This window comes from Pantoea sp. Acro-807 (assembly GCF_011752675.1).
Lineage (GTDB): Bacteria > Pseudomonadota > Gammaproteobacteria > Enterobacterales > Enterobacteriaceae > Pantoea > Pantoea eucrina.
The window spans coordinates 1-115,343 of sequence record NZ_VWXE01000006.1; the positions used below are offsets into that span (position 1 = coordinate 1).

A 115,343-nucleotide genomic window follows, 5' to 3' on the forward strand; every position below is an offset into this window, starting at 1 on the left:
AATGAATTACGTGTTCACTCAGCAAAGACTTGATATTTTTTAAAGCCCGTAGGCTTGTGATATCAATCCTGCGAGTGCCCACACAGATTGTCTGATAAATTGTTAAAGAGCGGTGCAGCCAGCGCCTTAAGCGTCTGCTGCGAGGTGGCGTATATTACGCTTTCCTCCTCCGGAGTCAACCACTTTTTTCAGCGTTTTCTCCGGCGGGGTGAATCGCTTCACGCCCTGCTGAGCCCGTCTGCGTTGCCGCTTTGCCGTCTCAGTGGTGGCGCATTATAGGGAGTTCTCGCCGGGTGACAAGTGTTTATTGCAAAAAAATAGCTGAGCGTCTCTTTTTTGAGCGAAAGCGCTAAAAGCAGGCATTATATGACCAATTAATGGCCAAAATGGCCTCGTAAGAGGCACAAATCAACGTCATCGCCTGTAACTGCAATGCTATTCTTTTCTGATAATGCTGTTTGCCAGCACCACCAATAGAAGGATTTTCGATGATTCGTTCTGCGCGCAGTATGGCTGGCTTGCCGTGGATAGCCGCAATGGCGTTTTTTATGCAGGCACTCGACGCAACCATTCTTAATACAGCGCTGCCGGCCATTGCCACCAGCCTTGAACGCTCCCCCCTTGCTATGCAGTCCGCCGTTATCAGCTATACCCTGACTGTCGCTATGCTGATACCCGTCAGCGGCTGGCTGGCCGATCGATTTGGCACGCGCCGTATTTTCATTATTGCCGTTTCACTGTTTACGCTGGGATCGCTGGCCTGTGCCCTGTCGGGCTCGCTGACTATTCTGGTCGTGTCGCGCATTGTGCAGGGCGTGGGCGGTGCCATGATGATGCCGGTGGCGCGTCTGGCGCTGCTGCGTGCCTATCCGCGCAGTGAACTGCTGCCGGTGCTTAACTTTGTGACCATGCCGGGTCTGGTCGGGCCTATCCTCGGACCGATGCTGGGAGGCCTGCTGGTTACCTACGCCAGCTGGCACTGGATTTTCCTGATCAATATTCCCATCGGTATTGCCGGTATTTTTTACGCGCGTAAATATATGCCGGATTTCACAACGCCAAAACGCCGCTTCGATTTTACCGGCTTTCTTCTTTTCGGTCTGGGGCTGGTGCTGATCTCAGTGGGCATTGAGCTGTTCGGCGAGCGCATTGTTGCATCATGGCAGGCGCTACTGGTGCTGTTTGGCGGCTTTGCACTGCTGCTTCTTTATATAGTACATGCGCGGCGCCATCCCGCACCGCTGATCGGTCTGCCGATGTTCCGCACCCGTACATTTTCTGTCGGTATCCTCGGCAATATTGCGGCGCGTCTCGGAACCGGCTGTATTCCCTTTCTGATGCCGCTGATGCTGCAGGTGGGCTTTGGCTATCCGGCAATTATTGCAGGCTGCATGATGGGGCCTACGGCGGTAGGCTCACTGCTGGCCAAATCGACGGTGACGCAGGTGCTGCGCCGCTTTGGCTATCGCCAAACCCTGGTGGGCATTACCATCATTATCGGTATCCTGATCGCCAGCTTCTCGCTGCAGTCGCCGGGTGAGGGCGCAGTTATGCTGCTGATAGCGCTGTTTGTGCTGGGCATGGCGATGTCAACGCAGTTCACCGCGATGAACACGATTACGCTGGCCGATCTGAATGATGACAACGCCAGCGGTGGCAACAGCGTACTGGCGGTAACGCAGCAGGTTTCTATCAGCTTTGGTGTTGCGGTCAGCGCGGCGGTGCTGCGCTTTTACCAGGATTTTGAAAGTACGACCGTGCAGCAGTTCCACGCTACGTTTCTGACGATGGGCGTCATTACCGTGCTGTCTGCCGCCGCGTTTCTGTTACTGCGGCCCGGCGACGGCCGTAACCTGATCGCCAACCGGGAAAAGAAAAAGAAAGCGGCTTAAACAGAACCGCGTTCCACCAGCTCCGGCGTCAGCACCAGCGTTTGCTGACTGGCGTCGGGCGCGCCCATGCGGTGAATCAATGTATCGATAGCCAGCTCGCCCAGCTCATCTTTTGGCTGATGTACCGTGGTCAGCGGCGGTGTCAGATAGCGGGCCAGTTCGATGTTGTCATATCCCATAACCGCAATATCCTGCGGTACCTGCAGGCCCGCCTGATACAACGCGTGATAGACGCCAACGGCCATCGCATCGTTACTGGTAAACACCGCCTCCGGTACCGGCTCCAGCGCCAGCAGCTGCGTCATGGCATTGAATCCGCCCTGGAACTCAAAGTCGCCGTCAACTACATACCCATCAGGTACCGTTAAACCGTGCGCCGCCATCGCTTTATGAAAGCCTTCAAGACGAAGTCGCGCCGGCGTTTTGTCCTGCGGTCCCGCAATACAGGCAATACGCCGGTAGCCTCGTTCAATCAGATGGCGGGTCGCCATTTCGCCGCCCAGTAAGGCATTATCCTGAATGATATCGCCCCGTCCCTCAAACGGTGCCCAGTCCATCATTACCATCGGCACCGAGGGATAACGATTCAGGATCTCAGCCGAAGGCAGATGCGTCTCCGTGCACATCAGCAGCAGGCCATCCACGCGCTTTTGCATCAGCGTTTCCAGGCTGCGATTCATGCGCTCTTCATCCCCTTCGGTATTACACAGGATCAGGCTATAGCCGCGTTCGTAACAGCTGTTTTCCACGCCGCGCACGACCTCAGCATAGAAAGGGTTGCTGCTGGCCGTCAGTAACATACCGATAGTACGCGTCTGCCTGATCTTCAGGCTGCGCGCCAGCGCCGAAGGGGCATAGTTCAGCTCACGGATGGCCTGTTCAACCTTTTCGCGCACCTGCTCGCTGACAAAGCGATTGTTATTGATCACATGCGAAACGGTAGAGGTGGAGACGCCCGCCTGACGGGCAACATCTTTCATGGTAGCCAAGCGCTTATTCCTGTTGCTGCAGGAAAGCGTCGATTTCGCGGCGCCACGGTACAGCAGGCTGAGCGCCGGGCCGCGTTACGGCAATCGCCGCTGCCGCATGCGCAAACCGTACCGCATCATGCATCGTCATGCCTTCCAGCCGCGCGGTAATAAAAGCACCGTTGAAGGTGTCACCTGCGGCAATGGTGTCAACGGCCTGTACGTTAAAACCAGGAATGCGCTCGCCGTTACCCTGTTCGCTCAGCCATACGCCGCGCCGCCCCAGCGTAATCAGCACGGTGCGGATCCCTTTGGCATGCAGCACCTGCGCTGCCTGTGCGGCCTCAGCGTCACTGGTAACGGCAATCCCGGTCAGGATCTCCGCTTCGGTTTCGTTAGGCGTAATGATGTCAATCTGTGCCAGCAATTCATCCGTCAGCCTGGTCGCAGGGGCCGGATTGAGGATCACCTGCGTGCCGTGCTGTCGCGCAAGCTGCGCTGCCGTCAGCACGCTTTCCAGCGGGGATTCCAGCTGCATCAGCAGCGCCTCAGCGTCAGCGATCACCTGCTGATGACGCCGTACATAGTCTGGCGTCAGCGCGGCGTTCGCGCCGGCATAAATGCCGATGTTGTTTTCACCTTCACCGTTGACGAAGATCATCGCCACGCCGGTTGCCTCTGACGGGATGGCTTCAACCGGCGTGATATCAATATTGTCGCGCTGCAGCTGTTCACAGATGCGTTCGCCCGTGTCATCGCCGCCTACGCAGGCGATAAAGGCGATATCAGCACCCGCGCGTCCGGCTGCCACCGCCTGATTAGCGCCTTTGCCGCCAAACGCAATCTGATACGCCTTACCGATAACGGTTTCACCGGGGCGCGGGAAGTGGCTCAGGTTCAGGATATGATCGGCGTTAATGCTGCCCATTACCGCCAGTGTTGCGCATTTGCTCATAGAGAGGGATCCAGGAAGTTGCGCCACCCTGAGGGTGACGCGAGGCCACGCTTTTCTTTGGTTTTATTTAGTGACGAGTTTCAGGTCAACCGGGTTGATCGCCTGCACTTTTTCACCTTTCAGCACTTTGTCTGCGGTATCCACGCCAATCATACCAATCTTATCCGGCATCTGCGCCACGGTTGCGGTCAGTTTACCGGACTCTACCGCTTTCACGCCGTCAGCCGTACCATCAAATCCAACCACCAGCACATCGGTTTTACCGGCGGTCTGCAGCGCACGCAGCGCACCCAGCGCCATCTCATCGTTTTGTGCAAACACCGCCTGCACATCCGGATGCGCCTGCAGCAGGTTCTGCATCACGTTCAGCCCTTTAGTACGATCGAAGTCAGCCGGCTGACTGGCAAGAATAGCAAATTTGTGCGCATCAGCGGCCTGCTTGAAACCTTCACCGCGCTCGCGTGCGGCTGATGTGCCGGCGATGCCCTGCAGCTCAATGATTTTTGCGCCGTCACCCACTTTTTTCGCAATAAAATCGCCCGCCATTTTACCGCCAAAGCGGTTGTCAGAGGCGACGTGGCTCACTACCTTGCCCTGTGCTGCCATACGGTCCAGCGTGATCACCGGGATATTTGCCTGGTTAGCCATTTTTACGGCGTTGCCAACAGCGTCGGAATCTGTCGGGTTGATCAGCAGCAGCTTAGTGCCGCGAACGGTCAGATCCTGCACGTTAGCCAGCTCTTTTGCCGGGTTGTTCTGGGAGTCCAGCACCACCAGGTTGTAGCCAAGCTTGTCCGCTTCTTTCTGAGCGCCATCTTTAAGCGAGACAAAGAAGGGGTTATTGAGGGTAGAAACCACCAGCGCAATCGTATCCTTGGCCATTGCGCCGGCACTCAGGGTGGCACCAAGAATGACGGCCAGTGCAGTTAATTTTTTCATTTACAGGATCCTGTGTGAGGGTCAGAGTTATTTACTGCTTTTGTTATCTACCAGCACCGCCAGCAAAATCACGACGGCTTTAACAATCATCTGGTAGTAGGAAGATACGCCCATCAGGTTCAGGCCATTATTCAGGAAACCCAGAATCAGCGCGCCAATCAGCGTACCCATAATACGGCCTTTACCGCCTGCCAGGCTGGTGCCGCCCAGGACCACAGCCGCAATCGCATCCAGTTCATAACCGGTGCCAGCCGTAGGCTGTGCTGAGGAGAGACGGGCGACTTCAATCGTGCCTGCCAGCGCTGCCAGCAGTCCGCTCAGCGCATAGACGGTAATTTTGACGCGGTTAACGCTGATACCTGACAGACGGGTAGCGGCTTCATTACCGCCCAGCGCATAAATATAGCGACCGAGGCGGGTGTGATGCAGCATGTACCACGCCAGCGCAAACACCAGCGCCATCAGCCATACCGGCGTCGGGATCCCCAGCGGACGGCCGATACCGAACCAGCCAAACAGATCGGCGTTTTCACTGAAGCCGGTATTCACCGGACTGCCGTCGGTGTAAACCATGGTGACGCCGCGCAGCAGCAGCATCATCACCAGCGTGGCGATAAACGCCTGCACCCTGCCGCGCGCAACTATCACGCCGGTGATGCCGCCAATAAACGCGCCCAGCGCCAGAGAAGCGGCAACGGCAACCAGCGCATTGACCTCCATGCCGACAATAGACGCGGCAACCGCACCGGTAAGCGCCAGCAGCGATCCCACTGACAGGTCGATGCCTGACGTCAGGATCACCAGCGTCATCCCCACCGCCATAATGGCGTTGACCGAGGTCTGCTGCAGAATGTTGAACATGTTGGCCAGCGTAAAGAAGTTCGGGCTCTGGCTGGCGACCACGGCGATCAGCACAATCAGCGCAATCAGTGACTTCTGCTCCAGCAGCCAGCTTTTGCTGAACCAGCGGCGGCTGGCGGGTAGGGTGTGGGTACTCATACGACTAAATCCTCGCTGTGTTGCTTACCGACCGCCGCCGCCATCAGGGATTCCTGGGTAGCCTGCTCGCGGGAAAATTCGCCACTAATATGGCCTTCATGCATCACCAGAATGCGATCGCTCATGCCCAGCACTTCCGGCATTTCCGATGACACCAGAATGATGCTCAGCCCTTCCGCTTTGAACTGATTAATTAACTGATAAATCTCTTTTTTGGCACCCACATCGACACCGCGCGTGGGTTCATCCAGGATCAGCACGTCCGGACGGGTCATCAGGCCGCGGGCAATCGCCACCTTTTGCTGATTACCGCCGGAGAGCAGGCCAATTGGCTGCATCATTGAGGGCGTCTTTACATTGAACAGGCGGATAAAATCGCCTACCGCCAGCTGCTCTTCCGCATGTTTCAGGTTACCGCCGGCGTGGCTGAAATAGCGCAGCGCCGTCAGCGACATGTTCTCTTTTACCGACATTCCCAGCACCAGTCCGTCGCGCTTACGATCTTCAGAGATATAAACGATACCGCTGGCGAGCCCCTCCTGCGGCGAACGTACGGTCACGGTACGGCCATTGAGCGTGACGCTGCCGCTGCGGCGCGGCAGGGCGCCATAGAGCACTTTCATCAACTCAGTGCGCCCGGCCCCCATCAGCCCTGAAATCCCCAGAATTTCACCTTTGCGCAGGGTAAAGCTGACATCCTCCACGCCTGAACCACAGAGCTTTTCAACCTGCAGACGGATTTCACCGGGCGATTGATCGAGATGGGGATACTGATCTTCCAGCTTGCGTCCCACCATCATCTCAATCAGCTGCTCTTCACTCAGATCGCTGACGGCGCGTTCGGCAATAAACTGCCCGTCACGAAATACGGTTACGTCATCGCAGATCTCAAAAATTTCTTTCATACGGTGCGAGATATAGACAATGCCGCACCCCTGCGCTTTCAGTTCATTGATAACGTGAAACAGCGACAGCGTTTCGGTATCCGTCAGCGCATCCGTCGGCTCATCCATGATGATGACGCGCGATTCAAAACTCAGTACTTTGGCAATCTCTACCATCTGCTGATCGCCAATTGAGAGATCGCCCACCAGTTTGTGGCTGCTGAAACGCAGGTTAAGACGCTTAAGCAGCGACTCTGCCTCGCGATGCATCTTTTTCCAGTCGATACGGCCAAACCGGTTTACAAACTCCCGGCCGAGGAAAATATTTTCCGCCACGCTCAGCTGCGGGATCAGATTAAGCTCCTGATGAATAATGCCGATGCCTGCCTCCTGCGACGCTTTAGGGCCGGAGAAGGCGACAGCTTCACCCAGCCACTGCAGCGAGCCGGCGTCCATGGTGTAGATGCCGGTCAGCACCTTCATCATGGTGGATTTACCGGCCCCGTTTTCGCCTACCAGCGCCATAACGCGCCCCGGGTAGACCGCCAGCGAGGCACCATTCAGCGCCTTTACGCCAGGAAACGACTTTTCGATTCCTTTAAGTTGCAGTAAGGGTTGCATAGCGGCCTCAGAAGGTGACGCCGGCGCTCAGGATGACATTCGCATACGGAGAACACTCTCCGCTGCGAATGACCGCCTGGCTGCACTGCGTCTGTTGTTTGAACTGTTCATGACTGATGTAACGGACGGTGATGCTATTCCCCTGGTGCTGTTGCAACGCTTCGAGCACGGCGAGCAGCTGGCTGTGAAGCTGCGGATTATGTTCTTTTATCTCCTCCGCAATCAGGGCGCTTTCTACCTGCATCTCCTGTGTGACTACCTCCACAACCTGTAAAAATCCGGGCGTACCGGGCGTTAACGCCAGGTCAATACGCCGGGGGCCGTGCGGAACAGGCAGGCCCGCGTCCGCAATAGTCAGCGTATTGGTATGCCCGAGGCGGGCAATCACATGAGAGAGTTCAGCGTGTAACAGGCGACCTTTTTTCATTTCATCCACTCCACAGCGAAACGTTTCGCTGTGGAGCAGTGTATAAAAGCAGCATAGTAACGCAATGACACCATCACGGAAGTGTGATCGCCATCGAAACGTTTCGCTGTCAGCCGGAAAAATTTGGGTAAGGGAGTACAGAGAGGCAGGGAGCAGGATGATATGGGCCCATCAGAATAAATGAAGCCACTCAGGCAGTGGCTTCACAACAGAGTTATGGCAGTTTGCGAACCTGTTTCACATCAAGCTCAGTGGCATTGAAATCTTTATCCAGCTCGCCCGTCAGTTCGACGCGATCTTTTGGCGTAATGGTCACGCCGTTCCAGCGCTTGTGGTCAATTTCCACTTTCATGGTGCCGCTGCTGTCGCGGAACAGATAATCTTCATCGCCAGTCTGCTTTTCCAGCGTCCCGCGCACGGTGATCCAGCTGTCATCTTTCATCTCTTCAGCCTGTTTTACCGTCACGACGCTGGCTTCGCCCGCTTTAAAACCGCCCGCCTGATTACTTTGTGCGGCTGGCGCAGCGGGATCCATAAAGCCGCCCTGCGGCGCAGCAAGTACCGGTGCGGTGGCCAGGGCAATCAGGGTCAGTAACGCGATACGTGTTTTCATTAGTTACCTCATTTCTGTGAACAGGTGGAATATCAGCAGTAGACCAGAGAGTTCTTAACAGGATCTTAAGGAGCGCTGTTTTTTACCGTTGCGTGAAAAATAGCTGAAAATCGCGCTGCTGGCCTGTACAAGCCCGGACGGGCTTCGTATAACTCGCCTGTAGCCAGGGGAGAGCACAATGCGAATTCTGTTGATTGAAGATGACACGCTGATTGGCGACGGGCTGAAGGTTGGCCTGACAAAACTGGGATTCAGCGTCGACTGGTTTATATCCGGTGAGGCCGGATGTCAGGCGCTGAGCGCAGCGCCCTGGGATGCAGTGGTGCTGGATCTGTCGCTGCCGGAACGCGACGGGCTGGAGATCCTGCGCCAGTGGCGCGCTGCAGGCGCGGATATTCCGGTGCTGATCCTGACAGCGCGCGACGCACTGGACCAGCGCGTACAGGGTTTACAGCTGGGTGCCGATGACTATCTCTGCAAACCGTTCGCACTGACTGAAGTGGCTGCGCGACTGCAGGCGCTGATCCGCCGCCGGCATGGCCAGCTGCAGCCTGAGCTGCGGCACGGCAATGTTGTCATGCAGCCCGCCAGCCACAGCGTTCTGCTCAATGGCGAACCGCTTGAACTGAAAAGCCGCGAACTGGCGCTGCTGGAGCTGTTTCTGCGACATCCGGCTCAGGTGCTGACGCGCAGCCAGCTTGAAGAGAAGCTTTACAGCTGGGATGACGATGTTTCCAGCAACGCGGTAGAAGTACATATTCATCATCTGCGCAAAAAGCTGGGCAGCCAGTTTATCCGCACCGTGCACGGTATTGGCTATACGCTGGGAGCGGCAGAATGAGCCTGTTTGTCCGGCTGGCAACGGGTTTTGTGCTGCTGATCCTGCTGTGCGGTGCCAGCGCCGGCTGGAGCGCGTGGCAGCAGACGCGCGATACGGTTAATGAACTGTTTGATACCCAGCAGATGCTGTTTGCCAAACGGCTGCTGGCGCTCGACCCCACCAGCCTGCATCACGCGGCATTACCGAAAACCAAAACCCTTTTACGCCATCACCGCGGCGATCAGGATGATGACGCCCTGGCATTTGCGGTGTTCCGCACCGACGGTACGCCGCTGCTCAACGACGGCGAGAACGGGCGCGGGTTATCGTTCGATACGCGACGCGACGGCTTTCGTGACGGGCAGCTGCGTGACGACGATGAGCGCTGGCGTCTGCTCTGGCTGACGTCACCCGATAAACAGTATCGCGTGGTAGTGGGGCAGGAGCAGGAGTACCGGGATGATATGACGCTCGATCTGGCGTCCGCCGCCCTGCTGCCGTGGCTTGTCGCGATGCCGTTTATGCTGCTGCTGCTGCTCTTGCTGGTGTGGTATGAACTGCGGCCGCTGAAGCAGCTGGCGCACCGGCTGCAGCAGCGTGCGCCGGATGACGCGACCACGCTGCCGGTTACGCATCTGCCGCGTGAGGTACAGCCGCTGGTAGCGGCGCTCAACGATCTCTTCGGACGCACGGCGCAGCTGGTACAGCGCGAGCGTCGCTTCACCTCCGATGCCGCCCATGAACTGCGCAGCCCGCTGGCTGCCCTGCGCGTGCAAAGTGAGGTGATCCAGCTGGCCGAAGATGATGAGCAGGTGCGACGGCGGGCGCTGCAGCAGCTCGATAGCGGTATTATCCGTGCGACCCGGCTGGTGGATCAGCTGCTGACGCTGTCGCGCGTTGAAGCGGACGATCTGCGCAGTGAATTTCAGCCGGTCGCGCTGCTCCCGCTGCTGCAGGCGCTGGTCGCTGAACATCTGCCGCAGGCCGCCGCGCAGCAGACAGAGATAACACTGACCAGCGATGCCGCGCCGGTGATGAACGGTCATCCGCTGCTGCTGGGCCTGATGATACGTAATCTGCTGGATAATGCGCTGCGCTATGCGCCGGCACAGAGCCGGATAGCGCTGCGGCTGGGGACGGACAGCATAGTGATAGAAGATAATGGTGCGGGCGTATCGGACGAGCAGCTGGCGAGGCTCGGCGAACGCTTCTGGCGCCCGCCCGGCCAAACACAGAGCGGCAGCGGCCTGGGGCTGTCGATTGTGAAAAATATTGCGCAGCTGCACGATCTGCAGCTGCACTTCAGTCACGCCGTGCCGCAGGGGCTGCGCATCACGCTAATCCGGCAACGCAGCGGCGCTAAATCTCGACCTGCGTACCCAGCTCGATAACACGGTTAGGCGGGATTTCAAACTGATCCGGCGCGCGCAGCGCGTTACGCTGCAGCGTCAGGAACAGTTTGCCGCGCAGGCGCAGATACCAGGGCCGCTTACCGATGATCAGCGATTCATGCGACATAAAGAATGAGGTCTCCATCATCCGGCAGTTAAGCCCCTCCAGCCCGCAGCGGTGAAAAATCTCCTCCACGTTTGGCGTCTCGCGCCAGCCGTAGCTCGCCACCACGCGCCAGAACGTAGGCGACAGCTGTTCAATGGTGACCCGGCGTACGTTATGCACATAGGGTGAATCTTCCGTACGCAGCGTCAGCAGCACCACGCGCTCATGCAGCACTTTGTTGTGCTTGAGGTTATGCAGCATCGCGAAAGGGATCACGTTCAGCGCACGCGACATATATACCGCCGTACCCGATACGCGTACCGGCGGTGATTTCTCCAGTGAAGCGATCATCGCATCGAGCGAATTGCCGTGCTCATGCATGCGGCGCAGCAGACGAAAGCGCTCACTTTTCCAGGTCGTCATGATGATGAACATCATCAGCGCCAGCGTCAGCGGCAGCCAGCCGCCGGAGAAGACTTTGATCAGGTTAGCGGAGAACAGCGACACATCAATGCAGAGCATCGCGGCCAGCATCAGCATGACCAGATAGCGATTCCAGTGCCAGTTCTGAATCGCCACCGTGGCGCAAAGGATCGCCGTCAGCACCATAGTGCCGGTCACGGCAATGCCGTAGGCCGCCGCCAGATTACTGGAGTGCTCAAAACCAACAATCACAATCACCACCGCGGCGTAGAGCAGCCAGTTAATGACCGGGATATAGATCTGTCCTGACTCCTCTTCAGAGGTATGAACAATGCGCATCGGCGGCAGATAACCGAGCCGCACCGCCTGACGCGTCAGGGAAAAGACGCCGGAGATCACCGCCTGTGAGGCGATAACCGTCGCCAGCGTAGCGAGCAGCAGCATCGGGATCAGCATCCAGTCCGGTGCCAGCAGGAAAAACGGGTTCTTTATCGCTTCCGGATGCGCCAGCAGCAGCGCACCCTGGCCAAAATAGTTCAGCACCAGCGAAGGCAGCACCACCACAAACCACGCCAGACGGATCGGAAATTTGCCGAAGTGTCCCATGTCCGCATAAAGCGCTTCGACGCCGGTGATCGCCAGTACCACCGCACCCAGCGCAAAAAAGGAGACCGACTTATACTGAACAAAGAAGTGCAGCGCCCAGTAAGGATTCATCGCGTGCAGTACATCAGGATTATTCAGGATGCTGCGCGCGCCCAGCACGGCCAGCACCAGAAACCATACCAGCATAACCGGCGCAAACAGCTTGCCTACGATACCGGTGCCCTGTTTCTGGATTATAAACAGCAGCGTCAGCACGGCGATCGCCAGCGGGACGATCCAGGTGTCGAGACCGGGCGCGGCAATCTCCAGTCCCTCAATCGCTGAGAGCACGGATACGGCCGGGGTGATCACCACCTCACCATAAAAGAAGCTGCCGCCGATCAGCCCCATGATCACCAGAACGGCTGTGGCACGCGCGCCGGTGTGACGACCCGCGAGCGACATCAGCGTCAGAATTCCGCCTTCACCCGCATTGTCCGCGCGCATGACGTAACTGATATATTTCAGCGAAACCACCAGAATCAGCAGCCAGAAGATCAGCGATAAAAAGCCGAATACCGCTTCGCGTTCAACGCCAAAGCCGAACTGGCCGGAAAGGCATTCACGTAAGGTATACAGCGGGCTGGTGCCAATGTCGCCATAGACCACGCCGATTGCAGCCAGCGTGACGGCGCTAAGAGACTGTTTCTTATCCGAGCTCATAGGGTGTCTTGTGTTGGAGCCGTTGCGACTCAGGCCATCAAAAAGCGCACAGTATGCACATAATTGGCAGAAACCAACAGACAGCGCTGATGATAATACGCAGCGTACTCTGCTTTTTCGCCGAAAATCCTGCAGAAAACGGGCTGAAAACCGCACGTTGTGCTGCCACAACCTTCTGAAACAAAAAAGCTGACGGCTATCAACGCATTCAAGCATGATAAACAGTAGAGTATTGCGCTCGCCAGACCGTAACGGCACCAGGTTCAGAAGGACAATGATGTGATTATGGCTCAACCCCATCTGTTGGCAGAAAGAATTTCCCGACTGAGTAATGCGCTGGAAAAAGGGCTGTATGAACGGCACCATGCCATTCGCCTCTGCCTGCTGGCAGCGTTAAGCGGCGAAAGCGTTTTTCTGCTCGGCCCGCCCGGCATTGCCAAAAGCCTGATTGCCCGTCGCCTTAAATATGCTTTCCAGCACGCCCGTGCGTTTGAATATCTGATGACCCGTTTCTCCACGCCGGAAGAGGTGTTTGGCCCGCTGTCGATTCAGGCACTGAAAGATGAGGGCCGCTATCAGCGTCTGACCAGAGGCTATCTGCCGGATGCGGAGATCGTCTTTCTGGATGAGATCTGGAAAGCGGGTCCGGCCATTCTGAACACGCTGCTGACCGCCATTAACGAACGCCGCTTCCGGAACGGCGACTGCGAAGAGGCGATCCCGATGCGTCTGCTGGTGACCGCCTCAAACGAGCTGCCGGAAGCTGACAGCGGCCTTGAAGCCCTCTATGACCGCATGCTTATCCGCCTGTGGCTCGATAACGTACATGAGAAGCAAAATTTTCGCAGCATGCTGACCCACCAGCAGGATGAGAACGTCAATCCGGTCGCGGAGTCGCTCTGCATCAGCGATGAAGAGTATCTGCAGTGGCAAAAGGGCATCAGTCAGGTAAAGCTGCCTGACGATGTGTTTGAGCTTATCTATCAGCTGCGTCAGCAGCTGGAAAACCTGCCGGATGCGCCCTACATCTCTGACCGTCGCTGGAAAAAAGCGATTCATCTGCTGCAGGCCAGCGCCTTTTACAGCGGGCGCACGGCGATTGCGCCTATCGATCTGGTTCTGCTCAAAGATTGCCTCTGGCACGACATCGCTTCGATGACGCTGCTGGACCGGGAAATGGATGCGCTGATGACGCAGCACGCCTGGCAGCAGCAGGCGATGCTGCACCGGCTGCAGCAGATCAATGCGCAGCGTCTGGCACTGCAGCAGCAGCAGAGCGTGGCGCAGGCGCTGACGCTGGAGAAACACAGCGGCATGTTCAGCCGTAAGCCACATTATGAGCTGCCGGAGTCGGTTGCCGGCGAACAGCTGACCCTGATGCTGCAGCAGCCGCTGACGCTGCACGATATGCAGGTCAGCCATATAGTGGTAAGCCGTGAGGCCCTGGTACAGTGGCTGCTGAAAGGCGGAGATATACGCGGCAAGCTGAACGGCATCGGCTTTGCACAGTCACTCGATCTGGTGGTCGATACCCATCACTGCCTGACGCTACGCGATGTCAGCCTGCAGTCTGCGCGCCTGACGCTGCCCGGAGCGGCGAGCCTGCAGGCGCTGCCGCCGGAAATCGTTGATGAATATGATGCGCTTGAGGCCCGCCTGCGGGCGCAGCGGGCGCTGTTCAGCCAGCATCAGCGCTGCCTGTTTATCAGCGATGACTGGCTGGCACGCATTGAGACCAGCCTGCAGGATGTCGCCGAGCAGCTGAAACAGGCGCGGAAATGATCTCGCTGGAGACGCTCAGCACACTGCTCTCAATTGGTGAAACGGAGCTGATTGATGAGCTGATTCTGGCGCTGCTGGCCACACCGCAGCTGACGCTGTTTTTCGAAAAATTTCCCCGCATGAAGCAGGCGATGCTGCGCGATCTGCCGCGCTGGCGCGCTGAAATCGCCGGGCAGATGAGATCGACGCCCGTGCCCGCCGTGCTGGCGCAGGAGTTTCAGCTGTTTGAGCGGTTACAGCTGCTCAGCAGCCGTGATTTCAGCGCTCAGCTGCCGCACCTGCTTGAGCAGCTGCAGAAGCTGCCATCCCCTTTTCTCACCGAAGCCAGGATGCTGCTGCAGCGTAATGAAGGCCCGGAACTGAGCAACGCGCAGCACCGGCTGTTCCTGCAGCGCTGGCGACTGAGCCTGACGCTGCAGACGCTGACGCTGAATGAAACGTTGCTGGAGGCGCAGCGTGAACGGCTGCTGGCGGAACTGCAGCAGCGTATGGCGCTGAGCGGCCAGCTGGCGCCGGTGCTGAGCGATGAAGATGAGGCCGCCGCCGGCCGGCTGTGGGATCTCAGCAAAGCCTCGCTGCAGCCAGGCGACTACACACTAATTGTGCAATATGGTGCGTTTCTGGCGCAGCAGCCGGAGCTGATGCAGCTGGCGCAGCAGTTAGGCCGCAGCCGCGAAGCCAAATCGGTGCCGTCACGCGATGCGCCGCTGGAAGCGTTTCATCAGCTGGTGCATGAGCCAGATAACGTGCCGGAAGAGGTCAGCGGCATTCATCAGAGCGATGATGTGCTGCGCCTGCTGCCGCCGGAACTGGCCGCGCTCAGTATCAGTGAACTGGAGCTGGAATTTTACCGGCGTCTGGTAGAAAAACGCCTGCTGACCTATCGCCTGCAGGGTGATGCCTGGCACGAAAAAACCGCGCTGCGGCCGGTGAGCCATCAGCAGCATGAAACAGAGCCGAGCGGTCCGTTTATTGTCTGCGTGGATACGTCCGGCTCTATGGGCGGGTTTAATGAACGCTGCGCCAAGGCCTTTTGCCTTGCGCTGCTGAAAATCGCCCTGGCAGATCGGCGTCGCTGCTACATTATGCTGTTTGCCCATGAGGTGGTCGGCTATGAGCTGACCGCCGATAACGGCATTGAACAGGCGATTCGTTTCCTCAGCCAGCGTTTTCGCGGCGGTACCGATCTGACGGCCTGCCTGAGTGCCGTGGTGCAGCGCATGGAAGGCAGCCAGTGGCAGGAGGCAGACGCGGTGATCGTGTCGGACTTTATCGCCCAGCGCCTGCCGGAAGAGCTGATTAAGACCATAAAGCAGCGACAGCGGATGCAGCAGCAGCGGTTTCACGCCGTGGCGATGTCAGCGCATGGCAAACCCGGCATTCTGCGCATCTTCGATCATATCTGGCGCTTCGATACCGGGCTGAAAAGCCGCCTGCTGCGTCGCTGGACGCGCTGATTCATCTGACAGACACGCCTGTTTGCTATAGTGAATGACCCGCTGTGTTTATTCAGCTTTATGGAGTTCACTGTGACAATCGCCGATCTGCCCTGCCAGCTGCCTGCTCCGACCCGCACCCTGCGCCTTTCCGGTGGCACCGCTGAAGAGAAACGTGCCGAACTGCTCGCCTATTTCACTCAGACCTGGACGCTGTATGAAAGCCTGTTCGACTGCCTGAGCGATGAGCGCGCCTGGTTTAATAAAGCGATTTCGCTGCGCCATCCGCTGATTTTCTATTTTGGCCATACCGCATCTTTCTATATCAACAAGCTGATGGCTGGACGCTATCTCGATCGCCGTGTTGACGCGCGCATTGAGGCGATGATGGCGATTGGTGTGGATGAGATGAGCTGGGACGATCTCAATGACGCCCACTACGACTGGCCCGGTGTGGCAGAAGTGCGCGACTACCGCGGCAAAGTGAAAGCGCTGGTGACTGATTTTATCCGTACGATGCCGCTTGAGCTGCCGATCGGCTGGGAGAGTCCGGCCTGGGTGATCCTGATGGGCATTGAGCATGAGCGCATCCATCTGGAAACCTCCAGCGTGCTGATCCGCCAGCTGCCGCTGGAGTGGGTGCAGCCGCAGCCCGTCTGGCCTGCCTGCCCGCTGGCGCGTCACGATCGCGCCGCGGTGCCGGAAAACAGTCTGATTGCGCTGGCGGGTGGATCGGTGCTGCAGGGAAAAACGGATGAGACTTATGGCTGGGACAATGAGTATGGCCATCAGAAAACCGAGTTCGGCCCCTTCCAGGCCAGCAAAATGCTGGTCAGCAACGCGGAGTTTTATCAGTTTGTCGCTGCCGGTGGCTATCAGACGGCGCGCTGGTGGGATGAAGAGGGAGAGGGCTGGCGGACATTTGCCGGGGCGCAGATGCCTGCTTTCTGGGTCGGTGATATCACCCAACCTGACGCGCTGCACCTGCGCCTGATGACGCAGGAAGTCCCGATGCCGTGGGACTGGCCGGCTGAAGTTAATCAGCTGGAAGCGGCCGCCTTCTGCCGCTGGCTGGCAGACAAAAGCGGTAAGACAATTCAGCTGCCATGTGAGGCGGAATATATGCTGCTGCGCGAACAGGTCAGCGGCGATCAGCCAGACTGGGAGCAGGCACCCGGTAATATCAATCTCGCGTACTGGGCCTCCTCCTGTCCGGTGGATCATTTTTCCCAGGGCGCGTTCTTTGATCTGGTGGGGAACGTCTGGCAGTGGACCACCACGCCCATCAATGGCTTTGAAGGATTTCGCGTCCATCCGCTGTATGACGATTTTTCCACGCCTACCTTTGACGGCAAGCATGCCATCATCAAAGGCGGCAGCTGGATCTCAACCGGTAATGAGGCGTTAAAATCGTCGCGCTACGCGTTTCGCCGCCACTTTTTCCAGCATGCCGGCTTCCGTTACGTGGTGTCAGCGCATCAGGAGAGTATGCAGCTTAACCCGTATGAAACCGACGGCATGGTGTCGCAGTATCTCGATTTCCAGTACGGGCCTGGCTACTACGGCGTGGAAAATTATGCCGAAAAACTGATTGAGCTGGTGCTGCCGCACTGCCATCAGCGCGAGCATGCGCTGGATATCGGCTGTGCCACCGGTCGCGCCAGCTTTGCTCTGGCGCGTCACTTTGCTGCCGTTACCGGCATGGACTACTCCGCACGCTTTATCGACGTGGCGCTGCAGCTCACCTCCGGTGAGGATTTCCGCTACGTAGTACCGGAGGAGGGCGAGCTGGTGGCGTATCGCCAGGTGCGCCTGAAGGAGATCGGCACTGACCGGCAGCAGGCGGAGCGGATCCAATTCGTTCAGGGTGACGCCTGCAACCTGAAGCCGCAGCCGGATCGGTACGATCTGGTGCTGGCCGCCAATCTGATTGATCGTCTGCGTCAGCCAAAGCGTTTCCTGCAGGATATCGCACCGATGATCCGTCAGGGCGGCGTGCTGGCGATCTCTTCACCTTACACCTGGCTTGAGGAGTTCACGCCGAAAGAGAACTGGCTGGGCGGTATCCGCGAAAACGGCGAAGCGCTGACCACCTGCCAGGCACTGCAGCGCCTTCTGCGCGACGAGTTTGATGAAATCGCGCCGCCGCAGGATGTTCCCTTTGTGATCCGCGAAACCGCACGCAAGTTTCAGCATACTCAGGCGCAGCTTACGCTCTGGCGTAAGCGCTAAAAGCGTGCAGACTGCGGCATGCCCGCAGTCTGCATCTTGCCTGCCCCGCTAAATTCCTGCACATTCACCTCTGTTCAGCGAAGACGAATTTAAGAGGAAGGATGATGGCAGAACATCTGCAACTGGATAATCTCGACCGCGGCATACTCAATGCGCTGCTGGAGAACGCCCGCACGGCTTACGCAGAGCTGGCAAAGCAGTTCAATGTCAGTCCCGGCACTATTCATGTCCGCGTTGAGAAAATGCGTCAGGCCGGCATTATTCTCGGTACGCGCGTGGAAATCGATCCACGCCAGCTGGGATTCGATGTTTGCTGCTTTATTGGCATCATTCTGAAGAGCGCACGAGACTATCCGGCAGCGCTCAGCAAGCTTGAAGCGCTGGATGAGGTGGTTGAAGCCTGGTATACCACCGGTCACTACAGCATCTTTATTAAGGTCATGTGCCGATCTATCGATGCGCTGCAGCAGGTGCTGATCAACAAGATCCAGACTATTGATGAGATCCAGTCCACTGAGACGCTGATCTCGCTGCAAAACCCGATCATGCGTACCATCAAGCCCTGAACCGCACCAGCCTGTGCATAAAGTTATGCAGCAGCGATCCGGCGCGGTATCCGGTTTGTCGGCGGATGCTTTCTTTTATTAACCCTGTTTTCCACAGGTGGATCACGGCTTGATCACAGCGTACAATGCCTGCCTTTAGTGCGGGAGACGATCATGGCTGATATTACCTTAATCACCGGCAGTACCCTTGGCAGTGCCGAATATGTCGCAGAACATTTAGAAGAGAAGCTGCAGGATGCGGGCTTCAAAACCAGCGTACTGCACGGCCCGGCGCTTGATGAGGTGCCTGATTCGGGTATCTGGCTGGTGGTAACGTCCACACACGGCGCCGGTGAATTGCCGGACAATCTGCTGCCCTTTTATGAGGCGCTGCAGACTGAAAAGCCCGATCTTTCCGCCGTGCGCTTTGGCGCAGCAGGCATCGGCAACCGCGAATACGATCTTTTCTGTGGCGCAATAAAAACCCTGGAGGCTCAGCTGATCGCGCTGGGCGCAACGCGCATCGGGGAACGGCTGGAAATCGACATGCTTGAGCATGAAATACCGGAAGATGCCGCTGAAGCCTGGGTCGCTGGCTGGATTGAGCAGATCTGACGGATCATAACCGGCAGGGGATCGGGAAATAGTGACGATCCCCAGACGATTACACTGTATTTCTTCCGGATCCTTCCGATCTCCTGTGGATAAACCAGCCTGAATCATGCGTATAACCGGTAGTTATCCCAAGAATAACCGCTGATGCTTTTTTCATCTGTGGATAACCAGCAAAGTTGATCCCAGCTTATCTGGATCAGGATCACCGATCTTTCACAGCAAACGATCCTTCCCAGGCTGATGTAAAATAACGGGTTTGCCACGTTATCCACAGAAACCGGTGATCCTAATAAGAGATCTAACAAGAAGATCATATAAAAGAGTAAAGATCCTTTCTATAAACACGCAGGATCCGCCGCTTTCGCCTGAACCATAATTTCAGTAGAATCCACCGCCCAGGGCAACGATCCCTGTCTGAACTTTAACGAGGACCCACTTCATGTTTTATCCAGATCCTTTTGACGTCATCGTAATCGGTGGTGGTCATGCGGGTACCGAAGCCGCTATGGCGGCCGCCCGAATGGGTCAGCAGACGCTGTTACTCACGCATAACATCGACACGCTGGGACAGATGTCCTGCAATCCGGCAATCGGTGGTATCGGGAAAGGACACCTGGTAAAGGAAGTGGACGCCCTCGGCGGCCTGATGGCCACGGCAATCGATCAGGCAGGTATCCAGTTTAGGATACTAAACGCCAGCAAAGGTCCGGCGGTGCGCGCTACGCGTGCTCAGGCAGACCGTGTACTGTACCGCCAGGCGGTACGCACCGCGCTGGAGAACCAGCCCAACCTGATGATCTTCCAGCAGGCGGTTGACGATCTGATCGTCGAAAACGATCGGGTGGTAGGTGCCGTCACGCAGATGGGACTAAAATTCCGGGCTAAAACCGTGGTGCTGACCGTTGGCACCTTCCTCGATGGCAAAATTCATATCGGTCTTGATAATTACAGCGGTGGACGCGCCGGCGATCCGCCCTCTGTTCCGCTGGCAAAACGGCTGCGGGCGCTGCCGCTGCGCGTCAACCGTCTCAAGACCGGTACGCCACCGCGCATTGACGCGCGTTCGATCGATTTCTCTGTACTGACGCCACAGCACGGTGATACGCCGATGCCGGTGTTCTCGTTTATGGGCAGCGTGGCACAGCATCCGCAGCAGGTTCCCTGCTGGATCACCTATACCAACGAACAGACGCATGATGTGATCCGTAATAATCTCGATCGCAGCCCGATGTATGCGGGCGTCATTGAGGGGATTGGTCCGCGTTACTGCCCATCTATCGAAGATAAAGTGATGCGCTTTGCCGATCGCAACGCCCACCAGATCTTCCTGGAGCCGGAAGGGCTGACCAGCAATGAAATTTACCCGAACGGAATTTCAACCAGTCTGCCTTTTGATGTACAGATGCAGATTGTCCGTTCAATGAAAGGGCTGGAGAACGCCACCATTGTGCGCCCTGGCTATGCTATCGAGTACGATTTCTTCGATCCGCGCGATCTGAAACCCACGCTGGAGAGCAAGTTTATCCACGGTCTCTTCTTTGCCGGCCAGATCAACGGCACCACCGGTTATGAAGAAGCGGCAGCCCAGGGACTGCTGGCTGGCCTTAACGCTGCACGGCAGTCTGCGGACAAAGAGGGCTGGGCACCGCGCCGCGATCAGGCTTATCTCGGCGTGCTGGTCGACGACCTCTGCACGCTGGGTACCAAAGAGCCATACCGCATGTTTACCTCCCGCGCTGAGTATCGTCTGATGCTGCGCGAAGATAATGCCGATCTGCGTCTGACTGAAACGGGCCGTGAGCTGGGACTGGTCGATGATGCGCGCTGGACGCGCTATAACCAGAAGCTGGAGGCGATTGAGCAGGAGCGCCAGCGTCTGCGCAGCCTGTGGGTGCATCCGAAGTCAGAGAATGTGGCTGACGTAAACAGCATCATCAGCGCACCGCTGACAAAAGAAGCCAGCGCAGAGGATCTGCTGCGTCGTCCGGAGATGACCTATGCCCGACTGATGACGCTGGCGGACTATGGTCCGGCACTGCCTGATGAACAGGCAGCCGAGCAGGTTGAAATTCAGGTTAAATATGAGGGTTATATTGCGCGTCAGCAGGAGGAGATAGATCGCCAGCTGCGCAATGAGAACACGCTGCTGCCTGTCGATCTCGATTACCGTCAGGTTAATGGCCTGTCAAACGAAGTGATCGCCAAGCTCAACGACCATAAGCCGACCTCTATTGGCCAGGCATCGCGTATTTCCGGCATCACGCCAGCTGCGATCTCAATTCTGCTGATCTATCTCAAAAAACAGGGTCTGCTGCGTAAAAGCGCCTGACTGACCACCGGGGCAGCTTCGACTGCCCCTGTTAACGGAAACCTCGCTGTGATTAACAAACTCTCCCGGCTGCTTGACGCAGCAAATATTTCGCTCTCCGATCAACAAAAACAGCAGCTGGTTGGCTATGTGGAGCTGCTGCATAAGTGGAACAAAGCGTATAACCTGACCTCAGTGCGCGATCCGCATCAAATGCTGGTACGCCATATCCTCGACAGCGTGGTGGTAGAGCCGCATCTGCAGGGGGAGCGCTTTATTGATGTAGGGACCGGACCAGGACTGCCGGGCATTCCTCTGGCCATTGTCCGTCCGCAGGCGCATTTTACGCTGCTGGACAGCCTGGGTAAGCGGGTTCGTTTTCTGCGTCAGGTACAGCATGAGTTAGGACTCACTAACATTACTCCGGTCCAGAGCCGGGTTGAAGAGTTCCCGGCAGATCCACCGTTTGATGGTGTCATCAGCCGGGCATTTGCCTCACTGGAGGATATGCTGACCTGGTGCCGCGCATTGCCCGGAACGCATGGACGCTTTTATGCGCTGAAAGGCGTGCGTCCGGATGAGGAGATCGCTTCGTTGCCAGCAGGCTTTAGCGTAGAAAAAATTGAAGCCTTGCGCGTTCCTGAACTGGAAGGCGAGCGTCATCTTGTGGTGATTTCGCAGCAATAAGCCTGCAAAAAGCAGGGTTTTATTCAGCTTCTGGCAGCGGAACCATCGTCAGGGCTGAATAAAAAAACAGCGGTTGAACGCGCGGTGACAAACGCTTTTATTCGGCAGGGGAGGGGAAAGGCGTTAACATCCTTCGCCGTAATTATCCGAAAAGCGTTGTTACATTTAACGATTAGTTCACATTTTATTGCCACTAATGTCACATGATAATCGCTGTTTTCTGCTTTCGATTATCACGCAGGGAAATATGACGCGGCAATAAATCGGCGGGCGTAATATTATTATTTCGATTTTAATTCTTTCCGCAGTGTCAACCGGATGTTTTTATCGGAAAAGAGTGAGCTGAAGCAGATTTAAATTTATAACACCATGATTTTAAATGGTTAATATGCCCTGATTATTAGTGCGGATTATGCATTCTGGTAAATTTTTCAGCGTCTGGTTGTTTATTATGTGATCTGCAGCACGCTTTATATCGCGCTTTAGCCAGAAAACGGCAACGTCGCTGATGGCTTTCCGGGTTATGAATCTTTGGAAAAATAGCCCTTCAGAAAGAAATTTAAATAATTGTTCACCTTTTCGCTACTTAGCGATTGAAATCGCAGGTGCGGCCCGTATAATTTGCACGGCTTTTGCTGCTTGACTCAAAACGGCAAAGGCAGTCTTATACGACACGCGACATACCCCGTTCGGGGCAGGAGAGTTAAGCGTCATGTCAGTGTCTCTTTACAGTGTGAAATTAGCCCGAGCCGTTCTGGTTGTCCAGCTGGTGACGTTTGTCGTAATCGGTGCGCTGTTTGCCCTGAAAGATGTCACCTGGGGCGCCTCTGCTATCGCGGGTGGTGTGGCAGCCTGGCTGCCAAACATACTGTTCACGTTTTTAGCCTGGCGTCTGCAGGATCAAACACCGGCTAAAGGGCGTGTCGCCTGGAGTTTCGCCCTGGGTGAAGTTCTTAAGGTGTTCGCCACCGTTATTTTTCTCGCTGTGGCGTTGGGTGGGTTCGGAGCGGTCTTCTGGCCACTCGCAATCACCTGGTTATCGGTGCTGGTGGTGCAAATCGTCGCACCGGCTGTAATTAACAACAAAGGGTAAGAGGCATCATGGCCGCAGGAGAAATCTCAACGCCGCAGGAATACATAGGACATCATCTGACGCATCTTCAGATGGACCTGCGTACTTTCGAGCTGGTGAATGCACACGACGCGCCAGCAACATTCTGGACGTTAAACCTGGACTCCATGTTTTTCTCTGTTGCACTGGGAGTATTATTCCTTGTGCTGTTCCGCAGCGTGGCGAAAAGCGTCACCAGCGGCGTGCCAGGGAAAATGCAGGCGGCTATCGAGCTGGTTGTCGGCTTTGTTGATAGCAACGTTCGCGACATGTACCACGGTAAAAGTAAAGTTATCGCCCCGCTGGCTCTGACAATTTTTGTCTGGGTCTTCCTGATGAACTTCATGGATCTGCTGCCTATTGATTTGCTGCCGTTTATTGGTGAGCACTATCTGGGCCTGCCGGCGCTGCGCGTCGTGCCGTCAGCAGACGTGAACATCACGCTATCTATGGCGCTGGGCGTATTTATTTTGATTCTGTTCTACAGCATCAAAATGAAAGGGGTAGGCGGCTTTGCTAAAGAGCTGACTCTGCAGCCTTTTAATCACCCGATCTTCATCCCCATCAACCTGATTCTTGAAGGTGTCAGCCTGCTGTCAAAACCGGTTTCACTCGGTCTGCGACTGTTCGGCAACATGTATGCGGGTGAGCTGATCTTTATCCTGATTGCCGGTCTGCTGCCGTGGTGGTCGCAGTGGGTGCTGAATGTGCCATGGGCCATTTTCCACATCCTGATTATTTCGCTGCAGGCTTTCATTTTCATGGTCCTCACGATTGTCTATCTGTCGATGGCATCTGAAGAACATTGATTTTTTTCTCAACAACTTAAGCATAACTGAAACAAACTGGAGACTGTCATGGAAAACCTGAATATGGATCTGCTGTACATGGCTGCCGCTGTGATGATGGGTCTGGCGGCAATCGGTGCTGCGATCGGTATCGGCATCCTCGGAGGTAAATTCCTGGAAGGCGCAGCGCGTCAGCCGGATCTGATCCCTCTGCTGCGTACGCAGTTCTTTGTTGTAATGGGTCTGGTGGATGCAATCCCGATGATCGCTGTTGGTCTGGGTCTCTACGTGATGTTTGCTGTCGCCTAAAGCCTGTAGCCATTGTTCACTCATGGCACCTGGTGTGATGAGGAACAGATTCTGCCGTTTATCGATGATAGCGGCAGAGCACGTTAACTTAATAAGAGGCATTGTGCTGTGAACATTAACGCAACAATCCTCGGCCAGGCCATCGCGTTCATCCTGTTTGTCGCGTTCTGCATGAAGTACGTATGGCCACCGATCATGGCTGCCATCGAAAAGCGCCAGAAAGAAATTGCTGAAGGCCTTGCTTCTGCTGAACGCGCGAAGAAAGATTTGGATCTCGCGCAGGCCAATGCGACCGACCAGCTGAAAAAAGCGAAGGAAGAAGCTCAGGTCATTATCGAGCAGGCGAACAAACGCCGTGCCCAGATTCTGGACGAAGCCAAAACTGAAGCTGAAACTGAACGTAACCGCATCGTCACTCAGGCGCAGGCAGAAATTGAAGCCGAGCGCTCACGTGCACGTGAAGAGCTGCGTAAACAGGTCGCGTTGCTGGCATTAGCTGGCGCCGAGAAAATCATCGAACGTTCCGTGGATGAAGCTGCTAACAGCGACATCGTTGATAAACTGGTCGCTGAACTGTAAGGAGGGAGGGGCTGATGTCTGATCTGATTACTGTAGCTCGCCCCTACGCCAAAGCAGCTTTTGACTTTGCTGTTGAGCATCAAAGTATCGAACGCTGGCAGACCATGCTGGCGTTTGCCGCAGAAGTGGCTCGCAACGAACAGATGGCAGAAGTACTCTCTGGTGCCTTAGCACCTGAAGCGTTATCTGCCTCTTTCAATGCAGTCTGTGGTGATCAACTTGATGAACACGCTCAGAACCTGATCAAGGTAATGGCGGAGAACGGACGTTTGACAGCGCTTCCAGACGTACTGGAGCAATTTATTCAACTGCGTGACGCTTATGAAGCGACAGCCGAAGTTGATGTAATCTCCGCCAGTGCGCTGAGTGACAGCCAGCTGACCAAAATCAGCACCGCGATGGAAAAACGTCTGTCACGCAAAGTTAAGCTGAATTGCAAAATTGATAAGTCTGTATTGGCAGGTGTGGTTATCCGTGCGGGTGACCTGGTGATTGATGGCAGCGTGCGCGGCCGTCTTGACCGTCTGGCAGACGTCTTGCAGTCTTAAGGGGACTGGAGCATATGCAACTGAATTCCACCGAAATCAGCGAACTGATCAAGCAGCGCATTGCTCAGTTCAATGTCGTGAGTGAAGCTCACAACGAAGGTACTATTGTTTCTGTAAGTGACGGTATCATCCGCGTACATGGCCTGGCCGATGTTATGCAGGGTGAAATGATTGCCCTGCCGGGCAACCGTTACGCTATCGCACTGAACCTCGAGCGCGACTCGGTTGGTGCGGTCGTTATGGGCCCGTACGCTGACCTTGCCGAAGGCATGAAGGTTAAGTGCACCGGTCGTATTCTGGAAGTACCGGTTGGCCGTGGCCTGCTGGGTCGCGTGGTGAACACCCTGGGTGCACCTATCGATGGTAAAGGCGCAATCGACAACGACGGCTTCTCGCCGGTTGAAATGATTGCACCAGGCGTTATCGATCGTCAGTCTGTTGACCAGCCTGTTCAGACTGGTTACAAATCTGTCGATGCGATGATTCCAATCGGCCGTGGCCAGCGTGAGCTGATCATCGGTGACCGTCAGACCGGTAAGACTGCAATGGCTATCGACGCCATCATCAACCAGCGTGATTCAGGCATCAAGTGTGTCTACGTTGCGATTGGTCAGAAAGCGTCAACCATCTCTAACGTGGTTCGCAAGCTGGAAGAGCACGGCGCGCTGGCTAATACCATCGTGGTTGTGGCTTCTGCATCGGAGTCTGCTGCGCTGCAGTACCTGTCTCCGTACGCTGGTTGTGCCATGGGCGAATACTTCCGCGACCGCGGTGAAGATGCGCTGATCGTTTACGATGACCTCTCTAAGCAGGCTATCGCTTACCGTCAGATCTCCCTGCTGCTGCGCCGCCCACCAGGCCGTGAAGCATTCCCGGGCGACGTGTTCTATCTCCACTCTCGTCTGCTGGAGCGTGCATCACGCGTAAGCGCTGACTACGTTGAGCGTTTCACCAACGGTGCTGTGAAAGGCCAGACCGGTTCTCTGACCGCGCTGCCAATCATTGAAACCCAGGCTGGTGACGTTTCTGCGTTCGTTCCGACCAACGTTATCTCGATCACTGATGGTCAGATCTTCCTGGAGTCGAACCTGTTCAACTCCGGTATCCGTCCAGCCGTTAACCCGGGTATCTCCGTATCCCGTGTTGGTGGTGCTGCACAGACCAAGATCATCAAGAAACTGTCCGGTGGTATTCGTACCGCGCTGGCACAGTATCGTGAACTGGCAGCGTTCTCTCAGTTCGCTTCCGATCTGGATGATGCAACGCGTAAACAGCTGAGCCATGGTCAGAAAGTGACCGAGCTGCTGAAACAGAAACAGTATGCGCCAATGTCCGTTGCGCAGCAGGGTCTGGTGCTGTTTGCTGCTGAGCGCGGCTTCCTGAACGACGTTGAACTGGCGAAAATCGGCAGCTTCGAAGCCGCTCTGCTGGCGTACGCCGATCGCGAACACGCTGAGCTGATGGCTGAAATCAACCAGGCGGGTAACTACAACAACGATATCGAAGCGAAGCTGAAAGGCCTGCTCGAAACGTTTAAAGCAACCCAGTCCTGGTAATGTCTGGCGGCTTGTCTGAAAAGACAGGCCGCAAGGCTTTGAGGAGAAGCTAATGGCCGGCGCAAAAGAAATACGTACCAAGATCGGAAGCGTAAAAAATACGCAGAAGATCACCAAAGCGATGGAAATGGTCGCCGCCTCCAAAATGCGTAAAACGCAGGAACGCATGGCGGCCAGCCGTCCGTATGCAGATACCATGCGCAAAGTGATTGGTCACCTTGCACTGGGTAATCTGGAATACAAGCACCCTTACCTGGATGAGCGCGACGTTAAGCGCGTCGGCTACCTGGTCGTTTCGACTGACCGCGGGCTTTGTGGTGGTTTGAACATTAACCTGTTCAAAAAATTGCTGGCTGAAATGAAAGGCTGGGCAGACAAAGGCGTTCAGAGCGATCTGGCGATTGTCGGTTCTAAAGGCGTTTCATTCTTCGGCTCTGTCGGTGGTAACGTCGTGGCTCAGGTTACCGGCATGGGCGATAAGCCTGCGCTGTCCGATCTGATCGGCCCGGTAAAAGTTATGCTGCAGGCCTACGATGAAGGCCGTATCGACAAGCTGTATATCGTCAGCAACAAGTTTAACAACACCATGTCTCAGACTCCGACCATTACCCAACTGCTGCCGTTACCGCCAGCGGAAGGTGAAGAAGAGATGAAGGCGAAGACCTGGGATTACCTGTACGAACCCGATCCGAAGGCGCTGCTTGATACGCTGCTGCGTCGTTATGTCGAATCGCAGGTTTATCAGGGTGTGGTGGAAAACCTGGCCAGTGAGCAGGCCGCGCGTATGGTAGCGATGAAAGCCGCAACCGATAACGGCGGAAACCTGATCAAAGAGCTGCAGTTGGTCTACAACAAAGCTCGTCAGGCCAGCATCACCCAGGAACTTACCGAGATCGTCTCGGGAGCCTCCGCGGTTTAACCAGGCATATATCCTGTCGCCCGAGCGCGGCCGGATATTCTCGTATTAGGTAGAGGATTCAAGATGGCAGCTGGAAAGATTGTCCAGATTATCGGCGCCGTAGTTGACGTCGAATTCCCTCAGGACGCGGTACCACAGGTATACAGCGCTCTCGAGGTTAAGAATGGTGATACTCGTCTGGTGCTGGAAGTTCAGCAGCAGCTGGGTGGTGGCGTAGTACGTACTATCGCCATGGGTTCTTCTGACGGCCTGAAGCGCGGTCTGGAAGTAATCGATCTGAAAAAACCTATTCAGGTTCCGGTTGGTAAAGCGACCCTTGGCCGTATCATGAACGTGCTGGGCGAGCCTATCGACATGAAAGGCGACCTGACAGAAGAAGATGGCAGCGCAGTAGAGGTCTCCTCTATTCACCGCGCCGCGCCTTCCTATGAAGATCAGTCAAACTCGCAGGAACTGCTGGAAACCGGCATCAAGGTTATCGACCTGATGTGTCCGTTCGCTAAGGGCGGTAAAGTCGGTCTGTTCGGTGGTGCGGGCGTAGGTAAAACCGTAAACATGATGGAGCTGATCCGTAACATCGCGGCTGAGCACTCAGGTTATTCGGTCTTTGCTGGTGTGGGTGAGCGTACTCGTGAGGGTAACGACTTCTACCACGAAATGACTGACTCCAACGTTATCGATAAAGTAGCGCTGGTGTATGGCCAGATGAACGAGCCGCCGGGTAACCGTCTGCGCGTAGCACTGACCGGTCTGACCATGGCGGAAAAATTCCGTGATGAAGGTCGTGACGTTCTGCTGTTCATCGACAACATCTACCGTTATACCCTGGCAGGTACTGAAGTATCTGCACTGCTGGGTCGTATGCCATCTGCGGTAGGTTATCAGCCAACGCTGGCTGAAGAGATGGGTGTGCTGCAGGAGCGTATTACCTCCACCAAGACTGGTTCAATCACCTCCGTACAGGCCGTTTACGTTCCTGCGGATGACCTGACTGACCCGTCTCCGGCAACCACCTTTGCTCACTTAGACTCAACGGTTACGCTGAGCCGTCAGATCGCCTCTCTGGGTATCTACCCGGCCGTTGACCCGCTGGACTCTACCAGCCGTCAGCTGGATCCACTGATCGTGGGTCAGGAGCATTATGACGTCGCACGTGGCGTACAGTCACTGCTGCAGCGTTACCAGGAGCTGAAAGACATCATCGCCATTCTCGGTATGGACGAGCTGTCTGAAGAAGATAAACTGCTGGTGGCACGTGCGCGTAAGATCCAGCGCTTCCTGTCTCAGCCATTCTTCGTTGCTGAAGTCTTCACCGGTTCTCCGGGCAAATACGTGACGCTGAAAGATACCATTCGTGGTTTCAAAGGCATCATGGAAGGCGAATTCGACCACCTGCCAGAGCAGGCGTTCTACATGGTCGGCGCTATCGAAGAAGCCGTAGAAAAAGCGAAGAAACTGTAATAACGGTTTCCCGGGAGGAATGGTATGGCTATGACTTATCATCTGGACGTGGTCAGCGCGGAGCAGCAGATGTTCTCCGGTCTGGTACAGCGTATCCAGGTGTCAGGTAGCGAAGGCGAGCTGGGTATCCACCCGGGCCACGCCCCGCTGCTGACCGCCATCAAGCCTGGCATGATTCGCATCGTGAAGCAGCACGGCGACGAGGAGTATATCTACCTCTCCGGCGGCGTGCTGGAAGTACAGCCGGGCAGCACGACCGTTCTGGCCGACACCGCGATTCGTGGTGAAGACCTTGACGAAGCGCGCGCGCTGGAAGCGAAACGTAAAGCAGAAGAGCACATGAACAGCAGCCACGGCGACGTGGACTATGCTCAGGCCTCTGCAGAGCTGGCGAAAGCTATCGCGAAACTGCGTGTTATCGAGCTGACCAAAAAAGCGATGTAATCAGGCTTATGCGTCATGAAATGCCAGCCCTCCGGGGCTGGCATTTTTTTTGCCCGGCGCCCGGCAAACCCGTTGTCATGCACCCTCCCTGACTCCCCTTTCCGCTTTCCTCCGGTTGTCTAATTTCGCCATGAGAAAAATGTAGTAATCTCAGGGGTAAACCTTACACTTTCGAAAGTTAAATTGAGTCTGGAAAATTATGTCTGTAAGCGCGATGAGTGTGGTGATCCTGGCCGCTGGCAAAGGCACCCGTATGTATTCCGATCTGCCTAAAGTTCTGCACACGCTGGCAGGTAAACCCATGGTGCAGCATGTTATTGATGCCGCTACCGGGCTTGGTGCCCGGCAGGTTCACCTGGTCTATGGTCACGGGGGGGAACTGCTGCAGCAGAAGCTGGCGCACAACGCCCTGAACTGGGTACTGCAGGCGGAACAGCTCGGCACCGGGCACGCCATGCAGCAGGCAGCGCCCTTCTTTGCGGATGACGAAGATATTCTGATGCTGTATGGCGACGTCCCGCTTATCTCGCAGGCAACGCTGCAGCAGCTGCGCGCGGCGAAACCTGAAGGCGGCATCGGGCTGCTGACCGTGGTGCTGGATAACCCCACCGGCTATGGCCGGATTGTGCGTGAAAACACGATCGTGACCGGCATTGTTGAACAGAAGGATGCATCTGCTGAGCAGCTGGCTATTCAGGAGATCAATACCGGTATCCTGATCGCCAGCGGCGGCGATCTCCGGCGCTGGCTGGCACAGCTCGACAACAATAACGCACAGGGTGAGTTCTATATCACCGATATTATCGCGATGGCGCATCAGGAAGGCCGCGTAATTAATACCGTTCATCCGGCACGTATCAGTGAAACGGAAGGTGTAAATAATCGTCTGCAACTGGCTACGCTGGAGCGCACTTTTCAGCAGGAGCAGGCGGAAAAACTGCTGCTGGCGGGCGTGATGCTGCGCGATCCGGCGCGTTTTGACCTGCGTGGTACGCTGGCGCACGGGCGCGACGTGGAAATTGATATCGGCGTCATCATTGAAGGTGATGTCACGCTGGGCAACCGGGTAAAAATTGGCGCCGGCTGCGTGATCAAAAACAGCGTTCTGGGCGATGACTGTGAGATCAGCCCTTATTCTGTCATCGAAGATGCGACGCTGGCCGCCGCCTGCACGGTCGGGCCGTTTGCCCGGCTGCGTCCTGGCAGCGAACTGGCTGAACAGGCGCACGTCGGCAACTTTGTGGAAATGAAAAAGGCCACGCTCGGCAAAGGCTCCAAAGCGGGCCATCTTTCCTACCTGGGTGATGCGGAAATAGGGGCGGGCGTTAACATCGGCGCCGGCACTATTACCTGCAACTATGATGGCGCTAACAAGTTTAAAACCATCATTGGCGATAACGTCTTTGTGGGATCGGATACGCAGCTGGTGGCACCGGTCACCGTTGCCGCAGGCGCCACCATCGCTGCCGGTACTACGGTGATGAAAGATATTACCGCCGCCGATCTGGTCTACAACCGCAAAGAACAGCAGCAGAAAGCGGGCTGGCAGCGCCCGGTGAAGAAAAAATAAATTTTAAGGGCCGGCAAAGATCGGCCCGTTTAGCAGTGCCATAACGATATCCCCACTCTCTACAAGGCTCGGGGAACCGGCGCAGCCGGAAATCAGGTCAGATGACAACGCAATGGCCGAAAGCCATGAAGTCAGGAAACGAATATGTGTGGAATTGTTGGAGCAGTAGCGCAGCGTGACATTGCAGAGATCCTGCTGGAAGGTCTGCGTCGTCTGGAGTATCGCGGTTATGACTCAGCCGGTCTGGCGGTGGTCGATCGTCAGGGGCACGTGACGCGTCTGCGTCGCGTTGGCAAAGTGGCTAATCTGGCGGAGGCCGCAGATCAGCAGCCGCTGATTGGCGGTACCGGTATTGCCCACACCCGCTGGGCCACGCACGGTGAACCTTCTGAGGCAAATGCGCATCCGCACGTCTCAGAGCAGATCATCGTGGTGCATAACGGCATTATCGAAAACCATGAGCCGCTGCGCGCGCAAATGATCGAACGCGGCTACCATTTTGCCTCCGAGACGGACACCGAAGTGGTGGCGCATCTGGTGCACTGGGAGCAGAAGCAGGGCGGCACGCTGCGTGAGGTTATTCTGCGCGTTATCCCTCAGCTGCGCGGTGCTTACGGCATGGTCATCATGGACAGCCGCGATCCGTCGGTGCTGGTGGCCGCGCGCTCCGGCAGCCCGCTGGTGATTGGCCGTGGCGTGGGCGAGAACTTTATCGCATCCGATCAGCTGGCGCTGCTGCCGGTTACCCGCCGCTTTATTTACCTGGAAGAGGGGGATATTGCCGAGGTTACCCGCCGTGAAGTCACTATCATCGATCGCGAAGGCCATCAGGTCCAGCGCGCGGAGATCGAATCAAACGCGCAGTATGACGCGGGCGATAAAGGTATCTATCGCCACTATATGCAGAAAGAGATCTACGAGCAGCCCAACGCTATCAAAAATACGCTGGCGGGCCGCTTCCACGACGGGATTGTCGATCTGCGCGAACTGGGTGAGCATGCAGAGTCGCTGCTGAGCAAAGTAGAGCATATCCAGATCATCGCCTGCGGCACCTCCTACAACTCCGGTATGGTATCGCGCTACTGGTTTGAATCACTGGCGAATATCCCGTGTGACGTTGAGATCGCCTCTGAATTCCGCTACCGCAAATCCGCAGTTCGCAAAAACAGCCTGCTGATCACCCTGTCGCAGTCGGGTGAAACCGCCGATACGCTGGCGGCGCTGCGCCTCTCCAAAGAGCTGGGTTATCTTGGCTCACTGGCTATCTGTAACGTCGCCGGCTCTTCGCTGGTGCGCGAATCCGATCTGGCGCTGATGACCAAAGCGGGCACGGAAATTGGCGTGGCTTCCACCAAAGCCTTTACCACGCAGCTGACGGTACTGCTGATGCTGGTGGCAAAACTGGGTCGTCTGCACGGCATGAAGCCGGAAACGGAGCATGAGATTGTGCACGCGTTGCAGGCGCTGCCAAGCCGTATTGAGCAGATGCTGGCGCAGGATAAGATCATCGAGAGCCTGGCAGAAGATTTCTCTGACAAGCATCATGCGCTGTTTCTTGGCCGCGGCGATCAATACCCGATCGCCATGGAAGGCGCGCTTAAGCTCAAAGAGATCTCCTATATTCATGCCGAAGCCTACGCGGCCGGTGAGCTGAAGCACGGCCCGCTGGCGCTGATTGATGCCGATATGCCGGTGATCGTGGTCGCACCTAACAATGAGCTGCTGGAAAAGCTGAAATCCAACATTGAAGAGGTGCGCGCGCGCGGCGGCCTGCTCTATGTCTTCGCCGATGGCGATGCGGGTTTCAGCGACAGTGAAGGGATGAAAATCATTTCACTGCCGCATGTTGAGGAAGTGATTGCCCCTATCTTCTACACCGTGCCGCTGCAGATGCTCTCTTATCATGTGGCGCTGATCAAAGGCACCGACGTGGACCAGCCGCGTAACCTGGCAAAATCGGTTACCGTTGAGTAATCGCTAAGCCGGGCGGGCCTGCAACGGGCCCGCCCGGTTTTTATCCTCGTCATAAAACTGTCACATTTCGTACATTTCGCTGTCATCAAACTGTCCTATTTTCCCTCCAGCAGCAATCACTGACTCCAACTAAAACGGCGTTAAGCCTGATTTATACTCCCCCGGAGGGAACATGACACTGATGCGTAGCACCGTAGCCCGAATCCTCGCCGCCACTTTCGCCGTCAGCGCAGTTTCTGCGTTTGCCGCCACCGATCTGACCGGCGCTGGCGGGACCTTCCCGGCCCCGGTTTATGCCAAGTGGGCAGCAGAGTATCAGCAGGCCACCGGTAGCAAAATCAACTATCAGGGGATCGGCTCTTCGGGTGGCGTAAAGCAGATCATCGCAAAAACCGTGGATTTCGGTGCTTCTGATGCGCCGATGAAAGAGGAAGATCTGCAGAAAAATGGCCTGTTCCAGTTCCCGACCGTTATCGGTGGCGTGGTGCTGGCCGTTAACATTCCGGGTGTGAAGTCGGGCGAGCTGACGCTCGATGGCAAAACCGTAGGTGACATCTACCTCGGCACCATCAAAAAATGGAACGATCCGGCGATCGCTAAGCTGAACCCGAACCTGAAACTGCCTGACACCAATATCAACGTCGTGCGCCGCGCCGACGGCTCCGGTACCTCCTTTGTGTTTACCAGCTATCTGACCAAAGTGAACACGGACTGGGCAAGCAAAATAGGCAAAGGCAACACCGTTAACTGGCCAACCGGTCTTGGCGGTAAAGGCAACGATGGCGTGGCCGCTTTCGTGCAGCGTCTGCCGGGTTCAATTGGCTATGTCGAATACGCCTACGCGAAACAGAACAACCTGACCTACACCAAACTGCTGGATGCGGATGGCAAGCCGGTGGCCCCGAGTGAAAGCAGCTTTGCCAACGCCGCCAAAGGCGCTGACTGGAGCAGCTCGTTTGCTCAGGACCTGACGTTCCAGAAAGGTGACGACGCGTGGCCGATCGCCTCCACCACCTTTATCCTGATTTACAAAGATCAGGCTAATGCGGAGAAGGGCGCAGAAGTGCTGAAGTTCTTTGACTGGGCCTATAAAGGCGGCAGCAAAACCGCCACGGCGCTGGATTACGCAGCGCTGCCGGAGAGCGTAGTGACGCAGATCCGTGCGGCATGGAAAGCGAATATCAAAGACAGCAGCGGCAAAGCGCTCTGGCAGTAAGCCATTGTCAGGCTCGGCTACTGGCTGAGTATCCCGGGGGCGGCCGCCTGGTCGCCCTGCATATCCTCTGAGAACCGAGAATTTTATGGCTGCTACCAAGCCGGCATTCAAAGCACCGGGTAAGCAAGGCGACATGATTTTTGGCGCGCTGGTTAAACTCTCTGCGCTGATTGTCCTGCTGCTGCTGGGTGGCATTATTGTCTCCCTGATCGTCTCCTCCTGGCCCAGCATTCAGAAGTTTGGCTTCGCCTTTCTCTGGACCAAAACCTGGGATGCACCAAACGAAGAGTTTGGCGCACTGGTGCCGATTTACGGCACGCTGGTGACCTCACTGATCGCATTAATCATCGCAGTACCGGTAAGCTTCGGGATCGCACTGTTTCTGACCGAGTTGGCACCCGGCTGGCTGCGTCGTCCGCTGGGCACCGCCATTGAACTGCTGGCGGCCATCCCGAGCATTGTTTATGGCATGTGGGGCCTGTTTATCTTCGCACCGCTGTTTGCCGAATATTTTCAGACGCCGGTTGGCAACGTCCTCGCTAACATTCCCATCGTCGGCACGCTGTTCTCCGGCCCGGCGTTTGGTATCGGTATCCTGGCCGCAGGCGTCATCCTGGCGATTATGATCATTCCTTATATCGCCTCGGTAATGCGCGACGTCTTTGAACAGACGCCGGTGATGATGAAAGAGTCCGCGTATGGCATCGGCTGCACAACCTGGGAAGTGATCTGGCGTATCGTGCTGCCGTTTACCAAAAACGGCGTCATCGGTGGCGTGATGCTGGGACTGGGGCGGGCGCTGGGAGAGACCATGGCGGTGACCTTTATTATCGGTAACACCTACCAGCTCGACAGCGCTTCGCTGTTTATGCCCGGCAACAGTATCACCTCCGCGCTGGCTAACGAGTTCGCTGAAGCGGAATCGGGCGTGCATGTCGCTGCGCTGATGGAGCTGGGTCTGATCCTGTTTGTGATCACCTTTATCGTCCTGGCGATCTCGAAGCTGATGATCCTGCGGCTGGCAAAAAGTGAAGGGGCCCGTTCATGACCGCAATTGAAATGCAGAGCCGTACTGAGCTGGAAGCCTCGCGCCGCAAAATGCAGGCGTGGCGCAGTACAAAAAATAAAATCGCCCTGACGCTGTCGCTGCTGACCATGGCGTTTGGCCTCTTCTGGCTGATCTGGATCCTGTTCACCACGGTGACTAAAGGCATCGACGGGCTGAGCTGGTCGCTGTTTACCGAATCAACGCCGCCGCCCAACACCGCCGGCGGCGGGCTGGCAAATGCGCTGGCGGGCAGCGGCCTGCTGATTTTCTGGTCCACCTTTTTCGGTACGCCGCTGGGCATTATGGCCGGGATCTGGCTGGCGGAGTATGGCCGTAAGAACTGGCTGGCAGAGGTGATCCGCTTTATCAACGACATTCTGCTCTCCGCGCCCTCTATCGTGGTCGGACTGTTTGTCTACACCATTGTGGTATCACAGATGCAGCACTTCTCCGGCTGGGCAGGCGTTGCGGCGCTGGCGCTGCTGCAGATCCCGATTGTGATCCGTACCACCGAGAATATGCTGCGGCTGGTGCCGGACAGCATGCGCGAAGCGGCATACGCGCTGGGCACACCGAAGTGGAAGATGATCTCAGCCATCACCCTGAAAGCGTCTGTTTCCGGCATCATTACCGGCGTACTGCTGGCGATTGCCCGTATCGCAGGTGAAACCGCTCCGCTGCTGTTTACCGCGCTCTCCAACCAGTTCTGGAGCACTGACATGATGCAGCCGGTGGCCAACCTGCCGGTCACTATCTTCAAGTTCGCCATGAGCCCGTTTGCCGAATGGCAAAGCCTGGCGTGGGCAGGCGTGCTGATCATTACGCTGTGCGTGCTGCTGCTGAACATTGTTGCCCGCATGATCTTCGCCAAAGGCAAACACTAATTTTCCGGCGCGGCTCTGGCGGCGCTGTATAAGAGAGATGAGCAATGAGTATGGCAACCCCTTCTGCCGGTAAAATCCAGGTGCGTAATCTGAACTTTCATTATGGTAAGTTCCACGCGCTGAAAGATATCAACCTGGATATTGCCCGCAATCAGGTCACCGCGTTTATCGGCCCGTCGGGCTGCGGTAAATCCACGCTGCTGCGTACGTTTAATAAAATGTATTCGCTCTACCCGGAGCAGCGCGCAGAAGGTGAGATCCTGCTGGATGGCGACAATATTCTCGCGTCGCACCAGGATATCGCCCTGCTGCGCGCGCGCGTCGGCATGGTATTTCAGAAGCCAACGCCGTTTCCGATGTCAATTTACGACAACATCGCCTTCGGCGTGCGCCTGTTTGAGAAGCTGTCGCGCGCGGATATGGATGAGCGCGTGCAGTGGGCGCTGACCAAAGCCGCGCTGTGGAACGAAACCAAAGACAAGCTTCATCAGAGCGGTTACAGTCTTTCCGGCGGGCAGCAGCAGCGTCTCTGCATCGCGCGCGGTATCGCTATCCGGCCGGAAGTGCTGCTGCTGGATGAGCCCTGCTCGGCGCTGGACCCGATCTCCACCGGCCGCATTGAGGAGCTGATCACCGAGCTCAAGCAGGATTACACCGTGGTGATTGTGACGCACAATATGCAGCAGGCTGCCCGCTGCTCCGATCATACGGCGTTTATGTATCTTGGCGAGCTGATTGAGTTCAGCGACACCGACACGCTGTTTACCAAACCCGCGCAGAAGCAGACTGAAGATTACATCACCGGTCGTTACGGCTGATTCAGGAGAGACTCATGGATAATTTAAATCTTAATAAACATATCTCCGGTCAGTTTAATGCCGAGCTGGAGCATATTCGTACGCAGGTGATGATCATGGGCGGCATGGTGGAGCAGCAGCTCACCGACGCGATTACCGCCATGCATAATCAGGATGCGGAACTGGCACGCCGGGTGATTGAAGGCGACCAGAAGGTCAATATGATGGAGGTAGAGATTGATGAGGCGTGCGTGCGTATTATCGCCAAGCGTCAGCCTACCGCCAGCGACCTGCGGCTGGTAATGGCCATCATCAAAGCGATCTCTGAGCTGGAGCGTATTGGTGACGTGGCGGAAAAAATCAGCCGCACCGCGCTGGAGAAGTTTGGCCAGCAGCATCTGCCGCTCTTGGTCAGCCTGGAGTCGCTGGGCCATCATACGGTGCAGATGCTGCATGACGTACTGGATGCGTTTGCGCGCATGGATCTCAGCGCTGCCATCACCATCTACCGTGAAGATAAAAAAGTGGATAAAGAGTATGAAGGCATCGTGCGCCAGCTGATGACCTATATGATGGAAGATCCGCGCACGATCCCCAGCGTGCTGACCGCCCTGTTCTGCGCGCGCGCGATCGAGCGTATCGGCGATCGCTGTCAGAACATCTGCGAAATTATCTTCTATTTTGTTAAAGGGCAGGATTTTCGTCACGTTGGCGGCGACCGGCTGGATGAACTGCTTTCCGGCGACGACGGCAGCAATCGCCCTACCTGACCCTCTCCTCCGGCTGCCTGTGCGGCAGCCATTACCATTTCTGATTGGTCACTCCGCCGCCCGCTCTTTATACTTGGCGCACTTTTTTTCGCCAGGTGCTCTTTTATGTCCCTTTCCCGATCTGCTAAACCAGCCGTTACGCCGGCTAAAGCGATGCTGGCCGCAATCAGCGGCTACGCGATGGATGGATTTGATCTGCTGATCCTCGGTTTTATGCTGCCGGCCATCAGCGTGTCACTGATGCTTGACCCGTCACAGGCGGGATCGCTAGTGACCTGGACGCTGATTGGCGCAGTGATCGGCGGTATTCTGTTTGGCCACCTCAGCGATCGCTTTGGCCGGATCCGTATCCTGACCGTAACGATACTGATGTTTTCACTGTTTACCGGCCTGTGCGCGGTGGCGCAGGGCTACTGGGATCTGCTGGCGTACCGGACTCTGGCCGGGGTGGGGCTGGGCGGCGAGTTTGGTATCGGTATGGCGCTGATCGCCGAAGCCTGGCCGCAGGAGAAGCGCAACCGGGCATCGGCCTGGGTCGGCATCGGCTGGCAGCTCGGTGTGCTGCTGGCCGCCTTTATTACGCCGCCGCTGCTCAGCGTGATTGGCTGGCGCGGCATGTTTCTGGTGGGTATGCTGCCGGCACTGCTCTCATTCGTGCTGCGGCGCAGTATGGGTGAGCCGGAGAGTTTCACACGGCAGGTAAAAAGCGTACCGGCACTCTCATTTACCGCCCGCATAAGGCTGTTGTTTGCTGACCGCGCCACCCTTAAAGCGAGCCTGGGTATTTTTATCCTCTGTTCGGTACAGAACTTTGGCTATTACGGTCTGATGATCTGGATGCCGAGCTATCTCTCCTCCAGTTTTGGTTTCAGCCTGACAAAATCGGGGCTGTGGACCGCGGTGACGGTGGTGGGCATGACCCTGGGTATCTGGCTGTTTGGCGTGCTGGCCGATCGCTTCGCACGCTGGAAAATTTTTCTGTTGTACCAGTTCGGTGCCGTGGTGATGGTGGTGGTCTATGCGCAGCTGCGCGATCCGACGGTAATGCTGTTTACCGGCGCCATCATGGGCATGTTTGTTAACGGCATGATTGGCGGCTATGGCGCGCTGATCTCCGATACGTTCCCGCAGCAGGCGCGTGCTACCGCGCAAAATGTGCTATTTAACCTCGGGCGCGGCGTCGGCGGTTTTGGTCCGCTGGTGATTGGCGCGCTGGCTACGCAAATTTCCTTCACCGCCGCTATTACGCTGCTGGCGCTGATTTATCTGCTGGATATTTTCGCCACGCTGTTTCTGCTGCCTAAGAAGCAAAGCAATGAGGATTCGCTGGGCGCGATAGGCTGATAGCCTGCGCGCATGCCAGGGGCGCATAAATGCGCCCCCTACAAAACATTGCAAGGGCGCCGTAGGGGCGGCATTCATGCCGCCCTGGTATCAGGCGATGTACGGCGTCTCATGCCAGGGGCGCATAAATGCGCCCCCTACAAAACATTGCAGGGGCGCCGTAGGAGCGGCATTAATGCGCCCCCTACAAAACATTGCAGGGGCGCCGTAGGGGCGGCATTAATGCCGCCCTGATATCAGGCAATGCCGCCGCATATCAGGGGCGCCCCCTACAGAACCTCGCTGGTTGATAACAGCGCCCAGCCGCGCGCCTGCCACAGCGCAGGCAGCTGCGCCATATCATCAAACCGCGTCACCAGCGGATGATCAATTGCGGGATTATGCGCATCGGCGCAGTAGTAAAACACCGGAATACCTGCAGCAATGCCGGCGCGAACGCCCGCTTCGGAATCATCCACCAGAATGCAGCGTTCAATCGGCACTTGCATCTGCTCTGCGGCGTGGAACATCAGCTGCGGATCGGGTTTCCATGCCTGAATGTCATAGCCGCTGTACAGGCGCTCGGTAAACCACGGCAGCATGCCGGTAAGACCCAGCGAATGCTGCATTTTCTTTACCGGTCCGTTAGAAACCACGCATACCGGAACACGGATCCGCGCCACCAGCTCCGGTGCACCGCCGATCGGCTGCAGCTCCTGCTCAAACAGGCGCGCGACTTCAATACGATAGGCGTGCTCCACCTCTGCTACCGGCAGCGCCTGATGATACTCTTCGCTGATGTCGCGAATAATGTCGTAAAGCTTCACGCCTTTGTACCGCTCAAACATCTGCTGCAGCGACAGCGTGATGCCGTAGCGCGCAAACGTATTCACATAGCCCTGCGTGCAGAGCATTTCGCTGTCGACCAGCGTGCCGTCACAATCAAAGAACACACACTCCACTGTCATCGCCCACTATCCTTCTGATAACTCTTCAGCTTTTACTCTAGCCTGGATTGCCACAGGCAGCAGCAGGCAACCGGTTGCGAAAATTCCGTGTTTTACCGCAATAAAGCCTATAGGATACGCGGCGATAAATTTTTCAGCGGAACAGCGAAATGAAGACTCAGGGCCTGCTGCAGCGCACGTTTAAACTGCAGGAACACGGGACTACGGTACGCACCGAAGTGATTGCCGGGTTCACCACTTTTCTGACGATGGTTTATATCATCTTTGTTAACCCGCAGATCCTCGGCGCTGCCGGTATGGATACCCAGGCGGTGTTTGTCACTACCTGTCTGATTGCCGCCTTTGGCAGCATCCTGATGGGGCTGATAGCGAACCTGCCGGTTGCGCTGGCACCCGCGATGGGCCTGAACGCCTTTTTCGCATTTGTGGTGGTGGGTGCAATGGGCTACTCCTGGCAGATAGGGATGGGCGCCATTTTCTGGGGTGCGCTGGGGCTGCTGATCCTGACGCTGCTGCGCGTGCGCTACTGGATGATAGCCAATATTCCGCTCTGCCTGCGCACCGGGATCACCGCCGGTATCGGCCTGTTCATCGCGATGATGGGGCTGAAAAATGCCGGCATTATTGTGCCAAACGCGGAGACGCTGGTGGCCGTCGGCGATTTGACGTCGCACAGTGTGCTGCTGGGCGCGCTGGGCTTCTTCATTATCGCTATTCTGGCATCGCGTAATATTCACGCGGCGGTGCTGGTCTCGATTGTGATCACGACCAGCATCGGGCTTGCGCTGGGAGATGTCAGGTTCACCGGTTTCTTTGCGCCGCCGCCGTCAATCTCTGCGGTGGCGGGTGCGGTGGATATCAAAGGCGCATTCAATATCGGTATGGCAGGCGTGATCTTCTCCTTTATGCTGGTCAATCTGTTTGACTCCTCCGGTACGCTGATTGGCGTAACGGATAAAGCGGGTCTGACCGATGAAAAGGGCACCTTTCCCCGTATGAAGCAGGCGCTGTATGTGGACAGCATCAGCTCCGTCACGGGTGCGCTGGCGGGTACGTCATCGGTGACAGCCTATATTGAGAGTTCGTCCGGCGTTGCCATTGGCGGCCGTACCGGGCTGATGGCGGTCATCACCGGGCTGCTGTTCCTGCTGGCAATATTTCTGTCGCCGCTGGCGGCGATGGTGCCGGGCTATGCGGCGGCGGGCGCGCTGATCTATGTCGGTGTACTGATGACGGCATCGCTGTCGCGCGTACGCTGGGACGATCTCACCGAAGCGGTACCGGCCTTTGTCACCGCGGCGATGATGCCGTTTAGTTTCTCGATTACGGAAGGGATCGCGCTGGGCTTTATCGCCTACTGCGTGATGAAGCTGGGCACCGGACGCTGGCGTGAAATTAGCCCCTGCGTGGTGATAGTTGCGCTGCTGTTTGCACTGAAAATCGCGTTTATTGACGCGCACTGACGCTTCAGGTGGCCTGTGCGGCCACCCGATTCAGTGCTGCCGCATCTCCTGCTGCCCGGCCAGGCGTTCGCCGGGCAGACTGGTCAGGCGCAGCGTATGTGAATCCATGTTCGGCTTATTCATTTCAATATCCCGCAGCGCAATCCACTGCTGCTGCGCGTCAATCTCCCACAGTCGCAGATGCCCGGTTCCGGGTGAAAGGGCGCATGACCAGACCAGCGTCGGCTCGGCATCACAGACCGCCTGAATATCGGGAAATAGCGTGGAGCGCAACCGGCCTGATGCCGGATGCAGACGCAGCGAAGAGAGGCCCCGATCTGCTTCACCGGTCAGCTTAAGCACGCTCTGACGTAGCGTCCAGATTTGCGTGGCCGCTTCCATAAAATCCTGCTGTGCATTGATCCACGCCTTTTCACCGGAAGAGAGTTCCTGCATCAGCGCTTCCTGCGTCTGCCGGCTGTGCGCGCGGACAATCTCCATATCCAGTCCGGCACGCCCGCCTTCTTCCGCCAGCAGTACGCCGGTAATATTGCCTGTATAGGAGATGCTGAAATCAGGCAGGTTCGGATCGGCAAAGCAGGGGCGTCCGCTGCTGCTGACGCTCAGCGGTGGCAGCCGATCGATTCCGTGGATACGCAGCATCAGCTGCGCCAGCAGCTCGCGGGCAGCAAGAAAACGCGCGCGCCGCCGGTCGGGCAAACGGGCAGCGCTATCCAGCACATCCGGAGTGATGCGTGAAACCGTTACCGGCAGGGGTGTGGTGCCTGTCCAGCGCACAAAATGACCAGCCATCTGTCGCTCCGTGAAAATGGGCGAATAATCATCAGCGGCATTGTAAGAATTTTCTTAGATGTTTGCATCCGGCTTTCCCGGCAGAGCGATAAATTCAGATAAGACTGAAAATCAGCGCGGGACGAGGCGGGAAAGAGACTCTGCCGGACTGACCGGCAGAGCGCAAACGGGCTGCCAGCTTTCAGGCAAAGGTGGTGGCTTCATCAAAACCGAGTCGCGTCAGGCGCGGATGCAGTTTATCTGCCTCGCCGTAGCCAAGATTGATCAGCATGTTCACCTGCCATTTGCTTTCGCTGAAGAAAGCGGCATTTACTTTGGCGGGATCAAAGCCGGACATCGGACCGGCATCCAGACCGAGCGAACGTGCGGCGAGGATAAGGTAGCCTGCCTGCAGGCTGCTGTTACGAAACGCGGTCTCTTTTGTCAGCTCCGGGCTGCTGGTAAACCAGTTGCGCGCGTCACCAAACGGAAACAGTTTTGGCAGCTGCTCAAAAAACTCCGGATCCCACGCGACAATCACCGTTACCGGCGCCGACATGGTTTTATCCACGTTGCCTGAGGAGAGGGCAGGTTTCAGCCTGGCTTTGCCTTCCGCTGAGGTCACAAATACAAAGCGGCCTGGTGAACAGTTAGCGGAGGTCGGGCCCAGAGCCGTCAGGGTATAAAGCTCCTGCAGCAGCGCCTGTGAAACCGGCTTATCCTGCCAGTGGCTGTGGGTGCGGGCGTCAGTAAACAGCGCATCAAGCGCCGCGCTGTCGAGCGGTGTACTCATGTTTTTCTCCTGTTCAGGCTGCGATGCAGGCCCGATTTTTAGCATGAATAATAGAGGCTGCGCTTAACGCAGCCTCTATCGTTATACTGTAAAGGAGAAAGGGAGCCAAATAACAAAGATGTATGATCGACTGGCAAAGAGCAGTACGCGCTTATTTCCCGCGCATCAGGGGTTCAGCTGAGCTACAGGCATCCCGGCTTATCGGAAATTTATTCCCAGCCCGCTATCAGTCTGGCTGAACGGGCTTTCAGGCCTTCCAGAATGGCGCTGCTGTTGGCATCGGGAAAGCCAGCCGGCAATTGCCGGGTCACACGCTCAATAACAACATCAACAGAGTTAGCCAGTTCTGTCAGGATCTCTTCCATAACAGAACGCTCAAACCCCACAGCTTTCGCCGTTTGGAAAAAATGGCGCGGGAATATCTGCTCAATGGCGTATTTTTTTCCCTTGCTGCTTGTCAGGCCCATAGCGAGCCTGGCGTCTCTTCGATTGATGCCCCGGCCGCCAAACACTGGATAGACAGACAAGATGTCGTAAAAAGGAGTCAGGCGAAAACGCCCTTCCGGTTCAATAAAGACCGAGAAGTTTTTTGCATGGCCATCGGTGGCTGCCAGCAGCCAGAATAATACTTGCGCCTTCATAAAGTGATAACGATCCTGCTCTGCGTTGGCTGAACCCAGCAGAGTTTGCATTATATCGCCTATGCCAGGGCCGCCCTGATTTTCATATTTCCGTGCTGAAGGAACATTTAACACCTGACAAAAATCTTCCTGGGGCAGCCGCATTATCCAGCTACCATCCGAGGCATACCGGCGGTCAAACCGTTTCACAGCCAATGCTTTGATATCATTGATATGCAATATAAAGCAATCAGGGACCGGTAAACCGAACTCTTTTGCCAGTTGCGTGCAGAGAAATTCGTTTTCGACGCTGTCTGACAAGTCGAGACTGTATGAGTGGCTCTCTATCTTGCCGATAGGCAATTTGAGAATATGGGTTGTAGGCGAGGTTCCTCTGGGCTGGCACCAGCAATCATTGCTGAACAGCAAGGCAGTTTTCTCCTGTGCGCCTGCCAGCGATATGCGAAAGTCGTCAATTTCTTCAATCATGCCCAGGGGCGCGGCATCTTTAGGTAGCAGTTGTAGCGCGCCAACAGTATCGGCACCGATTCGTGCCAAAAGGTCGAAGGGCTGGGTTGAGTCTGCGTTATAGCGGGCCAGGATTCGGCCTCTGATCTCCGGGTTATCTGGCAATAGATTATCGAAGAAGTTAAACTTCATTGCCCTGATAAGGCTGTCGCCGCAAGGGCATGGAAAGTGATACAGGACGGCTGCCGGTCTGATTAAGCCAGGCCTCAGCATATTGAAATGCATGAGCACCGGTCCCGGCACGGCTAAAAACACCCACCTTATAGCCATTCATGTAGACATCCAGTTCAGCCATTACCACTCCTCTTTCCAGCCTTCAGAGCTTTGGGTATCGCTGCCTTTGGGTTTCACCTCCAGCTCCAGCTCCAGTGCTGACAATATCCTGAAAAAAGTTTCCAGCCTGCTGTTGCCTGGCTGGAGTTCAAAGCTGGATACGGTGTCCTGGCGAATCCCTACCTTGCTGGCCACTTTTCCCTGAGACAGTTTTTTTGACAGACGAACATCTCGCAGGTGAGCGCTGAGCTGGCTGACATTAATAATCTTCATATCGTGGCATCCTGTTAATCGGATGATTTTAATTTACACGCTTAAGCAGGTAAATCAAAGCTTACACGCTATAGCGTGTAAGAAAATTCATGCATGTTATGGTGGGTAATTAGTTGCTGACTGTTATAAACAGTAGCCAGATTATGGACACCCTGGTCAGGAATCGCTTCTGGAAATATTCAAAAAGCAGACCTTATGGAAATTTAAAAGATTGAGGGGAGGGGGTTACCAGTCGCATATCCAGAAAGACGCCTGATGCAGATACCGTTAGGTATCAGAATCAGGCACGAACATTCAAAATAATATTATTATATTCAATTGTTTATTCTATTTTCAGCTATTTCTCGCCGTATTATTTCCCGATACAGAAGCTGGAGAAGATACGGCCCAGCAGATCGTCAGAGGTAAACTCGCCGGTAATTTCGCTGAGCGCCTGCTGTGCCAGCCGCAGCTCTTCCGCGAGCAGCTCACCCGCCCACGCGCCCAGCAGCTGCGCTTTCCCCTGCTGCAGATGCGTGGCGGCACTCTCCAGCGCCTGCAGATGGCGACGGCGCGCAAGGAATCCGCCTTCTATATTGCCGGCAAAGCCCATGCTCTGTTTCAGATGATCGCGCAGCGTTTCCACACCGTCGCCGGTCCGGGCTGAAAGGCGGATTAGCGCATGGCCGTTCATCTCACTCAGCCCCAGGATCTCACCGGTCATATCCGCTTTGTTACGCACCACGGTAATGGGCAGCGCCGCCGGTAAGCGTGCCACAAAGTCGGGCCAGATAGCCGCCGCTTCGGTAGCGTCCGTTGTGGTGCCATCGACCATAAACAGCACCCGATCGGCCTGTTCAATCTCCTGCCAGGCGCGCTCGATGCCGATGCGCTCGACTTCATCACTGGCTTCGCGCAGTCCGGCGGTATCAATGATATGCAGCGGCATTCCATCAATATGGATATGTTCGCGCAGGACATCGCGCGTGGTGCCGGCAATGTCGGTAACGATAGCCGCTTCGCGTCCCGCCAGCGCATTCAGCAGGCTCGACTTACCTGCATTCGGGCGTCCGGCAATCACCACCTTCATGCCCTCACGCAGCAGGCTGCCCTGACGTGCTTCAGCGCGTACGCCATTCAGGTCGCCGATCACCGCATTAAGCTGCGCTTCAATCTTACCGTCGGAAAGAAAGTCGATCTCCTCATCCGGGAAATCGATAGCGGCCTCAACATAGATGCGCAGGTGGGTCAGCGCCTCCACCAGCGCATTTACGCGCTGTGAAAACACGCCCTGCAGCGAGTTCACTGCCGAGCGCGCCGCCTGTTCCGAGCTGGCATCAATCAGATCGGCAATCGCCTCAGCCTGCGCCAGATCGAGCTTGTCATTCAGAAACGCGCGCTCAGAAAACTCACCTGGCTGCGCAATACGCAGGCCGGGGAGGGCGACAATACGTTTCAGCAGCAGGTCCAGGATAACCGGTCCGCCATGCCCCTGCAGCTCCAGCACATCTTCACCGGTAAAGGAGTTCGGACCCGGAAACCACAGCGCAATGCCCTGATCCAGCACGCTGCCATCTGCATCGGTAAAGGGCAGATAATCGGCATAGCGCGGCTTTGGCAGCTTACCCAGCAGCGCCTGCGCAACGTCTGCTGCCCGGGTGCCTGAGATACGCAGTATACCGACGCCGCCGCGGCCCGGTGGGGTTGCCTGCGCAACGATAGTATCGCTGTGGCTCATGATCGTCCTCTTGCCCGCACTGTGCCGGGCTGAAAAATAGAAAAAAAACAGGGCGACATAAATGCCGCCCCTTGATTATACCTGTTGCTCAGCCGGGCTGAAGGTTACGCTTTCTTCTTATCGCGGCTGTGCAGGCCCCGTTTTTCCAGGCCGCGGTAAATCAGCTGCTGCTGGAGAATGGTGACCAGGTTGCTGACGATGTAGTACAGCACCAGACCTGCCGGGAACCACAGGAAGAAGACGGTAAAGATCACCGGCATGTAGGTCATGATCTTCTGCTGCATCGGATCGGTCACGGTGGTCGGTGACATCTTCTGAATGAAGAACATGGTGATACCCATCAGCACCGGCAGAATGTAGTACGGGTCCTGTGCAGAGAGGTCATGGATCCACAGTACAAACGGTGCGTGACGCAGTTCTACCGAGCCAGAGAGCATATAGTAGAGCGCCAGGAAGATAGGCATCTGAATCACCAGCGGCAGACAGCCACCCAGCGGATTCACTTTCTCCGCTTTGTAGAGCGCCATCATTTCCTGGCTCTGCTTCTGCTTGTCATCGCCCAGACGCTCACGCATCGCCTGAATCTTCGGCTGCAGCATGCGCATCTTAGCCATCGAGGTGTACTGCGCTTTAGTCAGCGGGTACATGATGCCGCGCACGATGAAGGTGATGACGATAATGGAGAAGCCCCAGTTACCGATAAAGCTGTGCAGGAACTTCAGCAGCTTGAACAGTGGCTGAGAGATAAACCACAGCCAGCCGTAATCCACGGTCAGGTCAAGGTGCGGCGCAATCGCAGCCATCTTATCCTGAATTTCCGGGCCGACCCACAGCGTTGCGCCCAGCGTCTGCTGTGCACCTGCACCAACGGTAACCGGCGCTGACTTATAGCCGATCGCCGCTACGCCGTTGCCGAGGTTGCTGGTATACAGGGTGTTATTACCCTGCGTACGTGGCACCCACGCCGTGGCGAAATATTGCTGCAGCATCGCAACCCAGCCGTTGCTGGTGGTGGTGCTCAGATTCTCGTTATCAGCGATGGTGTCGAACTTATATTTTTCATATTTCGCATCGCTGGTGGAGTAGGCGGCACCGCGGAAGGTGTGCAGCGCAAAGTTGTTGCTGCCCGTGTCGCGATGCTTAGGCAGGTCGATGGTCTGCTTCAGCTGGCCAAACATCGCCACTTCCAGCGGCTGCTGTGAGGTGTTATTGATGTTGTAGTCAACGTTAACCGCGAACTCGCCACGCTTGAAGATGAAGGTTTTGGTATAAACCACACCGTTTTCGCCAGTCCAGCTCAGCGGCACACGCAGCTCAGTCTGGCCATCGGCCATGTCGAAGCTATCCTGTGCGGCAGTATAGAGCGGACGCGCGCCATTGTTCGGGTTGTCCGGGCCGTTACGACCGGTCAGGCCGCTCTGCGCCTGATAAACAAATGCCGGCGTGGTTTCCAGCAGCTGGAATGGCGCGTCGGAGCCGAGTTTATCCGGGTAGGTCAGCAGCTGAGCCTGTTCAATATCACCACCGCGCGTGTTGATATTGAGTGACAGGACGTCAGTTTTAACGGTGATCGTTTTGCCCTGACCGCTGGCCGGCACGCCGGAAGTGGCGGCATCACCCGCTGCGCTGCTTGTGTTCTGCGTGGTCTGGGTCTGCTGTGGCTGCGGAGCGTGGTCCGTCTGCCAGGCTTGCCAGATCATAAAAGACACGAACAGAAAAGCGATGAGAAAGAGATTGCGTTGCGAATCCATCGTTAATGTTCTCTGGTATCAAAGGTTTTTGGCGGCACAGGATCGTCGCCACCCGGGTTTAGCGGGTGGCATTTTAATACGCGTTTAATCGTCAACCAACTGCCTTTTATCACGCCGAAACGGCGCAGGGCCTCAATCCCGTACTGCGAACAGGTGGGATGGAACCGACAATGAGGTCCCAGCAGAGGGCTGATAGCGCGTTGATAAACGCGTATCAGTGCGATCAGGAGCCGCGAGCCAGGCGACAGTGACGACGCCATAGTTTCTCCAACGCTTCCATCAGTGCCCGGTTATCGAGGTCAGCAATCCCCTTTTTCGCAACAATAACAAAATCCATCGCAGGCAGTTCATGCTGACGCAGACGAAAACTTTCCCGGGTCAATCGCTTGATCCGGTTACGTTCATGCGCGCGCTTTACATGCTTTTTAGCGACGGTAAGACCGATGCGGGGATGCCCCAGCGAATTGCGGCGGCCGAGGATGGTGATTTGCGGCGTGCCAGCCCGAAGAGGTTGCTGGAAGACGAAAGTGAAATGAGCGGGAGTTAACAAACGTAACTCCCTGGGAAATGCGAGCTGAACCACGAGGGTTAGCTTTTATTACTTAGAAACGGTCAGACGAGAACGGCCTTTAGCACGACGACGTGCCAGAACCTGACGACCATTTTTGGTTGCCATACGAGCACGGAAGCCGTGTGAACGGTTGCGCTTCAGTACGGACGGTTGAAAAGTGCGTTTCATGGCGATTTCTACCTAAACTTGAAAAATTTCACTGGGTGACGCGTTTTCGGGGCAGTAAAGCGACCGACGCCTCAATGTGTCTTTAATAAAGAGGCGGGATTGTAATAATTGTACAGTCCGGAGTCAATTTACTTCGCTGGTCGCGGGACCTGAATACCCGGAAACACCGCGATTCCGGGCATTAATGCACCACGTGCCAATGCCGGGTGGGGAATTATACGGCCTGTAAAGGAAAGCGCAAGGATCGTCCAGGATCTTCTTGCGATCGCACACGCTATCCACAGGAAAAAAAACGCGACGGCGGCTGAAAAATTCGCGTCTGCTGCGCGATCTTCGCTTGCTTTTTTGTCAGAACGGATAAACTGTTCAAAGGTTTTACACCCTGTGGATAAATTGGATCAAAACTGTGTAGAAAGGGAAGATCTCTGGTGCGCTTTGCGCTATGATCCGCCCTTCCGCTGACGATCCTCACTGCGATCGCCGGGGATGACTACCGCAGACAGCGGTCGCAGGCGCTTTCTGACCGCCTGTGTCAAAAAAGACAGTTTCTATTATTAGCGCCTGAAATTCTTATCGATTTTGTACGAGTGGAGTCCGCCGTGTCACTTACGCTTTGGCAACAGTGTCTTGCCCGTTTGCAGGATGAATTACCTGCCACCGAATTCAGCATGTGGATCCGTCCACTGCAGGCTGAATTAAACGACAATACGCTGGCCTTATATGCACCAAATCGGTTTGTACTCGACTGGGTTCGGGATAAATACCTCAACAGTATTAATGGGCTGCTGAACGAATTCTGCGGCGCAAATGTGCCGTTGCTGCGATTTGAAGTGGGTACGCGTCCTATGGCGCAGGTTGCTGCTGCACAGCCGGTTATGACCAGCACCGTCAGCGCGCCGGCACCGGTGGAAACCCGTCCGGCACCGGCACAGCTGCTGCGTCCGAGCTGGGATTCAGTGCCGGCACCTGCGGACGTGACCTATCGCTCGAACGTGAACAACCGCCATAACTTCGACAACTTTGTTGAGGGTAAATCAAACCAGCTGGCGCGCGCGGCGGCACGCCAGGTGGCAGATAATCCTGGTGGTGCCTACAACCCGCTGTTCCTTTATGGCGGCACGGGTCTGGGTAAAACGCACCTGCTGCATGCGGTCGGTAATGGCATTATTGCCCGTAAACCCAACGCCAAAGTGGTCTACATGCACTCAGAGCGGTTTGTGCAGGACATGGTAAAAGCGCTGCAGAACAATGCGATTGAAGAGTTCAAACGCTACTACCGTTCCGTGGACGCGCTGCTGATCGATGATATTCAGTTCTTTGCCAATAAAGAGCGCTCGCAGGAGGAGTTTTTTCACACCTTCAACGCGCTGCTGGAAGGCAATCAGCAGATCATTCTCACCTCTGACCGTTATCCTAAAGAGATTAACGGCGTGGAAGATCGTCTCAAGTCACGCTTTGGCTGGGGTCTGACCGTAGCCATTGAGCCGCCTGAACTGGAAACGCGCGTGGCCATTCTGATGAAAAAAGCAGATGAGAACGATATCCGCCTGCCGGGTGAAGTCGCTTTCTTCATTGCCAAACGTCTGCGTTCCAACGTGCGTGAGCTTGAAGGGGCGCTGAACCGCGTGATCGCGAATGCAAACTTTACCGGACGCGCCATTACCATCGATTTCGTGCGTGAAGCGCTGCGCGATTTGCTGGCGCTGCAGGAGAAGCTGGTTACCATCGACAACATTCAGAAAACCGTAGCGGAATATTACAAAATCAAAGTGGCGGATTTGCTGTCGAAACGCCGGTCGCGCTCTGTGGCGCGGCCGCGTCAAATGGCGATGGCGATGGCAAAAGAGCTGACCAACCATAGTCTGCCAGAAATTGGCGATGCGTTTGGTGGCCGGGACCATACCACCGTGCTGCACGCCTGCCGAAAAATCGAGCAGCTGCGTGAAGAGAGCCACGACATCAAAGAAGATTTCTCTAACCTTATCCGAACATTATCTTCCTGACGCATATGAAATTTATTGTTGAACGTGAGCAGTTGCTGAAACCCCTGCAACAGGTAAGTGGTCCGCTTGGCGGACGTCCGACGCTGCCGATCCTCGGAAATTTGCTGCTGCAGGTAAATGAAGGGTCGTTGTTGCTGACCGGAACCGATCTGGAAATGGAAATGGTAGCGCGCGTGGCGCTGAATCAGGCCCACGAGCCTGGCGCCACCACGGTGCCGGCGCGCAAATTCCTTGATATCTGCCGTGGCCTGCCGGAAGGCGCTGAAATCAGCGTTACGCTGGAAGGCGATCGCATGCTGGTGCGTTCCGGACGCAGTCGTTTTTCACTGTCAACGCTGCCTGCCAGCGATTTTCCTAACCTGGATGACTGGCAAAGCGAGGTTGAATTTACGCTGCCGCAGGCCACGCTGAAGCGGCTGATTGAAGCCACGCAGTTTTCAATGGCGCATCAGGATGTACGTTACTACCTTAACGGTATGCTGTTTGAGACCGAAGGTGAAGAGCTGCGTACCGTTGCAACCGACGGTCACCGTCTGGCGGTCTGCGCCATGCCGATTGGTCAGGCGCTGCCAAACCATTCTGTGATCGTACCGCGTAAAGGGGTCATTGAGCTGGTCCGCCTGCTGGACGGCGGTGAGAACCCGCTGCGCGTGCAGATTGGCAGCAGCAACATTCGGGCGCATGTAGGCGATTTCATCTTCACCTCTAAGCTGGTGGATGGTCGTTTTCCTGACTACCGGCGCGTTCTGCCCAAAAATCCGGACAAGGCGCTGGAGGCGGGCTGCGATCTGCTCAAGCAGGCGTTTGCCCGTGCGGCTATTTTGTCCAATGAGAAATTCCGCGGCGTACGCATCTACATCACTGAAAATCAGCTGAAAATCACGGCAAACAACCCGGAGCAGGAAGAGGCGGAAGAGATGCTGGATGTCTCTTATAGCGGCACCGAGCTGGAGATTGGCTTTAACGTCAGCTACGTACTGGATGTGCTGAATGCGCTGAAGTGCGAGAACGTCCGTCTGCTGCTTACCGACTCTGTTTCCAGCGTACAGATTGAAGACGTAGCCAGTCCAGCTGCGGCATACGTCGTCATGCCGATGAGATTGTAGGGGCGGCATTTATGCCGACCTGACGGATTTTTGCACCACTTCGGGAGCCATTAATGGCTCCCCTACGTTGATCCCCGGAACACGTCATGGCTTTAACCCGCCTTCTGATTAAAGATTTTCGTAATATTGAGCAGGCTGACCTGGACCTCGCACCCGGCTTTAACTTTCTTGTCGGCGCCAACGGCAGCGGTAAAACCAGCGTGCTGGAGGCGATTTATACGCTGGGTCACGGACGGGCGTTTCGCAGCCTGCAGGCGGGGCGGGTGATCCGTCACGAGCAGGAGGCGTTTGTCCTGCACGGGCGTATTGATGGCGGCGGTGAACGCGCGCTGGCGGTGGGGCTGACCAAAAACCGCGCCGGCGACAGCAAGGTGCGGATTGACGGCAGCGACGGGCATAAAGTGGCCGAGCTGGCGCAGCTGCTGCCGATGCAGCTGATTACGCCTGAGGGGTTTACATTGCTCAACGGCGGCCCCAAATACCGCAGAGCCTATATCGACTGGGGCTGTTTTCATGCTTATCCCGGTTTTTTTATCGCCTGGAGCAACCTGCGTCGCCTGCTGAAGCAGCGTAACGCGGCGCTGCGTCAGGCCTCACGCTACAGCCAGATTCGTCCGTGGGATCAGGAGCTGGTGCCGCTGGCCGCGCAGATCAGCGCCTGGCGCGCGGAGTACAGCGCGGCCATCGCCAGCGAGATCACCGCGACCTGCAGCCAGTTTTTGCCTGAGTTTGCCCTGTCATTCTCTTTCCAGCGCGGCTGGGATAAAGAGAGCGACTATGGCGATCTGCTGGAGCGCAATTTTGAGCGCGATCGCGCGCTTACCTACACCGCCAGCGGCCCGCACAAAGCGGATTTCCGCATTCGTGCTGAAGGGACGCCGGTAGAAGATTTACTCTCACGCGGACAGCTGAAGCTGCTGATGTGCGCCCTGCGTTTAGCGCAGGGTGAGTACCTGACGCGCAGCAGCGGACGTCGCTGTTTATACCTGATTGATGACTTCGCATCCGAGCTGGATGACACGCGCCGGCGACTGCTGGCTGAGCGGCTGAAAGCCACGCAGGCTCAGGTGTTTGTCAGCGCTATTGGCACAGAGCATGTAATCGATATGAGCGACGAAAAGGGCAAGATGTTCCGCGTGGAACAGGGTAAAATAGCGGTTCAACCTGAAGATTAAATGAGCGAGAAACGTTGATGTCGAATTCTTATGACTCCTCAAGTATCAAAGTCCTGAAAGGGCTTGATGCGGTACGCAAACGCCCGGGTATGTATATCGGCGATACGGATGACGGCACCGGTCTGCATCACATGGTATTCGAGGTCGTGGATAACGCCATCGACGAAGCGCTCGCCGGACACTGCAGTGACATCGTGGTCACTATCCACGCGGATAACTCCGTGTCGGTGCAGGATGACGGGCGCGGTATTCCAACCGGTATTCACCCGGAAGAGGGTGTCTCGGCGGCGGAAGTGATCATGACCGTTCTGCACGCCGGCGGTAAGTTTGATGACAACTCTTACAAAGTGTCGGGCGGCCTGCACGGCGTTGGCGTTTCCGTGGTTAATGCCCTGTCGCAGAAGCTGGAGCTGACCATTCGTCGCGACGGCAAAGTGCATCAGCAGACCTACGTGCACGGCGTGCCGCAGGCGCCGCTGGCGGTTACCGGCGATACCGAGACGACCGGTACGCGCGTACGCTTCTGGCCAAGCCACGAGACCTTTACCAACGTCACCGATTTTGAATATGAGATTCTTGCCAAACGCCTGCGTGAGCTGTCGTTCCTGAACTCCGGCGTCTCTATTCGCCTGCAGGATAAGCGTGATGACAAGAGCGATCACTACCACTATGAAGGCGGCATCAGGGCGTTTGTGGAGTATCTGAACCGCAACAAAAACCCGATTCACCCTAACGTATTCTATTTCTCTACCGAGAAAGATGGCATCGGTGTGGAAGTGGCGCTGCAGTGGAACGATGGTTTCCAGGAAAACATCTACTGCTTTACCAATAACATTCCGCAGCGCGACGGCGGGACGCATCTCGCCGGTTTCCGTGCGGCGATGACGCGCACGCTCAATGCCTATATGGATAAAGAGGGCTACAGCAAAAAAGCCAAAGTCAGCGCCACCGGTGACGATGCGCGTGAAGGCCTGATTGCCGTGGTTTCCGTGAAAGTGCCGGATCCGAAGTTCTCCTCGCAGACCAAAGATAAGCTGGTCTCCTCCGAAGTAAAATCGGCGGTAGAGCAGCAGATGAATGAGCTGCTGAGCGAATACCTGCTGGAAAACCCGGCGGATGCAAAAATTGTGGTAGGCAAAATCATCGATGCGGCGCGCGCGCGCGAAGCAGCACGCCGTGCGCGTGAGATGACCCGCCGCAAAGGCGCGCTGGATCTGGCCGGCCTGCCGGGCAAGCTGGCAGACTGTCAGGAGCGCGATCCGGCGCTCTCTGAAATCTACCTGGTGGAGGGTGACTCTGCAGGCGGATCGGCGAAGCAGGGGCGTAACCGTAAAAACCAGGCGATTCTGCCGCTGAAGGGTAAAATCCTCAACGTAGAGAAAGCGCGTTTCGATAAAATGCTCTCTTCGCAGGAAGTCGCCACGCTGATCACCGCGCTGGGCTGCGGTATCGGCCGCGATGAGTACAATCCGGATAAGCTGCGCTATCACAGCATCATTATCATGACCGATGCGGACGTCGATGGCTCACATATCCGTACGCTGCTGCTGACCTTCTTCTACCGTCAGATGCCGGAAATCATTGAGCGCGGCCACGTTTACATTGCGCAGCCGCCGCTGTTTAAAGTGAAAAAAGGCAAGCAGGAACAGTATATTAAAGACACCGACGCGATGGATCAGTATCAGATCGCCATCGCGCTGGACGGCGCTACGCTGCACACCAACGCCAGCGCACCGGCGCTGGGCGGTGAGCCGCTGGAGAGCCTGGTCGCGGAGTACAACAGTACGCAGAAGATGATCAAACGCATGGAGCGTCGCTTCCCGGCAGCCCTGCTTAATGCGCTGGTTTACCATCCAACGCTGGCAGGGCTGGATGATACCGCCGCCGTCAGCAGCTGGCTGGAGACGCTGGTGGCGTATCTTAACGAGCGTGAAGCACACGGCAGCACCTATGTGGCACAGGTACGCGAAAATCGTGAGCTGCAGCTGGCTGAGCCGGTACTGCGTGTGCGCACCCACGGTGTGGATACCGACTACCCGCTGGATAGCGAGTTTATCGGTGGCCCGGAGTATCGCAAAATCTGTGCGCTGGGCGAGCAGCTGCGCGGCCTGATTGAAGAGGACGCCTATATCGAGCGTGGCGAACGTCGTCAGCCGGTTGCCAGCTTCGAGCAGGCGATTGAGTGGCTGGTGAAAGAGTCACGCCGCGGTCTCTCCATTCAGCGCTATAAAGGGCTGGGCGAGATGAACCCGGAGCAGCTGTGGGAAACCACCATGGATCCGGACAGCCGCCGTATGCTGCGCGTCACCATCAGGGATGCGATTGCTGCCGATCAGCTCTTCACCACGCTGATGGGCGATGCGGTGGAGCCGCGTCGCGCCTTTATCGAAGAGAACGCGCTGAAAGCCGCTAACATCGATATCTGATACGCTCTGACCCCTCCCGCCCGGGAGGGGTTTTTTATATCTGCAAAGTCCTTTCTCCTGCACCATCCGGCATCTCAACCACCAGGCTCAGCCTGCCGCCCACCGCATCTGCGATCCGCCGCGCCGATAAACTGGTCAATGAGAGCTGAATCGCGCTAGCATGAAAGTCAGACCCTGAATTAACCGAGGACGTTATGGCGATAAAACTGATTGCGATCGATATGGACGGCACGCTGCTGAATCCGCAGCACGAAATCACTCCGGCGGTAAAAACAGCGATTGGGCGCGCGCGCGACAAGGGCGTGTCGATTGTGCTGGCGACCGGCCGCCCGTTTGTCGGCGTTGAGCGCTATCTGATGGAGCTGGATCTGCGCCAGCCGGGTCAGTACTGCATCAGCAATAACGGTGCGCTGGCGCACAAGGCCGATAGCGGTGACGTGGTGGCTGAGAAAACGCTGAGCTTTGATGATTACCTCTATCTTGAGCAGCTGGCGCGCGAACTCGGCGTGCATTTTCAGGCGTTCGACAAATCGTCCCTCTATACCCCCAATAAAGACATCAGCGAATACACCATTCATGAAGCCAGCCTGACCGGTATTCCGGTGCGCTATCGTGCGGTTGAAGAGATGGATCCGGCGACGCGATTCCCGAAAATTATGATGATCGATAAGCCGGCGCTGCTGGATAAAGCGATTGCCAGGCTGCCAGCGCGCATGCAGGAGAGCTACACCGTCCTGAAAAGCGCGCCTTATTTTCTGGAGATCCTCAACCCGCTGGTGAACAAAGGCTATGGCGTGAAGATGCTGGCGGAAAAACTCGGCCTGCAGCAGTCAGAAGTGATGGCGATTGGGGATCAGGAGAACGATCTGGCGATGATTGAGTATGCCGGCACCGGCGTGGCGATGGGTAATGCCATCGACTCAGTGAAAAAGATCGCTCAGTTCGTGACTAAAACCAATATGGAAGATGGCGTTGCGCACGCTATCGAAGAGCTGGTGCTGTAACCCCAGCACGTTTATATGATTCCCGGCACGCTGCGGGAGCCCCGCAGATAATCCCCCTCACCGCGGTATCTCTGTGCCGGTTGTGGAAGGTCGTATGGCCTGCCGCACCGGCATCACCTCCTTCTCAGACCAGCCGCGCGCTTCAGGCTTCCTCATTGCCGTGGTTAAACGCTGACGCTGTGCGCGTCATGACGAGCCGGCAGGGCCTGCCGATCGGTAAAATCCGCATCGATTGTCTGTTTTGTGATCTGAATTGTAGTACGAGATACATATGTAGTACTACAATCGTCCGCAATGGCTCAGGCAGCCGTTAGGTTTCAAACCAGGAACGCAGTAATCTGACGGGCTGATGCCCTTCATATACCGGACTCCCATGACACAACAACAGCTGAGCAAAACAGAGCGCATTATCCATACGCTGGGTGAAGAGATTGTCGCCGGTAAGTATGTGCCGGGTGCGGCGCTGCCCGCAGAAGCAGAGCTGTGCGAACAATTCGGGACCTCACGCAACATCATCCGTGAGGTTTATCGTGCGCTGATCGCAAAGCGCCTGATGGAGATGAAGCGTTACCGCGGTGCGTTCGTGACCCCGCGCAATCAGTGGAATTATCTCGATAGCGATGTATTGCAGTGGGCGCTGGCGCACGATCAGGATCCGCGCCTGATTGCCGCCATGAACGAAGTGCGCGTGCTGGTTGAGCCGCAGATTGCGCGCTGGTCAGCCGAGCGGGCGACCTCAACCGATCTGGCCGCTATCGAACAGGCCTATAACGATATGGTGGCAAACCATCTCGATCGCGAAGCGTTTAACGACGCGGATATTCGCTATCACGAAGCGGTGATGGGCTCGGTACATAATCCGGTGCTGCAGCAGCTTAACGTCGCGATAAGCCAGCTCCAGAAAGCGGTGTTTGCGCAGACGTACATGGCGGACGCCGGCAATATGCCGCGCACATTAGCTGAACATAAAGCGCTGTACGACGCTATTCGTCATCAGGATAGTGACGCCGCGGAACGTGCAGCAAAAGCGATGATTGCCAGCTCCACGGCCCGACTGAGAGAGATTTTGTGACCAGCTATATCGCTATTGACTGGGGCTCAACGAATTTACGCGCCTGGCATTATCAGCAGGGCGTCTGCGTTGATGAACGCCGCTCCCCCGCCGGCATCACGCGCCTCGGCGGGCAGACGCCAGCGCAGGTCTTTGCCAGCGTCACCGCTGGCTGGCCTGTAGATGAGGTGCCGGTGATCATGGCCGGCATGGTCGGCAGCAATGCCGGCTGGCTGTCGGTCCCCTATCTGCCCTGTCCGGCCAGCCTGAATGCGCTGCACGCTCACCTGACGCGTGTGGAGCAAAAAGCATGGATTGTGCCGGGACTAAGCGTTGAACGTGATGATAACTACAACGTGATGCGCGGTGAAGAGACGCAGCTGCTGGGTGCGTTAACGCTGCAGCCGGTAGCGCTGTGTGTAATGCCCGGCACGCATGCCAAATGGGTTCAGCTGGAACAGGATCGGGTGCTGGACTTCCGTACGGTCATGACCGGTGAGTTGCACCATTTACTGCTGCAGCAGTCGCTGATTGGCGCCGGTCTGCCCGAACAGGAGACTTCTCAGACGGCATTTATGCAGGGGGTGGAAAGAGGGTGTCAGGATGCGTCTGTTATTGCCCGCCTGTTTGAAGTGCGCGCGGCGCATGTGCTGGGCGCCCGCGATCGCCGTCATGTCAGTGAGTTTCTTTCCGGCCTGTTAATCGGTCATGAAGTGGCGCTGATGACGCAGCGCATGGCTGCATCACCACAGCCGATCGCCATTATTGGCGGCCACACGCTGGCGCAGCGTTATCAGCAGGCGCTGACGTTTATTAACCGGGATTCAGTTACGCTGGAAGGCGATGTTGCATTCCAGCATGGAATGAGGAGTATTGCGAATGTCCTGGCCCACTAAACTGCCGCTGATTGCTATTCTGCGCGGCATAACACCGGATGAAGCTGAAGCGCACGTCGGTGCGCTCATTGAGGCTGGCTTTGATGCCATCGAAATTCCGCTGAATTCGCCCGACTGGGCGCAAAGCATCGGGGCGATGGTGGCAACGTTTGGCGATAGCGCGCTGATTGGCGCAGGAACGGTGCTGGAAACGGCACAGGTCGACAGGCTGGCCACGCTGAACAGCAGGCTGGTGGTCACGCCCAACACGGATGCGGACGTGATTCGCCAGGCGGTCGCGCAGGGCATGATTGTTGCAGCCGGCTGTGCTACCGCTTCAGAAGCCTTTACCGCTTTAAAGGCGGGGGCGCAGGCGCTGAAAATTTTCCCCTCTTCAGCCTTTGGCCCCGGCTATATCAAAGCGCTGAAAGCGGTCCTGCCGCCGGAAGTCCCGGTGTTTGCCGTTGGCGGCGTTACACCCGAAAATCTGCATGAATTTATGGCTGCAGGCTGCATCGGCGCCGGTCTGGGCAGCGATCTCTATCGCGCCGGCCAGCCGCTGTCACGCACGGCAGAGAAAGCCCGCGCATTTATTGCTGCTTACAAGGACGCTGTACAATGAAAATTACCCGACTCACGACGTATCGTCTGCCGCCGCGCTGGATGTTCCTGAAAATCGAAACCGACGAGGGCATCACCGGCTGGGGTGAACCGGTAATTGAAGGACGCGCCCGCAGCGTCGAAGCAGCGGTGCATGAGCTGTCAGAGTATCTGGTCGGGCAGGATCCGGCGCGCATCAACGACTTATGGCAGGTGATGTACCGCGGCGGCTTTTACCGCGGTGGTCCGATTCTGATGAGTGCCATTGCCGGCATCGATCAGGCGTTGTGGGATATCAAAGGCAAAGCGCTTGGCGTACCGGTATATCAGCTGCTGGGCGGTCTGGTACGCGACAGTATCAAAGCGTATAGCTGGGTAGGCGGCGACCGGCCGGCGGAGGTCATCGATGGCATTCAGAAACTGCGCGCCATCGGGTTTGATACCTTCAAGCTCAACGGCTGCGAAGAGATGGGTATCATCGATAACTCGCGCAAAGTCGACGCGGCGGTCAATACCGTGGCGCAAATCCGCGAAGCGTTCGGCAGCGAGATTGAGTTTGGCCTCGATTTCCACGGCCGCGTCAGCGCGCCGATGGCAAAAGTGCTGATTAAAGAGCTGGAGCCCTATCGTCCGCTGTTTATTGAAGAGCCGGTGCTGGCCGAGCAGGCGGAATACTATCCGCGCCTGGCTGCGCAGACTCACCTGCCGATCGCTGCCGGTGAGCGGATGTTCTCGCGGTTTGAGTTCAAACGCGTGCTGGAAGCGGGCGGGCTGGCCATTCTCCAGCCCGATCTGTCGCACGCTGGCGGCATCACCGAATGCTACAAAATTGCCGCCATGGCAGAGTCGTATGATGTTGCGCTGGCGCCGCACTGTCCGCTGGGCCCGATTGCGCTCGCGGCCTGTCTGCATGTCGACTTCGTATCGCGTAATGCGGTATTCCAGGAGCAGAGCATGGGTATTCACTACAATCAGGGTGCCGAACTGCTCGATTACGTTATTAATAAAGACGATTTTAAAATGGATGATGGCCACTTTTATCCGTCGAATAAACCAGGCCTTGGCGTGGAAATTAACGAAGAGCTGGTGATTGAGCGCAGTAAAAATGCGCCAGACTGGCGTAATCCGCTATGGCGCTTCCCGGACGGCTCTGTGGCTGAATGGTGATCGCTGCTCTGCGGGTGACTGATTAAAATAATCACCCTGCGTCAGGCCGGATTATTCAGGCTGTTGGAAATTTATAAATATTTTAAAAAAAGTGCCGGGTAAATAAGGCTCAGGCTACCCCTCAGCCTTACTGACGGCACGGTATATTTACCGCTACGGCGGATTACATCTGACTATCTTACCCTGCATTGTTTGCGGTGCGCCTTGTTGCGCCCTGCGGACAACATCATGACGGAGAAACACCATGGATCTCTCTGCTGTTCAGGCCAGACCAACGCGGCGGCGTTATATTACGCTGTTAATGATCTTTATTACCGTGGTTATTTGTTATGTGGATCGCGCTAATTTAGCGGTAGCCTCAGCTCATATTCAGGAGGAGTTTGGCATTACCAAAGCGGAAATGGGCTATGTTTTTTCCGCCTTTGCCTGGCTATATACGCTCTGCCAGATCCCCGGAGGCTGGTTTCTCGATCGCGTGGGTTCGCGGCTGACCTATTTTATTGCCATCCTCGGCTGGTCGGTGGCGACATTATTTCAGGGATTTGCCACGGGCTTATTATCGCTGATTAGCTTACGTGCGGTTACCGGTGTATTTGAGGCGCCGGCATTCCCGACAAATAATCGCCTGGTAACCAGCTGGTTTCCGGAGCAGGAGCGTGCGTCTGCCGTTGGCTTCTACACCTCCGGACAGTTTGTCGGACTGGCATTCCTGACGCCGCTGCTGATCTGGATCCAGGAGCTGCTCAGCTGGCACTGGGTGTTTATCATTACCGGCGGAATTGGCATCGTCTGGTCGCTGGTGTGGATCAAAGTGTACCGGGCACCCAGACACAGCAAAGGGATCAATCAGGCCGAGCTGGACTATATTCGCGAAGGTGGCGCAATGGTTGACGGTGATGCGCCGTCAGAGAAAAAAGCACGCACCCGGCTTACAGCTGCCGACTGGAAACTGGTGTTCCACCGTAAACTGTGCGGCGTGTACCTTGGTCAGTTTGCGGTGACCTCAACGCTGTGGTTCTTCCTGACATGGTTCCCTAACTACCTGACCCAGGAAAAGCATATTGCCGCATTAACCGCCGGTTTCATGACAACCGTACCGTTTCTGGCCGCCTTTTTCGGCGTGATCCTGTCTGGTATCGTGGCCGACAGGCTGGTGCGCAGCGGACGCTCAATCGGCTTCGCACGCAAAACGCCGATCATCTGCGGTCTGCTGATCTCTACCTGCATCATGGGTGCTAACTACACCAATGATCCCGTGTGGATTATGGTGCTGATGGCGCTGGCGTTCTTCGGTAACGGTTTCGCCTCAATCACCTGGTCACTGGTATCATCGCTGGCACCGGTTCGTCTGATTGGTCTGACCGGCGGCATGTTCAACTTTATCGGCGGACTTGGCGGTATTACGGTTCCGCTGGTGGTCGGTTATCTGGCGCAGGATTATGGCTTTGCTCCGGCTCTGGTGTATATCTCCGCCGTGGCGCTGGTGGGCGCACTCTCCTATATTCTGCTGGTCGGCGACGTGAAACGCGTTGGCTGATCCGACGAGACGCGCATGGAAGCGCGCATCCCCGCAAAACTGCTGCGCCCCGGCAGGGAATCGCGTACCGTATCAGCATCGGTTATTTGTCAGAGCGTCCCATGTCAGAAAAACAGCTTACCTTTGCGCAGCGTCATCACCAGCTGACCAATATCAACGTCTGGACCGCCGACAGCCAGTGGCTGGCGTTTGATGTGCGCCCCTCCGGCGCCTCTTTTACCGGCCTGACCATTGAGCGGGTTAACGTCTTTACGGGCGCCGTTGAGCTTCTCTATCAGGCGCGCGACGGGGCTCACGTTGGGGTGGTGACCGTAAGCCCCGACCTGCCGCCGCGCTACGTCTTTATTCATGGCCCGGAACATCCTGATGCGCACTGGCATTACGATTTTCACCATCGCCGTGGCGTGATCGTGCAGAATGGCCATGCGGAGACGCTGGACGCCTGCGATATTACCGCGCCCTATACGCCGGGCGCGCTGCGCGGCGGATCGCATGTGCATGTCTTTAGCCCGGACGGCACCCGCCTCAGCTTTACTTACAACGATCATGTGATGCATGAGCGCGACAGCCGCGAGGACCTGCGCAACGTCGGCGTGGCCGTGCCGCTGCATCCGGTCTGTCCGGCTGAAAAACATCCGCGTGAGTATGATGGCAGCCACTACTGCGTGCTGATCAGCCAGACGCAGCGCGACCCGCAGCCCGGCAGCGATGCGATCGATCGCGCTTATGAAGAGTGCTGGATTGGCGATCGCGGCTATCAGAAAGCTGACGGCAGCTGGCAGCGCTGGGCTATCGCCTTTATCGGCGACACGCGCAGCGCCAGCGGGCAGAAGGTGCCGGAGGTGTTTATCGTGGATTTACCGGACGCGCTGGCTGATTACGCCCGTCCCGGCAGCTCGCCGCTGGAGGGCAGCGATACCCGGATGCCGGCACCGCCGGCAGGGGTGCAGCAGCGGCGGCTGACGCATACCCGGGGTCTGGCGCTGCAGCCGCGTCACTGGCTGCGCGCGGCGCCAGACGGCAGCGCGATTGCCTTTCTGCTGGCCGATGAGCAGGACATTATTCAGTTCTGGAGCGTGTCGCCCAACGGCGGTGAGCCGCGGCAGATCACCCGGCTCAGCAGCAGTATCCAGTCTGCGTTCAGCTGGCATCCGCAGGGTGATGCCGTCGCCTTTATCTGTGCCGACCGCGTAATGCGCTGCGAAATGGCAGACGGTCGCTGTACGCCACTGACGCCGGTCACTGCCGCCGCGCTGAGCGGCGACGCAGTGGTCTGGTCGCCGGACGGAAAACAGATCGCCTATATGCGTGAAGTGGAGGGCTGGCGCCAGCTGTTCTGCGTCAGTGCGACGCCGGCATCGCGGCAGCCGTAGCGAGGCTCGCCTGGGTATTGGCCTCTCTTTCACTTTGCAGCACGCGTTCGCGCGGTGAGGAGCTGCGTTTGTCCTCACCGGCGTGGAAGTAGTCCCACGGCAGCAGCAGCGTATCCAGCACGGCAGAGAAGGGCAGATCGATCAGCGCCAGCGGCTTCAGCACCCAGCCCGTGTCATCATCAGTCAGCATTTTGGCACTGGCGCGGGTGCCAGGATAGTAACCCTGACTGCCGCCGGAGTGCGACATCATGCTGGAGCAGCCGGAGGTGGTTATCACACAGCACACCAGCAGGCCGGTCAGCGGAAAACGTTTTATCATCTTCATTGTCATCATCCCTTCAGTCATGGCTGCATCCCTGGCAGCAATATGTCACCTGACGTTATCAGCGCTCTCTGGCTCTGTTTTCAGTGCAGGTGCAGGGTTTCCTGAGTGTATGTCATCTCACCGGTTTTGCTGCAAAAAAATCACGCCGGTGGCCCTTGAAAAGATCGCTACCATACCCATTTTCACATTACGGCCGTATGACTGTTGCCGCATGGGACAGTGCCAGGCCGGACAACCTGTCCATAGTGGAAGGTTGCCAAAACTTGCTGATTATCAGGAGTCTTATTATGCGTAACTTTGATCTCTCTCCACTTTATCGTTCTTCCATCGGTTTCGATCGTCTGTTTAATCTGCTGGAAACCAATCAGAACCAGGCGAACGGAGGCTACCCTCCTTACAATGTCGAACTGGTGGATGAAAACCACTACCGCATTACGATTGCGGTAGCAGGCTTTGCCCAGAATGAGCTGGATATCACCGCCCACGACAATATGCTGGTGGTACGCGGCGCGCACCCTGAAGAGCAGCCGGAGCGCAAATATCTTTATCAGGGCATCGCCGAGCGCAATTTTGAGCGTAAATTCCAGCTGGCCGATCACATCGTGGTGCGCGATGCGCGTCTCGAACTCGGTCTGCTGAGCATCGATCTGGAGCGCATCGTTCCTGAAGAGGCGAAACCGCGCCGGATTGAAATTCTGAAATAAGGCCATCACATAAGCCTTAAGCGCCGCAGCAATGCGGCGTTTTTTTTTTGATCAGATTCAGGCGCGGGAGAGCAGCCGCTGGCTCAGCAGGCCGCCAAAGACATTGATCAGCAGACCGGCAACGATCACCGCTGCGCCCAGCAGCTCCTGCGCGGTCAGTGCTTCATCCAGCACAACGGCCGCGCTGATAATCCCCACCACCGGCACCAGCAGCGTCAGCGGCGCGACGCGCCAGGTTTCATAGCGGCTCAGCAGCCGGCCCCAGATGCCATAACCGATGATAGTAGCGATGAAAGCCAGATAGATCAGCGCCAGAATAGTCTGCAGTGAAATGCCCTGCAGGCTGTGCACGATGAGCGCGCTGCCTTCAAACCACCAGGAGCAGATGAAAAAGGGAATAACCGGCACCAGCGCGCTCCACACCACCAGCGACATCACCGGTACGCGGTGATTGCGCAGAATGATTTTATTGGTGATATTGCCCAGCCCCCAGGAGGCCGCCGCCGCCAGCGTCAGCAGCATGGTTGTCAGGGTAATGCCGCCTACCGTCTGGCCCGCCATACCGGCGCTGGCGAGCAGATACATCCCCAGGGTCGCAATCACGATGCCGGTAATATGATTCCAGCGCAGCTTCTCAGCCAGCAGCAGCGCGCCCAGCAGCAGCGTGAAGAACGCCTGCGCCTGCAGCACCAGCGACGCTACCCCGGCGGGCATGCCAAGCTTGATGGCTAAAAACAGGAAGGCAAACTGCCCGAAGCTGATCGTCATGCCATAGATGACCAGCCAGCGCAGCGGAATAGCCGGACGCTTTACAAACAGCAGGGCCGGAAACGCCACCAGGGCAAAACGCAGTCCCGCCAGCAGAAAAGGCGGCATGCCCTGCAGCCCGAGTTTGATCACCACAAAATTGACGCCCCACGCCACAACGACGCACAGCGCTAACAGCATATCTTTCACGGACATAAGGGCTTCCTGTTCTCAGGCTGTAGCCGGTTTCGGGCGGTTAAATCTGGTTCCCGTCTGCGGGATACGTGACGCTTTCGGCCTCGCGGAGCGCGCGCTCCAGCTCCTCCGCCAGGATCCGGACTGCTTGCTCAATTTTTGCCGCTTCCGGTACGTAGTTCATGCGCATGCACTGATGCGTATGCGGCCACGCCTGCTCCAGCCCCGGGAAGAAGAAGTGGCCCGGCACCATCAGCACGCCGCGCGCTTTGAGACGCTGATAGAGCACTTCAGTGGTGATGGGCAGATCGCGAAACCAGAGCCAGAGGAAAATTGCCCCCTCCGGCTTGTGGATCAGACAGCGATCTTCCGGCAGGTAGCGACGCAGGATCGCCAGCGTTTCCGCCACTTTAGCCTGATAAAATGGCCGGATAACCTCATCAGAGAGGCGCAGCAGATCGCCGCGTACAATCATTTCGTTTGCCAGCGCCGGGCCAATGCTGCCGGGCGCCAGGCTGATAATACCGTTCATATTACCCAGCGCGCTGATGGTGCTTTCATCGGCAATAATGATGCCGCAGCGTGCGCCAGGCAGGCCGAGCTTGGAGAGGCTCATGCAGAGAATGGTGTTGGGATTCCACAGCGGGCGCGCTTCGCTGAAAATGATACCGGGGAAGGGCACGCCGTAGGCGTTGTCGATCAACAGCGGCACGCCGTGCTGCTGTGCCAGCGCATCCAGCTGCAACAGCTCATCGTCAGTGACCACATTGCCGGTCGGATTGGTCGGGCGCGAAACGCAAATCAGCCCGATATCCTCATGCAGCGGCAGATGGTCGAAATCGACATGATATTTAAACTGCCCTTCTGGCAGCAGCTCGATGGTGGGCTTCGCTGAAACAAACAGCCCCTCTTCGAGGCCGGCGTCAGCGTAACCGAGATATTCCGGCGCCAGCGGAAACAGCACGCGCTTTTTACTGCCGTCGGCGCGGTGTCCGGCAAACAGATTAAACAGATAGAAAAACGCGCTCTGGCTGCCGTTGGTCAGCGCAATATTTTGCGCCGTGACAGGCCAGCCAAACTGCTCGCGCAGCAGGGTGGCAAGCGATGCCAGCAGCTGCGCCTTGCCGCGTGGCCCGTCATAGTTGCACAGCGCCTCGCTCAGCGTGCCATCTTTATGCATCTGCAGCAGCAGCTGGTCAAAATAATCGTTCATTGCCGGGATCTGTGCCGGGTTACCGCCGCCCAGCATGATGGTGCCGGGTGTGCGCAGTCCCTCTCCCATATCTTCCATCAGACGGGAGATACCGGTGGGTTGCGTAAATTTGTCGCCGAACTGAGAAAAGGACATAGGAAGTAAAAATTTTGTGAAAGCGAATGGAGAAAACCACCATAACGCCCGCCTGCGGCGGGCGCAATGGCTAAAGCGGTCCTGTCAGCGCAGAACCTGCGGGTTAACGCAGTTTTTATCCGGTGTACCGGTCAGCGCGGCAATCAGATTTTCAACCGCATCACGGGCCATGCCGTAGCGCGTCTCGTGCGTGGCTGAACCAATATGCGGCAGCGCCACCACGTTTGGCAGGGTAAGGATCTCTGCCTCAGCGGGAACGGGTTCTACCTCAAAAACGTCCAGTCCGGCAGCCAGCAGGGTGCCCGCTTTCAGCGCTGCCGTCAGCGCCTGCTCATCCACCACCGGGCCGCGACCCGCGTTGATCAGAATTGCGCCGGGCTTCATCAGCTGCAGCTGCGCGGCACCAATCATATGGTGCGTCTGTTCGGTGAGCGGCAGACTGATGCAGACAAAATCGCTCTCTTTCAGCAGCGTCTCCAGATCGCAGGCGCGGGCCTGAAAGCGGTTCTCCGCTTCTTCATGCTGACGACGGGCGTTATAGAGAATATTCATACCAAAACCGAAATGGGCGCGCTGCGCCAGCGCCAGGCCAATACGGCCCATGCCTAAAATCCCCATGGTTTTGTGGTGAACGTCGGTGCCAAACAGATCCGGACCGATGCTCTTTTTCCAGTTGCCTTCTTTAACCCATTTATCCAGCTCGGCCACGCGGCGTGCGGTGCTCAGTACCAGCGCCATCATGGTATCCGCTACGGTCTCGGTCAGGACCGTCGGGGTGTGCATCAGCAGCACCTTGCGCTGATTCAGCGCGTCAACGTTAAAGTTGTCATAGCCGACGGAGACGGTGGAGCAGGCGCGCAGCGCCGGCATCTGCGACAGCAGTGCGTCATCGACTTTGCCGCCGGAACCGATAATACCTTCTGCCTGCGCAAACGCGTCCGCATGCTGGCGCACCGTTTCCGGTGAAACATCTTTTACTTCGGTAACGTGAAAATGCGTATCGAGCTGGCGGCGCAGATCGTCAGGCAGGCTTTTGTAGAGGATCACAGCAGGTTTCATGAATCGCTTCCTGTAGAAATAGGTGACGGGCGACAGGTGCCGCCCGGAGAAGTCATCTCTTACGCTTTCAGGCGTGCTTCGCCCCGTGAATCGGCGGCGTTTTGTTTGCGGCAGGCTTGACGATCAGCGTCAGCCAGACCGAAACCAGCAGGGCTGAACCCATGAAGATATAAGATGCGGCCGGGCTGCCGGTTGCTCCATTAAGATAGCCGACAATCCATGAACCGATAAAGGAACCCAGCGCACCCATGCTGTTAATCAGCGCCATGGCACCACCCGAAACGTTGCGCGGCAGCATTTCCGGAATGATGGCAAAGAACGGACCATAAGGGGCATACATCGCTCCGCCGGCAATCACCAGCAGCGCATAGGAGAGCCAGAAATTGCCCGGACCTACCAGATAAGAGCCAAGGAACGCCAGTGCGCCAATCAGCAGCAGCGGCCAGACAAACAGTTTCCGGTTCTGCGTTTTATCAGACGCCCACGACACCACCACCATGGCGATAGTAGCGACCAGATAAGGCACCGCTGAGAGCCAGCCCGCTTCCACCATACCCATCTGCGTGCCGTTACGCAGAATGGAAGGCAGCCACAGCACAAAGCCGTATACGCCAATACTCCAGGCAAAATACTGCATGCAAAGGATGATGACGTTGCGATTGCGAAACGCTTCGCTGTAGTTCCGCACCGCTTTGATATTTTCCTGCTCTTTCTGCAGCTGCGCCTGCAGCGCGGCTTTTTCCTCATCGCTCATCCATTTTGCCTGCGCCGGTTTATCCTGCACCAGGAACCACCAGGCGATAGCCCAGATCACCGCCGGAAAACCTTCGATGATGAACATCTCACGCCAGCCAAAGGCGTTAATCAGATAGCCGGACACCACCGACATCCACAGTACGGTGACCGGGTTGCCGAGGATCAGAAAGGTATTGGCGCGCGAACGCTCCGACTTGGTAAACCAGTTACTGATGTAGATCAGCATCGCGGGCATCACGGCCGCTTCCACCACGCCGAGGATAAAGCGGATCGCTGCCAGCATCGGAATATTGCTGACGATCCCGGTCAGCGAAGCGCAGCCGCCCCACAGGATCAGGCACCAGAAAATCAGTTTTTTTACGCTGCGGCGCTCGGCATAGATAGCACCGGGGATTTGAAAGAAGAAGTAGCCGAGAAAAAACAGCGCGCCCAGCAGCGATGACATCCCTTTGGTAATGCCGAGATCGTCATTAATGCCTGCGGCAGAGGCGAAGCTGAAGTTCGCCCGGTCCAGATACGCCAGACTGTAGGTGATAAACACGATGGGCATGATATACCACCAGCGTTTTGGCGCGATTGTCTGCGATTTCATGCGTGACTCCTCTGGTTGAGGCGGGCACATTCCGTGGATGCGCCTCAGAATAATAGTGTTGTAGGGTAAGTAGTATCGTGCCGGCGCAGTAACTCAGTAATCACCCAGCGCCGCGCGGGTGGGTAAGCCTTCACTGTCTCCCGCTACCTGAATAGCGAGCGATCCGATCTTATTGCCGCGCAGAATCGCCTGCGGCAGCGTTTTATCTTCCAGCAGGGCGCTGATCAGGCCCACGGCAAAGCCGTCGCCTGCGCCCACGGTATCCACCACGTTGTCGACCAGCACCGGGGCGACCACGCCTTTTTCTCCCTGTGCCGTTTTATACCAGGCACCGTCGCAGCCGGTTTTAATCACCACCGCTTTGACGCCCTTATCGAGGTAGAAATCAGCAATCGCTTCCGGCTGGCGATAGCCGGTCAGGATATAGCCCTCTTTTTCACCCGGCAGCACCCAGTCGGCATACTCTGCCAGCGCATTAAGCTGCTGGCGCATCTCTGCTTCGCTGCGCCACAGCACCGGACGCAGATTGGGATCGAAAGAGATACTTTTGCCCTGCGCCCGCATTGTCTGTGCCGCATAGTGCAGCAGCGCCAGCGATGAATCAGAGAGCGCAGCGGCCACGCCGCTCAGATGAAGATGGCGCGCGCTGCCAAAATAGTCCGGATTAAAATCGTCCGGCGAGAGGTGGCTTGCCGCCGATCCTTTGCGGAAATATTCCACTTCCGGATCGGAGCCGTCGTCGACGCGCGCTTTCAGCTGAAAGCCGGTACGGTAGCGGGCATCCGTGGTCACACAGCGGTGATCAACGCTCTCTTTTGCCAGCTGCTGCAGCGTGAAGCGCCCGAAGCTGTCATCCCCGACGCGGCTGACCCAGCCAACCTGCAGGCCAAGACGCGCCAGACCGATGGCAACGTTCAGTTCGGCGCCGGCAATACGCTTGATAAAGCGCTCTGCCGCCGCAAGGTCGCCGGTTTGCTGCGCGATAAACATCGCCATCGCTTCGCCAATGGTGACGACATCAAGTTGAGAAGGTTGTGTCATGGCAGGCTCCTTAGGCGGCACGCAGCAGGTCAACATAGTGGCGGGTTACCGCCAGCAGATCGCCGCCTTCCAGCGGGAACTCAATACCGCGCGGTGCATCTGCGGGCAGGGCGTGCAGCAGCGTGCGCCAGCTCTCATCCGCATCATCAAGGGCGATCGCCCGGAACGTGTCGCGATGCGCAACGGCCGCTTTAACGTGCACATAGCTGACGTAGCGGCTGAGCTGATGAGCAGCCTGCAGCGCATCCTCGCCGGTCCAGAGCCAGTTCCCCATATCGAACGTCATATCCAGCGGCAGGGCGGCGTCGCAGGCGTGGTGAAAAAAGCGCAGCATGGGCGCCAGCGTACTGTCAGCGGTCTGATCGTTCTCAATCACCAGCGTCACGGATGTTGACGCCAGAATCTCTACCAGCTGCCGGTCAGCCAGCTGAACAAAGTGGCCAATAGCGAGTTTCAGCCGCTGCGCGCCGAGCTGCTCCGCTTCATGGAAAAACTGTGCCAGCCGTGGATTGAGTGCGCCATCTGCCAGCCACAGCGATTCCGGAACGGAGTAGCTGACCTGCAGCGACTGCTCACGCGCCGTCTGGCCCAGCTCCGGCAGCTGCTGCAGCTCAATGTCGCTGAACAGCTCGCGGCGAATCTCAACGCCGTCAGCGCCGGCCGCTTTGATCAGCGGCAGCAGGCGGCTCTGCCCGCCAAGCTCGGCAATTTTATGCGCGCCGTAGGCGGCGGTCACTACAATAATTTCTGGTCTCATCACGTCTCTCCGGGCACCAAACTGCCTCCCAATCGTTGAGAAAACGTTAGATGGAACCGGTTCCAAAGGAAAGACGCAGACTGCGGATTTATGATCCTGCTCACGAAGTCAGCATCAGGTTCCGGTATCAGCGCAGCGGCTGGCTCGACCCGCGCACGATCAGCTCGCCGGAAAACACCTGATCCCGTATCGGTGCATCGCTGCCGTCAATACGGGTGATCACCTGCTCCAGCGCCGCATAGCCAATCTGCCAGGTGGGCTGACGCAGCGTGGTAATGCCGACGCCGGCCAGCGCCGCCCATTCCAGTTCATCAAACCCCAGCAGGCCGATATCTTTACCCCAGACCAGCTCCAGGCGCTGGAGCGCCCGTGCCACCTGCAGCGTCAGGGCACCGTTGGCAGCTACCACGGCAACGCGTCTGCCGGCATGCCGCTGATAAAAGTCCAGCAGCGCCCGATCCAGAGGTTCTGGCTGGTGCAGCGGCACTTCCGCATTCTCCGCGATGGCGTCCGGCGCGGCACCTGCGGTGGCAAAAAAGGCGCGCAGGCGTTCGCGGCGGGTATTGACGCTGCCCAGCGGCTCGCTGAGAAACAGCAGGGCGTTATAGCCATTATCCAGCAGATGACGCGTGGCGTTGCAGGCTGCTTCCTGGTTATTCAGCCCGACAACATCGCAGGCGAACTCAGGAATTTTACGGTCGATCAATACCATTGGCAGCATTGACTGCTGCAGCCGGTTGAGTACCACTTCATGCATACCGACCGCGTTAACCACGATGCCCTCAACCTGATAGCTGCTCAGCAGCTGCAGATAGTGCTGCTCCAGATCGACCTCATTGTTGGTGTTACACATCAGCAGCGTAAATCCGCGGGCGCGGCAGGCTGCTTCAATGCCGCTCAGCACATCCACGGAATAGGGATTGGTGATATCTGCAATGATCAGGCCAATTAATCGCGTACGGCCACGCTTCAGGCCGCGGGCCATCTGGCTGGGACGATAATTCAGCGCGTCAATCGCCTGCTCAATACGGGTTTTCAGATCGGGCGAAAGGAGATGTTCTTCCCCGTTCAGATAGCGGGAAACACTGGTTTTACCGGTATTTGCCGTGCGGGCAACATCGCTGATTGTGGCGCGTGGCGGCCTGGTTTTCATTGCATATTCCTGAAAAGTTAAATCAGGCGAAGACTATCACAGCACGCGCGGCGCGCCATCATCAGGCGTCAGCGGCCAGGCGCAAAACCGGCTGCCAGAGTGTCTGCAGCTCGGTGACCGGCCTGTCTGCCAGCAGCTGCAGCACCATCTCCGCCACACATTCGCCGATGCGCTGCTGAGAGATCTGCAGGATCACATTAACCGGATGGTCGATAATCGAGTCATGGGGCAGACCGTCATAGACGTAGAGCGCGATCGCACGCGCACCGGAGAGCCGCTGCTGCTGCTGGAGCGCAATGGCTGCACCCTCGCCGAGCGTGCTGCAGTCGGTAATAATGGCCTGCGGCGGCGCAGGGTGACGCAGCCAGGCGAGCGTCTGCTGCAGTCCGGCACGGCGGGTAGGCGGCAGTGCCGCAACAAATTCTGCAGGCTGTGCGGCATCCCGCAGCGTATCGAGAAAGCCGCGGCGGCGATCGAGGATATAGGTGCCCGGCTCATCGGTACCGAGCCAGGCAAGCCGCGTCAACCCCTGCTGCAGGGCGTGCCGCGCCGCCAGCTGCGCCCCCGCGTAGTTATCGTAGTCAAACCAGGCGTAGGGCTGCGGCAGCTTGCTGCGGCCGAGGGTAAGGAAGCGAAAGCCTTTCTGCTGCAGGCGCTCCAGGCGGGCGTCGTGAGGAGTGGTATGGGTAACGATCAGCGCATCGAGTGCGCCGCTGCGCAGCATGCGCAATAAATTGCGCTGCTGATCGCGCGGTTTATCCGGCAGCAGCAGCAGGTCGATATCCTGACGCGCCAGGCACCGATCCAGCGTCAGCAGCATTTCACTGTAGTAGCTGTCGTTAAGCGAGGCGGTACTGACGGGTAATACCAGCCCGACGGCGTTTGCCCGGCCGGTTTTCAGACGGCGTGCCGCAATATTTGGCCGATAACCGCGACGGCGTGCTTCATCCTGAATGCGTTGCCGGGTTGATTCCGCCACGTCGTCGTAGCCGTTCAGCGCGCGACTGACGGTGGTAACAGAGAGGCCAAGGGCGGCAGCGATCGCTTTGAGTGACATGGGCGTATCCGACCGGTTGAGTTTTTGTCACGCTGGTATAAGCCAGTGTAGTCTTCAGAGAGCGGGGGCAGTATATACTGTTTTCTGGAATGGTTTCCAGTTACTTCCGGAAAGGATCAGAAAACCGGCCTGCGGGTGCAGGCCGGCAGGCTGTTTAGTTCAGCGGACTGAGGGTGATCTCAACGCGACGGTTCTGCGCTTTGCCCTCTTCAGTGCTGTTGCTGGCAACGGGGTTATCCGGTCCCATGCCCTGCGTGCGCAGGCGATTCTGCGCTACGCCCTGAAGCACCAGTGCGCTGGCCACGCTTTCGGCACGCTGCTGCGACAGACGCATATTCAGCGCGCGTGAACCGGTGCTGTCGGTATAGCCGACAACGTTAACGGCGGTTTTTGGATACTCTTTCAGCACCATAGCCACGCCGCTCAGGGTGTTGGCGCCGGCCGTTTTCAGCGTTGCGCTGCTGGAGTCAAAGGTGACATTGTTTGGCATATTCAGAACAATGTTGTCGCCCTGACGGGTTACGCTGACGCCCGTACCGCGCATTTTGTCGCGCAGTTTCGCTTCCTGAACATCCATGTAATACCCCACGCCGCCGCCCAGCGCCGCACCGGATGCCGCGCCAATCAGCGCGCCCTTTTTACGATCTTTTTTAGAGGAGGAGAGCACGCCTACTCCGGCACCGACCACGGCACCCAGACCCGCACCAATTCCGGACTTACCCGCCTGCGATTCGCCGGTATAAGGATTGGTAGTACAACCCGACAGCGCAAGGCTGCCGCTTACAAACAAGGCCAGCGTCAGAGCACGCTTTTTCATCATCAGTCCCTCAATATACTTATGGGTAACACTCCCGGAAGGCCACTATTATGCCGTTCAAAGATGGGGAAATTCGTGAGGCCGAATCTGAAAATGTAAATTTTTGCGTTAAAGATTATCGGGATGGCGGAAACAGGTGGTTTGATGATCGTTAATCAGCCCGCAGGCCTGCATAAATGCGTGGCATATTGTCGGGCCGATAAATTTGAAGCCGCGCTGCTTCAGGGCCTTAGAGAGCGCCATAGCCGGTTCAGAAGTGACCGGTGCCTGCCGGTAATCGGCATAATGGTGCAAAACGGGACGATCGTTCACAAATGACCAGATAAAGCGGGAAAAATCGTCGCCTGCTGCTTCCAGCGCCAGCAGGGCGCGTGCGTTCTGCACAATCGCTTCCAGCTTGCCGCGATGGCGGATCACTCCGCTCTCCTGCATCAGACGGCTGATATCCGCTTCGTCCATTCGCGCGACGGTGGCCGGATCGAAATCATGAAACGCCCGGCGGTAATTTTCGCGCTTTTTCAGCACGGTGATCCAGGAGAGACCCGCCTGCTGCCCTTCAAGGCAGAGCATCTCAAACAGGGCGCGCCTTTCTCTTTGCGCAACCCCCCATTCACGGTCGTGATAACGCACGTAAAGAGGATCTGCGGTTACCCAGCCACATCGCTGCATGCTCTGCTCCCTGTTTCTGCTACGAACGTTCAGCGGCAAGGCTGAAAACCGGCACCAAATGAGAAGCGCGATAAGTCGGGTGAAATATACTAAGCACGCTAATTATTTTATCATTTGGTTACATTATAATGCGTGAACATATTACTCTTATTAGCCGCGAGATGGCGGCCTTTCTCATCAGTGGATTGCTTCTGGTTTTCTGTATGGCGATGGTATATATCGACGTCGCCTGGATGCACAACGCATTACACGAAACGTCGTTTACTGAAATCACGCAGGCCGTGATGCTGACTCTGCTTGCTGCGCTGTTCTTCCGCGCCGCGTCGCAGCGACCTGAGCAGCGCAGCGCGCTGATTCTGGTGGGTGGATTCTACAGTTGCATGCTGATACGCGAACTCGATTATCTGTTTGATCTTATCCGGCACGGTGCCTGGCTCTGGTTTGCGCTCGCGACCACCGCCGCGTCACTGGCGCTGGCGCTGCGTACCCCGGCGCAGATCCTGCCTGGTCTCGCTGCGCTGCTGCAGCACCGCAGCTGGCAGATGATGGCCGCAGGCTTACTGGCCATACTGGTGTTTTCCCGGCTATTCGGTATGCATCAGCTCTGGCAGCAGCTGATGATGGAGGGGTATAACCGGGTCGTGAAGAATATGGCCGAAGAGGGCTGCGAACTCTTTGGTTACACTCTCTGCCTTATCGCATCGCTGCGTTATCTGTGGCAGACACATACGGCGCAGGCGTCTCTGCCCCGCGATAGCGTCTCGCCTGTGCTGAGCCGCACTGCACGCTGATTCCTGCCTTTTATGACGATCCCCGGTGCTAAAACAGGTACACTGTCTCTCTGGCGCCGGGTTATCTGGCGCCCCGAAATGCTCAACGTCAGGTCTCTTCATGTCCGTAAAAATCTTATCTTCAACGCTGGCCGGGCTGGACAGCTTCTGCCGCGATCCGCTTGCCGCACTGCACCAGGCCGATAACGGTACGCTGGCCGTGCTGCAGGATAACGTGCCCGCTTTTTATGCGCTGACGCCGCAGCGCCTGGCAGCGCTGCTGGCGCTGGAGGCGGCAGCCCGGCAGCCCAGCGATGTCGCGCTGGATGACACTCTGTTTCAGCCGGATAGCGCCGCGCTGGCTATCCCGGCGGGTAAGTTTGCCATGTATCAGGGCTGGCAGCCCGACAGCGACTTTCAGCGTCAGGCCGCCATATGGGGCGTGGCGCTCAGCGAGCCGGTGACGCCCGCTGAGCTGGCTACCTTTGTAGCTTACTGGCAGGCAGAAGGGCGGCCGTTTCATCATGTGCAGTGGCAGCAGAAGCTGGCGCGCAGCGTGCAGATGCATCGTGCCGGCAATGGGGGCCAGCCAAAGCGCGATATTACGCGTATCGACAATACTGATTACGATATTCCCGATGGTTTCCGAGGTGAGTAATGAAAACGCCAACCGATCTTTTCAATCGCCTGAAAAAAATCATGCCGAAAGAGGTGCAGCCAAAATTCAAAAATGGCGCTGAGCTGCTGGCGTGGAATCAGGAGCAGGGCCGTCTGCGCTCAGAAGCGATAGTGCGTGAGAACCGCGCCATGAAGATGCAGCGCATCATGGGCCGCTCCGGTATTCGCGAACTGCATATGAACTGCTCTTTTGACAACTATCGCGTAGAGAATGACGGGCAGCGCAAAGCGCTGGCGCTGGCGCGCGAGTACGCGGCCGGATTTGAGAACAGTATTGCCAGCTTTGTGTTTACCGGCCGTCCCGGCACCGGAAAGAATCATCTGGCGGCGGCGATCGGGAATGATCTGATCATTCGCGGCAGGAGCGTCCTGATTGTGACGGTGGCCGATTTGATGTCCAGCATGAAGGGTACGTTCAGCGGCGGCAGCGATATCACGGAAGAGCGGCTGCTGCAGGATCTTACGCAGGTTGATCTGCTGGTGATCGATGAGATCGGCATGCAGAGTGAATCGCGCTACGAAAAAGTGATTATTAATCAGATTGTCGATCGGCGCTCCTCTTCAAAACGCCCTACCGGCATGCTCTCTAATCTTGACCCGGCAGGAATGAACAGCCTGCTGGGCGAGCGCGTAATGGACCGGATGCGGCTGGGAAACAGCCTGTGGGTACGCTTCGACTGGGAGAGCTACCGCAGCCGCGTGCGCGGTGATGAATATTGATAGCTGAAACGGGTAAACTGCGCGGCCGCCTGCGCGCCCGGGTGATGCCGGGCTGCTAAACTGAACCGTATCTCATCCTCAGGTGAAGGCGCCATGAAAGCAGCCGGTAAAGGACCAGCGGTACTTCGACTGAATAATCTGAAGCGGGTCATGGCGCAGCTGCGCTCCGCCCGCATCACCTCCCGTCAGGACATCGCCCGGGCGCTGGATCTGAGCAAAAACACGGTTTCACTGATTATCGACGACCTGCTGGCGCAGGGGCTGGTGCGCGAGCTGGGGCCGGTCAGCGTGACGGCGGCAGGACGGCCCAAAATTGAGATCGCCCTGCGGCCGGAAAAACTGAAAAGCGCTGGCATCATGGTAGCGCGACAGACGATCCACTGGCAGGTACGCGACTACTTCTCACAGGTTATTGCGGAACAGACGTGGCGCACCGAAACGGCCGCCCCGGAGCGGCTGCTGCAGGAGCTGGCTGAAGTGTGTCAGACATTATGCGCCGCGCATCCGGAGCTGACAGGGATTGCGATTGGTCTGCCGGGCATTATCGATTCACAGCGCGGCTTTGTGCACTTCTCTGCGCCGCTTGGCTGGGAGAACGTGGCGGTGCTGGCACCGCTGCAACGCTGCGTCAGCCTGCCGCTGCTGGTGCTCAACAACGTCAAGGCAGCCGCGCTGCTCTCTGTACAGCAGCTGCAGCTCAGTAAGGCGCAGAGCCATTTTTATCTGCGTATTGCGGAGGGCGTGGGCGGCGCGCTGATCGATCGCGGCGCGCTGTTTACCGGCAGCAGCTGGACCGCCGGTGAAATCGGCCATCTGCGGATGCAGCGCGAGGGGCAGCTTTGCAGCTGCGGCCGCCGGGGGTGCCTGGAGACGCTGATCGGTCAGCCCGCCATTCAGCAGCAGCTGAGCAAACGCAAGCCGGGCCTGCGCTGGCAGCAGGGTGAGAGTGAACCTTCACTGTTTAATCCGCTGATGAGCGAAGCGGGCGAGCATCTTGGTTTTGCGCTGAGTCAGGTCATGCAGCTGGTTAACCCGGCCTGTATCATTATTGACGCGCCGTGGAACAGCTCAGCTGTTTTCAGGGAGGCGGTACAGCAGACGATGCAGGCCAGTACGCTGGCGTTCACCCACGCGCATACGACGCTCCATTTTCTGGCGCAGCGCCTTGAGCCGGCCCAGGGTCTGGCTCTGGCGGTTATTGCGCAGTATGAGCAGGCAGATTATTAACGCCGTGCACCCTTCTTTTTACCTCATCGCAGGTCAGGCCACCCGCAGGTGGCCTGCTGGCTGATTCAGTCGCGGGCAGCAGCCGGTGGTACGATGGAAGGCGGTGTATGATGCGCCCGTTTCAGGAAGCGGCTCTCCAGCAGGGTCCATGAGGTCCACGCCAGCGCCAGAGTGATGACGATAGTCAGCAGCAGGCCAGCAAAGGCGTTGGCGCTGAACACGCCGAAGTGCTGCAGTACCTGAATAATCGGCCAGTGATAAAGGTACATGCCATAAGAAAGATCGCCAAACTGGCTGATTTTTATCTCACGACACAGGCTGGTACAGCAGAAAATCACCACTGAAGAGAACGCGACCGGCTCAATAAGAAACGCATACTCGCTGCGTTTGCACAGCAGCCATGCCGCCATCGACACCAGCGTAATCAGCTTCAGCCGATCAAAAGCGGGCTTGTGTATCGCCAGCAGGCTGCCAAAGAAAAAGTACGAGGAGAGGGCGACAAACTGCTTCGCCAGCGTATCGGCTTTGGGGCCGCTATAGACAGAGGTGAAATAGAAGAACCAGGCGCAGGAGATGATGAAAATGGCGCCCCAGACTTTCAGCGGATTACGCTTCATCAGCGGAACGATAAACGGTAACAGCACATAGAGCGTCAGTTCCGCTTTGATCGTCCAGAGTGAGCCATCCATCGGCTGGTTTGGATTATCGGTAAACACACCCGGCAGTGAAGCCTGAATAAAATTCAGAAAGGTAAAGTTTGCCACCAGATACTTAATAGTTTCACGATGTTTCAGAAAATCCATTAGCGGCAATGTCGTCAGACACAGGCCAATGGTAAAACACATCAAAATCACAAATATATAAGCGGGCAGGATGCGCTGGGCGCGCTTAATAAAATAAGAGTTCAGCGAGCGGCTTCTTAAGTAACTTTTTGCAATAAGAAATCCGCTTATTGCAAAAAATCCTTTCACAGCAAAATCGCTATTCAGATAATGTGCAAGGAAACGAATATCGGCATTTCTGGTGACTTCAGCTGAGTGTACCAGCAAAACGATAAAGGCGAGCGAAAGCCTGACAATATCAAAATTATTTTTTTCGTTCATATCAGCATTCTTTTTAATGGGATAACAACGCGCTGTAATAATAATTAAAGCGCCTGTATCGGATGGTGTTCTGATTAAAAGCGTTAAACTCTGCCGCGGCAGATGTAAACTATTAGAGTTTTAAACGATAGAAAAATCAAGCGATGTATAAGCGCGGCGTAATATTCAGAATTTCCCTGGTATGGTGGAAAAAAGAGGTTATAAATAAAAAACGCTAACCAGTTGGTTAGCGTTTTTAACGATTAACGGAACAGCTGGAAGCTGCGCGACACCTCGTAGCCGACGATCGATTGCTTACTGGCCATGGTGTTATAGTAGAGATAGTAGAGCACCATCAGCACGGTTATTGCTACGGCGATGACTTTTCTCAGCTTTTTGGTTTCCCAGATACAGAGTGAAATCAGCACTGGTTCAACCTGCAGCAGGTAGTTTGCCAGGCGGCCGCCAGAGGCGTAGTCCTGCAGCGCCATACGCAGGCCACTGCCGATGGCAAACGTAATCGCCAGAATATAGTAAGTGTTAAATTTTGCCGGGTCGGCGTTTCTGATTTTATCACTCAGCAGCATGTAGCTGAAGATAAAGACAAAGCCAATGTTCTTCAGGTTAGAGAGCGTAAGAATACCCTGCTCCTGGCGCGACTCTGCATCGGCATAGCCCATGGCCCTGTCGCCCAGTGAACCCAGATGGCTGGAGAGCGCGGAGATCAGTGCCGAGCTTCCCATAAAGGCCAGCGGCAGGCTGATAACGACAATCGCAATCGGCACATATTTGTTTTTGCGGATAATCATCGCCATCGGAATAAGCAGCGCGACAACGGCCGTTGCGTGGCAGAAAAACGACAGCAGAAATGTGGTCACCATACCCGATTTACTGCGACGCGACATATGCCAGACAAAGCCGAGCAGAAACGCCGAGCAGAGACCAAAGCGGATCTGGTTCATATCTTTGTTGATAAACAGGTGCGCCGAGTAGACGGCCAGCGCGACCAGCGGCAGCGGCGTCAGCTTGCGGAAGTAGTGCGCGTTAACGCATACCGCGATGAAGGCGATAACAAAGATAAAGATGTCAGCATTGGCCGTAAAAATGCGCGTTGCACCGGCAATCGCATAAATAGCAGGCTCATAGCGAAACTCGACCACGGCGCGCCAGAAGCCCTCGATAATAATTTTATCGAGAAACTGTGCATAGAAGTCGCGATACTGGAAGTCATCAAGGCCGGTTCCCAGGCCACGGATGCCGCCAAAAGTAAAAAGTACTACAACAGCAATAAAATAAAGCCACGTCCTGATATGTGCTGTGTTTTCATTTTTACTTAACATGATTTCGACAATTGCGACAAAAGTCATGCTAAGACTTATGATCCAGTAAATTCCCATGGTCACAGATTCTTATAGTTTAAAATGCACTTATAACATAGGGCTATGTTTTGGTAAACATGAGAAAAGTCTAATTTTTCCTGGCCCGGTATTTTATCAGATTACTGCCGGGATTATTATTCATCCGCTTTCTGCTATTTTCAAATTCTGCTGCTGATATTTTTCCTTTTCAGAGAGTTGCCGATCCACAGAGGTAAAGAAAAGGCCGAGGCTAAAGTGCGTTTGTAACTGTTTTTATTAATAATATGGAGCCAGAAGAATGATCCTTTTTCGCCTGATAAGCGCGTTTTTACTGTTTTATCTTCCGCTGGCCTTTGCCTCTAAGGAAATTCCTATCTGGCCGGGCGAAAACATAACACAGAATAAATTTATTAATTTCAGTAAAAATCCTGCTGATAATAATCGTGCCGTTACGCAGGTTAATTCGCCGGAAATGATTTATGTAGCGCCTGCGGGAAAAAATAATCACACAGCCGTGCTTATCATTCCGGGTGGGGGATTTTCTTATATTATGAAAGATCTTGAGGGGCTTAATATCGCCACGCTGTTAAGTCGTCAGGGTTATACGTCCTTCGTTCTTCTTTATCGTATGCCGCATGACGGCACCACACAGAATCGCCAGGCGGCCTTTGCGGATGCGCAGCGGGCACTTCGGCTTATCCGGGCTAATGCCCCGCAATACCATATTGCTGCCGATCGTATTGGCGTGATGGGTTTTTCTGCAGGGGCTTATCTGGCCGCGAATCTCAGTAACGATCCGGAGGCTGATAACTATCCGGCACAGGATGCGCAGGACAGCGTCTCAGCCCGTCCCGACTTCACTGCCCTTATCTATCCGGTACTGTCGCTTAAGGATGGCGTAACACATCCGGGCACGCGCGCCGCCATGTACGGCAAAAACATCAGCCCGCAGACCCTTCTGCAGCAGTCGCAGGAAGCGCGCGTCAGCGATCGTACGCCGCCGACGTTTCTCGTTCACGCGCTGAATGACGGTACGGCTTCAGCGCAGAATACGCTGCTGATGTTTGCCGCGCTGCGCGAGCATAAAGTGAAAACAGAAATGCACCTGTTCCAGCAGGGCGGGCACGGTTTCGGGACCGGACAAAAACTAAAGCTGCCGGTAAGAAACTGGCTGACGCTGTTTCATGACTGGCAGAGCACGCTGACTGACCGGTAAAAGCCAGAATGCGCGATGAACTCTGGCGAGCCGGTCAGCGCTTTCAGCTGACCAGCTGTCGCGTATCGATGCGCTTCAGCACCTTTGCCAGCAGCAGGCTGCCCAGCAGCGTGACGCCAAACACCCACGGCAAATCGAGCCAGGGGCGTGACATATCGTCATAGTGGTGAGTACGCAGATAGTGAATAAACAGCGCGTGAAAACCATATACCGGCAGCGAATAGCGAGAAATGGTCGCCAGCAGCGGCAGCGGCCGCTGGTTCAGGCTGTTTTTAAACAGAACCAGCAGGCTGATGGCCGCGATAAAGACCAGCGGCCCGCAGTAGAGATACCAGGTGTCGTTGAAGGCGCCGTTGATTTGCAGCAGCTGCTTTGTACCGAGTGCAATACCCAGCACGCAGGCGATAAAAACGCCTCCCGCCAGCCAGCCGATCCGGCGGCCGCCCGTCTCCATACAGCCGATAGCGCGTCCGAGCAGGGCGTACAACAGGTAGTAGATGCTGTCGCCACTGACATAGAGATTGACCGGCAGCCAGCGAAAGGATCCCACTGACTGGCTGACCGTATTCGGGTTTGCCACCACCGCCAGCACCACCACCAGCAGCACCACATAGCGTTTTTGTACCGTTTTGACCTGTATCAGCGGCGAAAGCAGGTAGATACCGATAATCGCAAAGAAGAACCACAGATGATAAAACACCGGCTTCTGCAGCAGCTTCATGATGGATCGACCTTCGCTGATCGGTGTCAGCCAGGTGATATACGCCAGCGCGACCGCGCTGTAGAACAGCAGGCAAAGCACAATGCGTATCAGATGTCGCGCCTGCGCGCTGCGCTCGCCAAAAAACAGGTAGCCTGAGATCATAAAGAACAGCGGCACGCAGACGCGGGAGGCGGCGTTCATCAGGTTGGCCACATCCCAGGTTATGCCGGTGACCGCCATCGGTCCGGTGATATACCAGGTCGTGGTATGGATCACGATCACCATCAGGCAGGCGACCGCACGTAAGTTGTCGATCCAGCTAATTTTTTGCGGCATGTGATCCTCGCGTACAGATGGTGCGAGGAAGGGTAGCCGCTGTGCCGCCACTCAACAACATCTGCCGCCGTAATTCAGAGCCCTCTGTGCGGCAAAAGCGCGCGCGACCCGCACAGCCTCAGGATTTCCGGCTGCACATTGCCCGGTCAAAGGGTATACTGTCGAACTCTTTTTAATTCACCCGTATCCCGTGCGAATTCAACATGCAAAAGTTTGATACCAAGACCTTTCAGGGCCTGATCCTGACCTTGCAGGATTACTGGGCGCGCCAGGGCTGCACCATTGTCCAGCCGCTGGACATGGAAGTGGGCGCCGGCACCTCACACCCGATGACCTGCCTGCGCGCTATTGGCCCGGAGCCGATGGCCAGCGCCTACGTGCAGCCTTCACGTCGTCCGACCGACGGACGCTATGGTGAAAACCCCAATCGTCTGCAGCACTACTATCAGTTCCAGGTGGTGATCAAGCCTAACCCGGACAATCTTCAGGAGCTCTACCTCGGCTCGCTGAAAGAGCTGGGTATCGATCCCACTATCCACGATATTCGTTTCGTAGAAGATAACTGGGAAAACCCGACGCTGGGCGCCTGGGGCCTCGGCTGGGAAGTGTGGCTCAACGGTATGGAAGTGACGCAGTTCACCTACTTCCAGCAGGTTGGCGGCCTTGAGTGCAAGCCGGTCACGGGTGAGATCACCTATGGCCTGGAGCGTCTGGCGATGTATATCCAGGGCGTGGACAGCGTCTACGATCTGACCTGGAGCGACGGTGCATTTGGCAAAACCACCTACGGCGATGTGTTTCATCAGAACGAAGTAGAACAGTCGACCTATAACTTCGAATATGCCGACGTCGGTTTCCTGTTCAGCTGTTTTGAGCAGTATGAGAAAGAGGCGCAGCAGCTGCTGGCGCTGGAGAAGCCGCTGCCGCTGCCAGCCTATGAACGCATTCTGAAAGCGGCCCACAGCTTTAACCTGCTCGACGCGCGCAAGGCGATCTCCGTTACCGAACGCCAGCGCTATATTCTGCGTATTCGCACCCTGACGAAAGCCGTGGCGGAAGCCTACTATGCGTCACGCGAGGCGCTGGGTTTCCCGATGTGCAACCGTAATAAGTAAGAGGCAGCCATGACCGATAAAACTTTCCTGGTGGAAATTGGCACCGAAGAGTTGCCTCCGAAAGCCCTGCGCAGCCTGGCGGAAGCTTTTGCTGCACACTTTACTGCCGAGCTGGACAGCGCTGGCCTGACGCACGGCGAAGTCAGCTGGTTTGCTGCTCCGCGCCGTCTGGCGCTGAAAGTCGCAGCGCTGGCGGCGGCGCAGCCCGATCGCGAGATAGAGAAGCGCGGCCCCGCCGTCGCGGCTGCGTTTGACGCAGCGGGTAATCCGACGAAAGCAGCAGAAGGCTGGGCGCGCGGCAACGGCATCACGGTCGATCAGGCTGAGCGCCTGAGCACCGATAAAGGCGAATGGCTGGTGCATCGCGCCGCGGTGAAGGGCGAGCAGGCCAGCGCGCTGCTGCCGGCAATGGTCACTACCGCACTGAGCAAGCTGCCGATTCCAAAACTGATGCGCTGGGGCGCCAGCGATGTCCAGTTCGTGCGCCCGGTGCATACCGTGACGCTGCTGCTGGGAGAGGAGCTGATCCCGGCCACTATCCTGGGCGTACAGTCAGCGCGCACCATTCGCGGTCACCGCTTTATGGGCGAGCCGGAGTTTACGCTGGAGCACGCCGATCACTATCCGCAGCAGCTGCTGGCGCGCGGTAAGGTAATGGCTGATTACGCTGAGCGTAAAGCAAAAATCAAGGCGGATGCGGAAGCGGCTGCACAGCAGCTGGGCGGCGTCGCCGATCTCAGCGACAGCCTGCTGGAAGAGGTTGCTTCGCTGGTGGAGTGGCCGGTGGTGCTGACCGCAACGTTTGAAGAGAAGTTCCTGGCAGTACCGGCGGAAGCGCTGGTCTATACCATGAAAGGCGATCAGAAATATTTCCCGGTCTACAGCCCGGAAGGAAAACTGCTGCCGAACTTCATCTTCGTTACCAACATCGAGTCAGGCGATCCGCAGCAGATCGTGGCCGGTAATGAAAAAGTTGTGCGTCCCCGTCTGGCGGATGCGGAGTTCTTCTTTAACAGCGATCGTAAAAAGCGTCTGGAAGATAATCTGCCGCGTCTGGAGACGGTGCTGTTCCAGAAAGAGCTGGGCACGCTGCGTGATAAGACCGACCGCATTCAGGCGCTGGCAGGCTGGATCGCCGCGCAGATTGGTGCAGATGTCAATCACGCGACCCGCGCCGGCCTGCTCTCCAAGTGCGACCTGATGACCAACATGGTGTTTGAATTTACCGACACCCAGGGCGTCATGGGTATGCACTACGCCCGTCATGACGGGGAAGCGGAAGATGTGGCGGTAGCGCTCAATGAGCAGTATCAGCCGCGCTTTGCTGGCGATGCGCTGCCTTCTAACCCGGTGGCCTGTGCCGTCGCGATTGCAGATAAAATGGATACGCTGGCGGGCATTTTTGGTATCGGTCAGCATCCGAAAGGCGACAAAGATCCCTTTGCACTGCGCCGCGCCGCGCTGGGCGTACTGCGTATTATCGTCGAGAAGAATCTGCCGCTCGATCTGCAGAGTCTGACCGAAGAGGCCGTGCGCCTCTACGGCAGCAAGCTGAGCAACGCGAAAGTGGTTGATGAGGTGATCGACTTCATGCTGGGTCGCTTCCGTACCTGGTATCAGGAAGAGGGTCACAGCGTTGATACCATTCAGGCGGTACTGGCGCGTCGTCCTACCCGTCCGGCAGATTTCGATGCGCGCATGAAAGCGGTATCGCATTTCCGCACGCTGGAGGCAGCCTCAGCGCTGGCAGCGGCCAACAAGCGCGTGTCGAACATTCTGGCAAAAGCCAGCGATCCGCTGAACGACAGCGTGCAGGCATCGCTGCTGAAAGAGAACGCGGAGATCCAGCTGGCGACTTTCGTCACCGCGCTGAGCGACAAGCTGCAGCCCTGGTTTACTGAAGGCCGCTATCAGGATGCGCTGGTGGAGCTGGCACAGCTGCGTGAAGCGGTAGATAACTTCTTCGACAACGTTATGGTTAACGCAGAAGATGATGCCGTGCGCGTGAATCGTCTGACGCTGCTGGCACAGCTGCGTCAGCTGTTCCTGCAGGTGGCAGATATTTCCCTGCTGCAGTAAACGGCAGCAGGATGCGGTAGCGAAAGGGACGAGCAATCGTCCCTTTTTTATTGCCGTCTAACCTGCCGGCGGCACGGTACGCGCGAAGCTCTCGCGCTGAAACAGGGTTTCCGCCAGTTTGACCAGCGCCGGGCGGTTTACACACCAGTTCGGCAGCACGCGACGGAAATTCAGATAGCCAATCATGCAGCCGGTCGCAATATCCGCCAGATTCAGTGTGCCGGTGTTGATCAACTCCGCTTTCGCCGCGGCCGCCTCCAGCGCATCCAGACCGCGCTGGATTTTTTCGCGGTTGCGCAGCAGCACCTCTTCAGACTGCTGCGCGCCAGGCCGCATCTGTTCCCGCACAATGGTCACCGCCGCGTCGTTAATACCATCAGCCAGCTTTGCCAGCTGGCGTACCTGCAGCGCGCGCAGCGCATCATCAGGCAGCAGGGCGGGTGCTTCATCACGCAGCTCAATAACCTGAGCAATGACAGAAGAGTCGTACCAGGTTAATCCGCGCTCGTCGATCAGAGCCGGTACTTTTCCCAGCGGATTATAGTGGGGCACCTGGCTATCTTCCGCCCAGGGTGTATGGTTTATAAACTCAAACACGATGCCCTTTTCCAGCAGAATAACTGAAATTTTGCGCACGAACGGGCTGGTATAACTGCCTATCAGTTTCATCAAAGCCTCCGTATAAAACGCGGTACGTAGCGGTAACGCCCGGGCCAGCTATTCGCCGGGAAACATAAATGGATTCAGGCTACTGCGGGCAAACCCTTCCTGCTCCATGCGCGCATCCAGCACCAGCGACGCCAGGTCGTCGGCAACAGGCTCTACCGCCGGATCCCGCTCCTGGCAGAGCAGTTTCATATAGGTGCCGCAGTCGCCGCAGCTCTCTGCATGAACGGCTGCCTGGTGATTATCGAGCGACCAGAGGTGCAGATCGCGCGTCTGCTCACAGTTGCAGCATCGGTCACTGGCGACGTGCCACTCACTTTCGCACAGGTTGCAGTGCAGATAGCGTAATCCCTCCTGCGCCACATCCATATGCACCAGGCCGGTAACCGGAACGCTGCCGCAGACCGGGCAGAACTGCCGGTGATCGCCCTGTTCCGTCCGCACCTTGCCGGGTATCATAGCGGCCATCTGCGCCCAGTACAGCGACAGCGCAGCCCAGACAAAAGGCGACTTATCGCTGCTGACCCGGCTAAATTCCCCGGCCAGCAGCGCGCTGGCAAGCGTCTCCAGCTCGCTGGCGGACGATTTTTCCAGGTTCTCCAGCACCGCCAGCGCCTGGCCACTCATCTCCGGTTTGAGTTCTGCAATCAGTGAATGCAGCAGCTGCTGCCAGTGACGATCGCGCGGATAGTGGCGAATATCAAGCGGCGGCTCATTGCGCTGCGCGCTTTCTGCAAGGCGCGGACGCAGATCGAGCCGCAGCGGATGGTCATACAGCACAATCTCCTGCGCCTGAGCGATCACTGCAGCAAAGCGCAGATAGTCACCCAGCGGATTTTTTGCCGCCAGATGGCGCAGGCGTGCAGCGCGACGGCTATAGAGATTTTTCAGCCGGGGAAACAGCAGCGGCGGGATCTGTTCCGCGGTCTGCGGTTCGCGTGTTTCCGGCTGATTCTGCGGAATAATGCGAATACTCATCAGGGAACACCTCTATTTTCTGGCGATAACGCTGCCAACAATGAAAGCAGCACGACTACGCTGATGATAGCAGCCTGACGCTCAGGCGGCTGGCTGACGGACGATTAACTGCCGGTGACGGCAGCCGGAGGGAGGGACGATTCTGTGACCGCCGCGGGCCGCGCAGCCAGAGTGCCAGCACATAAGTTGAAGAAAAATTTTTGGCCGACGTTCATGCTCAGCATCTGAACCGGCAGCCGGTATAGCGTCCAGGCCGTGAGGCCCGCCGCTTTTGATGAGTGCAATAAGAGACAGATAACGTGACAGCAAAACAGCAGGCAGGTGAGCAACCTGTGAAAACGATCGCTGGCGTAAGCCAGGCTGAAGTGTGGCAGCGCCGGACACCGGAAACGGCCGAAACTGACTGGCTGGCACAGGAGGTGCCGGTAGCGCTGGTCTATAACGGCATCTCGCATGTGGTCATGATGGCGACGCCTGACAACCTTGAGGCGTTTGCGCTGGGTTTCTCGCTTTCAGAAGGGATTATTGAACAACCGGCTGAGATCTATGGCATCGATGTGGTGCCGGGCTGCAACGGCATTGAAGTACAGATTGAGCTCGCCAGCCGCCGGTTTATGGCGTTAAAAGCGCAGCGCCGGGCGATGGCGGGGCGAACCGGCTGCGGCGTCTGCGGCGTTGAGCAGCTGGATCAGATTGGTAAGCCGCTGCAGCCGCTGCCTTTTACCCAGACGTTTGACCTGGCTCAGCTGGACAGCGGGCTGGCGCGGCTGCGTGACTATCAGCCGGTGGGCAATCTTACCGGCTGTACGCACGCGGCGGCATGGCTCTCACCCGAGGGATTGCTGCCGGGCGGCTGTGAAGATGTCGGGCGGCACGTTGCGCTGGATAAGCTGCTGGGGCTGCGCAGTCAGCAGGGATGGCAGCAGGGCGCAGTACTGGTTTCCAGCCGCGCCAGCTATGAGATGGTGCAGAAGTCCGCCATGTGCGGCGTGGAGATCCTGTTTGCGGTCTCGGCCGCCACCCAGCTGGCGGTAGAGGTTGCGCAGCGCAGTAATCTGACGCTGGTAGGCTTCAGTAAGCCAGGGCGGGCAACGATCTATACCCACCCGCAGCGGCTGCGCTAGCCGGTTCAGGCCGCTGAACCGCAAATCCTTATCATTTCTACGGCATTGATAACCCTTTTATGGATCATGATTTTAACTATAATGATCCCACTGCTTACGCGGCACACTGGTAAGGTGATGCTGCAAAACATTAAATGGAGAGGAAGAACATGAGTTATTCACTGCCATCCCTGCCGTACGCCTACGACGCACTGGAACCGCACTTCGACAAGCAGACGATGGAAATCCATCACACCAAACACCACCAGACCTACGTAAACAACGCTAACGCAGCGCTGGAAGGTACCGAATTCGCCGATCTGCCGGTTGATGAGCTGATTACCAAACTGGATCAGCTGCCAGCAGACAAAAAAGGCCCGCTGCGTAACAACGCTGGCGGCCACGCTAACCATAGTCTGTTCTGGAAAGGCCTGAAAACCGGCACCACGCTGCAGGGCGACCTGAAAGCGGCGATCGAAAAAGATTTCGGTAGCGTTGAGAAATTCCAGGAAGAGTTTGAAAAAGCAGCAGCTACCCGTTTTGGCTCTGGCTGGGCGTGGCTGGTGAAAAAAGGCGACAAACTGGCTGTGGTTTCAACCGCTAACCAGGATAACCCGCTGATGGGTGACGCGATCGCCGGTGCGTCTGGCTTCCCAATCATTGGTCTGGATGTGTGGGAGCACGCTTACTATCTGAAGTATCAGAACAAGCGCCCTGACTACATCAAAGCGTTCTGGAACGTAGTGAACTGGGACGAAGCAGCAGCGCGTTTTGCTTCAGCAAAATAATCAGCGCTTATTTCTGCGTAAAAAACCGGTGCGATGTCGCCGGTTTTTTTTATCTGCGTCACGGCAATCTAAACCCCGGCTAAACAGCAAACCGTTTAGTGCCGGCGGGGTGGGGTCATTAACGAATCGTTGAAGCGGCTGTGCTTAACATTGCAGCAGGTTTTTTCGAGACGTTAAGCTCCTTATGACAACAATTACCCACACTGAATCGGGCGATCTCTCTTCTTCAGCGCTGTTTTTTCCGCTGATCAGCGGCAAACTTCGACCTGATAATCTCTGGCACAGCGGCCGCTTTCGTACCAAGTTTGCGTTGCGAACGGCGCTCTATCCGTTTACCACGCTGACCTATCTACAGCAGCTGGCGCAGCTGCCCTTTTTGCCACAGCTGATGGCCAGCCAGGGTCTGCTGCCCGCTAAACCGCATCGTCCCTATCTCTGTTCGCGGTTTAGCGTGGCGCAGCGCGCACGCGCTATCGTGCAGCACTACCAGCATGTTGCACAGCTTGATAATCCCGCCCTGCGTCAGCTAATGCTGAATCCGGCCGGGACGCCTGTTGCACAGCTCAGCGGCAAAAATGAAGAGCAGTTTACGATTGCCTGCAGCTCCGGCTATTACGATCGCGAAGGTGAGCTGACGCTGACGTTGCACTATCAAAGTATGCTGCTGGCCTCCCTCTCATTCTCGCTGATTGGCGGGCCGCAGCGGTGTACGCTGTTTATTGGCGGACTGCAGGGGCCGCGCAAGCATATTCCGTCGGAGGCGATCCGCGAAGCGACTAAAGCGGCGCACGGTCTGTTTCCCAAGCGCGTGCTGATGGAAGCGCTGTTTCTGCTGGCGGAGGCGTGTGGAGCAGAAGCGATAGCCGCCGTCGGGGACACCACGCATGTGTTTCGCAGCCTGCGCTATCGACACAGTAAAGGGGATAAGTTTTTTGCCAGCTACAGTGAGTTCTGGCTGTCGCTGGGCGGCGAGGAGCGGGCCGACGGCTGCTTTACGCTGCCGCTGCAGATGGAGCGCAAAGCGCTGGAGGAGATAGCCAGTAAAAAGCGCGCCGAATATCGCCGGCGCTACACGCTGCTCGACAGCCTGAAAGAGCAGGTTCAGCAGGCCGCCGGCTGCGCTCACCGCGCAGACCGTGCAGCCTGAACAGCCTCAGAACGGCTGTTTTGCGTAGCCGGTCATGACTTTCAGACCCATTTCTCGTCCCAGCGCGGTCATCGGATGCACCACAACCAGGCCGCGCACGCTTTTCTTCAGCGCACCCATGTTGGCCTGCTCTTTTTTCGTGATTTCACGGCTGAATGGCAGCTGCTGCAGCTGCTGCGCCTCTTTGCTCAGCTTTTCATCACGTACGCCGCGCAGACGTTCAATCTCCTGCACCAGCGTCTCTTTCTCTTTCAGCAGCGCGCCCAGCTTTTCAGCGTCACCCGCTTCCAGCAGCTGGGGCTCTTTGCGGTTCAGTGCGTCCAGCTGATCGCTGAGGCGTTTGATCTCGGCTTTGACTTGTTCTTTCATTGGAAAAACTCATTAAGGAAAACAGGGAAAGGATACATTAATTTAGGCCGGGCGGGCAGTATGACTGTTCGATGTACCGCTGCCTGAGGTCAGACAGCGGGCTTTTTGAATGCCTGCTTGTGCGAAATTCGGGAAATCAGTTCGGTCAAAGAGAGCACCATGGTGGATCGCACCATCTGCAGATAACGCTGCTGCTGCATAATGCGCAGCGCCTCATCATCGCGGGTGAAGTCGGGCTGCGGCGGCCAGGCGACCACACAGTGCAGTTCACTGAACGGCCCCAGCACCTCGTCATCGGTAAAGCGATAGTCGCTGGCGTCGTGGTTCAGCTCTTCGCGCAGCGTCAGCAGCAGTTCGCAATCCTCATACTCCTGCCGCGTAATCACGCCCAGTCCGTAAACAAGCTTAAGACGTACCGACAGCTCGCCCAGCGGCCCGTCTCCCAGCAGCAGTGGTTCGACGGCGTACCTTACCGCATAATCATCTTTGCGAAAAACCTGCAGCACCAGCAGATTAACCGCTTCTGCCAGCAGTTCAACCGCAGCAATCAGAAAGCTTCTCACCGAACGACCGGCGTTCAGGCGCTCAAGCACCTGGTTTTCAAAAGCCTGCTTCTCTTCCATCATTGCCTGCATCGTTCAGCTACCGTCTGCGGGCGCAACCCTGTTGCGCCCGGTTTGCTCACCCGGGGGCGCGCATTATGCCATAGCGCTGTAAGCGCTCACCACAGCCTCTACTGCCTGACTCTCCGGCTCCAGGCCGGAAATTTTTACCAGCGTCTCTGCAACGCCCTGTTCCGCGATCAGCGTGGCCAGCTCCTGCGCCTGCGGATCGGCATCGCTGCGGTAGTGCATCGCGGCTGCGATCCCCTGCACCAGATTATCGTGCGGCAGCTGGTACTCCAGCGTGCCGAGCAGCGGTTTAATCAGGCGATCGCCTGCGCTCAGCTTGCGCAGCGGCTGGCGGCCTACGCGCTCGACGTCATCTTTCAGGTAAGGGTTCTCAAAGCGGGTAAGGATTTTGCTGATGTAAGCCGCATGTTTCTCTGCATCAAAATCGTAGCGCCTGATCAGAACGGCGCCGCTCTCCTGCATGGCCCCCTCAACCACGGCGCGAATGCGGCTATCCAGGATCGCATCGCGAATGGTTACATGACCCGCCAGTTTGCCCAGATAAGCGGTAATAGCGTGGCCGGTATTAAGGGTAAAGAGCTTGCGTTCAACAAACGCCATCAGATTGTCGGTCAGTTCCATGCCAGGGATCGCCGGCAGCGCCCCTTTAAACTGCGTTTTATCAACAATCCATTCGCTGAAGGTCTCAACGGTCACTTCCAGCGGATCGCTGCTGCCCGCTTCAGAAGGCGGGACAATACGATCCACGGCGGAATCGACAAAGCCGACGTGCGCTTCTGCCCAGGCGTGATGCTGCGCCGGCAGCGCCTTCAGCACATGCTGCTTCAGCTGACTGGTGCCGCGCACCATATTTTCGCAGGCGATGATGTTAAGCGGTGCCGTATTACCCCGATCGTGACGGGCGATCAGACCCTGCGCCACGCTGCCGGCAATACGTTCGAGGATCTGCGGTCCGACGGCAGTCGTGACCAGATCGACTTCAGCGATCAGCGCAATGATGTCATCGCTGGTGCTGTTAACGGCGCTGACGCCGGTGACCGTCTCCGTTTTTGCCTGTTCGCCAACAACATGAACCGGATAAGTGTGACGGGCGTTAAGGGCATCCAGCACAACCTGATTGACGTCAGCAAAGACCAGCTCGATGCCGGCATCGGCCAGCAGCTTGCCGATAAATCCGCGACCAATATTGCCTGCTCCAAAATGTAACGCTTTCATAAAATTGACCCATCTCAAATAGCGAAAGGGCGGGCATTTCCGCCCCGGACACAGGGCGGGCCTGCCCGCCCCGGGGAAAAAACTGCTGACTGATTACGCTTTGACGCTGCTGCCTGAGAGCAGATCCAGCACTTCCTGCACGCTGCGGGTCTGCGCCAGTCGTTCAATCACGCTATCATCATCCAGCGCGTTGGTCAGGCTGGTGATCACCTGAATGTGCTCATTGTTGCGGGCCGCAATCCCGATCACCAGGCGCGCCACCTCATCCGGCTCATCGCCAAACTGTACGCCTGCCGGATACTGACAGAACACCACGCCTGTTTTCAGCACGCGATCTTTCGCTTCTACCGTTCCGTGCGGAACCGCAATCGACTCACCCAGATAGGTTGGCGTCAGCTTTTCACGGGCCAGCATCGCCTCAACGTACTCTGGCTGGACATAGCCACCTTTTACCAGCTGCTCACCGGCAAAGCGGATCGCCTGTTCTTTGTTGCTGGCGCTCAGATCGAGGAATACGTTATCCGTCCCGAGCTTAAACAGGTGCGTATTCTCGTTATCAAAGCTGTCTGCCAGCGTTGACTGCACCGTTTCGCGATGCGCCACGCTGCGGTTTACCGTGACCAGTCGCTCGGTCAGGTTGGTGTAGAGCGCGCTATCAAGGAAATTATTCAGCGAGATATGCTGCGCCTGCGGTGCCTGACGCATCGCCCGTTCCGTAAGATCGCGGTGTGTGATCACCAGGTCAACGTCACCCGGCAGCGCATTAATAGCGCTGTTCGTCACCGACACATTCGTGAGGCCCGCATCCTGCACTTTTTTGCGCAGCACGCCGGCACCCATGGCGCTGGAACCCATACCGGCGTCACAGGCAACGATGATTTTACGCACGTGGCTCACGTCTACGCTGTGAGCGTCAGCTACTACCGGCGCGCCTGCCGCCGGCTGGCCTTTAGACTGCGCTTTCATGTCGCGCATACGCTGGGTCGCCGCTTCAATATCTTCGTCTTCTTTCACTTTGCTGGTTTTCAGCAGGATAGAAGAGACAACAAAAGAGACGGCAAAAGCGGCTACGATAGCGGCAACGTTAGCAAAATAGGCGCCTTTTGGCGTCATCGCCAGCACGGCCAGGATAGAACCCGGTGACGCCGGAGAGACCAGGCCGCCATTCAGCAGCGTCAGCGTAAATACGCCGGTCATACCGCCCAGGATCACCGCCAGCAGCAGGCGCGGCGCCATCAGCACATACGGGAAGTAAATCTCATGGATGCCGCCGAGGAAGTGGATAATAGCGGCACCGCCCGCTGACTGTTTGGCGCTGCCGCGACCAAAGATCATATAAGCGACCAGCACGCCCATCCCCGGGCCCGGGTTAGCTTCGATCAGGAAGAAGATCGATTTACCCGCTTCGCTCGCCTGCTGAATACCCAGCGGCGAGAAAATGCCGTGGTTGATGGCGTTGTTAAGGAACAGGATTTTCGCCGGCTCAACGAAAATAGAGGTCAGCGGCAGCAGGTTGTTCTGCACCATCAGGTTAACCCCGGCGGCGAGAATGTGCGACAGCCCCTGCACCAGCGGACCAATAGCCAGGAACGCCAGCAGCGCCAGCAGCATACCGATGATGCCGGCGGAGAAGTTATTCACCAGCATCTCGAAACCGCTTTTGATCTTGCCGTCAACGGCCCGGTCAAACGCGCGGATTGCCCAGCCGCCCAGCGGTCCGGCAAGCATCGCGCCGAGGAACATCGGCATATCGGCACCGACAATGACGCCCATTGTCGTAATGGCACCGACCACGCCACCGCGATCGCCGCCGACCAGACGGCCGCCGGTGAAGCCAATCAGCAGCGGCAGCAGATAGGTGATCATCGGACCGACGAGTTTCGCCAGCGTTTCGTTCGGGATCCATCCGGTTGGAATAAACAGCGCGGTGATGATACCCCATGCGATAAACGCACCGATGTTAGGCATCACCATATTACTCAGAAAGCGACCAAAGCTCTGCACTCTGACCTTGACTGATGAGGACATAAACCCACCCCTTATTGAGACGCGCTGCAATAAGAGCGCGCATTTGTTTTTGTTGAGACGTTACGGCGGGGGCCGTGGCATTACTGTATGCAGGCGGACTCTAGCACTTGTTCAGGAGCGTGCGTAGCGTCCGGAATTAGTGTGATCCATATCACGCAAAAGCGGGGTGAACAGGGGGGGTTAATGTGACTCTTGTCACACAAAAGCGGGATAAAAAAGCAGCGGCGCCGAAAAATTCAGCAAAAAAGCGGGTTTTATGTGATAAGCCTCACTCTTTGGTAGTGCGGGTTTATTGCGGAAGTGTGATTAGCGTCACAAAGAATTTCTGGTCATAATTGCGCCAGATCACAGGCGGGTAGGTAAAGCGGCAGGCCGTTATAAAGCGAAGCGCAGCGAGAACCGGGCAGTGGTAATACTGCCCGTAACCGGCGTTATTGCCAGGAACCCTGTACTGCATTTTGCGCCTGCGTCAGCGCCTGCGCATTTGCAGACAGCTCACTCATCAGCGCATTGTACCGGGTCGCCTGATCCTGCGTCGGGAACTGTACGCCACCATCATTAAAAGTGACGCGTGTTCCCTGCGATTGCAGATAGTCTCCGGTCTGTACAGCGCTCTGGCTCAGCGCCTGCAGCTTAGGCAGCAGCGGGATCAGCGTGCCTGCCGGCTGTGTAACCACTTTTGCATAGGCTGCGTCATACGACTTTTTCAGGTCGTCGGGCTGTTTAAGCGTCGCCTTGCTGCTGTCAGCCTGCATTTTCGCGCTCTGGATCTGCTGCGTCAGAACGCTGAGATTGCCGCTCACCTGACGCAGGGTATCGCGGCGGGTCAGATAATCCTGCGGAACGCGAATCGCTGCCAGCTCATCCACGACCGGACGCATACCCTGTTCCGTGGCCTGACTCACCTGCTGAGAAAAGCCATACAGAATGGCATAGTCACTGGCGTAGTTACCGAAGGTCTGCTTCTGGTTTTCACTCAGTGCCGGCAGATGTTCACCGCTGCGCATCACGGTATTTTGCAGAAAATCGTTAAACGCCTTACGCTGATCGCCCTCTTTGTCACCGCAGGCGGTGAGTTGCAATATGACCAGCGCGCTGGCGAGCAGCATGCCGGTACGCATCCAGATGCGGGAAGTTCCTGACGCCATGTTTCAACTCCTGTCGTGACAAAATGGCAATATGTGAATCGCTGAGAATGGTCCTAAAGAATAGTGCAATGGCCTGGCGTGCACAATGACCGAAGGCGTGCAGTGTGATGCTCTCCGGTCAGCGCGCCCGTGTGGCACAGCAATAGTCAACGATGTGGCAGACCGCTGCCCCATTTCAGCCCCTGACCAGCTAGCAGGCGAAGGAGTGCACGCAGCAGAGGCGGCATAACTCATAACCTTTCCTTTAATATGCATCAGACTGGTGCATCTCTGCTCTATTATTGAGCACAATGCGAACAAAAATGCCGCAGCGGCGGTGCGAAACGTCCGCAGGATGCGAAATGCGGATCTGGCGCTATTTTTGCTTCATTCAGGACAGGGGGCAGAGTGTGACAGACAGCAACTTTTTACCTGACAGGCACTTAAGCGTTACTGCAGGTTTTAGCCATAAGCAAGATGAAAAAATAATCAAAAAACAGACAGCAATTCCTGGATTCTGACCCATACTAAGAAACCCGGCAATTGTTGCATTGCGCTGACATGTTCGCAGTGCCCAGCAGGCTGTGTCCCGTAACGGTTTTATAACTCTAACGTCCAAACCGCTGCGGGATGCAGCCTGATAAAGCCTGGTTTCAGCATCATTTGATGCTTACCTCTCTACTTTCACGTGCTTCATAGTGAGTTTTAAGGAGTTCTCTATGGAATTAAAAGATCCAATGGTTGAATTACTCAGCAGTCTTGAGCAAATTGTTTTGACACGTGATGCTAAGCCTTCCGTATCAGATATTGCACTCAACACGGTGTCAGTTCCCGAGCCACAGCGTTTACGTGAGATGACCGGCATGCAGGTGGATGAGTTCGCCCGCGTGATGGGGGTGAGCGTCTCATCAGTAAAAAGCTGGGAAGCGCAGCGCACGCGCCCCTCCGCTACGGCACGCAAATTGATGAAGCTGCTGCAGGCGAATCCCTATCTGGGACGGCAGCTGCTTGAGTAACCAATTATCGGTTCTCCGAACCCGCCTGCACGGCGGGTTTTTTATTTCAGCGCTTCAAATTTAGCCGCCTGACGGGCGAACCAGCTTTCCGGAACGTTATAGGGGGGCTGCGACAGTTGCTGCAATCCCTGTTTGATATTCTGATGCGCCTGCTGCCAGAGCTGTTTATCGCCCTGCAGCAGTAGCTGAATCTGCACCTGCTTCTCAATCAGATAAACGCGCGCAAAATCCGGGTCAAACTGCACTATCGCGCGGGTATTATCGATAATATCTGCCAGCTTGATCGTCTGCGCTTCGGGTGAGGCGTCCGCCGTATGCCGGAAGTGTGCCAGTTTGCGCGCCGCGCGGTTTCTGGCCTGCGGCTGGGCGCTGTCAGTCAGCATCGCGACCAGGCCGGCTACGCGCTGGCCAAACTGCTGTTCAATATCCTGTAGCGTGCTGGATGTGTCTTCTACCGTATCGTGCAGCCAGGCAGCTGCCAGCATCTCTTCATCATCGGTTACGCTGCGCACCAGTTCAGCCACTGCCTGCGGGTGAACGATATAGGGCTCATCGGTGTATTTACGTCGCTGGCCTGTAGCTGCATGAAGTTCAGTAGCAAAACGACGCGCCTGCTCCTCCAGTGAATCCTGCATCTTCACTCTCCCGTGAAAAGTAGCTTGCAATTATCTAGCGCGCTATCTATATTAATTTGCATGAACAGTAATCAAGATGGCAAAAAAGTGAAGCGGCCGCCACTCCAGGTTGATCAGCATCTCTGTTTCGCGCTCTACTCGGCGAATCTGGCCATGCATAAGGTCTATCGTCAGCAGCTGGCGGCACTCAATATCACCTATCCGCAATACCTGGTGATGCTGGTGCTCTGGGTGCAGGATGATGTCACGGTGTCAGAGATTGGCGAACAGCTGTTTCTTGACTCCGCGACGCTGACGCCGCTGCTTAAGCGGCTGGAAACAGCCGGGCTGGTGCGCCGGCAGCGTTCACGCCAGGATGAACGGCAGGTCGTGGTGACGCTGACCGATGAGGGGCGCGAGCTACAGGCGCGCGCCGCTGCGATTCCGGAAGCGGTGCAGTGTGCGACGGCCTGTGACACCGGGACGATGGCAGCGCTGAAAGAGCAGCTTGATATGCTGCGCACCAATCTGAACCGCGCAGGCTGACTGCGCGGATAGAAAAGCATTTACATCGGCGCGGATAAGTAGCGCGTTATTATATAGCGAACGGAGATAAAGTATGTCTTTAGACAAAGTGGTTTATACAGCTAAAGCAAAAGCAACCGGTGGCCGTGACGGACGTGCAACCTCTTCTGACAACGTCCTGGACGTTAAGCTGGGCGTGCCAAAAGAGATGGGCGGAGCCGGTGGCGAGGCGACTAATCCGGAGCAGCTGTTTGCGGCGGGCTATTCAGCCTGTTTCCTCGGCGCCATGAAATTTGTTGCCGGTCGCGACAAAATCGCGATGCCAAAAGAGGCGTGGATTGAAGGTGAAGTTGGCATCGGCCCGATTCCGACCGGTTTTGGTATCGAAGCTACGCTGAATATCCACCTGCCGGAGATGGATGCTGCAGAAGCTCAAAAGCTGGTCGATGCTGCACACATCGTGTGCCCTTACTCTAATGCTACCCGCGGCAATATCGACGTGACGCTGAATATCATTAATTAAGCACGCACGCGGTTAACCGGGCTCCTGCGGGAGCCTTTTTTATTCACCCGCTTTTAGCCCGCACAAAAAAATCTGGTCTTACCATTGGTTAAATGTTCTACTGCTGCGCTTAACACGGCATCGCAGTTATTTTCGGTTCAGATTCGTCCCGATCCTGCTCGATACGTCACGCTTTTCCATTCTCAAAGCGAACCTTGCTGTCTGAATAGAGTCACAGGAACGGTGATAAATCGACACCGGGTCGGGAACAGAAAATTTAAATGAATTATATCAAAAGTTTAACTCAGCAGAAGCTTTCTCTGCTGCTCGCACTTTATCTTGGCATCCTGCTAAACCTGCCAATTTTTTACCGCCGCTTTGACGGCTTCTTAACCAAATCAACCCCGTCCGACTGGCTTTCTGCTGTTGCTGAAGTCACGGCCGCTGTTTTACTTACCTTTTTCCTGATGCGCCTGCTCTCGCTGGGTGGAAAATGGGCTTACCGCGTGCTGGCCAGTCTGCTGGTAGTGATTTCCGTGGCCGCGGCATATTACATGACCTTCTTTAATGTCGTGATTGGCTACGGCATTGTGGCTTCGGTTATGACAACCGACATCGATCTCTCTAAAGAAGTGATCGGCCTGCATTTTATTGTCTGGATGGTGCTGGTCAGCGCGCTGCCGCTGCTGCTGATCTGGCGCAACCGGCTGCGTATGACGCTGATTGAGCAGCTAAAAACACCGGGACAGCGCCTGAAACCGGTAGCCATTATGCTGCTGAGCGTGGCGCTGGTATGGCTGCCGATCCGCTATTTTGACAAACTGCAGAAAACGCAGGAAGAGATCACGAATATCGATCTGCCCAGCTATGGCGGGGTAGTGGCACACTCTTATCTGCCTTCTAACTGGATTGCTGCTCTGGGGCTGTTTACCTGGACTAAAGTGGATGAAAAGCTGGACAGCGAAGCGCTGTTCGATCCGGCGAAAAACTTTACCTATGTGGCACCGGCAGGCATTGATGACACTTACGTCGTGTTTGTTATCGGTGAAACCACGCGCTGGGATCATATGGGGATGCTGGGCTACGATCGCGATACCACGCCAAAGCTCTCCAAAGAGAAAAACCTGGTGGCGTTCCGCGGTGAGTCCTGCGACACCGCAACCAAGCTCTCGCTGCGCTGCATGTTTGTTCGCGAAGGCGGCACCATGGATAATCCGGGCCGTACTCTGAAAGAGCAGAACGTATTTGCCGTCATGAAAGAGCTGGGTTTTACCTCTGAGCTGTTCGCCATGCAGAGCGAGGTCTGGTTCTATGACAATGCCGATGTGAATAACTTCTCTTTCCGCGAGCAGATCGGCTCTGAAAAGCGTAATCAGGGTAAAGCGGTAGACGACATGCTGCTGGTGCCGGAACTGCAGGCTTCCCTGCAGCGTTTCCCGAAAGGCAAACATCTGGTGGTGCTGCATACCAAAGGCTCACACTATCTTTACTCGCAGCGCTATCCCCGCAGCTTCGCGCGTTATCAGCCTGAGTGCATGGGCGTGGATGATACCTGCAGCAAGGCGCAGTTGATCAACGCTTATGACAACTCTGTTTTGTATGTGGACTCGATGCTCGACAGCGTACTGGATCAGCTGCGTGATAAAAAAGCGCTGGTGTTCTATGCGGCGGACCACGGCGAGTCGATCAGCGAAAATATGCACCTGCACGGCACCCCACGTGAGATGGCGCCGCCTGAGCAGTTCCGCGTGCCGATGATGGTCTGGGCGTCCGATAAATATCTGGACGATCCGGTGAACCGCAGCAACTTTGAGCGACTGCAGGCGCAGCAGCGTGTCGGTAAAACGCATCGTCACGTTGAGCTGTTTGATACCATACTGGGCTGTCTGGGCTACACCTCACCCAATGGCGGTATCAATCCGGCAAACAACTGGTGTCAGGCTCCCGCCGCTAAAGCACAGAGCAATCTCTGACCGGTATGCCCGCGCTGAGATCGCCTTCCCGGCGCGGTTGCCTGCTTTTCAGGCAATCAGGCAGCTTTAAAGGGAAAAGGGATTGACGCTGTAAAGGCGCAGCAGTAATATTCGCCCCCATCGGCGAGTAGCGCAGCTTGGTAGCGCAACTGGTTTGGGACCAGTGGGTCGGAGGTTCGAATCCTCTCTCGCCGACCATCATTTAAGAAACCTGCTTTGCAAAAAGCAGGTTTTTTTCGTCTGTCGTATTTGCACTCTCAGGGTGAAATCCGCGACCGCTCCGTAAAGACGAGGTCCGTCCCTGATCGCCCGTCACACGCCATCCATGGCGTGTGACGCTTTACTCCACGGCCCCGCATTTCACCCTTTATCCGGCTTCGGTGATGACTGAGGATTTACTGGCCTTCCCTGAACCAGACTCACATCCCGGCAGCGATCAAGCAAAGTCATCAATTTACGCGTTCCATTAATCATCACCGGGATAAACCTTATTATTCCTCAACACCGCTCTTCATCACTTGCTGCATCAAAGCACCTCTCTTAATTCGCGACACATTCTGCTTATGACCGGCTTTTGCTTTTTGCTGATTTCTTATGCCATTACGCCAGCATATTTCGCTACCCGAACGTCATAACGCACGGGGAATCGTTCAGATATTCGACGTTTATCGACAATTTTAAAATGTTTTTTAGCGGTGATAATCACTGTTATTTGACGCAAGCGCCAGATAATCCAGCGGTATCGAACGCTTTTTCACCGCCTTATATATCGGTTTCTCTCTCCAGTGCTCTTTTTTATCGTTGCTTGCACTTACTCACACTCTGTGTAAATAACCCCACGTTGTATTGACGTTCGTTGCAACTGTTGACAAATTGATGCCTCAGTAACATGTAGAGACGGACGCATCTGGCTGGTGTATCCCGCCGGGGCAATAACAATAACCGCTCACATTCTGGTCGCTGTCAGACCTGCCCGTACCGCATAAAAAAATCAGAGGACGGGCGATGCACACAACATCACATCACAATGGAGCAAAACATGATGAACTCCCGGGCTAAATCCAGGATGCTGAAGGCCGGTCTCAGCCTGATTGCGATGACCGTCGCTGCCGGTGTTCAGGCGAAGACCCTTGTCTACTGTTCAGAAGGCTCGCCGGAAGGTTTCAACCCGCAGCTCTTTACCTCTGGCACCACCTATGACGCCAGCTCGGTCCCGATTTATAACCGTCTGGTTGAGTTTAAAACCGGCACCACTGAACTGCAGCCAGGCCTGGCTGAAAAGTGGGATGTCAGCGAAGATGGCAAAACCTACACTTTCCACCTGCGCCAGGGCGTGAAGTGGCAGAGCACGAAAGATTTCAAACCAACGCGTGAATTTAACGCCGATGACGTGGTGTTTTCATTTGAGCGCCAGCTCGATAAAAACAATAAATTCCACGGCGTCTCTGGCGGCAGTTACGAATATTTTGAAGGCATGGATATGCCGAAGCTGATCGGCAAAATTGAAAAAGTTGACGATCACACCGTGCGTTTTACCCTGACCCGTCCTGAAGCGCCTTTCCTCGCTGACCTCGGTATGGACTTCGCCTCTATTCTTTCTAAAGAGTATGCGGATAACATGCTGAAAGCAGGCACGCCGGAAAAACTCGATCTGAATCCGGTCGGCACCGGCCCGTTTGTACTGCAGCAGTATCAGAAAGATTCACGCATTCTCTACAAAGCGAACCCGGACTTCTGGGGCACTAAACCAAAAATCGATCGTCTGGTCTTCTCTATTACGCCAGATGCGTCAGTGCGCTACGCCAAGCTGCAGAAGGGCGAGTGCCAGGTGATGCCTTATCCAAACCCGGCTGACATCGCCAGCATGAAGAAAGACAGCAAAATCAATCTGATGGAGCAGCCTGGCCTGAACGTGGGTTATCTCTCATTTAACACAGAGAAAAAGCCGCTGGATAACGCCAAAGTGCGTCAGGCACTGACCATGGCGGTCAACAAGCAGGCGATCATCGATGCGGTCTATCAGGGAGCAGGGCAGGCAGCGAAAAACCTGATCCCGCCAACCATGTGGGGCTATAACGACGAGATCAAAGATTACGCCTACGATCCGGAAAAAGCCAAAGCGCTGCTGAAAGAAGCAGGCATGGCGGATGGCTTCTCTATCGATCTCTGGGCAATGCCGGTGCAGCGTCCATACAACCCGAACGCGCGCCGCATGGCGGAGATGGTTCAGGCGGACTGGGCGAAAATTGGCGTAAAAGCCAAAATTGTTACCTATGAGTGGGGCGAATATCTCAAGCGCGCCAAAGCAGGTGAACACCAGACGGTGATGATGGGCTGGACCGGCGACAATGGCGATCCGGATAACTTCTTTGCCACCCTGTTCAGCTGTGCAGCGGCAAAAGATGGCTCCAACTACTCCCGCTGGTGCTACAAGCCGTTTGAAGATCTGATCCAGCCGGCCCGTGCGGAAGCCGATCACAATAAACGTATTGCGCTCTACAAGCAGGCGCAGGTTGTTATGCACGATCAGGCTCCGGCACTGATCATTGCACACTCGACCGTCTATGAGCCTGTCAGCAAGAAAGTGAGCGGCTATGTGGTTGATCCGTTAGGTAAGCATCACTTCGAAAACGTCGATATTCAGGAATAACCCTTTCGGATTATCACGGTGAGGGCCAGCCTGCTGGCCCTCGGATGCGCTCTTCGCCATCCGTGTCCCGTACTTTTTTCCGGCAAATACTTTTACTGAAGCGCTGCCTGCATCGCGTCCGGCTTTGCCGACCGCGCGTTATGAGCAATGTAGTCCCGCGACGACTTTCCGCTGCGGGAGAATGACTGAGAATCCGGCTTATGCTGCAATTCATACTCCGACGTCTGGGCCTTGTCATCCCGACGTTTATCGGTATTACCCTACTGACCTTTGCGTTTGTTCATCTGATCCCCGGCGACCCGGTGCTGATCATGGCGGGCGAACGCGGTATCTCCCCGGAGCGTCACGCACAGCTGATGGCGCAGTTTGGCCTCGACCAGCCGATGTGGAAGCAGTACATCACCTATATCAACGGGGTGCTGCACGGCGATCTCGGTATCTCTCTGAAGAGCCGCATTCCGGTGTGGGATGAGTTTGTCCCGCGCTTCCAGGCGACGCTGGAGCTGGGCATCTGTGCCATGCTGTTTGCTATCGCCGTGGGTATTCCGGTGGGCGTACTGGCCGCCGTAAAGCGCGGATCGGTTTTCGATCATACCGCCGTGGGGATCTCCCTGACCGGCTACTCCATGCCGATCTTCTGGTGGGGGATCATGCTGATTATGCTGGTATCGGTGCAGCTCAACCTGACGCCGGTCTCTGGCCGGGTCAGCGATACCATCTTCCTTGACGACAGCCATCCCCTGACCGGCTTTATGCTGATCGATACGCTCCTGTGGGGGGAAGAGGGCGACTTCAAAGATGCGGTCATGCATATGATCCTGCCGGCGATTGTGCTGGGCACCATTCCGCTGGCGGTGATTGTGCGTATGACGCGCTCCTCCATGCTGGAGGTGCTGGGCGAGGATTATATCCGCACCGCCCGCGCCAAAGGGCTGACGCGCATGCGGGTTATTGTCGTGCATGCGCTGCGTAATGCGATGCTGCCGGTGGTTACCGTTATCGGTCTGCAGGTCGGTACGCTGCTGGCCGGTGCGATTCTGACCGAGACTATCTTCTCATGGCCGGGTCTGGGCCGCTGGCTGATTGAAGCGCTGCAGCGCCGCGACTATCCGGTAGTGCAGGGCGGCGTGCTGCTGGTTGCCATCCTGATCATTCTGGTCAACCTGCTGGTTGATCTGCTGTATGGCGTGGTTAACCCGCGCATCCGACATAAGAAATAAGGGGGAGCTATGTCTGCTGTTGAACCCGCGCGCGTAACTGCCGCACCAAAGCCGATGACCCCGTTTCAGGAATTCTGGCACTATTTTAAACGTAATAAGGGCGCAGTCATCGGCCTGGTCTACATCACGCTGATGCTGCTGATTGCAATTTTTGCCGATTTTCTGGCACCGCACGGTCCGGCAGAGCAGTTCCGCGATGCGCTGCTGCATCCGCCGGTATGGCAGGAGGGCGGCAGCTGGAGTTATATCCTCGGCACCGATGATGTGGGCCGCGATATTTTGTCACGCCTGATGTTCGGGGCGCGCCTGTCGCTGCTGGTAGGCTGCCTGGTCGTGGTACTGTCACTGATTTTTGGCGTGATTTTTGGCCTGATGGCGGGCTACCTCGGTGGCGTGGTGGATGCCACTATTATGCGTCTGGTCGATATCATGCTGGCGCTGCCCAGCCTGCTGCTGGCGCTGGTGCTGGTAGCCATCTTTGGCCCCTCCATCGTCAACGCTTCGCTGGCGCTGACGTTTGTGGCGCTGCCGCACTACATTCGCCTGACGCGCGCGGCGGTGCTGGTTGAGGTTAACCGCGATTATGTCACCGCTTCAGGCGTGGCAGGTGCGGGAACGCTGCGTCAGATGTTCATCAATATTCTGCCAAACTGCCTGGCTCCGCTGATTGTGCAGGCATCGCTCGGTTTCTCCAACGCCATTCTCGACATGGCGGCGCTGGGCTTTCTCGGAATGGGGGCGCAGCCGCCGACGCCGGAGTGGGGCACCATGCTCTCTGACGTTCTGCAGTATGCGCAAAGTGCCTGGTGGGTAGTGACCTTCCCCGGAGTGGTCATCCTGCTGACGGTTCTGGCATTCAACCTCATGGGCGATGGTTTGCGTGATGCACTCGACCCGAAACTCAAGCAGTAAAGAGGCACCGAGATGGCGTTATTAAATGTAGAGAAGTTATCGGTGCATTTCGGCGACGAAAAAACACCGTTCCGTGCGGTTGACCGCATCAGTTATCAGGTCGAGCAGGGCCAGGTCGTAGGGATTGTCGGTGAGTCGGGCTCCGGTAAATCAGTCAGTTCGCTGGCGATTATGGGTCTGATCGATTTTCCTGGCCGCGTCATGGCTGAGAAGCTGGAGTTTAACCAGCGCGATTTGCAGAAGATTTCTGAAAAAGAGCGCCGGCAGCTGGTTGGCGCAGAAGTGGCGATGATTTTTCAGGATCCGATGACCAGCCTCAATCCCTGCTATACCGTGGGTTTCCAGATTATGGAAGCGCTCAAGGTGCACCAGGGCGGCAGTAAACGCACCCGCCGCCAGCGCGCTATCGATCTGCTGGAGCAGGTGGGTATTCCCGATCCGGCTTCGCGGCTTGATGTCTATCCGCACCAGCTGTCGGGCGGCATGAGCCAGCGCGTGATGATCGCCATGGCGATTGCCTGCAAGCCTAAGCTGCTGATTGCCGATGAGCCAACCACGGCGCTGGATGTCACCATTCAGGCGCAGATCATCGAACTGCTGCTGGCGCTGCAGAAGCAGGAGAACATGGCACTGATCCTCATCACCCACGATCTGGCGCTGGTTGCCGAAGCGGCGCAGCACATTATTGTGATGTATGCCGGTCAGGTGGTGGAGAGCGGCAAAGCCGTGGATATCTTCAGGGCGCCGCGTCATCCCTATACGCAGGCGCTGCTGCGGGCGCTGCCGGAGTTTGCGGCAGACAAGGCGCGGCTGGCATCGCTGCCGGGCGTGGTGCCGGGCAAATATGACCGGCCCTCTGGCTGCCTGCTGAATCCGCGCTGCCCCTATGTGACCGATCGCTGCCGTACCGAAGAACCTGCGCTGCGCGACATTCCGGGCCGCCAGTCTAAATGCCACTTCCCACTGGATGATGCCGGGAGACCGACCTATGAGTCCTGATAACACGAAGCAGGATTATCTGCTGCAGGCGATTGACCTGAAAAAACACTACCCTGTGAAGAAAGGCCTGTTTGGTCAGGAGCGCCTGGTGAAGGCGCTGGATGGCGTCTCCTTCAACCTCGAACGGGGTAAAACGCTGGCGGTAGTCGGTGAGTCGGGCTGCGGAAAATCCACGCTTGGCCGTCTGCTGACCATGATCGAAACCCCGACCGAAGGCGAGCTTTACTGGCACGGACAGGATTTGCTGAAGCACGATCCGCAGGCGCAAAAACTGCGCCGGCAGAAAATTCAGATCATCTTTCAGAACCCCTATGGCTCGCTCAACCCGCGTAAAAAAATCAGCCAGATCCTTGAGGAGCCGCTGATTATCAACACCGCGCTGAGCAAAGCGGAGCGGCGCGAAAAAACGCTGGAGATGATGGCGAAAGTGGGTCTCAAGACCGAACATTACGATCGCTACCCGCACATGTTCTCCGGCGGTCAGCGTCAGCGTATTGCCATTGCGCGCGGACTGATGCTGGATCCGGATGTCCTGATCGCGGATGAGCCGGTTTCAGCGCTCGATGTTTCGGTACGCGCGCAGGTGCTGAACCTGATGATGGATCTGCAGCAGGACCTGGGCCTCTCCTACGTCTTTATTTCGCACGACCTCTCAGTGGTCGAGCACATCGCCGATGAAGTTATGGTGATGTACCTCGGGCGCTGCGTGGAGAAAGGCAGTAAAGAGGCGATCTTCAGCAATCCGCGCCATCCTTATACGCAGGCGCTGCTTTCCGCCACGCCGCGTCTTAATCCGGATGAGCGGCGCGAGCGTATCAAACTGACCGGTGAGCTGCCCAGCCCGCTCAATCCGCCGCCGGGCTGTGCGTTCAACGCGCGCTGCCGGCGCCGTTTTGGCACCTGCGTGCAGCTGCAGCCAAAACTCAAACGCTATGGCGATCAGCAGGTTGCCTGCTTTGCCGTCGATCAGGATGAAAACCAGCCGCTGGAAACACCCTGATTAACGCCACTGATAAAAAAGGCTCCCGCGGGAGCCTTTCTTTTTTTTAGCGAAAACAGTTCAGCAATGCTAACCTTTATCAGGTTAACCGGGCACAGGACCGGAAATCTATCACATTACGTTATCTGACCATCAGCGACAGGACTCCCCGCGCAGCGCGCTAAGACAAATTCTTAAATCACCGTGCAGGCGTTGCCGGCTGAACCGCTGGGGTTACGCAACGCTAAAATCATAAATATCCTTATTTTACAGATATTTAATTTCTTTTCGGCGGCATTTTCGTTTCGGTTAACGGCAATGCATTAGTCTCTTTTCGCCGCGCATCTCCCGCCGGTAAAGCATCCGGTTTTTTATAAACACCGATAAAGCAGCTTTATCAGATATGCGGTTTTAATAATCAGAATTTTCTCACCGTCTTTTAATGTGTGTGCTATATTCGCCAAAAAATTCCCTCTGCTTTCACAGGCACTGATCATGAAGAATTATGACGATCTGCAGCGTTTCAAAGAAAAAACGCAGACGCTTGATATCGATTTCAAAGATATGTCGGGTCAGGCGCAGAGCGCCGATCATCATCAGTGGGCCATTCTGCGCCAGCTGAGCACACATGATGCGCCAGAGCTGGGCCAGGGGCAGCGTATCGATCTGCCGCAGCCACAGCCGGCCGGCCCTGAGGCATTTGCCGCGCCAGCCATACCTGCCGCTCTGCGTGCTCCGGCAGAGGAGGGCGCCTCGCTGCTCAGCAGCCTGGCGGCCACCGCGCCGGTCCGCGAGGCCGCGCCGGGCAGCAGTGCGCTATTTCCGCCGCCGCCGCCGAAGCGCGCGCCGGCAGCGATGCCCGCGGCGGCGCTTGTGGAGCGGCAGCGCGCCGGCTCACTGTTTCCGCCTCCGCTTTCTGAGCCGGTCGTGACCCGCCCCGCGGCCCCGCGGCCGCCTGCCAGCGCGGTGCCGGCCGCAGCAGCGCCTGTTGCTCCGCCCGCCTCTGCCCGCTTCAGCACGCTGTTTCGCTCGCGTCCGGCTGAACCCGCCGTATTGTCTAAAGAAACACTCCTCAAACCGCTACTGGAGAAGATTGCGTTATGCCGTTAGTTTGTGTGTGCTCGCCAAAAGGGGGAGTAGGGAAGACCACCATGGCGGCCAACCTTGCATGGAGTCTGGCGCGCGCCGGCAGCAAGGTGCTGGCAATCGATTTTGATGTGCAGAATGCGCTGCGTCTGCATTTTGGCGTCCCGCTGCAGGATGGCCGCGGCTTTGTTGCGCGCTCTGAAGAGCAGGCTGACTGGAGCCAGTCGATTCTGACCACCGGCGGCAATATTTTTGTGCTGCCCTACGGCGACGTCACAGAGGAGCAGCGTGAACGCTTTGAGCACAAGCTTGCCAGCGACACCCATTTTTTGCGGCGCGGTCTCGATACCGTGCTGAATTATCCCGGCCTGGTAATTGTGGCCGATTTTCCTCCCGGTCCGGGGCCGGCGCTTAAAGCGATGCAGCAACTTGCCGATATGCATTTAGTAGTCATGCTTGCGGATACGGCATCCGTCTCTCTGCTGCCGCAAATTGAAAATAACCGCATGATTGGTCAGCCGCTGAATAATAAACATGGCCACTATTTTGTGCTGAACCAAAGCGACAATCGCCGCAATATCAGCCGTGAAGTCACATCATTTATGCAGCAGCGTCTGGGCGATAGCCTGCTCGGCGTTGTCCACCGCGATGAAAGCGTGGCGGAAGCGAATGCATCACAGCAGTCAGTGTACGACTTCAGCCCCGCTTCGGCGGCCGCGTTCGATATTGAACTGGTGGCAAAGCGCGTGGCTAATTTGCTCAGTATTCAGGTCGGCAACGGTGAAGTTCAGGCGCCGATCCGCAGCCAGTATTAATAGCCGGGCTCAGGCCCGGCTCAGATAATTTATAACGCTTTTTCAGGGTGACTCATGAGTAAACTCGGGTTTTACCTGCTGCTGCTGGTGCTCGCGCCGGTGGCGGCGGTAATCATCATCACGCCTATGGACAGCCAGAAACAATATATTTTTGGTTTAATCAGCATCGGGATGATGTTTTTACTGGGCTTCAGCAAAAGCCGTAAAATAACCGTGGTAATGGTTATTCTTTCCGCGCTGATGTCGACCCGATATATCTGGTGGCGCACTACCGAAACGCTGGAGTTTAATTCCGAGATCGAAGCTATTCTCGGCATTGGCTTATATCTGGCTGAACTTTACGTCTGGCTGATCTTAATTCTCGGGTTCCTGCAGACCACCTGGCCTTTAAAGCGTACGATTGAACCGCTGCCGGATGATACCCGTCTGTGGCCCACAGTGGATGTATACGTACCGACCTATAACGAAAGTCTGGACGTGGTGCGCGATACCGTGCTGGCGGCGCAGTGTATCGATTACCCGCGCGATAAAATCAAAGTCTATCTGCTGGATGACGGCAAGCGCAGCGAGTTTGCGGTATTCGCCGCTGACGTGGGCGTGGGCTATATCACGCGTGATGACAACCGGCACGCCAAAGCGGGCAATCTTAATCACGCGATGACCATTACCAAAGGCGAGCTGATCTGCGTATTCGACTGCGATCACGTCGCCACGCGCGCGTTCCTGCAGGCAACGGTCGGCCCCTTCCTGAAAGATCCGAAGCTGGCCCTGCTGCAGACGCCGCACTATTTCTACTCTCCCGATCCGTTCGAGCGCAACCTGCGTGCCGCCCGCTCTATTCCTAACGAGGGATCGCTGTTTTATGGTCCGGTACAGCAGGGCAATGACAACTGGAATGCGACCTTTTTCTGTGGCTCCTGTGCCGTTATCCGGCGCAGCGCGCTGGAAGAGATTGGCGGCTTTGCCGTTGAGACCGTGACGGAAGACGCGCACACCGCGCTGAAAATGCAGCGTCGCGGCTGGGGCTCAGCGTTTCTGGCGATCCCGCTGGCGGCCGGTCTGGCAACCGAGCGCCTCGGCCTGCACGTTATTCAGCGTACCCGCTGGGCGCGCGGCATGACGCAGATTTTCCGCGTGGATAATCCGCTGTTTGGCCGTGGTCTGAAGTGGCAGCAGCGCCTCTGCTACCTCAACGCCATGCTGCACTTTCAGTTTGGCCTGCCGCGCGTGGCGTTTCTTACCGCGCCGCTGGCTTATCTGCTGTTTAACCTGAATATCATCCACTCTTCGGCGTCGCTGATCTTCGCCTATGTGCTGCCGCATCTGGTGATGTCGCTCTACGTTAACTCCCGTATGAATGGCCGCTTCCGCTATACCTTCTGGGGAGAGATTTACGAAACGGTGATGTGCTTCCATCTGGTCATCCCGACCCTGCTGACGCTACTGTCGCCGAAACATGGCAAGTTCAACGTAACGGATAAAGGCGGTCTGCTCGATCAGGGCTTCTTTGATTTCCATATCGTACGGCCGCACGTCATTGTCGCGACGCTGCTCTCCATCGGTATTGTCGCCGGCGTGGTCCGCGCGACGGCGCATGACTATTTCGGGGTCGATCCCTGGGTTATCGCGCTCAACGTTGGCTGGGCTATTTTCAGTCTGATTATTCTGATGGCGGCCATCGCCGTGGCGCGCGAAACCAAGCAGGTGCGTAAAACCATTCGTATTGAGGTGCAGATCCCGGCTGTGATCCACTACGCCAGCGGGATTTCGTCGCGTACCCGCACCAGCGATCTCTCGATGGGCGGCGCGCAGCTGGATGCGCCTGACAACCGGCATGAAATGGATGAGATTGAAGAGATCGATCTGCTGCTGAAGTCCGGCACTATCACTATCCCGGTCAGTAAAATTTCCGGCGATGCAGAGACAATCCGTCTGCGCTTTGGCGCGATGCCGCTGGCGCGTCGCCGCGAGCTGGTGCGCGTCGTGCTGGCGCGAGCGGATGCGTGGATCCAGCCGGAGTACAAGCAGGATAATCCGCTGGTGTCGATCGGCACTATTATTCGTACCGTTTTTGAGCTGTTCTGGCTGACCTGGAAAGATCGCCGCGAGAAGCGCAAGCGTGATGACCAGCCTGTGGCCAAAGAGGACAGCGCAGTATGAAAAGATTAACGCAAACGCTGCTCGCCAGTTCGCTGGCGACGGCACTGCTGCTTACCCCGGTTCAGGCTGAGGAGCCTGCGGTCACGCAGGATAGCAATGCGCTGTCAGCTGTGCCGCCGCCGGAAGGGCTCACGGCCGATCAGCAGCTGCAGCAGGCCGCCGGGGCCGCCCCTTATGCACCGGAAAGCGGTAGTGACGCGCCGGAAAGCAGTGCCGCCACGCCAGCTGAGGCTGAAGCGCCGGCAATTCTGTTGCCTGCGGCTGATACCGGAAGCACTGTCCTCAACCAGCCGGTAAGCAGTACGATTTCTGTGGCGCAGATGGGCCAGAAACAGGGCATCACCCTTACCGGAGGACAGCTGCAGTCGGGCATTACCTTTACCCTGCCCGGTGATGAGGTGGTCACCAACGCGCGTCTCAACCTGTCGCTGCGCGTCTCATCAGCGCTGGCAGCGCGCAACACCTCGCTGCAGCTGATGCTGAACGGACAGCCGCTCGGCACGCTGCCGCTCGGATCCAGCGACAGCGATGTCAGCGACTACCAGCTGGATATCCCGGCTGCCATGGTGGTGTCAGATAACAATCTCAGCTTTAAAATTAACGATGCGGATAAGCTGCTGTGCGAGAAAGAGAGCGCGCAGCAGTATCAGGTAACGATTCTGCCGCAAACCACGCTGAGCCTGGAGGGCCAGCAGCTGAATATCGGCACCAGCCTGCGTAACTTCCCGCGCCCGTTTATTGATGCGCAGCGTATGACGCCGGCCAGCGTCACCTTTGGTTTTGCCAGCAGCGTGACGCCGGATGCGGTGAGCGCTGCCGCGCTGGTGGCGTCGTGGATGGGTATTCAGTCTGACTACCGCGGCATTCGCTTTCCGGTGAGCCGCGGCGCGCTGCCAGAGCGCAACGGTATTCTGGTCGGGCATCCGGGCGACAAAATCGGCATCGTGACGCTGCCGGCCAGCAATGGCCCGCTGCTGCAGGTGATCGATAACCCGGATAATCCGGTCTATAAACTGCTGCTGATTGTGGGCAGCGATGACGCACAGCTGCGTCAGGCGGCGAATCGTCTGACAACCAAACCGCTGACTACCGATGCCAGCCAGCTTGCTGTGCAGCCGCAGCCGCTGGCCCAGCGTAAGCCTTACGATGCCCCGCGCTGGATCAACACCTCACGCCCGGTACGCCTGAGTGAACTGCTGCGCAAAGATCAGAGCCTGACCACGACCGGTATCTGGCATGATGCGCTGCGCGTAAACTTCCGCGCGGCGCCCGATCTGTTTTTATGGGATGGCGATACGATTCCGGTAAACCTGAACTACCGTTTTCCCACTGAAAGCTGGATCGACGAAAACAATTCGTTCCTGAATGTCGCCCTCAACGGGACTTTCCTGCGTAACCTGACGGTTAACAAAGTCGGCCTGCTGGAGAGCGCCTGGCACCGCCTGGGCGGCGACGCGCGTCAGGAGCACTACACCCTGAAGCTGGAGCCCTATCTGATTTACGGTGATAACCAGCTGGCGCTCTACTTTAATATCAAGCCCAAAGCGGATGCGCCGTGCGGCGTACTGCTTAACAACAATATCAAAAGCCGCATCGAAGAGGATTCGTGGATCGATCTGAGCCACACCCGTCACTTCACCATGCTGCCGAACCTCTCTTACTTTGTCGGGGCCGCGTTCCCGTTCACGCGCCTGGCGGATTTTTCGCAGACCACGCTGCTGCTGCCGGAAAAACCGGGTGATGCGGAGATCGCCACGCTACTCGATATGGCGGCGCGCGCGGGTAACGCAACCGGGGTGGCGCTGGTACAAAATCAGGTACTGTTTGGCCTGCCTGAAGGCGGCACCAATCTGAGCCGGCTGCAGCAGAATGATGTGCTGGCGGTGAGCACCATGCAGCACAGCGCCTTTACGCAGCAGATGCTGCACGGCACGCCGTGGCAGACCAGCGGCAATACGCTGAGCGTTAACGAGCCTGGCCTGATGGAAAAACTGCACGGCTGGCTGACCGGCGACTGGTATCGCCAGGAGCTGGATGCCGATCGCTACTTTTCCTCAAATGAGGCGTGGCGCGGATTTGTCAGCTATCGCTCGCCGTGGAGCGCCGACCGGCTGGTGGTCATGACGGTGGCAACCAGCGATCAGCAGCTGCTGCGCCTGCATGACGATCTCAATTCAGCGCGTATCAACGCCGGTATTCGCGGCGATACCGCCATCATTACCGATGAAAATGGGATCCGCAGCTTCCGGGTTGGTCCGCAGTTTCCGAGCGGTGAAATGCCGTGGTACATGATGGTGGTGTGGTACGCCAACCAGCACTCGGTGCTGATGGCGCTGGCCGCGCTGCTGGTTGCCGTGCTGATCGGCAGCAGCGCCTGGCTCATGCTGAAGCGTCATGCATGGCGGCGTCTTAACCCCAAAGCAGACAGTCAGTCCGGCAGGAAGTAAGGATAAAAAATGCATAAAAATATACTGAGTGCCGGCATCCGCCACGCCCTGCTGCTGGGCGGGGCGCTGACGCTCTCTCAGCCGCTGCTGGCGGCAGAGAGCAACAATCCTGCGCTGCAGGCGCTGTTTGACCAGGCTGCCTACTGGCATCAGAAAGCGCATGACGATCTGGCAAAGGCGTCGCTGCAGAAAATCCTGCAGGCGGAGCCGAATAATACCCAGGCGCTCTATCTGCTGGCGCTCTACTCCCAGCAGACCGGAAGTACCGCCGAGGCAGCGCAGTGGCGTGCGCGGCTGAGTGCCGTTTCGCCCAATGATGCGCATCTGGCCGAACTGGATAACGCCCGTCAGCTGCAGAGTATTCCGCAGGCGCAGCTATCGCTGGCGCGTCAGCAGGCACGCAGCGGCAACATCGCCGCTGCGCTGCAGACGTGGCGCAACACCTTCAGCGGTAACGAGCCACCGCCGAGCGTCGCCGCTGAATATTATCTGACCATGGCCGGCGATCGCACGCTGCTGCCGCAGGCGGTTGAAGCGCTGCGGCAGTTTGCCGCCGATCATCCGCAGGATACCGGTGCGCAGCTGGCGCTGGGCAAGGCGATGACCTATCAGGAGCCGACCCGTCGCCAGGGGATTGAGCTGCTGGCCGGTATGGCTGACGGCAATAAAGAGGCTGACCGCTCGCTGCGTCAGGCGCTGCTCTGGCTGGCACCGCAGGCTCAGGACGCTGCGCTCTATCAGACCTGGCAGCAGCGTCATCCTCAGGATAACGCGGTAGTGGATTACTACCGTAAAAACGTGGGCGGCGCGGAAAAGGGCGCCGGCTTTACGGCCCTGAACAGCGGCGATGTCAGCGGTGCGCAGTCCAGCTTTGAAAAAGTGCTGCAGGCGAACCCGCAGGATGCGGATGCGCTGGCGGGCATGGGCTATGTTGCGCAGCGCGCCGGGCGCTACGCTGAAGCCGCAGACTACCTGAACCGGGCGGCACAGCTGGGTGGCGATCAGAGCGATGCGCGGCAGAAGCAGGCGGCGGATGCCCGCTTTTACGCGCAGCTTGCCGCCGCTCAGCAGGCGCTGAAAAGCGGCGACAGTGCGCAGGCGCTGGCGCTGAGCGAGCCGCTGACCCAGGCTGAAGGCGAAAAAGGCGTGGCGGCAAAACTGTTCCGTGCCGATGTGCAGCGCCGCACCAATCAGTTGCAGCAGGCGGAGCAGACCTACCGTGCGATCCTGCAAAGCGATGCGGATAACCGCAGCGCCAAAGAGGGACTGTTCTATGTGCTGCGCCAGCAGAACCGCAGCGCTGAAGCTAACAGCCTGCTCGCCTCACTGCCCGACAGCGTGCGGCAGAGCGTGGCGCCACGCGGTAATAACAGCGATCCCATCCGGGCACAGGCGAAACGCGAGCAGGCCGCAGGCAACAGCGCCGC

Annotated in this window: 104 protein-coding genes, 1 tRNA gene and 1 pseudogene (1 of these 106 running past the window's edge); 65 read left to right on the forward strand and 41 right to left on the reverse strand. The window is 56.7% G+C overall.

Annotated elements, in window-relative coordinates:
* Window positions 1–488 precede the first annotated feature (488 nt).
* Window positions 489–1,892 (forward strand): multidrug transporter subunit MdtD, encoded by a 1,404-nt coding sequence (mdtD, locus tag F3J39_RS14090; protein WP_166714335.1) that lies wholly within the window; start codon window positions 489–491, stop codon window positions 1,890–1,892.
* On the opposite strand, the gene rbsR is transcribed toward mdtD, so the two are convergent.
* From rbsR to F3J39_RS14125, 7 genes are all read right to left on the reverse strand, one after another.
* Window positions 1,889–2,872: a ribose operon transcriptional repressor RbsR gene (rbsR, locus tag F3J39_RS14095; RefSeq protein ID WP_039381369.1), complete on the reverse strand. Its 984-nt coding sequence runs from the start codon at window positions 2,870–2,872 to the stop codon at window positions 1,889–1,891. The two genes, mdtD and rbsR, sit on opposite strands and share 4 nt — an antisense overlap.
* Before the next feature lie 13 nt (window positions 2,873–2,885).
* A complete protein-coding gene (gene rbsK / locus F3J39_RS14100) occupies window positions 2,886–3,815 on the reverse strand; it encodes a ribokinase (RefSeq protein ID WP_145339775.1) in 930 nt (309 codons plus the stop codon).
* Between the two features lie 63 nt (window positions 3,816–3,878).
* Window positions 3,879–4,754, reverse strand: coding sequence for a ribose ABC transporter substrate-binding protein RbsB (rbsB, locus tag F3J39_RS14105; RefSeq protein WP_039381376.1), 876 nt, complete (start codon window positions 4,752–4,754; stop codon window positions 3,879–3,881).
* A gap of 27 nt (window positions 4,755–4,781) precedes the next feature.
* Entirely contained in the window at window positions 4,782–5,753 is a 972-nt protein-coding gene (gene rbsC / locus F3J39_RS14110; RefSeq protein ID WP_108570060.1) for a ribose ABC transporter permease, read from the reverse strand.
* Window positions 5,750–7,258 carry a ribose ABC transporter ATP-binding protein RbsA gene (rbsA, locus tag F3J39_RS14115; RefSeq protein ID WP_104085897.1) on the reverse strand — a complete coding sequence of 503 codons (1,509 nt, stop codon included), beginning with the start codon at window positions 7,256–7,258 and terminating at the stop codon, window positions 5,750–5,752. Before rbsA ends, rbsC begins: the two co-directional genes overlap by 4 nt.
* A 7-nt stretch (window positions 7,259–7,265) precedes the next feature.
* Window positions 7,266–7,685: a D-ribose pyranase gene (gene rbsD / locus F3J39_RS14120; protein WP_104085896.1), complete on the reverse strand. Its 420-nt coding sequence runs from the start codon at window positions 7,683–7,685 to the stop codon at window positions 7,266–7,268.
* 214 nt (window positions 7,686–7,899) lie between these two features.
* The gene (locus F3J39_RS14125) at window positions 7,900–8,298 is read right to left on the reverse strand and encodes a YgiW/YdeI family stress tolerance OB fold protein (protein WP_094111666.1); all 399 of its coding nucleotides are present in this window, start codon (window positions 8,296–8,298) and stop codon (window positions 7,900–7,902) included.
* 178 nt (window positions 8,299–8,476) lie between these two features.
* Here F3J39_RS14125 and qseB point away from each other — a divergent pair, with 178 nt between their 5' ends.
* Window positions 8,477–9,139, forward strand: coding sequence for a quorum sensing response regulator transcription factor QseB (qseB, locus tag F3J39_RS14130; RefSeq protein WP_071668262.1), 663 nt, complete (start codon window positions 8,477–8,479; stop codon window positions 9,137–9,139).
* Complete coding sequence (gene qseC, locus F3J39_RS14135) at window positions 9,136–10,509, forward strand: quorum sensing histidine kinase QseC (protein ID WP_166714336.1); 1,374 nt, start codon at window positions 9,136–9,138, stop codon at window positions 10,507–10,509. Before qseB ends, qseC begins: the two co-directional genes overlap by 4 nt.
* Here qseC and kup read toward each other — a convergent pair.
* Entirely contained in the window at window positions 10,478–12,346 is a 1,869-nt protein-coding gene (gene kup, locus F3J39_RS14140) for a low affinity potassium transporter Kup (protein ID WP_039381392.1), read from the reverse strand. The two genes, qseC and kup, sit on opposite strands and share 32 nt — an antisense overlap.
* 285 nt (window positions 12,347–12,631) lie before the next feature.
* On the opposite strand from kup, the gene ravA reads away from it, so the two are divergent.
* From ravA to F3J39_RS14260, 24 genes are all read left to right on the forward strand, one after another.
* The gene (gene ravA / locus F3J39_RS14145) at window positions 12,632–14,128 is read left to right on the forward strand and encodes an ATPase RavA (RefSeq protein ID WP_039385671.1); all 1,497 of its coding nucleotides are present in this window, start codon (window positions 12,632–12,634) and stop codon (window positions 14,126–14,128) included.
* On the forward strand, window positions 14,125–15,585 hold the full coding sequence (viaA, locus tag F3J39_RS14150) for an ATPase RavA stimulator ViaA (RefSeq protein WP_166714337.1): 1,461 nt from the start codon (window positions 14,125–14,127) through the stop codon (window positions 15,583–15,585). Before ravA ends, viaA begins: the two co-directional genes overlap by 4 nt.
* A gap of 72 nt (window positions 15,586–15,657) precedes the next feature.
* The gene (gene ovoA, locus F3J39_RS14155) at window positions 15,658–17,796 is read left to right on the forward strand and encodes a 5-histidylcysteine sulfoxide synthase (protein WP_348769945.1); all 2,139 of its coding nucleotides are present in this window, start codon (window positions 15,658–15,660) and stop codon (window positions 17,794–17,796) included.
* A 104-nt stretch (window positions 17,797–17,900) separates the two neighbouring features.
* Entirely contained in the window at window positions 17,901–18,362 is a 462-nt protein-coding gene (asnC, locus tag F3J39_RS14160) for a transcriptional regulator AsnC (protein ID WP_039381403.1), read from the forward strand.
* A gap of 153 nt (window positions 18,363–18,515) precedes the next feature.
* Window positions 18,516–18,956, forward strand: a complete 441-nt coding sequence (mioC, locus tag F3J39_RS14165) for an FMN-binding protein MioC (RefSeq protein WP_039381406.1) — start codon at window positions 18,516–18,518, stop codon at window positions 18,954–18,956.
* A 439-nt stretch (window positions 18,957–19,395) separates the two neighbouring features.
* The gene (mnmG, locus tag F3J39_RS14170; RefSeq protein ID WP_166714339.1) at window positions 19,396–21,285 is read left to right on the forward strand and encodes a tRNA uridine-5-carboxymethylaminomethyl(34) synthesis enzyme MnmG; all 1,890 of its coding nucleotides are present in this window, start codon (window positions 19,396–19,398) and stop codon (window positions 21,283–21,285) included.
* Window positions 21,286–21,333: 48 nt separating this feature from the next.
* A complete protein-coding gene (rsmG, locus tag F3J39_RS14175) occupies window positions 21,334–21,951 on the forward strand; it encodes a 16S rRNA (guanine(527)-N(7))-methyltransferase RsmG (protein ID WP_071668258.1) in 618 nt (205 codons plus the stop codon).
* A 712-nt stretch (window positions 21,952–22,663) separates the two neighbouring features.
* A complete protein-coding gene (atpI, locus tag F3J39_RS14180; RefSeq protein ID WP_039381414.1) occupies window positions 22,664–23,044 on the forward strand; it encodes a F0F1 ATP synthase subunit I in 381 nt (126 codons plus the stop codon).
* An 8-nt stretch (window positions 23,045–23,052) separates the two neighbouring features.
* Window positions 23,053–23,871, forward strand: a complete 819-nt coding sequence (gene atpB / locus F3J39_RS14185) for a F0F1 ATP synthase subunit A (RefSeq protein WP_039381416.1) — start codon at window positions 23,053–23,055, stop codon at window positions 23,869–23,871.
* 48 nt (window positions 23,872–23,919) lie between these two features.
* Window positions 23,920–24,159: a F0F1 ATP synthase subunit C gene (atpE, locus tag F3J39_RS14190; RefSeq protein WP_003849523.1), complete on the forward strand. Its 240-nt coding sequence runs from the start codon at window positions 23,920–23,922 to the stop codon at window positions 24,157–24,159.
* A 108-nt stretch (window positions 24,160–24,267) separates the two neighbouring features.
* A complete protein-coding gene (gene atpF, locus F3J39_RS14195) occupies window positions 24,268–24,738 on the forward strand; it encodes a F0F1 ATP synthase subunit B (RefSeq protein WP_039381418.1) in 471 nt (156 codons plus the stop codon).
* Window positions 24,739–24,752: 14 nt separating this feature from the next.
* Window positions 24,753–25,286 carry a F0F1 ATP synthase subunit delta gene (gene atpH, locus F3J39_RS14200; RefSeq protein ID WP_039381423.1) on the forward strand — a complete coding sequence of 178 codons (534 nt, stop codon included), beginning with the start codon at window positions 24,753–24,755 and terminating at the stop codon, window positions 25,284–25,286.
* A 14-nt stretch (window positions 25,287–25,300) separates the two neighbouring features.
* The gene (gene atpA, locus F3J39_RS14205; protein ID WP_039381427.1) at window positions 25,301–26,842 is read left to right on the forward strand and encodes a F0F1 ATP synthase subunit alpha; all 1,542 of its coding nucleotides are present in this window, start codon (window positions 25,301–25,303) and stop codon (window positions 26,840–26,842) included.
* Between the two features lie 52 nt (window positions 26,843–26,894).
* Window positions 26,895–27,761 (forward strand): F0F1 ATP synthase subunit gamma, encoded by an 867-nt coding sequence (gene atpG / locus F3J39_RS14210; protein WP_039381430.1) that lies wholly within the window; start codon window positions 26,895–26,897, stop codon window positions 27,759–27,761.
* Window positions 27,762–27,824: 63 nt separating this feature from the next.
* Window positions 27,825–29,222 carry a F0F1 ATP synthase subunit beta gene (gene atpD, locus F3J39_RS14215; RefSeq protein WP_065647895.1) on the forward strand — a complete coding sequence of 466 codons (1,398 nt, stop codon included), beginning with the start codon at window positions 27,825–27,827 and terminating at the stop codon, window positions 29,220–29,222.
* 24 nt (window positions 29,223–29,246) lie between these two features.
* Window positions 29,247–29,666 (forward strand): F0F1 ATP synthase subunit epsilon, encoded by a 420-nt coding sequence (locus F3J39_RS14220; protein WP_039381436.1) that lies wholly within the window; start codon window positions 29,247–29,249, stop codon window positions 29,664–29,666.
* Between the two features lie 199 nt (window positions 29,667–29,865).
* Window positions 29,866–31,236: a bifunctional UDP-N-acetylglucosamine diphosphorylase/glucosamine-1-phosphate N-acetyltransferase GlmU gene (glmU, locus tag F3J39_RS14225; RefSeq protein WP_104085892.1), complete on the forward strand. Its 1,371-nt coding sequence runs from the start codon at window positions 29,866–29,868 to the stop codon at window positions 31,234–31,236.
* 144 nt (window positions 31,237–31,380) lie between these two features.
* Window positions 31,381–33,210 (forward strand): glutamine--fructose-6-phosphate transaminase (isomerizing), encoded by a 1,830-nt coding sequence (gene glmS / locus F3J39_RS14230; RefSeq protein ID WP_039381443.1) that lies wholly within the window; start codon window positions 31,381–31,383, stop codon window positions 33,208–33,210.
* A 172-nt stretch (window positions 33,211–33,382) separates the two neighbouring features.
* Complete coding sequence (gene pstS, locus F3J39_RS14235; protein ID WP_039381445.1) at window positions 33,383–34,426, forward strand: phosphate ABC transporter substrate-binding protein PstS; 1,044 nt, start codon at window positions 33,383–33,385, stop codon at window positions 34,424–34,426.
* 85 nt (window positions 34,427–34,511) lie between these two features.
* Window positions 34,512–35,474: a phosphate ABC transporter permease PstC gene (gene pstC, locus F3J39_RS14240; protein ID WP_039381448.1), complete on the forward strand. Its 963-nt coding sequence runs from the start codon at window positions 34,512–34,514 to the stop codon at window positions 35,472–35,474.
* The gene (gene pstA / locus F3J39_RS14245) at window positions 35,471–36,358 is read left to right on the forward strand and encodes a phosphate ABC transporter permease PstA (protein WP_039381450.1); all 888 of its coding nucleotides are present in this window, start codon (window positions 35,471–35,473) and stop codon (window positions 36,356–36,358) included. Before pstC ends, pstA begins: the two co-directional genes overlap by 4 nt.
* A gap of 44 nt (window positions 36,359–36,402) precedes the next feature.
* Complete coding sequence (pstB, locus tag F3J39_RS14250; protein ID WP_039381453.1) at window positions 36,403–37,176, forward strand: phosphate ABC transporter ATP-binding protein PstB; 774 nt, start codon at window positions 36,403–36,405, stop codon at window positions 37,174–37,176.
* 14 nt (window positions 37,177–37,190) lie between these two features.
* Window positions 37,191–37,925, forward strand: a complete 735-nt coding sequence (gene phoU, locus F3J39_RS14255) for a phosphate signaling complex protein PhoU (RefSeq protein WP_071668257.1) — start codon at window positions 37,191–37,193, stop codon at window positions 37,923–37,925.
* A gap of 105 nt (window positions 37,926–38,030) precedes the next feature.
* A complete protein-coding gene (locus F3J39_RS14260; protein WP_166714340.1) occupies window positions 38,031–39,269 on the forward strand; it encodes an MFS transporter in 1,239 nt (412 codons plus the stop codon).
* Window positions 39,270–39,538: 269 nt separating this feature from the next.
* Here F3J39_RS14260 and yieH read toward each other — a convergent pair whose 3' ends face one another.
* On the reverse strand, window positions 39,539–40,216 hold the full coding sequence (gene yieH, locus F3J39_RS14265; RefSeq protein ID WP_094111672.1) for a 6-phosphogluconate phosphatase: 678 nt from the start codon (window positions 40,214–40,216) through the stop codon (window positions 39,539–39,541).
* A 149-nt stretch (window positions 40,217–40,365) separates the two neighbouring features.
* Here yieH and F3J39_RS14270 point away from each other — a divergent pair, with 149 nt between their 5' ends.
* A complete protein-coding gene (locus F3J39_RS14270) occupies window positions 40,366–41,679 on the forward strand; it encodes an NCS2 family permease (protein ID WP_166714341.1) in 1,314 nt (437 codons plus the stop codon).
* Window positions 41,680–41,709: 30 nt separating this feature from the next.
* Here the strand turns inward: F3J39_RS14270 and F3J39_RS14275 are convergent, their stop codons facing one another.
* The 10 genes and pseudogenes from F3J39_RS14275 to rpmH form a co-directional block, all read right to left on the reverse strand.
* Entirely contained in the window at window positions 41,710–42,471 is a 762-nt protein-coding gene (locus tag F3J39_RS14275) for a 4'-phosphopantetheinyl transferase superfamily protein (protein ID WP_166714342.1), read from the reverse strand.
* Between the two features lie 181 nt (window positions 42,472–42,652).
* Window positions 42,653–43,243: a malonic semialdehyde reductase gene (locus F3J39_RS14280; RefSeq protein WP_039381472.1), complete on the reverse strand. Its 591-nt coding sequence runs from the start codon at window positions 43,241–43,243 to the stop codon at window positions 42,653–42,655.
* Window positions 43,244–43,452: 209 nt separating this feature from the next.
* Window positions 43,453–44,352, reverse strand: coding sequence for a HipA domain-containing protein (locus tag F3J39_RS14285; RefSeq protein WP_348769946.1), 900 nt, complete (start codon window positions 44,350–44,352; stop codon window positions 43,453–43,455).
* 87 nt (window positions 44,353–44,439) lie between these two features.
* Window positions 44,440–44,686, reverse strand: a pseudogene (locus F3J39_RS18995) (HipA N-terminal domain-containing protein); the annotation flags it as partial.
* The gene (locus F3J39_RS14290; RefSeq protein ID WP_104085888.1) at window positions 44,686–44,937 is read right to left on the reverse strand and encodes a helix-turn-helix domain-containing protein; all 252 of its coding nucleotides are present in this window, start codon (window positions 44,935–44,937) and stop codon (window positions 44,686–44,688) included. The pseudogene F3J39_RS18995 and the gene F3J39_RS14290, both read right to left, overlap by 1 nt.
* A 352-nt stretch (window positions 44,938–45,289) precedes the next feature.
* Window positions 45,290–46,654, reverse strand: a complete 1,365-nt coding sequence (mnmE, locus tag F3J39_RS14295; RefSeq protein ID WP_071668253.1) for a tRNA uridine-5-carboxymethylaminomethyl(34) synthesis GTPase MnmE — start codon at window positions 46,652–46,654, stop codon at window positions 45,290–45,292.
* 104 nt (window positions 46,655–46,758) lie between these two features.
* Window positions 46,759–48,405: a membrane protein insertase YidC gene (gene yidC, locus F3J39_RS14300; protein WP_065647883.1), complete on the reverse strand. Its 1,647-nt coding sequence runs from the start codon at window positions 48,403–48,405 to the stop codon at window positions 46,759–46,761.
* 2 nt (window positions 48,406–48,407) lie between these two features.
* Entirely contained in the window at window positions 48,408–48,665 is a 258-nt protein-coding gene (yidD, locus tag F3J39_RS14305; protein ID WP_071668252.1) for a membrane protein insertion efficiency factor YidD, read from the reverse strand.
* Window positions 48,629–48,988 (reverse strand): ribonuclease P protein component, encoded by a 360-nt coding sequence (gene rnpA, locus F3J39_RS14310; protein WP_071668251.1) that lies wholly within the window; start codon window positions 48,986–48,988, stop codon window positions 48,629–48,631. Before rnpA ends, yidD begins: the two co-directional genes overlap by 37 nt.
* 15 nt (window positions 48,989–49,003) lie before the next feature.
* Window positions 49,004–49,144 (reverse strand): 50S ribosomal protein L34, encoded by a 141-nt coding sequence (gene rpmH, locus F3J39_RS14315; RefSeq protein ID WP_003849659.1) that lies wholly within the window; start codon window positions 49,142–49,144, stop codon window positions 49,004–49,006.
* A gap of 599 nt (window positions 49,145–49,743) precedes the next feature.
* Here rpmH and dnaA point away from each other — a divergent pair.
* The 11 genes from dnaA (at window position 49,744) to F3J39_RS14370 (ending at window position 63,461) form a co-directional block, all read left to right on the forward strand.
* Window positions 49,744–51,147: a chromosomal replication initiator protein DnaA gene (dnaA, locus tag F3J39_RS14320; RefSeq protein WP_145339783.1), complete on the forward strand. Its 1,404-nt coding sequence runs from the start codon at window positions 49,744–49,746 to the stop codon at window positions 51,145–51,147.
* A 5-nt stretch (window positions 51,148–51,152) separates the two neighbouring features.
* Window positions 51,153–52,253, forward strand: coding sequence for a DNA polymerase III subunit beta (gene dnaN, locus F3J39_RS14325; RefSeq protein WP_039381494.1), 1,101 nt, complete (start codon window positions 51,153–51,155; stop codon window positions 52,251–52,253).
* Between the two features lie 86 nt (window positions 52,254–52,339).
* Window positions 52,340–53,428 (forward strand): DNA replication/repair protein RecF, encoded by a 1,089-nt coding sequence (gene recF / locus F3J39_RS14330; RefSeq protein ID WP_071668250.1) that lies wholly within the window; start codon window positions 52,340–52,342, stop codon window positions 53,426–53,428.
* Window positions 53,429–53,445: 17 nt separating this feature from the next.
* Window positions 53,446–55,854, forward strand: a complete 2,409-nt coding sequence (gyrB, locus tag F3J39_RS14335; RefSeq protein WP_039381501.1) for a DNA topoisomerase (ATP-hydrolyzing) subunit B — start codon at window positions 53,446–53,448, stop codon at window positions 55,852–55,854.
* Between the two features lie 194 nt (window positions 55,855–56,048).
* Window positions 56,049–56,858, forward strand: coding sequence for a sugar-phosphatase (gene yidA / locus F3J39_RS14340; RefSeq protein ID WP_039381505.1), 810 nt, complete (start codon window positions 56,049–56,051; stop codon window positions 56,856–56,858).
* 373 nt (window positions 56,859–57,231) lie between these two features.
* Window positions 57,232–57,930, forward strand: a complete 699-nt coding sequence (locus tag F3J39_RS14345) for a FadR/GntR family transcriptional regulator (RefSeq protein ID WP_039381509.1) — start codon at window positions 57,232–57,234, stop codon at window positions 57,928–57,930.
* On the forward strand, window positions 57,927–58,805 hold the full coding sequence (locus F3J39_RS14350) for a 2-dehydro-3-deoxygalactonokinase (RefSeq protein ID WP_094111681.1): 879 nt from the start codon (window positions 57,927–57,929) through the stop codon (window positions 58,803–58,805). Before F3J39_RS14345 ends, F3J39_RS14350 begins: the two co-directional genes overlap by 4 nt.
* Window positions 58,789–59,406: a 2-dehydro-3-deoxy-6-phosphogalactonate aldolase gene (locus F3J39_RS14355; RefSeq protein WP_039381515.1), complete on the forward strand. Its 618-nt coding sequence runs from the start codon at window positions 58,789–58,791 to the stop codon at window positions 59,404–59,406. Before F3J39_RS14350 ends, F3J39_RS14355 begins: the two co-directional genes overlap by 17 nt.
* A complete protein-coding gene (dgoD, locus tag F3J39_RS14360; protein WP_039381519.1) occupies window positions 59,403–60,551 on the forward strand; it encodes a galactonate dehydratase in 1,149 nt (382 codons plus the stop codon). Before F3J39_RS14355 ends, dgoD begins: the two co-directional genes overlap by 4 nt.
* Before the next feature lie 244 nt (window positions 60,552–60,795).
* The gene (locus F3J39_RS14365; RefSeq protein WP_104085883.1) at window positions 60,796–62,088 is read left to right on the forward strand and encodes an MFS transporter; all 1,293 of its coding nucleotides are present in this window, start codon (window positions 60,796–60,798) and stop codon (window positions 62,086–62,088) included.
* A gap of 101 nt (window positions 62,089–62,189) precedes the next feature.
* Complete coding sequence (locus F3J39_RS14370) at window positions 62,190–63,461, forward strand: DUF3748 domain-containing protein (RefSeq protein ID WP_104085882.1); 1,272 nt, start codon at window positions 62,190–62,192, stop codon at window positions 63,459–63,461.
* Here F3J39_RS14370 and F3J39_RS14375 read toward each other — a convergent pair.
* Window positions 63,430–63,786, reverse strand: coding sequence for a YceK/YidQ family lipoprotein (locus F3J39_RS14375; RefSeq protein ID WP_223811800.1), 357 nt, complete (start codon window positions 63,784–63,786; stop codon window positions 63,430–63,432). The two genes, F3J39_RS14370 and F3J39_RS14375, sit on opposite strands and share 32 nt — an antisense overlap.
* 287 nt (window positions 63,787–64,073) lie before the next feature.
* Between F3J39_RS14375 and ibpA the strand changes: the two genes are divergently transcribed.
* Window positions 64,074–64,490 carry a small heat shock chaperone IbpA gene (gene ibpA, locus F3J39_RS14380; RefSeq protein WP_039381531.1) on the forward strand — a complete coding sequence of 139 codons (417 nt, stop codon included), beginning with the start codon at window positions 64,074–64,076 and terminating at the stop codon, window positions 64,488–64,490.
* 57 nt (window positions 64,491–64,547) lie between these two features.
* Here the strand turns inward: ibpA and F3J39_RS14385 are convergent, their stop codons facing one another.
* From F3J39_RS14385 to F3J39_RS14430, 10 genes are all read right to left on the reverse strand, one after another.
* Window positions 64,548–65,453 carry an EamA family transporter gene (locus tag F3J39_RS14385; RefSeq protein WP_104085881.1) on the reverse strand — a complete coding sequence of 302 codons (906 nt, stop codon included), beginning with the start codon at window positions 65,451–65,453 and terminating at the stop codon, window positions 64,548–64,550.
* Between the two features lie 40 nt (window positions 65,454–65,493).
* Window positions 65,494–66,780, reverse strand: a complete 1,287-nt coding sequence (locus tag F3J39_RS14390; protein WP_166714343.1) for a valine--pyruvate transaminase — start codon at window positions 66,778–66,780, stop codon at window positions 65,494–65,496.
* Between the two features lie 84 nt (window positions 66,781–66,864).
* The gene (gene ghrB / locus F3J39_RS14395) at window positions 66,865–67,839 is read right to left on the reverse strand and encodes a glyoxylate/hydroxypyruvate reductase GhrB (protein WP_039381539.1); all 975 of its coding nucleotides are present in this window, start codon (window positions 67,837–67,839) and stop codon (window positions 66,865–66,867) included.
* 67 nt (window positions 67,840–67,906) lie between these two features.
* On the reverse strand, window positions 67,907–69,187 hold the full coding sequence (locus F3J39_RS14400; RefSeq protein WP_071668245.1) for an MFS transporter: 1,281 nt from the start codon (window positions 69,185–69,187) through the stop codon (window positions 67,907–67,909).
* 93 nt (window positions 69,188–69,280) lie between these two features.
* Window positions 69,281–70,228 (reverse strand): sugar kinase, encoded by a 948-nt coding sequence (locus tag F3J39_RS14405; protein ID WP_071668244.1) that lies wholly within the window; start codon window positions 70,226–70,228, stop codon window positions 69,281–69,283.
* A 10-nt stretch (window positions 70,229–70,238) separates the two neighbouring features.
* Window positions 70,239–70,985, reverse strand: coding sequence for a xylose isomerase (locus tag F3J39_RS14410; protein ID WP_039381548.1), 747 nt, complete (start codon window positions 70,983–70,985; stop codon window positions 70,239–70,241).
* Window positions 70,986–71,112: 127 nt separating this feature from the next.
* Window positions 71,113–72,138, reverse strand: a complete 1,026-nt coding sequence (locus tag F3J39_RS14415) for a LacI family DNA-binding transcriptional regulator (protein WP_039381552.1) — start codon at window positions 72,136–72,138, stop codon at window positions 71,113–71,115.
* Between the two features lie 61 nt (window positions 72,139–72,199).
* The gene (locus F3J39_RS14420) at window positions 72,200–73,195 is read right to left on the reverse strand and encodes a LacI family DNA-binding transcriptional regulator (protein ID WP_104085879.1); all 996 of its coding nucleotides are present in this window, start codon (window positions 73,193–73,195) and stop codon (window positions 72,200–72,202) included.
* A gap of 154 nt (window positions 73,196–73,349) precedes the next feature.
* A complete protein-coding gene (locus F3J39_RS14425; RefSeq protein ID WP_039381558.1) occupies window positions 73,350–74,012 on the reverse strand; it encodes an OmpA family lipoprotein in 663 nt (220 codons plus the stop codon).
* 108 nt (window positions 74,013–74,120) lie between these two features.
* Window positions 74,121–74,681: a DNA-3-methyladenine glycosylase I gene (locus F3J39_RS14430; RefSeq protein WP_108570079.1), complete on the reverse strand. Its 561-nt coding sequence runs from the start codon at window positions 74,679–74,681 to the stop codon at window positions 74,121–74,123.
* Window positions 74,682–74,809: 128 nt separating this feature from the next.
* Between F3J39_RS14430 and F3J39_RS14435 the strand changes: the two genes are divergently transcribed.
* From F3J39_RS14435 to F3J39_RS14450, 4 genes are all read left to right on the forward strand, one after another.
* The gene (locus F3J39_RS14435) at window positions 74,810–75,472 is read left to right on the forward strand and encodes a hypothetical protein (RefSeq protein WP_071668240.1); all 663 of its coding nucleotides are present in this window, start codon (window positions 74,810–74,812) and stop codon (window positions 75,470–75,472) included.
* Between the two features lie 100 nt (window positions 75,473–75,572).
* Window positions 75,573–76,109, forward strand: coding sequence for a primosomal protein DnaT (gene dnaT / locus F3J39_RS14440; protein ID WP_039381566.1), 537 nt, complete (start codon window positions 75,573–75,575; stop codon window positions 76,107–76,109).
* A complete protein-coding gene (gene dnaC / locus F3J39_RS14445; protein WP_071668239.1) occupies window positions 76,109–76,849 on the forward strand; it encodes a DNA replication protein DnaC in 741 nt (246 codons plus the stop codon). Before dnaT ends, dnaC begins: the two co-directional genes overlap by 1 nt.
* A 93-nt stretch (window positions 76,850–76,942) precedes the next feature.
* Complete coding sequence (locus F3J39_RS14450) at window positions 76,943–78,076, forward strand: ROK family protein (protein WP_071668238.1); 1,134 nt, start codon at window positions 76,943–76,945, stop codon at window positions 78,074–78,076.
* Between the two features lie 65 nt (window positions 78,077–78,141).
* Here F3J39_RS14450 and F3J39_RS14455 read toward each other — a convergent pair whose 3' ends face one another.
* Window positions 78,142–79,179, reverse strand: coding sequence for an acyltransferase (locus F3J39_RS14455; RefSeq protein ID WP_039381595.1), 1,038 nt, complete (start codon window positions 79,177–79,179; stop codon window positions 78,142–78,144).
* A gap of 242 nt (window positions 79,180–79,421) precedes the next feature.
* A complete protein-coding gene (locus tag F3J39_RS14460; RefSeq protein ID WP_224144796.1) occupies window positions 79,422–80,525 on the reverse strand; it encodes an EpsG family protein in 1,104 nt (367 codons plus the stop codon).
* A 463-nt stretch (window positions 80,526–80,988) separates the two neighbouring features.
* Between F3J39_RS14460 and F3J39_RS14465 the strand changes: the two genes are divergently transcribed.
* Window positions 80,989–81,732, forward strand: coding sequence for an alpha/beta hydrolase (locus F3J39_RS14465; RefSeq protein WP_338045677.1), 744 nt, complete (start codon window positions 80,989–80,991; stop codon window positions 81,730–81,732).
* 43 nt (window positions 81,733–81,775) lie between these two features.
* Here F3J39_RS14465 and F3J39_RS14470 read toward each other — a convergent pair whose 3' ends face one another.
* Entirely contained in the window at window positions 81,776–82,771 is a 996-nt protein-coding gene (locus F3J39_RS14470) for an acyltransferase (protein WP_104085873.1), read from the reverse strand.
* Between the two features lie 203 nt (window positions 82,772–82,974).
* Between F3J39_RS14470 and glyQ the strand changes: the two genes are divergently transcribed.
* On the forward strand, window positions 82,975–83,886 hold the full coding sequence (gene glyQ, locus F3J39_RS14475) for a glycine--tRNA ligase subunit alpha (protein ID WP_039381606.1): 912 nt from the start codon (window positions 82,975–82,977) through the stop codon (window positions 83,884–83,886).
* 9 nt (window positions 83,887–83,895) lie between these two features.
* Entirely contained in the window at window positions 83,896–85,965 is a 2,070-nt protein-coding gene (gene glyS / locus F3J39_RS14480; RefSeq protein ID WP_039381608.1) for a glycine--tRNA ligase subunit beta, read from the forward strand.
* Between the two features lie 57 nt (window positions 85,966–86,022).
* Here glyS and F3J39_RS14485 read toward each other — a convergent pair whose 3' ends face one another.
* Window positions 86,023–86,634: a glutathione S-transferase gene (locus F3J39_RS14485; protein WP_071668235.1), complete on the reverse strand. Its 612-nt coding sequence runs from the start codon at window positions 86,632–86,634 to the stop codon at window positions 86,023–86,025.
* Window positions 86,635–86,682: 48 nt separating this feature from the next.
* Window positions 86,683–87,609, reverse strand: a complete 927-nt coding sequence (gene fdhE / locus F3J39_RS14490) for a formate dehydrogenase accessory protein FdhE (protein WP_094111895.1) — start codon at window positions 87,607–87,609, stop codon at window positions 86,683–86,685.
* A gap of 299 nt (window positions 87,610–87,908) precedes the next feature.
* Between fdhE and fdhD the strand changes: the two genes are divergently transcribed.
* From fdhD to F3J39_RS14505, 3 genes are all read left to right on the forward strand, one after another.
* The gene (gene fdhD, locus F3J39_RS14495) at window positions 87,909–88,733 is read left to right on the forward strand and encodes a formate dehydrogenase accessory sulfurtransferase FdhD (RefSeq protein WP_150017836.1); all 825 of its coding nucleotides are present in this window, start codon (window positions 87,909–87,911) and stop codon (window positions 88,731–88,733) included.
* A gap of 149 nt (window positions 88,734–88,882) precedes the next feature.
* Window positions 88,883–89,500, forward strand: coding sequence for a superoxide dismutase [Mn] (gene sodA / locus F3J39_RS14500; RefSeq protein WP_039381619.1), 618 nt, complete (start codon window positions 88,883–88,885; stop codon window positions 89,498–89,500).
* A 184-nt stretch (window positions 89,501–89,684) separates the two neighbouring features.
* Window positions 89,685–90,647: a VirK/YbjX family protein gene (locus tag F3J39_RS14505; RefSeq protein ID WP_094111897.1), complete on the forward strand. Its 963-nt coding sequence runs from the start codon at window positions 89,685–89,687 to the stop codon at window positions 90,645–90,647.
* A 6-nt stretch (window positions 90,648–90,653) separates the two neighbouring features.
* Here F3J39_RS14505 and F3J39_RS14510 read toward each other — a convergent pair whose 3' ends face one another.
* From F3J39_RS14510 to F3J39_RS14530, 5 genes are all read right to left on the reverse strand, one after another.
* A complete protein-coding gene (locus F3J39_RS14510) occupies window positions 90,654–91,016 on the reverse strand; it encodes a YibL family ribosome-associated protein (RefSeq protein WP_065647847.1) in 363 nt (120 codons plus the stop codon).
* 89 nt (window positions 91,017–91,105) lie between these two features.
* A complete protein-coding gene (gene mtlR / locus F3J39_RS14515) occupies window positions 91,106–91,651 on the reverse strand; it encodes a mannitol operon repressor MtlR (RefSeq protein WP_175540444.1) in 546 nt (181 codons plus the stop codon).
* A gap of 63 nt (window positions 91,652–91,714) precedes the next feature.
* Window positions 91,715–92,863: a mannitol-1-phosphate 5-dehydrogenase gene (mtlD, locus tag F3J39_RS14520; protein ID WP_039381626.1), complete on the reverse strand. Its 1,149-nt coding sequence runs from the start codon at window positions 92,861–92,863 to the stop codon at window positions 91,715–91,717.
* Window positions 92,864–92,956: 93 nt separating this feature from the next.
* A complete protein-coding gene (locus F3J39_RS14525) occupies window positions 92,957–94,891 on the reverse strand; it encodes a PTS mannitol transporter subunit IICBA (RefSeq protein WP_039381628.1) in 1,935 nt (644 codons plus the stop codon).
* Window positions 94,892–95,322: 431 nt separating this feature from the next.
* Window positions 95,323–96,039, reverse strand: coding sequence for a DUF3053 domain-containing protein (locus F3J39_RS14530; protein WP_071668231.1), 717 nt, complete (start codon window positions 96,037–96,039; stop codon window positions 95,323–95,325).
* A gap of 698 nt (window positions 96,040–96,737) precedes the next feature.
* Here F3J39_RS14530 and F3J39_RS14535 point away from each other — a divergent pair.
* Complete coding sequence (locus F3J39_RS14535; protein WP_039381633.1) at window positions 96,738–97,034, forward strand: HTH-type transcriptional regulator; 297 nt, start codon at window positions 96,738–96,740, stop codon at window positions 97,032–97,034.
* A gap of 41 nt (window positions 97,035–97,075) precedes the next feature.
* Here F3J39_RS14535 and F3J39_RS14540 read toward each other — a convergent pair whose 3' ends face one another.
* Window positions 97,076–97,669 carry an HD domain-containing protein gene (locus F3J39_RS14540; protein ID WP_104085869.1) on the reverse strand — a complete coding sequence of 198 codons (594 nt, stop codon included), beginning with the start codon at window positions 97,667–97,669 and terminating at the stop codon, window positions 97,076–97,078.
* 60 nt (window positions 97,670–97,729) lie between these two features.
* On the opposite strand from F3J39_RS14540, the gene F3J39_RS14545 reads away from it, so the two are divergent.
* The 14 genes from F3J39_RS14545 to F3J39_RS14610 form a co-directional block, all read left to right on the forward strand.
* Window positions 97,730–98,194 carry a MarR family transcriptional regulator gene (locus F3J39_RS14545; protein WP_071668230.1) on the forward strand — a complete coding sequence of 155 codons (465 nt, stop codon included), beginning with the start codon at window positions 97,730–97,732 and terminating at the stop codon, window positions 98,192–98,194.
* Between the two features lie 73 nt (window positions 98,195–98,267).
* The gene (locus F3J39_RS14550) at window positions 98,268–98,696 is read left to right on the forward strand and encodes an organic hydroperoxide resistance protein (RefSeq protein ID WP_039381640.1); all 429 of its coding nucleotides are present in this window, start codon (window positions 98,268–98,270) and stop codon (window positions 98,694–98,696) included.
* A gap of 260 nt (window positions 98,697–98,956) precedes the next feature.
* A complete protein-coding gene (gene eptB, locus F3J39_RS14555) occupies window positions 98,957–100,648 on the forward strand; it encodes a kdo(2)-lipid A phosphoethanolamine 7''-transferase (protein ID WP_094111899.1) in 1,692 nt (563 codons plus the stop codon).
* Between the two features lie 121 nt (window positions 100,649–100,769).
* Window positions 100,770–100,846, forward strand: a tRNA-Pro gene (locus F3J39_RS14560).
* A gap of 841 nt (window positions 100,847–101,687) precedes the next feature.
* Entirely contained in the window at window positions 101,688–103,298 is a 1,611-nt protein-coding gene (dppA, locus tag F3J39_RS14565) for a dipeptide ABC transporter periplasmic-binding protein DppA (protein ID WP_039381644.1), read from the forward strand.
* Between the two features lie 200 nt (window positions 103,299–103,498).
* A complete protein-coding gene (dppB, locus tag F3J39_RS14570; protein WP_039381648.1) occupies window positions 103,499–104,518 on the forward strand; it encodes a dipeptide ABC transporter permease DppB in 1,020 nt (339 codons plus the stop codon).
* A 9-nt stretch (window positions 104,519–104,527) separates the two neighbouring features.
* Window positions 104,528–105,430 (forward strand): dipeptide ABC transporter permease DppC, encoded by a 903-nt coding sequence (dppC, locus tag F3J39_RS14575; RefSeq protein ID WP_039381650.1) that lies wholly within the window; start codon window positions 104,528–104,530, stop codon window positions 105,428–105,430.
* A gap of 12 nt (window positions 105,431–105,442) precedes the next feature.
* On the forward strand, window positions 105,443–106,429 hold the full coding sequence (dppD, locus tag F3J39_RS14580; RefSeq protein ID WP_039381653.1) for a dipeptide ABC transporter ATP-binding protein: 987 nt from the start codon (window positions 105,443–105,445) through the stop codon (window positions 106,427–106,429).
* Window positions 106,419–107,429, forward strand: coding sequence for a dipeptide ABC transporter ATP-binding subunit DppF (dppF, locus tag F3J39_RS14585; protein WP_039381655.1), 1,011 nt, complete (start codon window positions 106,419–106,421; stop codon window positions 107,427–107,429). The genes dppD and dppF overlap by 11 nt, the downstream gene beginning before the upstream one ends.
* A gap of 474 nt (window positions 107,430–107,903) precedes the next feature.
* Window positions 107,904–108,518 (forward strand): cellulose biosynthesis protein BcsO, encoded by a 615-nt coding sequence (gene bcsO / locus F3J39_RS14590; RefSeq protein WP_166714344.1) that lies wholly within the window; start codon window positions 107,904–107,906, stop codon window positions 108,516–108,518.
* Window positions 108,509–109,309 carry a cellulose biosynthesis protein BcsQ gene (gene bcsQ / locus F3J39_RS14595; protein ID WP_071668229.1) on the forward strand — a complete coding sequence of 267 codons (801 nt, stop codon included), beginning with the start codon at window positions 108,509–108,511 and terminating at the stop codon, window positions 109,307–109,309. Before bcsO ends, bcsQ begins: the two co-directional genes overlap by 10 nt.
* Window positions 109,310–109,363: 54 nt before the next feature.
* A complete protein-coding gene (gene bcsA / locus F3J39_RS14600; RefSeq protein ID WP_104085865.1) occupies window positions 109,364–111,469 on the forward strand; it encodes a UDP-forming cellulose synthase catalytic subunit in 2,106 nt (701 codons plus the stop codon).
* Entirely contained in the window at window positions 111,466–113,916 is a 2,451-nt protein-coding gene (bcsB, locus tag F3J39_RS14605; protein ID WP_166714345.1) for a cellulose biosynthesis cyclic di-GMP-binding regulatory protein BcsB, read from the forward strand. Before bcsA ends, bcsB begins: the two co-directional genes overlap by 4 nt.
* Window positions 113,917–113,925: 9 nt before the next feature.
* Window positions 113,926–115,343 carry the 5' end (the start) of a cellulose biosynthesis protein BcsC gene (locus F3J39_RS14610; RefSeq protein WP_104085863.1) on the forward strand. Its footprint extends 2,383 nt past the window's final position, so only the first 1,418 of its 3,801 coding nucleotides appear in the window; it begins with the start codon at window positions 113,926–113,928; its stop codon lies off the right edge, out of view.

Coding starts and splice junctions, on each gene's coding strand:
- mdtD (WP_166714335.1), top strand. CDS start 489: ATGATTCGTTCTGCGCGCAGTATGGCTGGCTTGCCGTGGATAGCCGCA.
- rbsR (WP_039381369.1), bottom strand. CDS start 2,872: ATGAAAGATGTTGCCCGTCAGGCGGGCGTCTCCACCTCTACCGTTTCG.
- rbsK (WP_145339775.1), bottom strand. CDS start 3,815: ATGAGCAAATGCGCAACACTGGCGGTAATGGGCAGCATTAACGCCGAT.
- rbsB (WP_039381376.1), bottom strand. CDS start 4,754: ATGAAAAAATTAACTGCACTGGCCGTCATTCTTGGTGCCACCCTGAGT.
- rbsC (WP_108570060.1), bottom strand. CDS start 5,753: ATGAGTACCCACACCCTACCCGCCAGCCGCCGCTGGTTCAGCAAAAGC.
- rbsA (WP_104085897.1), bottom strand. CDS start 7,258: ATGCAACCCTTACTGCAACTTAAAGGAATCGAAAAGTCGTTTCCTGGC.
- rbsD (WP_104085896.1), bottom strand. CDS start 7,685: ATGAAAAAAGGTCGCCTGTTACACGCTGAACTCTCTCATGTGATTGCC.
- F3J39_RS14125 (WP_094111666.1), bottom strand. CDS start 8,298: ATGAAAACACGTATCGCGTTACTGACCCTGATTGCCCTGGCCACCGCA.
- qseB (WP_071668262.1), top strand. CDS start 8,477: ATGCGAATTCTGTTGATTGAAGATGACACGCTGATTGGCGACGGGCTG.
- qseC (WP_166714336.1), top strand. CDS start 9,136: ATGAGCCTGTTTGTCCGGCTGGCAACGGGTTTTGTGCTGCTGATCCTG.
- kup (WP_039381392.1), bottom strand. CDS start 12,346: ATGAGCTCGGATAAGAAACAGTCTCTTAGCGCCGTCACGCTGGCTGCA.
- ravA (WP_039385671.1), top strand. CDS start 12,632: ATGGCTCAACCCCATCTGTTGGCAGAAAGAATTTCCCGACTGAGTAAT.
- viaA (WP_166714337.1), top strand. CDS start 14,125: ATGATCTCGCTGGAGACGCTCAGCACACTGCTCTCAATTGGTGAAACG.
- asnC (WP_039381403.1), top strand. CDS start 17,901: ATGGCAGAACATCTGCAACTGGATAATCTCGACCGCGGCATACTCAAT.
- mioC (WP_039381406.1), top strand. CDS start 18,516: ATGGCTGATATTACCTTAATCACCGGCAGTACCCTTGGCAGTGCCGAA.
- mnmG (WP_166714339.1), top strand. CDS start 19,396: ATGTTTTATCCAGATCCTTTTGACGTCATCGTAATCGGTGGTGGTCAT.
- atpI (WP_039381414.1), top strand. CDS start 22,664: ATGTCAGTGTCTCTTTACAGTGTGAAATTAGCCCGAGCCGTTCTGGTT.
- atpB (WP_039381416.1), top strand. CDS start 23,053: ATGGCCGCAGGAGAAATCTCAACGCCGCAGGAATACATAGGACATCAT.
- atpE (WP_003849523.1), top strand. CDS start 23,920: ATGGAAAACCTGAATATGGATCTGCTGTACATGGCTGCCGCTGTGATG.
- atpH (WP_039381423.1), top strand. CDS start 24,753: ATGTCTGATCTGATTACTGTAGCTCGCCCCTACGCCAAAGCAGCTTTT.
- atpA (WP_039381427.1), top strand. CDS start 25,301: ATGCAACTGAATTCCACCGAAATCAGCGAACTGATCAAGCAGCGCATT.
- atpG (WP_039381430.1), top strand. CDS start 26,895: ATGGCCGGCGCAAAAGAAATACGTACCAAGATCGGAAGCGTAAAAAAT.
- atpD (WP_065647895.1), top strand. CDS start 27,825: ATGGCAGCTGGAAAGATTGTCCAGATTATCGGCGCCGTAGTTGACGTC.
- F3J39_RS14220 (WP_039381436.1), top strand. CDS start 29,247: ATGGCTATGACTTATCATCTGGACGTGGTCAGCGCGGAGCAGCAGATG.
- glmU (WP_104085892.1), top strand. CDS start 29,866: ATGTCTGTAAGCGCGATGAGTGTGGTGATCCTGGCCGCTGGCAAAGGC.
- glmS (WP_039381443.1), top strand. CDS start 31,381: ATGTGTGGAATTGTTGGAGCAGTAGCGCAGCGTGACATTGCAGAGATC.
- pstS (WP_039381445.1), top strand. CDS start 33,383: ATGACACTGATGCGTAGCACCGTAGCCCGAATCCTCGCCGCCACTTTC.
- pstC (WP_039381448.1), top strand. CDS start 34,512: ATGGCTGCTACCAAGCCGGCATTCAAAGCACCGGGTAAGCAAGGCGAC.
- pstA (WP_039381450.1), top strand. CDS start 35,471: ATGACCGCAATTGAAATGCAGAGCCGTACTGAGCTGGAAGCCTCGCGC.
- pstB (WP_039381453.1), top strand. CDS start 36,403: ATGAGTATGGCAACCCCTTCTGCCGGTAAAATCCAGGTGCGTAATCTG.
- phoU (WP_071668257.1), top strand. CDS start 37,191: ATGGATAATTTAAATCTTAATAAACATATCTCCGGTCAGTTTAATGCC.
- F3J39_RS14260 (WP_166714340.1), top strand. CDS start 38,031: ATGTCCCTTTCCCGATCTGCTAAACCAGCCGTTACGCCGGCTAAAGCG.
- yieH (WP_094111672.1), bottom strand. CDS start 40,216: ATGACAGTGGAGTGTGTGTTCTTTGATTGTGACGGCACGCTGGTCGAC.
- F3J39_RS14270 (WP_166714341.1), top strand. CDS start 40,366: ATGAAGACTCAGGGCCTGCTGCAGCGCACGTTTAAACTGCAGGAACAC.
- F3J39_RS14275 (WP_166714342.1), bottom strand. CDS start 42,471: ATGGCTGGTCATTTTGTGCGCTGGACAGGCACCACACCCCTGCCGGTA.
- F3J39_RS14280 (WP_039381472.1), bottom strand. CDS start 43,243: ATGAGTACACCGCTCGACAGCGCGGCGCTTGATGCGCTGTTTACTGAC.
- F3J39_RS14285 (WP_348769946.1), bottom strand. CDS start 44,352: ATGATTGAAGAAATTGACGACTTTCGCATATCGCTGGCAGGCGCACAG.
- F3J39_RS14290 (WP_104085888.1), bottom strand. CDS start 44,937: ATGAAGATTATTAATGTCAGCCAGCTCAGCGCTCACCTGCGAGATGTT.
- mnmE (WP_071668253.1), bottom strand. CDS start 46,654: ATGAGCCACAGCGATACTATCGTTGCGCAGGCAACCCCACCGGGCCGC.
- yidC (WP_065647883.1), bottom strand. CDS start 48,405: ATGGATTCGCAACGCAATCTCTTTCTCATCGCTTTTCTGTTCGTGTCT.
- yidD (WP_071668252.1), bottom strand. CDS start 48,665: ATGGCGTCGTCACTGTCGCCTGGCTCGCGGCTCCTGATCGCACTGATA.
- rpmH (WP_003849659.1), bottom strand. CDS start 49,144: ATGAAACGCACTTTTCAACCGTCCGTACTGAAGCGCAACCGTTCACAC.
- dnaN (WP_039381494.1), top strand. CDS start 51,153: ATGAAATTTATTGTTGAACGTGAGCAGTTGCTGAAACCCCTGCAACAG.
- recF (WP_071668250.1), top strand. CDS start 52,340: ATGGCTTTAACCCGCCTTCTGATTAAAGATTTTCGTAATATTGAGCAG.
- gyrB (WP_039381501.1), top strand. CDS start 53,446: ATGTCGAATTCTTATGACTCCTCAAGTATCAAAGTCCTGAAAGGGCTT.
- yidA (WP_039381505.1), top strand. CDS start 56,049: ATGGCGATAAAACTGATTGCGATCGATATGGACGGCACGCTGCTGAAT.
- F3J39_RS14345 (WP_039381509.1), top strand. CDS start 57,232: ATGACACAACAACAGCTGAGCAAAACAGAGCGCATTATCCATACGCTG.
- F3J39_RS14355 (WP_039381515.1), top strand. CDS start 58,789: ATGTCCTGGCCCACTAAACTGCCGCTGATTGCTATTCTGCGCGGCATA.
- dgoD (WP_039381519.1), top strand. CDS start 59,403: ATGAAAATTACCCGACTCACGACGTATCGTCTGCCGCCGCGCTGGATG.
- F3J39_RS14365 (WP_104085883.1), top strand. CDS start 60,796: ATGGATCTCTCTGCTGTTCAGGCCAGACCAACGCGGCGGCGTTATATT.
- F3J39_RS14370 (WP_104085882.1), top strand. CDS start 62,190: ATGTCAGAAAAACAGCTTACCTTTGCGCAGCGTCATCACCAGCTGACC.
- F3J39_RS14375 (WP_223811800.1), bottom strand. CDS start 63,786: ATGAAGATGATAAAACGTTTTCCGCTGACCGGCCTGCTGGTGTGCTGT.
- ibpA (WP_039381531.1), top strand. CDS start 64,074: ATGCGTAACTTTGATCTCTCTCCACTTTATCGTTCTTCCATCGGTTTC.
- F3J39_RS14385 (WP_104085881.1), bottom strand. CDS start 65,453: ATGTCCGTGAAAGATATGCTGTTAGCGCTGTGCGTCGTTGTGGCGTGG.
- F3J39_RS14390 (WP_166714343.1), bottom strand. CDS start 66,780: ATGTCCTTTTCTCAGTTCGGCGACAAATTTACGCAACCCACCGGTATC.
- ghrB (WP_039381539.1), bottom strand. CDS start 67,839: ATGAAACCTGCTGTGATCCTCTACAAAAGCCTGCCTGACGATCTGCGC.
- F3J39_RS14400 (WP_071668245.1), bottom strand. CDS start 69,187: ATGAAATCGCAGACAATCGCGCCAAAACGCTGGTGGTATATCATGCCC.
- F3J39_RS14405 (WP_071668244.1), bottom strand. CDS start 70,228: ATGACACAACCTTCTCAACTTGATGTCGTCACCATTGGCGAAGCGATG.
- F3J39_RS14410 (WP_039381548.1), bottom strand. CDS start 70,985: ATGAGACCAGAAATTATTGTAGTGACCGCCGCCTACGGCGCGCATAAA.
- F3J39_RS14415 (WP_039381552.1), bottom strand. CDS start 72,138: ATGAAAACCAGGCCGCCACGCGCCACAATCAGCGATGTTGCCCGCACG.
- F3J39_RS14420 (WP_104085879.1), bottom strand. CDS start 73,195: ATGTCACTCAAAGCGATCGCTGCCGCCCTTGGCCTCTCTGTTACCACC.
- F3J39_RS14425 (WP_039381558.1), bottom strand. CDS start 74,012: ATGAAAAAGCGTGCTCTGACGCTGGCCTTGTTTGTAAGCGGCAGCCTT.
- F3J39_RS14430 (WP_108570079.1), bottom strand. CDS start 74,681: ATGCAGCGATGTGGCTGGGTAACCGCAGATCCTCTTTACGTGCGTTAT.
- F3J39_RS14435 (WP_071668240.1), top strand. CDS start 74,810: ATGCGTGAACATATTACTCTTATTAGCCGCGAGATGGCGGCCTTTCTC.
- dnaT (WP_039381566.1), top strand. CDS start 75,573: ATGTCCGTAAAAATCTTATCTTCAACGCTGGCCGGGCTGGACAGCTTC.
- dnaC (WP_071668239.1), top strand. CDS start 76,109: ATGAAAACGCCAACCGATCTTTTCAATCGCCTGAAAAAAATCATGCCG.
- F3J39_RS14450 (WP_071668238.1), top strand. CDS start 76,943: ATGAAAGCAGCCGGTAAAGGACCAGCGGTACTTCGACTGAATAATCTG.
- F3J39_RS14455 (WP_039381595.1), bottom strand. CDS start 79,179: ATGAACGAAAAAAATAATTTTGATATTGTCAGGCTTTCGCTCGCCTTT.
- F3J39_RS14460 (WP_224144796.1), bottom strand. CDS start 80,525: ATGACTTTTGTCGCAATTGTCGAAATCATGTTAAGTAAAAATGAAAAC.
- F3J39_RS14465 (WP_338045677.1), top strand. CDS start 80,989: ATGATTTATGTAGCGCCTGCGGGAAAAAATAATCACACAGCCGTGCTT.
- F3J39_RS14470 (WP_104085873.1), bottom strand. CDS start 82,771: ATGCCGCAAAAAATTAGCTGGATCGACAACTTACGTGCGGTCGCCTGC.
- glyQ (WP_039381606.1), top strand. CDS start 82,975: ATGCAAAAGTTTGATACCAAGACCTTTCAGGGCCTGATCCTGACCTTG.
- glyS (WP_039381608.1), top strand. CDS start 83,896: ATGACCGATAAAACTTTCCTGGTGGAAATTGGCACCGAAGAGTTGCCT.
- F3J39_RS14485 (WP_071668235.1), bottom strand. CDS start 86,634: ATGAAACTGATAGGCAGTTATACCAGCCCGTTCGTGCGCAAAATTTCA.
- fdhE (WP_094111895.1), bottom strand. CDS start 87,609: ATGAGTATTCGCATTATTCCGCAGAATCAGCCGGAAACACGCGAACCG.
- sodA (WP_039381619.1), top strand. CDS start 88,883: ATGAGTTATTCACTGCCATCCCTGCCGTACGCCTACGACGCACTGGAA.
- F3J39_RS14505 (WP_094111897.1), top strand. CDS start 89,685: ATGACAACAATTACCCACACTGAATCGGGCGATCTCTCTTCTTCAGCG.
- F3J39_RS14510 (WP_065647847.1), bottom strand. CDS start 91,016: ATGAAAGAACAAGTCAAAGCCGAGATCAAACGCCTCAGCGATCAGCTG.
- mtlR (WP_175540444.1), bottom strand. CDS start 91,651: ATGCAGGCAATGATGGAAGAGAAGCAGGCTTTTGAAAACCAGGTGCTT.
- mtlD (WP_039381626.1), bottom strand. CDS start 92,863: ATGAAAGCGTTACATTTTGGAGCAGGCAATATTGGTCGCGGATTTATC.
- F3J39_RS14525 (WP_039381628.1), bottom strand. CDS start 94,891: ATGTCCTCATCAGTCAAGGTCAGAGTGCAGAGCTTTGGTCGCTTTCTG.
- F3J39_RS14530 (WP_071668231.1), bottom strand. CDS start 96,039: ATGGCGTCAGGAACTTCCCGCATCTGGATGCGTACCGGCATGCTGCTC.
- F3J39_RS14535 (WP_039381633.1), top strand. CDS start 96,738: ATGGAATTAAAAGATCCAATGGTTGAATTACTCAGCAGTCTTGAGCAA.
- F3J39_RS14540 (WP_104085869.1), bottom strand. CDS start 97,669: ATGCAGGATTCACTGGAGGAGCAGGCGCGTCGTTTTGCTACTGAACTT.
- F3J39_RS14545 (WP_071668230.1), top strand. CDS start 97,730: ATGAACAGTAATCAAGATGGCAAAAAAGTGAAGCGGCCGCCACTCCAG.
- F3J39_RS14550 (WP_039381640.1), top strand. CDS start 98,268: ATGTCTTTAGACAAAGTGGTTTATACAGCTAAAGCAAAAGCAACCGGT.
- eptB (WP_094111899.1), top strand. CDS start 98,957: ATGAATTATATCAAAAGTTTAACTCAGCAGAAGCTTTCTCTGCTGCTC.
- dppA (WP_039381644.1), top strand. CDS start 101,688: ATGATGAACTCCCGGGCTAAATCCAGGATGCTGAAGGCCGGTCTCAGC.
- dppB (WP_039381648.1), top strand. CDS start 103,499: ATGCTGCAATTCATACTCCGACGTCTGGGCCTTGTCATCCCGACGTTT.
- dppC (WP_039381650.1), top strand. CDS start 104,528: ATGTCTGCTGTTGAACCCGCGCGCGTAACTGCCGCACCAAAGCCGATG.
- dppD (WP_039381653.1), top strand. CDS start 105,443: ATGGCGTTATTAAATGTAGAGAAGTTATCGGTGCATTTCGGCGACGAA.
- dppF (WP_039381655.1), top strand. CDS start 106,419: ATGAGTCCTGATAACACGAAGCAGGATTATCTGCTGCAGGCGATTGAC.
- bcsO (WP_166714344.1), top strand. CDS start 107,904: ATGAAGAATTATGACGATCTGCAGCGTTTCAAAGAAAAAACGCAGACG.
- bcsQ (WP_071668229.1), top strand. CDS start 108,509: ATGCCGTTAGTTTGTGTGTGCTCGCCAAAAGGGGGAGTAGGGAAGACC.
- bcsA (WP_104085865.1), top strand. CDS start 109,364: ATGAGTAAACTCGGGTTTTACCTGCTGCTGCTGGTGCTCGCGCCGGTG.
- bcsB (WP_166714345.1), top strand. CDS start 111,466: ATGAAAAGATTAACGCAAACGCTGCTCGCCAGTTCGCTGGCGACGGCA.